The organism is Streptomyces sp. NPDC091682 (genome assembly GCF_044756625.1).
Lineage (GTDB): Bacteria > Actinomycetota > Actinomycetes > Streptomycetales > Streptomycetaceae > Streptomyces.
Window position 1 is genome coordinate 1 of the sequence record NZ_JBIVTH010000019.1, and the last position, 115,343, is coordinate 115,343.

Here is a 115,343-nt window from a genome sequence, read left to right on the forward strand (position 1 = left end):
CCCCAGCCCGATCCGGTCCACCAACCGAGCGCTCATCGGACACCACCCCCTGGTATCCGTTGAACCGCCAAATCACCCCAAAGTCAACGGCATTGTAGTTAAGGCTGAAGCTGCCACTGCTGATCCCAGCGGCTGTTGCAGTCCCACAGCGTGGCCGACGCGCCGTCATGGGTGGCCTCCTTGTAGATGCCGAGGCACTTGTTGGAACCGGCGAACCTGGCCGCCAGATTGCGAATCGTCCGGTACTCCGGCGAGTTCACGACGGGGTCGACGAACCACCTCTGGTCGTTGGCTCCGTTGCAGTCCCACGCAACGATGTCCGTGCCGTTGCTGGTGCCGCCCCCCATGGTGCCGAGGCACTGGCCGTCACCGTTCTTGATCTCGTAGAAAGTGCCCCAGACACTGTTGCCCTTGGCCTCCGTGGTCCACCTCTGGTCCGGGTTGCCGTTGCAGCCCCACTGGATACCGAGAACGTGGTACTCAGCCGCCCAGTCAACGGCGAGGCACTTGCCGCTGCCCCGGTTGACGACGTCGTACTCGGTTGAGGCGGCGGAAGCAGCGGATGCGGACGATACGGCCAGCCCGGCAGCGAGTACGGCCACCGTGGCGGCTGACAGAGCAGCCTTGAGAATCCTCACAAGTCCCCCAGAGCAAGTAGGTTCCGTCAACGCACGAGGTTCGCGCGACGCGTTGAGCAGGCGACCGAGGTCCACCGCCAGCGTCGAAGCCCGGGACGGGTACCGAACGAGCCGTCAGCCCGTTGGAATCGGTGCCATGCCGTGAGGTCCACAGGTTCCAGAGCTGGTCTGAGGTCGTAAGCCGAGAAAAGGATGCGCGGTGTCACCATGGTCAACGTGCACGTGCGGTCCCGTCCTTAATGATCACCCTACAGGGTGGTGTGCTTCCGGTAAGTCCCAGTTTCCATAGGCCAGGACAGGACGAGACGGCCATGCCTGCAAGACAGTTGCTTGCCGTTCGCCAACCCGCGGCAGACCGAGGACGGCGTCGCGGCGTGGGTGATGTCGCCGTAGTACGCGGCCGACGCCGCCACGGCCACGGCTTCCACGTACGCACATTCCGAACCTCGTGACCTGCGGAAACGCTGCTCGTTCCGACATGTGGCCCGATTGCTACCGGCTGGCCTCAAGGGGGTATGGTCCCCCCGGTCACGGACGGCACTCAGATCGTCTGTCCAACACAAGGGAACCGACATGACTGATCTGAACTCGCTACGGGCAAGCCTCGCGTCAGGCGAGCACCAGTTCGCCGCCACCCTGACCTTCATCACCGCGCATTACGAATACCAGCCGCAGGCGTTCCGCAACGGCGGACTGGAAAACGCCTCAGGTGAGAACGAGGGCTCCTGCAAAACGCTGGCACTGGCCCTGCTGGAAGGACTGAGCGACCAGGAAACGCTGCTGGCGTTCGGCGAGCACTACCGCAGCGTGCTGGCAACGCCGAACGACACTGATCACAGCAACATCCGCAACCTCATGGCCCATGGCCTGGCAGGGGTGCGCTTCGCCGGGCAACCGTTGACCCGCAAGAGCTGAACAACGACGGGCACCGACAGCGGAGCGGGTCCAGCGGTCCCGGCACCGTCTCATCGCCTTTCCGGCAGAAGGCGTCGAAGCCGTGCCCTCGGCGGAGTGGTGCTTGCCCGCCCCGTACGGCGGGCCGGCGCCGGCGCGGCTGACCGTCCGTACCGACGGGCCCGCCGAGGCATCCCAGACCACGGTCGCGTTCGCACCCTACGAGACGCCCACCAGGGGACCACCGTCTTCACCTCCGGACACACCACGACGTGGACCGCGGGCGCCCGAGGCGAGACGGTCGTCATTTCGGACGGGCCGGGCGGTGCCGGGTACGAGATCTGCGACAAGTGCGGCCGGGGCCGCCCGGCATGTCCGATCGGGCCCCGCGCGCGGCACACCCCCATCTGCCGAAGAACGCGCAGCCACGCGCCCGGAGAGCAGCTGTCATGCGACCCTGTGTGCGCAGCCGGTCGAAGCGCGTCTCCTCGGAGACGTCCTTCACGTTCTGGAGCCAGCCCGCCGTGAGGGAGACGCAGTGCGGGGTCCAGGGCAAGTTCGGCCGGCTCGCCGGATCCCGGGGCGACGACCACGTCCTTCAGCGCCTGGGCCTGAGCCCGGGTGTGACGGCCGGGCGAGTCCCCGGCCGAGGCCTGCACGATGGCCTCGCCAAGAGCTGCGCGGCTCACGCCCGCTGGGACTGAAGTGCCTCGACCCCGATGACCAGGTCCGGCATGATTCCGCACGCGGGACCGCCGTCGGCAGCCACGGCAGGAGGATCGACCGTGACCTATCGTCCGTTCAGCAAGTCCGGCGGAGCGAGCATGCACTAAAACGACGTGGGAGGCCCGGACATGAAACGATTCCGCATCCCACAGCACGGGACCTGAACCTTGGTGAGTGAAGAGGCGTACCGCCGAGAGCTGGAATATCTCAGTCAGTACGCACACGACGACTGGCTCGGTTTCTCGGTCGTCAGCGGAGCCGTGGGGAGCTTGCTCGGACGGGGCGCCACGTTCGAGGAACAGATGGGACTGCTCCTGCGGATCGTCGCCGATCTGTACGACGCCGGGGCGCGACCGGGAGACCTGACGGAGTCGGCACAGGACCCCTTCCTGCCATGGAATTCGGACGGGGCCGGGGCTCTGGCGCGAATCGCGGCGGAGGTCGACGCGCATTCCCGGTTGCCCGACTCCGGTGACATCTGCTGGTTCACCGCGCCGTGAGGTCTGTTCGTCACGGTGGTGACAGACGTTCCGCCGTTGGGCGAGCCGGCATCACGGAGCGAACTGATCACCAGTGGGTGAGATCCACCAGGTACCGGCAGTGCGGGTCGTCCGCGCCATCAGTTGTCCGCCACTCCTCGCCGAGCAATGAGGGAAGTGCGGCGAGGAGGGCGGTCAGTGCACCGCCCGGCTGGACATCGGCGGCGATCACGCCGGATGCCTCGTCGCTGTCCATGTAGAGGCGCAGAAGACCTCCTCCCCGGAACAGGAATCCGCGCAGCCTTGCTGAGGGCCGTTCCTCGGACGGACGGGCCAGACATCGCAGGAGGGTGGCAGCCCAGTCGTCCGTGGTGAAGGGCGCTTCCTTCACCTGGGCCGGGTCGACGAGGTAGAGGTCCATTCCCATGACGGACGTGACCCTGTCCGAGGGGTAGACGTGTGTTCCGGTGTGCACCGCACGGAGCAGGGCGACGACGTCGTGCGCGGTGCGCAATTCCTCACCGGAACCGAGGGGGATCTCGTACGCCGTCAGGCGGGCGGGATCGCATTCGCCCCGGTCGCCGAGGGCGACCCGAACGGCCGGGGCCCCGGACGGAGCGGGCAGGACTCCCCGTACGTGCTGGTCCTCCAGCAGAGGTGCGTAGACGTAGTCCAGCAGAAGGCCGGCCACTTCCACCTGAAGGTCTTCGATCTCGTGCTCGTCTTCGCTCACCGAATCACTCATTCACCCAGTTCGGGCACTTCGGCATACCGTTGCAGTACGCGGTGATCACACCGATCACGTTCCCGGGCCCCGCGTCGTACCTCTTGTCCACCGTCTTGCGCGCGTACCGCACCTTGACGATGAGCTTCACGCGTCCGTGCGCCCGGTTGGAGGCCCACCCCCAGTACTGGATGTTGGCACCGTCCAACCTGTCGACGTTGCCTTGGAGCGGGATGTTGACCAGCGCGCACCTTCTGATGTTGTGTGCACCGGTGAAGTGGTTCCAACCCAGTTCGCCGTTGCCGACGCGCGTGGGGATCTTCCGGCCGTCCGGATCGGTCGCATTGCACTTGATGGTCTTCTCCCAGTAAGGGCCCGCGTGGGCGGGCGTGGCGAAGCCCGCGAGGAGTAACGTCGCTACGGCGATGGGTGTCATGAGTGTCGCGATGTTCCTCATGCCGTGACCGTTGCACGTGCCGAAAAGGCCGGTAAGTTACTTACGCGGTTTTCACTCCATTCGGCTATTCGTCATACGGCCCCTCCTGTCGGCGTGATCGGCCAGCCAGTCGCGGACCGTACGGGACCGGTGCGCCGAGCCGCGTCAGCTGCCTCTCCCTTGAGGAGACCTTGCGCTCGGCTCGCTCCTTGCCCGACGGTGAACCCGTCACCGATCGGACCGGCTATAGGCACGGCAGACGGCCCTCGCCCGCGAGGTGTATCTCAAGCCCTACGTGCCCCCTGGTACGGGCGCTTCGGGCATACCTTTCGGCGGACGGTGAGGTGTCACGGGGCTCGCCGTGCCACCCCACCGTTCTGGCGTTCCGCCGAGTGGAGCCGTGGTTGTCGCACGCGGGGAGCACTGGCTGCGGTAGGCCGATGGTGCAGAGGCCGCCAGTGGCCTGCCGTTTCTCGGGATCTGGCCCCCGCCATGCGGTGCCTGCAGCACAATCGGTTGTGTGACTCTCAGAGGAAGAGCCGGTCCGACACTGTACGGCGCTCCGGCCGGGGCGATATGACCCCACGGATCTTCATCAGCCACGGGGCGGGCAAGGACGCGTGTGTGCGGGCCGTACTGGACAACATCGTGCCGCGCCTGGTCGCGAGCGGCTACGAGGTATTCGTGGACGCGGAGAAGCTGCGGGCAGGCGACGAATGGCACGATGTGCTGTACCGCGAGATGTACCAGTGCGATGCGGCGATCGTTCTGCTCGGACCGGAAACCGTGGCAGCTCCCCGGTGGGTGAGGCGCGAGGCCGAGGTCTTGGTCGGCCGCTTCAAGGTCGGCGGACTCGCCGCCGTCCTCCCGGGGCTGGTCGGTGACGTGACCACGGCCGAGGCCCGCAGGCAGGGTTTCGACGCCTTGTTGTCGCTCCAGGCCGCCAAACAACCTCCCTGGGGCGACACGCTGTCCTCGCAGGCGAGTGCTCTCGACGTTGCCGATCGCATCATGGCGGAATTCTCGCCCCTGGGCTCGAGGGCGGGGGATCAGGGCGCTCGCGACTGGGCCAGACGTGTTGCCCGATATCTGGAGTCCGCCCGGCGCCGCAGCCCTGACAGCCTGGTCGACGCCGCCCGTCGACTGGGTCTCTGCGAGGACGAGTTGGTGCATGTCAAAGCCCGGATCGGCGCCGAACTCTACCTTTCGCATCGCATGTTGAGCGGCGGTGTCTCCGAAAAGCTCCCGTCAGCGGTGGAATGGCTGAAGCCCGCGCTCGGGGCGGACCAGCTGCGGCAGCTGTCCGCGGAGGTCATGCCGAGCTGGGTCGACCAGGAAGCCGCCCGATGCTTCCTGCCCGACGGGGCAGCCACCAAGTCGGCGGATTCCGGCGCATGCTCCCCTGTGCTCGTGTTCAACGCCTTCCAGGAGTGGACCGCAGAACAGTACGTCCGTCGTGCCCTGTCCAATGCCCCCGACACGTACAGCCTCGGAGCGTTGGAACGCGGCTTGCCCGAGGACGACTCCTCGTCGGCGGAGGAGCTCGAGGCCTCCTGCCGAGCCGCGCTGCGCCAGATCTTCCGCGTCCCGCCACGGATGCCGCTAGACTCCCGGACCGTCCGGCCGAATGACGGGACGCTCAACTATCTGGTGCTGAGTGCTGCCGACCACACCCCCAACGACGTATCCGTGGTGGCCGCCTCTCTTCGACGAGACTTCCCCTGGCTCGTGGTGGTCGTGCTGACTGGTGGCATCGAACCCGGGTCCGGAGACGGGTGCGACGGTTTGAGCGGGCTGGATGGACTCTCGGACACGGTCGTCGTCGTTCCACCGATCACCATGGAGGCCGAGACGGCCGCCTACCGGCTCATGAAGCGTCTGGACGCGGTCGTCCAGGGTTCCGGCATCCTCTCGTCGTCCGAGGTGATTTGATGTTCCCGCAGGCAGCCGATTCCACCGACATGCCGGACCGCCGTGACGGGCTGATCTACGTCATGCCTTCCGACCTTTCGCTGGCGGTCAAGGTGGCACTGGCGACCGGCCGCCCGCTGCTACTGCGGGGCGAGCCGGGTTCGGGCAAGTCTTCCCTCGCACCGTGGGTCGCCAGGGAGCGCGGCTGGCGCTACTACGAGCACGTGGTGACCTCCCAGACCCGGGCGCGAGACCTGCTGTGGACCTTTGATGCCGTGCGACGACTTGCGGACGCCCAGGCAGACCGTCGTCCCGGGCGCGGTCGGGCACCCCAGCACAGCGAAGACATGTACGTCCAGCCGGGACCGTTGTGGTGGGCGTTTGCTCCCCGGTCGGCCGCGCGGTTCGTCAGCCGGTCCGATCGGTCCCGCACCGGCCCGGGCCACCCTCGGCCGGGGGGACCTCGCCGGACGCTCGGGGCCGACGAAGGACGTTCCCCGGATCATGCCGTCGTATTGATCGACGAGATCGACAAGGCCGACCCCGATGTGCCGAACGGTCTTCTCGTACCCCTGGCCTCGAACGGGTTCGTGGTCGCCGAGACGGGGACCGAGGTGTGGGTGGAACCCGCCCGAGAATCTTCCGACGCGCCGTTCTCCCGGCACCTGATCGTCATCACCACCAACGAGGAGAGGGAGCTGCCCCAGGCGTTCCTCCGCCGTTGCGTCATCGCCCGGCTGCAGCCCCCGGAGGACGTAGAGGAGCTGGTCCGGATCGCCCACCGGCATCTGACGGCCCGGCTGCCGGAGGTGACCGCGGCCGATCTGGCGCTCGCCGCAGCCCTGGCCGAGGAACTGCAGGAGGTACGACAGGCGGCCTCGCGGGATGGAGTGCGACGCCCCAGTACGGCGGAATACCTGGATGCCCTTTGGGCCTGCCAGTCCCTGGGCATCACGGTGGGCGACGAGCGGTGGCAAGCCCTGCGGGGTCTCACCCTGGTCAAACCGCAGCAGCTGAAGGAGTGACCCCGCGTGAGTGACGGCGGAGCAGCCGGAACACGGGTGCCAGTCGCGGGCGCGCACTCCGAGATCTGGGTCGGCGACCTGGCCCGCGCGCTGGCGGGGTTCGGCGTGGATCCGGGCGACCGCGAACGCGTGCCGCGCATCGCCGCTTTGCTCGGGCTACGGGGCCTGGCATCGGAGCCGAAGCCAGCACAGCAGCAACACGAGGCACCCACACCGGACTCGACGGGGGACCGGGGTGCCATGCCAGGGCCCCCTCCACAGCCGGCCTGGCAGCTGGCAGCCGGTCCAGCCCCGCACGCCCGGGCGGACCTCGCGGCCCTGCCGGCCGCCGACCAACCCGTACACCTGACCATGCTCACTCCGCTGAGCGAGGCCGCTGGCAGCTCGCCCGCGTGGAGGTTTCCGGCGCTCGCGGAACGGGTCGAGGGTCCGGCGGAAGCCGAGCTGCCGCACCACCCGTTGCTGCCCCCCAACTCCGAGACGGCCACCTTGCAGACCGTGCTGTCGCGGACCGTGCCCGAGGGGGCGGTCGATACCCACCGGCTGCTTGAAGAGATCGCCACCGGCCGCCCGCTGGAGGAACTTCCCCGACTGCCCGTGCGGACCCTGCGCTTCGGGACCCAGGTGCTGGTCGATCTCGGCCCCGGCATGGAGCTCTTTGCACGCGATCAGGCGGAATTGGTCAACCGCATCACGGCGATCGTCGGGAGGCATGCCACCGACGTCCTCTACTTCGCCGAGTCACCACTTCACCACGCCGGCTCGGGGGCCGGCTGGACTTGGCGGCCGTACCGGCCGCCGGCCGCCGGTACCCGGGTCCTGGTTCTGAGTAGCTTCGGCTGTCACCTGCCCGGGACCGAGCCCCCGCCCACGCTGTGGCAGGAGTGGCAGGATCTCACCGCCCTCCTGCGGCGCAGCGGTTGCCTCCCTGCGGCGTTGGTTCCATTGCCTCCGGATCGCTTACCGGGTCGGCTCGCCTCGCTCATGCCTGTTCTGAGCTGGGACCGTTCCACCACCACCGTGCAGGCAGAATCGAGGGTGTCATGACGGCGGGCAGCCCTCGACTGCCGGGCCTGCCCGCCCGCGCACCGGAGCCGGAGGACCTCCCGCCGCAGGCCCTGAGGCTGGCCGTGGCGCTGAGCACCGCGGTCCGGATCGAACCGGAACTCCTGCGCATCGTCCGGGTACGGACGGAGCCGACACTGGACGTGGCCTCGGAATCCGACGTCTGGTACGGGCCGTGGTCGGTTCGCAACAGCGGCGCTTACATGGCGCTGCTGCCCACCCTGCTGACACCGCTCCGCGAACGGCTCAGCGCGAAGCTGTCCCGGGGCGGGCCGGAGGATCCACTGCGACAGATCGGCGATCTGGTCGCGGCGGTGCATCGGGGCCTATCCCCCGTTCTGGCCCTCGAGGAGCGCGTCACCTGGGCAGCCGTGCTCGCCGATGCCGGGCTCGGGGACCTCGTCGGACACACCGTGGACGAACTGATGGAACCCGTCCTGCGCGCCGCGATGGAGAATCCGGCCCGACACGAGGGACTGCGCCGCTGGTTCACGGGGGCGGGGCGGCGGCTGCCCGAACGGGTGCGGAGCAGCCACAACACCACCCGACTGGCCCGGATCCTCGACGTCGGCGCTGGCCCGGGTACGGGCAGGGGTGCGGGGAGCCGCGCCATGGCGCCGCCGGACCGCGGCCGATCGCCTGAGGCCGAGACGTTCGTACTGGCGGTCCGCCACGATGGCAGCCACATCACGGTGGGGGATGCCGCCTGGCCCGCCACCGCCATCAAGGTGCCCGACGGCCCCACCCTGGTGCTCGACGTGTCGGAGAACCCCATCTGGTGGGAGGGAGCAGCACGGATCACGCTGCGCCGGGGAGCGACGGTATCGGTGTCGGTCCGGAAGGTGCCCGTATTTCTGCGCACCGAGGCGGGCGTCGTCTACTCACTCGGCGCGCCACACGATTCCGCTGGGTGGGAGTACGGGCTTCCGGAGGCCTATGCCGCGGCGGGCCGCCTGACCCGGGCGCGGGTGTCTCAGCTGACCGACTTCCGCGCCATCCAGTACGGCGTGCGGCCGTTGCCGGCCGCCGCCACCCCGGCAGAGCACGGCACCCGCAGTTTGTCCGCGCTTCCGCCGTACCTTTCCCGGCGGGCGGATGAGGAACTGGCCACGGCCATGACCACGGCCCTCTCGCGGGAAGGCGACCGATTCGTCCTGCTCACCGGCGCGCCCGTGAGCGGTCGCACCCGCACTCTGTGGGAAGGGATGACCGACAGGCTGTTCGCGCGATGGGTGCTCTGCCCGCCCCGGGGAATCTCGGCGGGGGACCTCGCGGCCATGCTGCGTGAGGACCCGCTGGCCTCGCCCGCCGTCCTGTGGTTGGACGACCTCGACACTCGGCTGGCGGGGGAGTCCGGCGACGAGCTGGCCCGGTCCCTCACCGAGCTCCTCGGGGACCCGGCCACGGGGGACGTGCTGCTGCTGGCTACTGCCGGGACGGACCCCGTCGGCCTGGGCCACCAGGCCCGGAGCCTGCTCGCCCGTGCGATCACCGTACGATTGCCGGCCGTGTTCACCGAAGGTGAGCTGAACACCCTGGCAGAGCGGTTGCCACCGACCGATCCGCGGATCTCCGAGGCCCTGCGGCGTCACCGGCACGGCCGGATCGCCCAGTACCTCGCGGGTTTGGACCGCTCGTCGGCCGAACGGCGGGAGCCGCTCTGGCTGACCGCACGCAAGCGTGGCCCGCTCGCCGCCCCGCTGCCGAGCCCCGGCCTGTTCACCGGGCGGAACGCCGAGACCGAAGCGCTGCTGACCGCCCTCGCCCCGGCCGTCAGCCGGCGGCAGGCGCCCGTGGTCGCGGTGACGGGTCTGCCTGGTGTGGGCAAGACGGCACTAGCCCTGAGGGTGGCGCACCATGCCAGGGATAGCGGGCTCTATCCGGGCGGAGTCGTCTTCGCCAGCCTGAACGGGAACACCGCCGGACAGGACCTGTACTCCCCGGAGCGGGTGATGAACCTGCTGCTGCGCACCCTCGGTGCCCCACCGGCGGAGATCCCGGTCGAGGCCGCGGGACAGGCCGAGCTGTACCGGGTGCTTCTGGCCGACCTGGCCGACGCCGGCCTGCCCATCCTCATCGTGCTGGACGACGCGACTTCGTGGAGCCAGGTCCAGCCGCTGCTTCCCGGCGTGCCGGGTGTCGGAGTCCTCGTCACCACGCGTTCACGCAGCGCCGCGGGTACGGCGGAGCTCTTCGATCTGGTGCTGCCCGCTCCGGAGGCGGCCGTGGCCATGCTGGACGCGGCGCTGCAGCAGAGCGGACCGGACCACCGGGTACGGGACCAACCCGCCGAGGCGCTTCGGCTTGCCGAGCTCTGTGGTTTCCTCCCGCTCGCGCTGACCCTGTTGGCCGCCCGGCTGGCCGGGCATCCCGCTGTCGGGCTCACCGAGGTGGCGGTGGAACTGGCAGATTCCCGGGACCGGCTCAGGAGCCTCGAAGTCCACGACGGTGGTGACCGGTCGGTACGCGCCGCACTGGAGCTGTCCTACCTGCGTCTTGCGGCGCCCGAGGCGCGGGCGCTCCAGTACCTGGCGATCGCCCCGGGATCCGACGTCGCCACACCGTCGGCGGCCCGCCTGCTCGACGTTCCTTCGGGCGAGGCCCGGCGGTTGCTGGCGGCGCTGGCCGACGCCCACTTGCTGGAGTATGCGGCAGGGGAACGCTGGCGCATGCACGACCTGATCAGGCTGTATGCCAGAGAGCGCGCCGCCGAAGGGATGCCGATGGAGCAGGCCGCCGCGACCTCTCGGCTCACTGCCTCCTACCTCTCACGCACGCGGGCCGCGCAGGCCGCGCTACGCAAGGGAAACCGGCGCTTCCCGGACCGGGAGAGCGCCGTGCAATGGCTGGCGGAGGAGCGCCTCAACCTGCTGGCGGTGATCGACAGCGGCTCGGTGGACACCGCCGTCGACCTGGCCCTCGCACTGGTCGATTTCCTCACCGAGGAAAGGTTCTTCGGGGATCTGCTCCGTATCAACGACCGGGTGTTCGAGGCCGCCGAAGCGCGGTCCGACGAGGCCCTGCTGGCGACGGCACTTACCAACCAGGGGGCGGCGCTTACCCATCTGAGACGGTTCGACGAAGCCGTCGCGTGCTTCGAACGGGCTCATGACGTCTACCGCGAACTGGGAGATGCACCGGCGGACGCCCTTGCGCTCAACAACCTTGGAGCTGCCCTCCTGGAGGCCGGCCGGACCGAGGAAGCGACCGCCGTGCTGGCGTCGGCCGTCGAGCGCTACACCGTTTTGGGGTACGACCCGGAGCGCGCGGAGGTTCTCGACAACCTCGGTACGGCGCTGCTGCGGGCCGGACGGGCCACCGAGGCCCTCGACTCCTTCGAGCAGGCGCTCGGCCTGATGCCGTTGGCGGACCGGCCCCGGGAGGCGGCCCGACAGCTCGCCAACCTTGCCGGTGCACTGCGGTCCGTCGGCCGGCCGGCCGATGCCATTGCGGTGCTGGAGCGTGCCGTGGACCTTTACGCACAGGCCGGAGCACGCCACGGCCAGGCCCAGGTGCGCAACAACCTCGGCAACGTGCTGCGGCAGGTGCACCGCACAGTGGAGGCAGTCGAGTGTCTGACCGAAGCCGTCACGCTCTTCGCCGAGCTGGGCGACCGGCACGGCGAGGCACAGGCGCTCAACAACCTGGGGGCGGCCTTCTTGGAGGCCGACCACGTGCCGGACGCCGTTGACGCCCTGCTCCTGGCCAGCCGCATCCACGCAGAACTCGGGGACCGGCGCAGTGAGGCGCAGGCACTGAACAACCTCGGCCTCGCGCTCTTCGAGGCGGGCCGGTTCGAGGAGGCCCTGGACCATCTGCTGCGGTCTCGGCGCATCTACCGAGAGCTGGGCGATCGTTCCAGTGAGGCGCAGGCGCTCAACAATGCGGGCAACGCGCTGCGCCGGCTCGGGCGTCATGCCGAGGCCGTTGATCGGTTGTCGGAGGCGATCGCCCTGTCCCGGGAGGCGGACGACACCGCCGGCCTGCTGCGAACTCGAGACAACCTGGGACTGGCGCAATGGGAGGGCGGACAGCCGGGACTCGCCGCGGCGACCTTCCGGGCGAACCTCGTGGAGTACGCTGCGGTCGGTGACCGGCGGGGCCAGGCACAGGGGTTCAACAACCTGGGCAGCGCGCTCGTGGAGGAGCGGGAATACGAGGGTGCCGTGGCGGCGCTGAGGACCGCAGCCGAACTGCTGCAGGAGCTCGGCGACCGCGGGGCCTGGGCACACACGGTCGGCAATCTGGGCCTCGCGCTGGAGTTCGTGGGCAGCGTCGAGGAGGCGCTGCGTCAGCTGCGCGCGAGCGCGGAGGCCTTCGCCGAGCTGGGCGACATCAGCGGTCGATGCCAGGCCCTCTACAACCTTGGCAGCGCGCTGCGTCGTGCGGGTCGCCGCTCGGAGTCGGAGCAGATCCTCCGTGAGGCGGCCCGGTTGGCCCGGCTTGCCCGGCAGCCCGGACCGCCTTTGCCGACCTACTGATCCCCGTTGCTCGGGCCCGCCGCAGGTGAGGCATTGAAGATGTTCACCCCGTGGAAGTCCCGGCCCTGGATCACCGATCCCTGGAACGTCCCGCCCGAGATCGTGTTGGTCACGCTGCCGACCCGGCCGCCCTCGTCCTCTGCCACCTCGCCCCACCTCTCCAGGTCGGCGCCGAACTCGGGTTCCTGGGCGGCCCGTCGGACCAGTGCCCCGATCAGCTCCCGCGCCAGTCGTGGATCGGCCGGTGACTCCTCGAAGGCGGCCAGTTCAGGCTCTGCGGATTCACCGGTGGTCGGACGTCGGACAAGCCGCTGCAACCATCGCCAGAGTGAGTTCCGCGACGTGTCGGCGGCAATGCGGATCAGCAGGGCCGGCTGGATGAGGATCGGCTCCATCTCCCTACGACCTCCCTCCTGCCTCGACTCCGTCGTGGCCTCTGCGGTACACCGTACCGGGCGGCAAGCCACCCCTAGGGCGTGCCCGGAGGTGAGTGGGGAGGTGTGCCCGGAGCGGTCGGCGGACCGGCGGCGCCCGGCGCCGTGAGCTCCGGCATTTGCGGCGGTGTCGCAATCGCCCCCGCACGCAGCCGCTCGTACACGAGATCGAAGGTGAAGCCCGCGCTGAATCCCAGCGGGATCGCGAAGAAGAGCAGCCTGCGTACGTCCAGCTGGTCGAAGAGGGCCGGTACCGCCAGGAGTTGAGAGGCGAAGTAAAGCAGGACGGTCACCAGGCCCGCCCCCAAGCCCCTGATCCCCGCCCGTACCCAGCCGGTCTCCGTCTCGAAGGAGTTGCGGATTATCGCCCCGGCCACCGATGCGAGCAGCGGAGCCGCGGTCAGGGCCGCCAAAGCGCGTGCATCGGCACGGCCCGGTCCGTCGGCGAGGACGAGGGCCGCGAGGGCTGTGACTGCACACAGGACGGCGACCGTCAGCCCGCCGCCGGTCCGACGTGCCGACGACCGGTCAGCGCGCTCCTGGATTCGAGCCGCCTCCGCGCGTCGGGTTCGCTGCCGCATCAGACTGGCAGTCAGCCGCGCCGCACTGTCCGTGGACCAGTCCTGACCGAGCAGAGCGATGTCCTCGTCGTCCGCATGATTGCGCACCTTGTCGAGGTTGACCCACACCTGTCCGGCGCCGCCTCCGAAGGCGGCAACCGGCAGGACCGGAATGCCTTGCGCCATCGCGACGATGCCGGCCACCCGGGTGGCCTGCCCGCCGCCCACCAGAAGAACCCCGTCGCAGTTCAACAGCGTCCGGTAGTAGGAGACTTCCCACTCGCCACTCGTGTCCCGGTAGGTGTCCAAGGCGACCGAACTGCCCTCGGGCAGGGCGAAGGCGATCTCTCGGTGGCGCGGTGGATACGCCGCCACCCTGCCGGGGTTCTGAGTGTCGGTCCCTTCGGCGTAGCCGTGCACCACATCATGTTCGATGTAGGTGGGTTTACTGGAGAAGACTGCGATGTCACATCCCGCCCGAGCCAGTTCGCGCCCAAGCTCTCTGCAGGCAGCACGAGCCTGGCCGACCGCGCGCAGCGGAGGATTGAAGGCGCGTGTTCCGTCCACGCTGCCGACGACTGCTATCAGTGGACGTTCGCGCTGCGCCAAGACCATGCGTGATTTTATCCCGACGATCAAGATCATCTCTGGTCAATCCCGGGTTTGACCGGCGGTCACGGCGCCCCGTGAGTTGAACTGCGCCTCCGGCGCACGTCATCTCGGAGGGGCCGGGCGGTGCCGGGTGCGGGATCTGCGACTGGTGCGGCCGGGGCCGTCCGCACGTCCGATCGAGATCCCGGCGCGCGGGACACCCTCATCTACTGAAGGACGCGCAGTGCACCGGTCGGCTGCGGCTGGTGTCCCTCGCCCACCGGTACCAGGCGGACTTCCTCCAGATTCACGGTCAGCATGAGTCCTGAAAGGTTTGGGGAGTTGAGACGGAAGACGTGATCGGTGCCGACGAAGTCACGCCGTGGAGATGTACGTATGCGTCCTGGACGCTGTCGGTGGCGGCGTGGATCAGGCTGGTGAAGTGGCGTTGTCCCTGCCTCTTGGTCAGCTACTGCGCGGTGGCTGTGCCATCTCCGGCGAAGGCCGTCAGGCCGGCCGGCCGCGGTTCGGGCGAGGACCCGCCGAAACCACGGAAAGTGCTCGGGCTGGAGGTGGAACCCCGGCTCGGGCGCTGGCGGGTCGTCGCCCTCATGAGGCCGCTGGATTCCCGGGTAGATGTTCTGGTCGTCGACGGGTTGATCAAGGTGGTTGTCGGGGGTGTCCAGCGCGCCGTTCAGCCAGCCGCCGGTTCCCCGTGCTTGCAAGGCATGCACCGTGACGATCTGCCGCAGATCCCGCATCAGCCCCAACCGCACGTCATCACCAAAGCCGCCCTCACCCTGGCCGAGTTTTGCGCGATGCGCCAGGCGCGGTGACCCGCAGGCTCCACGGCCCCCTCTTACGTTCGCTCGACTCCGAACGCGCGTTCGCCAAGGCCTTGACCGACGAGGAGTAACCCTCGTTTCCAGCCCGTGGTGGGGGTGAAAGGGTGTTGACCCGGAGGCGGTCCGCGCAGCCCCGCACAGGCCACATCTTCTCACCTCGGCCTGTTCGAATCCCGGCGCTGTACGTGCCGCTTGAGCATGGTCATCGCGGTACGCGGGATGGAATCGTCCCAGGCCATGGCACGAGCGACCATGCTTTTGTCGACGCGTTCGGAATCAGCCATCGGAGGTATCAAGGGGACCAGGAAATCTTCCTGGTCCAAGTAGACTTTTCTGACAGCGCGATACAGTACGAGCTCTGCTTCGTAAGCCCTCTGCCACATTCGGCCTTCAGTCACGTTGTATTGCAGAGCCGAAACGGGATAGCCTGAAGTCCCCTCCGGCTGCTTCCCGAAATCACCCATGAAGACGCTAAAGTTGAGTTGGTGGATTGCAGAGCTGCATTGATTCCAGCCCTCCAACTCTACCTCGTGCCATCCTGGAAAATTCTCAGGATTTGTCTGCGCCCAGTCATGGCTAGCCATGCTGAACATCTGACGCCTGATAACGGGGTGGCAGTATGCGCCATTGGAGTAGGCTTTGATCTCCTTACGGTGCGCGTCGTGCAAGGCGTAAAGCATGGTGACCGCATACGACATCCGCAAGTATCCCAACTGTGGCACAACCTGCTCGGATGCGCCTTGGAAGCCGAGCCACTGGAAATCCAACGCCCAGAGAGTGCCTATCAGATCGGCATCGGTTTCGGCGAAGCGGCGATAAGTCCGCTCTTCAACCTCGCCGCGAACCTCTCCTCGGGACCTCAAGAATTCTAGTGCCTTCGCGTGGCGACGGTAGACATGTGCCGATTCATGGCCAACGAGGAAAGTGAGTGCAAGCATGGCCAAGCACTCCGCGTCGTACTCGAAATCCGGTGATCGGACCTGCGCGTACAGGCCCTCCAAATCCGTCCACCACGATACCTGGCCGTCCATCCGAACCCTACCGAAGAGAGGCTCCAGAGCTGGAGGAAGCCGCCAGTCACCGTTCGCCCACACTGGCATGTACACGTGAGAGCGTCCCCAATATCGGAGCAATAGGTGAGCCAGCACGTAAAGACGGCACACCACTCCGACGGGGATCACCAGTACGTACTCACGCTCGCGTAACTCCTTGGCGCGACAAGTGAAGAACGGAGAATTCACGATCTCCACTCGTGTGCGAAGTCCCACCCTATGGTCGAGGAAGGCCAGGTATGCGCGATGCTTGTTGAGCACACATTCACATAGCTCGGCCATTCTTTCTCTTAGTGAAGGAGGAAAGTCATCGCGCGTGACGGCCCCCCCGTATAATTCGATGAAATCATCTGCCAGCACGCGGTAGTCCGTCTCTTAGCTGTCGGCGCTGCAGATTTTACGGATGCCCATATGGGCAATTTTCACGGAAAGGACAGTTACCGGAATATCAATCTTGAAGCTCGCGGCTAGCAATGCATCCACGATCGCTGCGACCAGAAACTGGTCGTTCTCCCCCGGGTTTTCAGCGGCTCGTTGGATCTCCTCATGTCCGCAGATAACGCTGCGCAGCCTCCCGCGTATTGACGCGAACCACCTGCGTGCGATGAAGACCCGCTCCTCGTCGTCATCATCTCGGCTTCCCAGGTCATGTTCCAAGAGATGTTCAGCGATCAGCAGATCAAGATCGCGCTCCGACAAGCCTAGCAAGTGATCAAAAACTTCCCGCAAGCTGCCCTCCACCGTGGTCGCACCTGGCCCGTGACCGCCCTTCCCGGCGCTTGTCGACGAACCAGCCGTCGAAAGGAAAAGCTTAGTCGGAGCCAATAAAAGTGGTCTACCCCACTCCGCAGGACTGCCAAACAAGCAAAATGCGGCAGTGAGCGTTTTCAGCGTGGCCACTGATGGGTGACGGCGGTAAGATCGAGGTGAGGGCCGCAACGCACGAGGCCCCCGTGCCGTTGAGGGAGGTTTTCGAAGTCTCAACCCACCGGCACAGGAGCCCTGTTGGTTCCCTATCCTGCCGCACTCGACCTCCCACACGGGCTGGTCGAGTGGGTCACGATGCTCATCGTCACCCGCGAGGGTGGCCGACGGTGCAAACTCCGGCCCCACCAGCGGGCGCTCGTCCCTCTGGTGTACCTACGCCGCCACGACACCCTCCCCCGGATCGCGGCCGGCTTCGGGATATCCGTCGGCACCGCCCACGCCTACGTCACCGCAGTGACCAGTCTGCTTGCCGACCGCGCGCCGGGCCTGTTCAAGACGCTGCGCGAGCACGACCCGGAGTTCGTCCTGCCGGACGGGACCCTCGCCGAGTGCGACCGCGTCGGCGACAGTCGGGCCGGCTACTCGGCCAAGCACCGCGGGCACGGCGTGAACGTCCAGGTCGTCACCGATCCCGCCGGCGAGGTGCTATGGATTTCGCCCGCGCTGCCGAGCCGCACCACGACCTGACCGCGGCCCGCACCCACAAGATTATCCGGATCTGCGAACGCCTCGGAGGTCCGATCCTCGCCGACCGCGCCTACCAGGGCGCCAGCCCCTGGGCCACCACCGGCCTCAAACGCCCACCCGGCGGTGAACTCGCCCTCACCCAACGCACCGTTAACCGGGCCCTGGCCGCGGCACGGGCACCGGATGAACGCGGCAAAGCACGGCTGAAGTCATGCTCGCTGCTGGCGGCTCGCCGCAGCCGGATGGGCGGACGAGCCGGGCAAGGCCCCGGAGCGTGGACGGCAGCTGCGGCGTGCACACCCCTATCGCGTGAACGGAGGATAGAGGTGTTGCTGCCTCCCAGGGGGCACATTGACCGACGTGAGGTGCACACTGCCGGCAGCTCGCAGTGCAAAATGTCACCGCATGAGCCGGTGCCGTGTGGTGACGTCGTTCCTTCAGATCGTGATCCAGGCATGTCCAGGAGGAGGGTGCCTCATGCGGCCACCCTCGCGGAACGGGAGGGTGAGCGGCCGCTGTTGAACGCCGTGGATCAAGAACCCGGAATGTCGAACAAGGGTGGCTGTGAGGCCGGTGGGACGTATGAGTTCACCTTCGGTCTCTTCTTCGTGCTGCGGCTGCGGGCCCGTGTCGCCCGTGCGCGGGGCGTCTCCTCGCTCGTTTCGAACCCCAACACGACGCTGTACCCCTCACGGGCACGCTGCAGCCCGAAGTCCCGCAACTGCTCGACGCTGGTTTGCACAGTTCAGACCAAGCCGAGCTTCACCAAATCCGCGAACTCTGAGCCGACGAGGTAGCGGCCCACCCTTTCGTAGCTGAAGATGCGCCCACCCTGACTTCCGAGCGTGCAGTCGTCTTTGAGGAGAATGCGGGCGTACGAGACGGGAATGTACATGCCGTGGGCCAGCTCGGAGGTAGGGGCTGCCGAGTCCCGCCAGTGTGCGAACTTCAGGAAGCATGAGTCCTGGGAGGGGCGCCACTCGTGGGAGCGTGCAGGCTTGGAGCTGATCTTTGCAACACGGTCCAAGCGGTCCATCTGGTCCAGGAGTTGCTTGTTCACCCGGTATTCCTTGGTCCGGGGACTTAGTCGTTTGTACTGGACGAGGACGAAGCTGTGGCTGGGGTGGTGGTAGTAGATCATGTCCGTGCCTAGTCGGCTCTCGACCGGAGTGGCATTGACGTTGACGCCCTCGAGGCGGCGTCCGGTGGAGTCTTCCAGGACGTGAATGTCACATCGCACGTCACTGAGGCGTCGCCAGTCGTCGAAAAGCAGAGCCTCGCTGCCCAGCCCGGCGCGTACGTCGTGGTCGATGAGGCTGTTCTCCACAGGGTCTGGGATGAGGCCCGCGAGGTACGGCGCGTCCCGTGAGGCGGGGCGTCCCCAGGCCGACAGTGCGGAGTGAGGGAAATCGGTTACCCGCGTGAGGGACTGAGCCGCGTCTCTCTGTTCCTGCCACGCACGGTCCGCCGCGTCTTCGACGTCGAAGCGGATCGGGTTGAGATTGGCGAGAAGCCACTCGATGTACTGGGCCAACTCGGGATGTTTCCTTAGGAGCGCTTCCTGGAGAGCCTGCCAGGTTGTCATGCCGCAGTGTCCCGCGCTTCCGGAGAGGGCCTGCTCCACATGGGATCGATGCGTCGAGGAAAAGGAGGCCAAGATCCCGTCGGGACCGTCCAGAGGCACCGGCCGCGGACATCTGCGCATGGGCTCGATGGTGATGCTGCTGTCGACAGGCCCCACGGTGTTGAAGCGCTGAACCGATCCGACCCAGGTGATGAAGCGGCCGTGTTCGGAGAGCTCCCTGCGACTGTTGCCCGTGGGATAAGTGCGGTTGTCGCACACCAGAAACGCTAACCGGGTGCCGTTGTCTGATGTGTCGAGCCCTGGGAAGCCCTTTCGTAAAGCGTTCCGTGACGAGCCAGTCGGATTCGTTCTCGGCCATCTAGGCCGAGGTGAGGGTCACTATGTACGTCATGATCGGACTCTATCGACGGCGCCATGGCAGCAAGCGCCGGTCCGGCCCGGCAGGCGCTGCGCGGGCTCGCGGGGCTGAGCCGGGTCCAGTTCGAGGCCGGGACGACTGAGTCAGTATCGTCTGCGACGAGCGAAGGGCTGGTGGAGCTGCGTCATGGCAGTAGGGCAACTGGCCCGGATGCAGAGGGGCGACCTGCCTTGCGATGACCAGTCGCTTGATCACGGTGGACAAGTCTGAGGCGCCCTCGGGGAAGCGAGTCGGCCTGAACCCTCCCAATCTGCGTGACGTGCCGTCAAGAAAGTCAGCATTTAGTCAGCATCGGCCCCCACATTCCGAAGTGGCTGTCTGATACGACGCCTGGTCGGCAGCGTCACGTCAGCCCGGTGCCCACGGAAGTGCAGGTCAGGAGCCTTCTCGCCAGAGGCAATCGATTTTCCTTAGGATCTCCGATCGGACGCCTCCCGGTGTAGAGTGCAGAACGCCCTTGACCTGCATAAAGCTGGCAGGGAGCCGTCCTCTAGGAGCTCACATTGCTTCGTACCATGTTCAAGTCCAACACCTGACATCTGGGCGTTTCCGCAGGTCATCGGCGTGACGGTGGGGATTTGGTCAGCAATCAGTCAGCATCAGCCCCTTGGGCTGCTCACGGAGGCACAGCAGCTGGCGGTCGCGCATTGTTGCTGGCGCAGGGGCTTGCCGGTGCGTCGTGACGGCCTCTGCCACGTGTAGCCCGACCTCCTTGAGGCCGCCGCCCGGCCCTATTCCGCCAGGGACACGGGTGCAGTCATCCATCGGGTGGCGAGGGCGTGGAGCAAGGCGGTGGCAACCTCCTCTCCTTCGTTGAGGGGGAAAGAGCGCTATTCCGGCAGCAGTAGGACGGGACTGGCTGACGCCATCGACCGACTCCACGACGCAGGAGCGGTCCGGAGCTACTTGGCAGCGATGGGGACCTGTTTCCCGGGGTCGATGGGCCCGGACGGCCGATGTGTACCCGTGACGCTTCCGGGCGGGCGGTTCCCTATGTCTGATGACGAGCATCGTTCAAGGAAGGCGGGGAACGAGCTCCAGCCAGGCTCGCGTCTCCTGGAAGGCAGGGTCGTCACCTTCCAGGAGTGCGCGGAGAGGAAGCAGCGGAGTCAGCATGTTCTTGATCCGGCGTAGTTGCAGCATCTGATCCCGCGGTGCTGATTTCCACCCTTTGGCGAGCCGCGCGCCTGCCTCCAGTGAAACTCCCACGTTCCGCATGATCTCTGAGCAGAGAGCGGGAAGGTCCCGAGCCGCATCCGCGTTACTGACCCCGAACTCCCTGATCATGTAGGCACGCACGTAGGCAGAATCAGCGATCGCCTGTTGTGGCGTATGGCTCCGCTCCTTTCTTGAGATTGCGGAGAGAGCGAGACGACCCCAGCGGAGCCTTGTTTCGTCTGAGAGACCAGGGGACTGCATGCCGCCGACGGCGAAGTCACGCAACTGTTCCCAGTGCTCCAGCGAACAGGCCCTCGCTTCGGGTGTCAGCAGGTGCCGTTCCAGGTCCTCCAGCGAAGAACCGAGGAACCGGCGCCCGCTCTCGTGGCAGCCCTGCGTATCAGGGGAACGGTCAGAGGACGGGGATTCCGCCTCGCCCGCCGCACGCACAGGCGCCCCGTTCGTCAGCACGGGGTGCTTCAGCTCGGTGCCTTGAACGTGCTTCGGGATGAACACCAGCTCTCCCTCCTCAGTCACCGCCCACTTCACCGTCCCCGAGTTGATCATGTCATCGAAGCCTTCATCGCCAGCACGTATGGGCTCTACTCCGAGACGTTCGGCGTCTGCCAGCTCGTCTGCCAGTTGGTCCTCCATCCGATTGTGGAAGAGGCACGGTGAAAGTCCTCTTGGGTCGCTCCACGTCTGCGGGTTGTTGACGTACGTCGCCGGGTTCGGTGCAGGAACGAGCCCCGTCACCGCGGTGAGACGGTCCTCCGCGTCCCGCTGGTAGCGCCAGGTGTCGGGCTTCCGAGAGAGCCGGGTCTTCTGGCGTAGGACGATCCGGCCCTGGCCGTCGTGTTCGTAGCGGACGGCACCCGCGCTGGTGATCCGAGTGCCCTGGACCGTGCACCGGTAGAGACCTGGCCACGAAGCGCCGCGCGAAGCGCGAGTTCGGCCTGTGCAGGGGGCTTCCCGGTCTGTCGAGAGCGGACGCCGACCGTCCGGGTGAGCGCGTGGAACGGAGACACGCGCACTACGGCGTGCGTCGGCGCCTGCCTGTCACCTGGTGCTCACCGCACCTGTGGCACCAGCCCGTGAAGGCACGGCGGTCAACGGTGGTGTGCCGGGCGAGCCCGCGGGCGGGAGCGGGCAGGCCGCGCCTTCCGGCAGCTGCACTTACCCGGCCGATGCCGGACGCGTCGCCCGGCTGCCCGCCCCAGCGCCGGTGCCGGTCACGGTGCCGGTGATGCCCGTGCCGTCGTCGGCGGCGGAGTAGCCCTTGTGGTTGTTGCCGGCGCGGCCAGCGCCACCGAACCGCCGGTGACGGGGCATGCCATGCCGGGGCTGAAGGCCGGTTGTGTGGTGCTGGGCGAAGCGTCACGCCGGTTCCGGGGTGAAGGGACACAACGCGTCGGCCCCGGCCCGTACGACGCCGTAGCTGCTCTCGGGTACCTCGTGCCAGGCGCCCGGCAGATCGCCGAGGGGTTCCGACACCACCAGGCGGGTCTCGTCGGACACTTCCTGAAGGAACGCCATGTCGGGGTGCAGTTTGCGCAGTGCGTCCACGCGGGTGCTGTAGAAGAGCGACCGTGAGGAGCCCTGGCTGGAGTAGCGGAAGGCCCACACAGCGTTCCCGTCACTGACGGCGACCGTCATCTGTACCGGGTACTCCACGCCGTGCTCGCGGCCGACGCGTTCCACCAGCCCCACCATCCTGGCGACGGCGCCCGGCGGGTGCTCCTCCAGGCCGAAGGTGAGCGCCAGGTAGAACATCGTCTCCGAGTCCGTCGTCCCCTCGATCTCGGAGTACAGCGCGGGGTCCACGAGCAGGGTGAGGTCCCGCCGCATCGCGTGAAAGCCTGCGACGGACCCGTTGTGCATCCACATCCAACGGCCGTGCCGGAAGGGGTGACAGTTCGTCTGCTGCACCGCCGTCCCCGTCGACGCCCGGATATGGGCGAAGAACAACGGGGAGGTGACGTGGTCCGCGAGCTCCCGCAGGTTGCGGTTGTTCCAGGCGGGGCCGACATCCCGCATGAGCGCCGGGGTGCCGTCGCTGCCCTCCGGGTACCACCCGACGCCGAAACCATCGCCATTCGTCGTCTCGACACCCAGTTTGGAGTGCAGGCTCTGGTCGATCAGCGAGTGGGCCGGTTTGTAAAGGATGGTGTCGAGCAGCAAGGGTGTTCCCGAGTAGGCGAGCCATCGACACATGAGCGATCACCTGTGTTCCTACCTGCACCTGCGGGAACATCGCGGTGTCCCGCTTGCCCCCGGCTTCCCGAGTCTCCGATGAGTTCGCCGGTCTCCGCGCTGCCGCGCTCCGCTGCCTTGCCGGCCCTGCCTCGAGCCCGCTGAGGATGGAGCGCCGCCTACCGGTCTGCCGGCGCCACCTTGTCCGCTGATCGGGTGACTCTCATCCGGTCAATCTCATTTTCGCCTCCCCTGCCATGCATCGCCATGTGGGTGCGGATCGGACGGCCTGCTCCGAGCTCGGGGCGAGGGAACCAGCCGAGCTGTTCCGCTCCGCCACGGTCGTGTGACATCGGCACCGCAGCCGGGCCACCGCATGTCAGCGTCAGCGGGCGGTGTATGCCCGTCGGCCCGGCGCCGACAACGGCGCAACGGTCAAGCTGTGGGGAGTTCCTGCGCAGGGAGCCGGCCTGCGCGTATTGCGTCGACCAGGGCTTGATGGTCACGTTCGTTCTGGTCGGCGTAGGCTTCGGCGAAGGCGGCGAGCGCCCGGTCGAAGGCTTCGCCGCTGCCCAGGTACGCGGCGATCGCAACCCGGTCGCCCGACCGGGCGTGCGCACGGGCCAGCGTGATGCCGCACATCTCGCCGAACGTCTCCAACTGTGCGGGCGGCATCGTCTCCGGCAGGGCGATGCCCTTCCAGTCGCGCAGCTGGCGGATGTAGAAGTCGCGCCGCTTGCCGTCGATCCCGTCCACCCGTTCCCAGCCGAGGAAGATGTCGCTCGCCGCCTGCATCAACCGCTGCCCCGAGACCACGCGTTCGCCCTGGTTGCGGAACCGGCTCGCGCCGACGTGCTCGGCGAGTACGGAGGTGTCTGCTTCTTTGGCCTGGAGGAAGAGGGGGTCCTGGCCGTCGCGGCCGAGGAGCAGGAAGATCCAGCAGCGGGTGCCGACGCTGCCGACGCCGACCACTTTGCGGGCCACATCCGCCAGCTGGTAGTCCTCCAGGAGTGCCCGTCGGTCGGTTGCCATCGTGAGGCCGTAGCGCTGGATCAGCCGACGGAACTGATGTTCCAGCTCGCTGCGTTCGACGTCCGGCATCAGGTCGGCGAGCGGTACCAGCAACGGGGGGTCCGCCGCGATCCTGGGCCGGCCGTCGACCAGCTCCGTGAGTTTGTCGAAGACCTGCAGGGTGTCGTGTGTGCGGGCCTTCGCCATGGCATTGGCCAGCTTCTTCCGTCCGCGCTTGCCGAGCTGACCCGCGGTGAGATCTTCCAGGCGGTCCGCGTCGATCTTCGAGTACCAGACGTCGAGGTTGCCCATGCCGGCGAAGTTGCGCATCGCCCCGCGGTACGAACGCACGGTGGAGCTCACGATGCGTGCGCGCTCCCCGTCGTCGAAGCCGTTCGCCCGGCCGGCGATGACGAGACTCGTGGACAGTCGTTTGACGTCCCATTCCCAGGGGCCGGGCAGCGTTTCGTCGAAGTCGTTGATGTCAAACATCAATTGCCGCTCAGGAGAGGCCAGCAGCCGGAAGTTCAGCAGGTGCGCGTCCCCGCACAGCTGGGCCGTGATCCCCGAGTCCGGGCTGCCGGCCAGGTCGGACGCCATGATCGCGGCGGCTCCCCGGTAGAACCGGAACGGGGACTCCGACATCCTGCTGTAGCGGATCGGGACCAGTTCGGGCACCCGGGCCGCGGACTGTGCCTCAAGGATCGCCAATGGGTCCGGTCGGTCCGGAGACGGCCGGTAGCCGGCGTGCGACGATCGCGGCGAGCGGCTCCGGGCCTCCTTGCCCTGGGCCGCGCGTTCCTGGGGCGTGCTGTGGGGCACCGCGCGCATCGCGGTGGCTGCGCTTTCGGACATCAATGCACTCCTGCCTGACCCTGCGGTCCTCAAGACGGGAACGGCGCCCTGCACTACGCGCAGTGTCCAGTGGCGCCGTGGGCCGTCTGCGTCAGCCTCGGGCGTCGATCTCGGCCTCTGCCAGAACCGGGGTTTCGTACGCAGTGGACATGGCGCATGTCCTCCGGGGTATCTGGGGTGTTGTCGCGCCCGCCCCGAGCGCGCGGGAGTGACGTGAAGGAGCGGAGGCCCGCAGACCATCGGTCTCCCCCTCCTCCAACCCTAGGACCCCTCCCGATCCTGCGCGCGGGGTAGCCGGGTCAGCATCTGAGACCGGTGCGGCCGTTCCGACAGAATCGACCGAGGTGTGCCACGGAGGCGGCGCGCAGCCCGGTGCCGGCCGGCGGGAGCGCGACTGGCAGCATCCGCAGGACGGTCGGGGTGAGCAGCGCGTGGGGCCGGTCGGGGCTGCTCCATCCCGGGGGCAGCTTTACTGGCAGGCCGGCTCTCCGAACGCTACCCGACCCTCGAAGTGCGCTGTTGCGAGGCCAGCCGCCACTGGAGGACGACGACGACCCGTCCTCCGCACTGCTCCTTGCCGGCGGTTCCGGCACGGCACTCGCCCTGGCGGTTGCAAGGTTGCTCGGCGACGTCGAGGCGATCGCCCTGCTGCAGGAGTTCGCCGCCAGGGGCACGCGTATGGTCCGGATGGTGCACGACCGCTCCCCCTCATGAAGGCATCAACAACGTGGTTGCGGACGATGTCCGTCGAGTCCACGAGCGCCGCAGCCCGGCCTTTTCCGGTGTCCCTCGAAAGAGCCTCACCACTGGGCTGGAGGGGCGGACGGGTGAAAGGCCGCGTGGCGTCGCCGCTCTCCTGGGTTTCAGCGGGGATGGTTGTGCCCTCGGCGAGGATCGTGACGACCACAGGAGGCAGTGGTGAGCCTGCCACCGGACGAGCGCGCGGTGCCATCCCTTGTGCCGGGAAGGCAGGAGGTACCGGTGAGCGCGACCTCAGAGGCGGGAAGGGCTGCCCCCTGGGAGGACAGGCCGGAGACCGGGGCGTCGCGCCGGAGCGGGACGGGCGACACCCTCGCCCGGCGGATCCGGGAGAACGGCAGCGCCGGGGGACCGGGTGCGGCGCCGGCGTTCCGGAGTGGTCGCCGACATGGCTCTTGACCTTCTCCTGATCGGCCTGGGCATCGCCCTGGATCCGATCCCCGTGACCGCGTTCATCCTCCTGCTGTCCGCCGACCGCGGCGTACGCAAGGGGTTGGTCTTCATCCTTGCCTGGCTCGCCTGCCTGGTCGTCGTCCTGGCCCTGGTGGTGTTCGCGACGGGCGGCACCCCTCCTCCGCCCAAGAGCGCCCCGTCGACGGCTGCCCTCGCGGGCAAACTCGCCATCGGCGTCGGACTGGTCGTCTACGGGGAGCACAAGCGCCGCTCGCTCCGGCGCCCCCGCACCCGGACCCGCAAGCCCCCGGCGTGGGCCGCCCGTCTGAACGAGGTCTCGTACTGGACCGCCGCCGGGCTGGCTGTCCTCCTCCAGCCGTGGGGCCTGGTCGCGGCGGGCTGCGCCACCGTCGTCGACGCCGACATGTCCGAGGCCACCACGGTCCTCACCCTGTTCGGGTTCTGCCTGCTGGCCACCGCCAGCCTGCTCTCGATGGAGCTCTACGCGACGTTCGCCCCGCAGGCGGCACAGGACAGGCTCGGCCGGCTGCGGGCCTGGATGGAGGACCATCAGGATCAGGCGATCGTCGCGATCTCGCTGCTCATCGGCCTTTGGCTGGTGGGCAACAGCATCTATCAGCTCACCAGTTGACATGGAGTCGGGCGCGGCCCGCACACCAGGAGCCGGTGACGCGTTCTCCCCATCAGCGGCGCCGACTCGGCCGTCAGTCGTAGTGCCGCCCTTCTCCGGCTGATGCGGAGCCATCGGTCACGCGGCATGCCCCTGGTTCACTGCCGGGCCATGTGCATGCGCATCTCGCTGTCCGCATCGGTGATGAGTTCGCCCGACAGGTCGATGGTCACGGTGTGGAGTTCGCCGGTGAACCGGAAGGGTGACGGGTAGTCGGAGGTCACCGGCTGGCCGGGGTTGGCACCGCAGGTCATCCCGCCCGGGTTGAACATGACGGGCGTGGTCACCGGGAACTCGGCCACCGCGACCAGGCGACGGTCGATGTAGAGCTCGGCCCGCCCCGGTGCGCCCTTGCCGGAGGCGAGGTCGGGCTTGCCCGTCGGTTCGAACTCGAAGCGCAGTTCATGCCGGCCCGCGGGTACCTGGTCCGTCGAGGACACCGTGTAAAGGGCCCGCGAGACGTAGTTGTGAACGTACGTCAGCTTGCCGTCCTTGATGTAGAAGCTCCAGCCGCCGGCCATCGACCCCTGGCTCATCAGTACGCCTTCGGCGCCGTCGGCGGGGATCTCCACATCGGCGGTGATGCTGTGCGGACGGTTGAGGACCCTGGGAGCGACGGAGGGCGGCAGCGACTGGGTGCCGGGCCGGAACGTGTAGCTGGTCCGCTCCTTGCCGATCTGCGGACGTTCCGTTGCCATTCGTGTCAGTACGCTCCCGTCGATCGGCAGCACTTTGTACTTTCCGGCCTCCACGTACCACAGGGAGATCAGCTCGATGGTCTTGGCGTGGTGGTCCGAGGAGATGTCACGGGTCTCCGCGAAGTCCTCGTCGATGTGGTAGAGCTCCCAGGCTGTGGCGTCCAGTTCGGACAGCTTCTCCGAGCTGATGGGCGTCCCGAACGGCTGCTTCGCCTCGGTGAACGACGGGCCCGGCCAGGGACATACGGCGCGCCAGCCGTCGTGGTCGATGGCACGGTGCCCGAGCATCTCGAAGTACTGCGTACGGTGGAGGCTCGGTGCGGCAGGGTTGTCGAAGGTGTGGGCGAAGCTGACACCGTGCAGGGGGGACTGGGTGACGCCCTTGATGGTGTCCGGCGGTTCGATGCCGAGGACGTCGAGCACGGTGGGCACCATGTCCACGAGGTGTGCGTACTGGGTGCGCACCTCCCCTCGTGCCTTGATGCCGGCAGGCCAGTGAACGAGGAACGGGTCGCTGGCGCCGCCGCGGTAGGTCTCCCGCTTCCAGCGTCGGAACGGCGTGTTGCCCGCCCAGGTCCAGCCCCAGGGGTAGTGGTTGAACGTGGTCGGACCGCCGAGGTCGTCGATCGCCTTCAGGCTCTCCTCCAGCGGTTCGGGAGCGTTGTTGAAGAACTGCGCTTCGTTGGCCGTCCCGGTGACGCCGCCCTCGGCGCTCGCCCCGTTGTCGGAGACGACCATGATCAGCGTGTTGTCCAGTTCGCCGATCTCCTGGAGGAAGTCCAGCAGCCGACCGATCTCGTGGTCGGTGTGGGACAGGAAGCCGGCGAAGACCTCCATCATGCGCGCGGCGAGACGGCGGGCGTCGGGGGACAGGGACTCCCATTCGGGGACGTCCGGGTCGTGGCGCGAGAGAACGGCGTCGCCGGGTACGACACCGAGCCGCTTCTGGTTGGCGAAGGTCACCTCACGGTAGGCGTCCCAGCCGTCGTCGAACTGCCCCCGGTAGCGATCGGCCCATTCCCGCGGCACGTGGTGCGGCGCGTGGGTGGCGCCGGGGCAGAAGTGGAGGAAGAACGGCTTGTCGGGAGCGACCTGCTTGGCGTCGGAGATGAAGAGCTTCGCCTTGTCCGTCAGGTCCGGGGTGAAGTGGTAGCCCTGTTCCGGCGAGGCGGGGGGCTCGACCTGGTGGTTGTCGTACACGAGTTCCGGATACCACTGGTTGGTGTCGCCGCCGAGGAATCCGTAGAACCGCTCGAAGCCGCGGCCCAGCGGCCAGCGGTTGTAGGGTCCTGCGGGTGACTCCTGGGCCGAGGGCATGAGGTGCCACTTGCCGAGCATGTACGTGTTGTATCCGTGCTCCAGCAGCATTTCGGACAGGAACCCGTTCTCGAACGGGATGTTGCCGTTGTAACCGGGGTAGCCGGTGGCCAGCTCCGTGATCGCCGCCATCGCGTTGGAATGGTGATTGCGACCGGTGATGATGCACGAACGCGACGGCGAGCACAGTGCCGTGGTGTGCATGTTGTTGTACAGCAGTCCGCCCGCGGCCAGACCGTCGAGGCGAGGCGTCTGCATCGGACTTCCGTAGCAGCCCAGCTGTCCGTAGCCCGTGTCGTCGAGCACGATCGTCAGCACGTTGGGGGATCCCGGCACCGCCCCCGGCGGCTCGGGCCATGCCGGGCTGGAGACGTCCGTGGTCCGCCCGATCACTCCGGAGAAGGCGCTCCCCGGCTTGTACTCGTTCACTGGCATCGTGCCTGTCCTTCCTTCCTGCCGACCCGTGCGGACGGTTCGGCAGCTGGGCCGATGTGCACGGAGCGGCGGGCGGGCGCAGTCACGCCGGCCGCTTCCGGCTCCGGCGGTGTCCACCACAGTTCGGCTGCCACAGCAGGGGTTCTACACGGGCTGTCGGATACCCCTTGAGCCGTTTCGGGACCGCGCCACCGGCGACTCGTCGCACCCCGAAGAACCGTTTGCGGGGCTCAGAAGTCAGAATTTCAGTGACGCGAACCCGCGTGAGGATGTGCTTATGCGGCCCTGTGGTCGACGTGGAGGTCCAGTTGCTGGCCTGCCGCGCGTGGAGCACCATAATTATGGTAGGTGCATCAGAAGATGGCCGCCACTGGACCTTCCGAATGCTCGTCAATGGCTGCCCAGGTGCGAAATTCCGGTGCCTGATCAAACGGCCGATCGAGGCGATTACAGGCACGGCATTCAGGGATTCGCCAAATCCCGCCTTCCGTGCAGCGTCGCAATCCAAGGGAAGAGAAAATGACTACGCCTGCTATCGAGCCTGGCCTGAAGGGTACTCTGCCACCGGAGGAGTACACGACGAAAACGATGCCTCACTGGGGTCAGACCTACGACGCGGCAATGGCCGGCTACAAGGCCATGGACTACGTGTCGGTAGCCTTTGCGACCGACGCTGAAAAGGCGGCCGCACTGATCCCACAAGAACTGGAACTCATTGCAATTCCAGCCTTGCCCGGCATGGCGTCGGCGAACCTCGTGTTCGCCAAATATCGTGAATGTGACCTCGGTCCCTACATGGAGGTGATCATCTCGATCTCGGTCCTCCATCAAGGCCGCCCCTACGGGTACGTCCCAGCTATCTACGTGGACAACGACGCGGCCTTGCTGGCCGGGCGCGAACTGGGCGGCTACCCCAAGAAGATGGCCCGGATCACGATGCGCAACTACGGAAATCTCTTCCTGAGCCAAATGTCTCGCGGCTCGATCCAGACGAAGACCGTGGATCCCAACTTCAATGATCTGGCCTCCTCCAGCGTCACCAAGGGCACCAAGCTGTTCTCGGTACCGTTGCCGGCCGACAGAACGGACGAACTACCCTATCCCTACAATCTGTTGCTGCCGCTGCCCCCTTCGACGGGAGAACCTCAGGACTACGTTCTGCCGACAGTGGCGTTGAAGCGCTTCCCGGGCGTCGGGCCGGGACCGAACGGCCACGCCGGAGCCGAGGTGCTCCAGCTCGTAGGCACCCCGTGGCACATCACGCAGGCGGACGTCTACGCCGGCGACGCCGCCAGCATGGAGATCTACCCGTCCGAAGAGGATCCGATCGGCCGACTCCTGCCGTGCAATGCCGTACTGGGCGCCTTCGTCCTGCAAGGCTCCATGTACACGAAATCCGATGAATGGGTGGTCCTTGAAGACCTGAAGCAAAATAATGCGGCATAACCCGCGCCCTCCCAATGCCGCCAGGAACACGCGTTGATGCAGTCGCATTCTCGCGCAGCGGCATGACTGCCCGCTACGCGCCTGCCTCGATCCGAACTGCCGGGGGAAGGATGCGCCTGATGGCTCGCCACTGGCATCCGCTCGCCGAAATCGGAGACAGCTTCCTCATCTCGGCGCCCTTTCGCTACGAATCCTCGGTAGAAACCACAGCATCGGCCGAGCGGATATGGGAAATTCTGACCGGCGAACAGCTGGTCGACTGGGTGTGGGCATTCACCGGCCTGAACTGGAACTCGTCACGCCCATTCGGTGTCGGCGCGGTACGTGATGTCACCTTGCTGAAGTTCTTCACCGCAAGAGAACGCTTCTTCCGCTGGGACGAAGGGCGCCGTTACAGCTTCAGCGTCTACGAGGCGTCTCGTCCCGGCTTGCGCCACGCGGCGGAGGACTGGACCGTCGAGCCCACGCCCTCCGGCTCACGCCTCACCTGGGCGATGGCGATCCAGCCGACCCCCCTGGTCACCCCGTTGCTCTGGGTCAGCAGCCCGGTCATCAGACTGGTCCAACGCCACGCCCTGCGCGCGGTCCGCACGCACGTCCGCGGCTGACTTCCGGGCTCCAGCCCCAGGGACGCTCCGCCCGCGCGACTGCGTGCCCCCTCTGTGAGCGGCGACACAGCGAGAAGCCAGACCACGAGCGTACCCTCTGCGTAATTCACCCCCCTTTGATGCAATGCAAGGGGCGGGAGAGCCCCGTGTCGACGAAGAGGCCGTCTGCGGGAATCGCCCACACCGCGGAGGGCTCGAATGCTGCGCCTGGCATACCTGACAGATATCCGTGTGTGCGCGGTGGCCAACGTCCTCAGCCCGTACGAATGGCGAAGGCTCACCCCCGAAATGGTCAGCCGCCGCGCGCTCGCCGCGATCGACGACCCCGAAACGACGGACCCGGTACCGGTGCCCCGCCATGACGAGCGGATCGATCTGCTGGTCGATTCTCTTGTGCGCTGCCGGTGGCGCTCCCTCACGGCCGAGGCCGTGAGCCGCCGGATGGTGACGGTTCTGGACGCCTGCCATGACGAAAGCCAATGGCTCGAGATCGAACTGCGCTGGCTGTCGGAGCGGGACCGCTGATACACGGCGAGGCCGGCTTTTCGATGTCGATACGTATGGGCTCGCCCGGGCGAGCCCATACGTATGGGCGGACGGGCTCGCCGCCGGCCCGGTCCAGGGCCAGGAGGGCGGAGTCCGTGCCGGGCCAAGGTCCGGTGCGGCAGTAGAACTCCTCCCGGCGCAGGTCGCGGCCGGCGAGTGCGGCTGTCCCGGGTCAGCGGCCCCAATTCGAGAAATTCCGGGATTTGTATCGTTCCACTGCTTTGCTTCCGGTGCATCCGGGCGGCGTGTTTCCCGAAACGCCCGCACCTCGAACTGCCGGCCGATGGTACTCATGGCAGGCTGGAAGTGCGTGTCCCGTCAACTGAGCCATTTCGGGGGACCTGAAGCCCAGGAGGATTCTCAATGGCCTCGCATAGTGCAGGAACTCAGCGCACCGCCGCAGGTGGTGAAATCGCCGTATCCGGTTGGGTAGCATTCGCCGCGATCATGATGATCTTCGGCGGTATAATGGCGATATTCGAAGGAATAGCCGCCATCGCTCAGGATGATGTTTTCGCTTCCACTCGGAATTTCACCTTCCAGTGGAACCTCGCGGGCTGGGGCTGGCTGCACCTCATCCTCGGAATCGTCATGACGCTGGCGGGCGTCGCCCTGTTCAAAGGGGCTACGTGGGCCCGGGTCGTCGGCGTCGTCGTGGTGGGTCTGTCGATGCTCGCCAACTTCGCGTGGTTGCCCTGGTATCTGTTCTGGGCCATCACGCTGATCGTAGTGGACGCCGTCGTCATCGCGGCCCTGTGTGCTGCCCCGCGCAGGGATGCCTCGGCCTGAACCGGCCCCCAGCGGTCTGGCCCAACGAGCATGGCGTTTGGTGTCGGGGCCGCCTTCTCGCCGTCGAGGGGACGGCATCTGTCACCACCTCCGGACAGGGACTTCGGCCAGGATGCGGGCCGTCAGCCACCGTGCGAGGCTGCCCTTCGGGGCCGCCGTCCCCTTCGCCGTCGTCATTTTCATCATCTGGGCGCTCTGCGCCCGGCCGGTGAAGCGGCGGGGTCGTCCGAACGTGAGGTCTCGGAATCGTTCGGCCGCCGAAGAAGGCGCTCCACCTCGAACGGCGATTCATCGAGTGAACGGAAGGGCAGACATGGCATCACCTGACACCGACGAACTGGGGCCGGTCGACTACCTGGTCGTCGAGTTCCCGCCCGCCACCTCGAACTTCACCGGCGAGATGGCCAAAGAGCTCGACAAGCTGGTCACCTCGGGGATCATCCGGGTCCTGGACCTGGTCATCCTGACGAAGGGGGCAGACGGCGAGCTCGACGTACTGGAGGTCGACGACCTCGAAGACGCCGGTGAATTGCGCGCCGCGGAGGCGAAGCTGGCCGGCCTGCTCGCGGAAGAGGACGTCGTCAATCTGGCCGCGGCCATGGAGCCTGGTACCACAGCCGGGGTACTGGTCTGGGAGAACGTGTGGGCGGGGCCCTTCGCCGCCGCCGCACGCCGCTCGGGAGGCCAGCTCATCGCCAACGGACGTATTCCGATCCAGGCCATTCTGGCCTCGATCGAGGCCGACGAAGAAGGAGAATGAGATGCCCCTCGGACCGATGCGCAGAGGGCGGCGTGGGGTCATCGGCGCCCCCGTCGCTCGCACGGCGGCCGTCGTCGGCACGGCAGCGGTCGTCGCCCACGGGGTCGGTCGCCGCAGTGACCGCCGGGAGGACCGCCGGGACGACCGTCAAGACCGCCGGGAGGACCGCCGAGACCGGCGCTGATCCGAGCCTCACTGCCGGTCCGGGACGGCACACGCTCCCTTCGGCCGCCCGGATGCCGAGGTCGGCCAACGACCGCTATGGGTCCGGGAGCCGGTCCTGAGGGCGCGGTCGCGCAGGGTACGGTCCGTGCCGGTCATCCACCGGCCGGGCCGGTGCAGCGCAAGCCGATGTTGCCGGTGGAGGAGTTAGGCGTGTCGGACATCCGGGCGGGACCTCGCGGGGGCCGGTGGCGCGCCCGACGGTGTGGAACCGGTCGGCCGTCCACTCCCATCTCAGAGGCCGCCGGTCAGCAGTTGGTCGGTATGAGTCCCGAAACACCTGGGGACAGCTGACCGAAGTTGCGAACGGTTGTAGGCTGCCGGGACCGCCCTTGACCTGCGGGAAGCAGGCAGGGAGCAGACATTTTGCGAGCTTCTTCATGTTTCGCACCATGTTCAAGTCCCACATCTGGCATCCGGACGTTTCCGCAGGTCACGGCGGTACCGGTGGGCCTCCGGTCAGCAAACGCTCAGCATCGGACCAGACCGTGTCCCGGCGATGCCGAAGCGGGGCGTGACTACGGGGCTGGTCCGATGGCCGCCTGGTCCGCACTGCAAGGCCCCGCACGGCAAGCCGGCTCGCCCGTGGAACAGGCCCGTTCATCAAGGCCCCGTGACTGGTCCAGGCCCATGCGCTGCCCGCGCGTACAGGTGCCGGCTCCGGGATGCTCTGGGGGGCACAGGGCTGAGAGGAGGGCCGCGTCACGCAGGGTCATGCGGTGCAGGGACGCGGGCTTCTCATGCGGAGAGCATCACACCTCTATTCCTGCGGTCAGCCTACGACAAGGAGCCATACCCGGCGGCCAGTCGAGGGTGGGGACCCGGAGCGCACCCCGGAATCCGTCGTCATCCAATATCGGAGGCGGCGAGATTTCCGCCATGGACAGCCGCAAGGTTGGTTGCCGGTCTCGTGCTGCAACGAGGTCGCAGCCGCCATGATCGGTGTGGTCGCGCACGGAGCGTACCGAGTGCGTGAACAAGCTCCACTCGAACGAGCACAAGCCAGCGAGACTGAGACCAGAATGCGGGGAAGACCAGGGGAGCTGCCGTGGATGCAGCGATGGAGCTGTTCAAAGACCTTGCTCCGGCTTAAGCGCCCGGGGATGTACAGCTGCTTCTCCCCTTGGAAGGGGCTGGGCGCCGAGGTTTCCGTAGCGATGTGGCTGCGTGCGTTGGCCGCAAGTCCATCAAGGAGGTCCGTCGCGCATGTGCAGGCATCCCATGCCCGGAAGTATCAGAAAGACCGCCCGCATCTTTGAGCCCGAGCGATAGAAGCCACTCTGAGCGGACAGGTGCTCCTCTCCTTGTCGCAGCAGGTTCTTCGTCTGCTGTGGTACCGGGGCTGTACCCATTCTGACCAGCGAGAACGCAAGCGGTTGCCCGCACTCGGCGGTGTGTTGGTCCGGTGCTGGTCCGGATCTTGGTCTGACGTGATGTTGCACGGGCTCCCCCTGTGGCTTGGTCGGTGGTGCACCGGGCCGGGTCGCAAGCTTCCGCAGCTCTGAGCGCCCTTTCCGGCCGAACGGGGACCGACCGGCAGCGGCCCCGGGCGGTGTGGGCATGTTCGCGTTTGGGGAAGGCAGGTCCTCACACCCATCGAGTTCGCACTTCAGCTGTTCGTCGGCCCCATCTGTTGATGCGGCGCCCAGGTCTACGAACCGGATCACCAGGCGGTTCGAGGAACATGCATGGCGGTCGTGATGAGCCCGTACCGGACCATCCATCGGCCGCGGAAGCAGTCCGTGGGCAGGTTGCCGACGACGGGTGCCGGTACCAGCGGCCGGGCCTGGCATGTGCCGGCCGTGAGATCGAGTGCCACTTCTGCCTCCCGGAACTCCAGTTCGCGGCCGGTCAGCGGGTACCACGTCTTGAAGGTGCTTTCCTTGATGCTGAACAGGAGCCGGTCCCAGCGCACTTCGGGGCGCTGGACGGTCAGTGAGCGTACCCAGAGGCGTTCTGCCGGTGTGGCGATCGAAGCGAGGAGGCCCTCGGGAAGAGGCACGTTCGGCTCCGCGTCGATACCGAGCGCGCCGACGTCCTGCGTACGGGCCACGGCGGCCGCACGGTATCCGGCGCAGTGGGTGAGGCTGCCGACCAGACCCGGCGGCCATCCCGGTGCTCCTCGGCGGCTGCGCGTCAGCGGAGCCGGCCCATGTCCCAGGCGGGCCATGGCCCGCCGCGCGCACAGGCGTGTGGTGGCGAACTCACGCTGACGTCCAGGAGTCGCCTCGGCGACGGCCTCCGCCTCCTCGGGGAGGAGTGCGGTCTCCGGCACCCAGACCTGGTCACCGTAGACGGCCTCGACGACGACCCCGGCCGGCACGATCCGCTCGATCACGTGACTGCCTCTCTCGACGGACTGCGGCTGACCGCCCACGCTACGGGCGGTGAGGCGGCGCGCGTGGGTCCGGCCCCGGCTCTGGGGTGCGTGCTGGGGGTTCTACCGGGGTCTGCGCACTCGGTGTCGGCCAGGCTCGTGACCGACACGCGCCCGCGCCCGAGACCGCCGCTGCCGCGGCGCTGTGACCGGACGCGCGCCGATCCGAAGGGAGTAGCAAAGTCTCATGCCCCGGCCCCGCCTCACCTGGTCCAGCTTCCGCACCCACATGATGTCGTCGCGCACCCGCTACCTGGTCTATTCGGGTGGCTGCCTGATCTTCTCCGCGGGTGCGGCCTGTTTCATCCGATCGGACCTCGGAACCGATCCACTGGACGTGTTCGCCCTGGGTCTCCTGGGGCACCTGCGCCTCACCATCGGGATCGCCCAGGCACTCGTCGCCGCAGTCTGCATCGCCGTCTGGGCCGTATGGAACCGGCGGCCCCCGGTCCTCTCCCCGTTCATCACCTTCTTCCTCTGCGGCAGTGTGATCGACGTGCTGCGCGCCGTGGACGCGGCCGGGTATCTGCCCGTGCCCCGCACGGTCCTCATGCTGACGGGTGCGCTGCTGTGTACGTACGGCTCGGCCCTGATCATCATGAGCGGTGTGGGTATCCGCGCCATGGACCTGGTCGCCATCACCATGACCCACCGGTGGCGCTGGCCGTTCTGGGTTGCCAAGGGGAGCCTGGAGCTGGTGCTGCTCGGTGCCGGGTACCTCCTCGGGGGACCGGTGGGCGTGGGCACCGTGTGCTTCCTGGTGTGCGTCGACACACTGATCCAGCCGTGCATGCGGCTCAACGCACGATTGTTCTCGCTGGCCAACCACGGCCTCGAGAAGCCCGTGGGTCCGCGTCCGGCCTTCCGTCCGACCCTGATCCGATAGGCGCTGTCATGGATCTCGTGACCGAGAACGCCGAGAAGTGGGTGCTGCGGCCGGTCCGCCGACGGGCCGGCCGCATCCGGCTGCTGTGCCTGCCGTACGCCGGGGGGAGCGCCGCGGTCTTCCACGGCTGGGGCGACCTGCTGCCCGAGGCGGTCGAGCCGTGGGCGGTCAGGCTTCCGGGCCGGGACGCGCGCATGGGCGAGCCGCCCGCGACCGACCTGCGAACGGTGGCCGCCGAAGCCGCCGAGGCCGTGGCGGGCCTGCTCGGGGACGAGCCGTTTGCGCTGTTCGGGCACAGCCTGGGTGCCTACTTGGCCTACGAGATGGCCCGCGCCCTTCGCGACAAGTGGGATCTGCACCCTTCGCTGCTCGCCGTCTCTGCCTCCCACACCCCACAGGCGCGGGTCCGCGCCGGTGCGCCGTTGCACCGGCTGCCGGACGAAGAGTTCCTGGAGGCCCTCGACACACGGTACGGGGCGATCCCGCCGGTGATCCGTGAGGACCGGCAGCTCCGAGCGGTCTACCTGCCGATCCTGCGGGCGGACGTGACGATGCTGGAGACGTACGAGTACCTGCCGGGCAGGCCGCTCGCCTGTCCGGTGCTCGCCTTCGGCGGCTCGGAGGACCGGGAGACCAGCCGCGCGGGCCTGGCGGCCTGGGGGGAGCTGACCGGCGCCGGGTCCTCGGTCGCCCTGCTGCCCGGCGGGCATTTCTTCCTCCAGCCGGAGCGGGAACGCCTGCTCTCCCTGCTGGCCCCGGAACTGCTGCGGACCTTGGTTCCCTGAGCTCGGACAGAACGAGGCCCCGTCAGCCGCCGCTGACGGGGCCTCACCGCTTGATCAGCGGCGTTCCGCGGTGATGAGCACGTAGCCGAGGCCGGGCGTGTAGAAGGTGTTGACCTCGGGGTCGAGCATGGCCTTGACCACGTTTTCACCGGCGATCCGCACCCACTCGTCGCGGTGCTCCAGCATCTGGGCGCGCAGGCTGACGCGTACCGTCTCGGGCACGAGGATGTGCGAGGTCACGTCCTCGATGTCGACGACCGTGAAGCCGGCCTCTTCGAGCAGCGGTCCGTACTCGTCGAGCCGGATGGCCGTGACGAGGGGGTGGATTTCCGACCAGTCCTTCTCCGGCTCGCGGAACATGTCGGCGATGGCGAGGCGGGAGCCGGGACGCAGCACCCGGGCGGCCTCCCGGAGCGCCTGCGCCTTGTCGGGCATGTGGATCAGCGACTCGAAGAGCCACGCGGCGTCGTACGAGCCGTCGGCGTACGGGAGCTTCATCGCGTCGGCGCGCTCGAACCGGACCCGCCCGGCGACTCCGAGTTCCTCGGCGCGGGCGGTGGCCCGCTCGATCTGGCGCTTGCTGACGGTGATGCCGACGACATCGGCGGCGGCCGCCTGGGCGAGACGGAAGGCGGGCTGGCCGATTCCGCAGCCGATGTCGAGTATGCGCTGGCCGGTTTTGGGAGCGAGCCGGCGCACCATGAGGTCCGTCAGGTGCGCGGTCGCCTCCTGGAAGGAGGATTTCTCGTCTCCTTCCGGCCAGTATCCGACGTGCAGGTTGCTGTCGCAGATCCGGGCGTGGAACTCGCTGAACTCGTCGTAGAGCTCGGCGACTTCCTCGGTGTTGGACTGCGGTGTCGAGTTCATGTGCGGTGTTCTCCCTACTGCCCGAATGGGCTGGTGGATGGTGGTCTGGTTCTGCGGATCGGCCGGTTCAGTGCTCAGCGCCGGTCGTAGTACCAGGTCATGGGGCCTGCGGAGGCGGGCTCGGCCTCCGGCGGGGCGAAGCGGTGGCGCAGTGCGTCCAGGGCGGGCAGCGCCGCCAGGACGGTCTCGAACGGCAGACCGAAGTCGACGAGGCAGGCGATCTCGTCGACGCCGGTGGAGCGCAGCCGCTCCACGGTGGCCGCGCACTTGTCGGGCGTCCCGAGCAGGGAGCGCCTCCGGTAGTAGTCCTCGGCCATCAGCTCGGCGAGCCCGTCCTGTTCGGCCGGGTCGGTGCCGCGGGAGGAGCCGCTCACCTGGTCATCGGCCCGCTGCTGGGTCATGAAGGACGCGAGGTAGTTCTTCACCGGGCCGCGTACGGTGTCCCAGACGCGGTCCTCGTCCTCGCCCACATACGTGTGCATGCCGATGGTCACGATGCCGGTCCGCGGGTCGTGGCCGGCCTCCTCGCGGGCCGCCCGGTAGCGGGCGATGTCCTCTCCGAGCTTCTCCCAGCTCGTCAGCAGCGACAGCACGTTGAGGCCCAGCCGGCCCGCGTCGTCCCAGGTCTGCGGGTTCGAGGTGTGCACCAGCCACAGGGGGAGTTCCGCCTGGGCGGGCCGCGGGTAGGTGCGGACCTCCAGCTCCCGCCCGCCGGGGCCGGCGAAGGGGACTGTTTCCCCTCGCCACAATGCGCGGAGGGTGGAGATGTGCCGGAGGGTGTGCTCCCGGCGGGTCTCGTAGTGCTCGGGGTAGAAGACGAAGTCGCCCTGGTGCCAGCCGGTGGCCACGCAGACCCCTGCCCGGCCCCCGGAGAGCTGGTCGACGAGCGACCACTCCTCGGCCACCCGGACCGGGTGGTGGTGCGGGAGCACCACGCTGCCCGCTCGGATTCTCAGATTCCGGGTCGTGACCGCCAGGGCGGCGGACAGGACGGCCGGGTTGGGGAAGCTCCCCCCGAACTCCTGGAAGTGCCTCTCGGGGGTCCAGATGGCGGTGAACCCCCGCTCGTCCATGAACCGGGCGACGTCGAGGACGAACCGGTAGCGCTCGCCGAAGTCGTACCGGTCGTTGGCGGAGAAGAAGTAGACGCTGAAATCCATGGCTTCCTTACCTGCCCTGCTGCCTGGTGCCGCCCAGGCTCGACGGGTAGAGCGACGCGGGGAAGAGGCTGGCGGGGAACCCGCCCCCTTCCAGCAGCGGCGACAGCATCCCCGCGATCCGCGCGAGGTTTTCGTTGTGGGCGATCGTGTGGTGGTCCGCCCGCATTTCGTGGATGACGATCCGGTCCCCGACGAAGCCGGCGAACCCGTTCGACTTGTCCTTGCTCGTACGGGGCACGGCGGGCAGGTCGTTGTCGTTGCCTTCGGCCAGGAAGCCCTGGGTGGCGTGGAAGAGGGTGGTGGGCACGGGGGTGAACAGAGGCTTGGGCCGGTACTCCTGAAGCAGGTCGCCGTTGCGGAGCATCAGCTCGTGACGGACCAGGATCTGCCCTTTGATCGTCTCCTCGTCGGGCCGGGCCGGAGCGAGGTCGTGGATGTGCCGGGCGACGAGCCGCAGCTGCTCGTCGAGGCCGAGGCCGGTGAGGGCCGAGAGGCGGATCTGCTCGGTCACACCCCAGCGCTGGCACATCGCGTTGCCGAGCATGACCAGGGAGAAGGCCTCGGCCTCGACCGCGGTGACCGTGCCCCAGTCGACGCCGTCCCACGCATCGGTGCCCGGCATGATCGGGTCGATGGCGATCAGGTGCGCGACCTCCTCGCCCGCGTCCTGCAGTTGGCGGGCCATTTCGTACGCGAGGACGCCGCCGAAGGAGCAGCCGCCCAGCAGGTACGGCTCGCCGGGGAAGCGACTGCGGAGCTCCGCGACGTAGTGCGAGGCCATGTCCTCGACCGAGGTGTAGGCCCGGGGTTCGGTCTCGCAGGAGGCCGCGCCGAGCTGCTCCAGACCGATGACGGGCTTGCCCATGCCGAGATGCCGGGACAGGTAGATGGCGTAGCTGACCTCGCCGTAGAGGTTGTGTGCCCAGACGGATCGCCGGCCGTTTCCGTGCCGGTTGATGAACACCATCGGGGAGGAGGGCTGGGCCGTCTCGTCAGCGTCCCGGCCGGTGTTCCGTGCGTCGGCGATCAGCTGCACCGTGTCCGCCGAGGTCAGCAGCCACTCCTCGCTGTCGAGTTCGTGGATGACCGGCGGCGGCGCGATCCACCGGCCGAAGTCCGCCAGTGGGGCGTCGGCTCCGCGCACCGCCCGGATCACGAGGGTTTCCCCCGCACCGGTGACCGGCCGCGGCCGGTACTCGGCCACGGCCCGTGCCAGGGCCGTCCGCCACCGCGCCGCCGTCAGCAACCAGCGCTGCAAGACGGGGGCGGGCATGGGCGCATGCGCCTGGAGCAGCCGGGCGGCGGCCGCGACCCGGGCATCGGTGTCCTGTTCCGCGCGAGCGGGGACGGGCCGGTCGGCTCCCCAGGCCGCGGCGAACTGCGCGGCGACCGCGTCCACACCGGCGGCGGGCGTCTCGGCGGGGTGGTCGCTGCCCGGTTCGGGCGTGCCGAGCAGTAGCAGTTCGGCCACTTCCACGCCGCGCTCCGCGAGGGTGCGTACGGTCTCCGCCGCGACCAGGCCGGCCAGGCCGTGGCCGACGACGCGGCACGGTCCGGCCTCGTGCCGCTCCGCGATGACGGAGGCGCACGCCTGCGCGAGCTCCGTGATCCCGGCGCTCGTCGGTTCGATGCCGTCGGCGAACCCGGGGGCCTCCAGGCCGAGGACGGGGCCGCCCTCGGCGAGGTGGTCGCGCAGGTGGGTGAGCCAGGTCAGCTCGCCGGTGTCGCCGAAGAGGCAGTAGGCGGGCGCGCCGGTGGTCTGGTCCTCCGGGGTGAACGGCAGCAGCCGCGGGGTCGGGGTGAATGCCGGGCGCGGTGGGACCGGCGGGGTGGTGCTGTCCGGTGCGCCGTCCGGGACGGTGTCCGGCAGCACGTAGTTCTCGTCGAGGTGCGCGGTGAGGCGGTTGACGCTCGGGTGCTCCAGGATCGCGGCCATCGGGATGTGGTCCCCGTAACGGGCTTGGATCCGCTGCATGATCCGCATCGCGCCGATCGAGTCGACTCCGTAGGCGGCGAACTCCCTTGTGGGGTCCACCTGTTCCGTGCGGATGCCGATGCCGTCGGCGACGGCCTCGCAGACGTGGTGGCGGAGCTCGCCCGCGGAGCCGCCGGACTGCGTCGGCGCCGTGACGGACGAGGCCGTGGAAACCGACGGCGCGGGTCGGGCGGGCTCGGGGGCGCGGGGCGCGACGGCTGCCGCCGCAGAAGCCCAGGACGGAACCTGCACCACTTCGGCGAGGAGTCCCGGGACGGGGGCTGCGGCAGAGGGCCGCGGCCGGGGGAGTACGGGGGTGGCGGCCGTCACCGGAGAGGCCTGGGCCGGGGCCTTGACCGTCGGTGTCGCGGCGGCGGGACGCGCCGGCCCGGGAAGCCAGTGGCTCTCGGGCGCGAACGGGTAGCCGGGCAGCGAGGTGCGGTGCCTGCGGTTGCCTTCGTGCAGGGCGGCCCAGTCGACGGATGCGCCGTCGGCCCACAGGGCGGCGAGCCGTACCGGGTCGCCGCCGCGGGCGCGGTCCATGGCGTGGGCGAGTTCCTCGTCTCCGTGAGCGACTGCCTCCGGGGCCCCGCCGGTGCGGGCGGTCCGCACGCGCGGGTCACCGTCACCGTTCAGATACGCCGCCAATGCCTGGGAGAGTTCCCCGAGGCTCTCCGCGACCACGGCCACCCGGGCGGGCAGGGCGCGGCGGCCGGCCTGGAGGGTGTACGCGGTGTCCGCCGGGGAAGTCGTGGGCAGACCGCCCTCCCGTTCCAGGCACCGCAGGTGGTCCAGCAGCCGCTGGACCGACGCGCGCAGCCGGTCCTGATCGCGGGCGCTGAGGACGAAAAGCTGCGGTCCCTCCGCCATCCGCGCCGGGGGCGTGGTCACGGGAGGCTCCTCGACGATCACGTGCGCGTTCATCCCGCCGAACCCGAACGAACTGACGCCGGCCCGGCGCGGCTGCGGCTCCCCGGTGGCCCCGCCGGCCGCAGGCCGGTCCCACGGCCGAGCTTGCCCGACCAGGTAGAACGGCGAACCCGACGGCTCGATCAGCGGGTTCACGCGCTCCACATGGAGGGTGGGCGGGAGCATCCGGTGGCGCAGTCCGAGGATCACCTTGATGACGCCGGCGATGCCCGCCGCCGTCTCCAGGTGCCCGATGTTGGTCTTGACCGCGCCCAGCCCGCAGTACTGGACAGGACCGGATTCCGGTGAACCGAAGGCGGTGCACAGGCCCGTGAACTCGATGGGGTCGCCCAGCGCGGTGCCGGTGCCGTGCGCTTCGACGTAGGAGATGTCCTGTGGGCGCACTCCGGCCCGTTCCTGAGCTTTGGCGATCACCGCGGCCTGGGCGGCCGGGTTGGGCGCGGTGAGCGATGCGGAGCGGCCTCCGTGGTTCGTGGCCGTGCCGGTGATCAGGGCGTGGATGTGGTCCCCGTCGGCCTGGGCCCGGCCGAGCGGCTTGAGCAGCACCGCGCCCACGCCCTCGCCCCGGACGTAGCCGTCGGCGCGGTGGTCGAAGGACTTGCAGCGGCCGTCGGCCGCGAGCATGCCGGAGCGGGTGAAGGCCTCGAAGCCGGTCGCGCCGAGGATGACGTTGACGCCGCCGGCGATGGCGAGATCGCACTCGCCGGTCTGGATGGCCCGCACGGCCCGGTGGATCGCCACCAGCGAGCTGGAGCAGGCGGTGTCCACCGGTTCGCTGGGGCCGTGGAGGTCGAGCAGGAACGAGACCCGGTTGGCGAGGACGCTGTGGTCGTTGCCGGTCATCAGCTGGCCGTCGATGTCGGCGCCGCGCTCGCGGGCGAGTTCGCCGTACTCCGACGAGGCCACGCCCACGTAGAGGCCGCAGGAGCTGCCCGCCAGGTCGGCCGGGTCGTAACCCGCCTCCTCGACCGCGGACCACACGGTCTGCAGGAAGAGCCGGTGCTGCGGGTCCATCACACGCGCCTCGCGCGGGGTGATCTGGAAGAAGCCGGCGTCGAACAGGTCCACTCCGTCGAGGAAGCCTCCCCAGTACGGCGCCGTGCCGTCGCTGCCGGGGAATCGCTCGGACGGGGCCCGGGTGATGAGGTCGTGGCCCTGCGCGAGATGGCTCCAGAAGGAGTCCAGGTCGGGGGAGCCGGGGAACATGCCGGCCATGCCCACGACGGCGATCGGCTCGGCCTGGTCCGTGAACGCGGCCGGCCGACCGGGTGCGGCTGACCGCATGGCGGCCGGGACCGGGAGCGGAGGCGAGGCAGGGGCCGGCTCTGTTGAGGGCTCCGGTGAGGTGGGCTCGCCGGAGACCGACGGTGCGGTCTCGGAACGTGCCGTCGTCGCCCGTGCCTCCTCACGGTCCAGTTCTGCGATCAGGGCGGCCACGTCGGCGCACCCGTAGAGGGCGGTGGGACTGACGGGTGTGGCGAGATCCGCCGACAACCGGTCGGCGAGCTGCACCATCGTGACCGAGTCGAATCCGAAGTCGCTGAGATGGTCGCCGAGGTCGATGTCGGCGGGCGCGAGGTGCAGCAGTTCGCAGATCGCCGCGGTCACCACGCTCTCGGTCCGTGCCTGCCGCTCCGGCGCCGGCCGGACCGGGCGGCTGCTGGTGCGCCCGGCTGCGGTGGCCTGGGCGGCCGGGTCCGGCTGGGTCACAGAGGTCTCCTCCTGGTGGTCCGGCGACGCCCCGGACGGGGCGTCGGGTGTGTCGGCCGGCGGCGCGACCGGGAGCCAGTACCGGTCGCGGGCGAAGGGATAGTGGGGCAGCGCGACGATGCGCCGGGCGCCGTCGGCGCGCAGGGTCGCCCAGTCGACGGGCTCCCCCTCGGCCCAGGCCCGGCCCAGGGCGGCCAGCTCCGCTCGGCTGCCGGGTCCCTGGGGAGCCGATCGGGCGGGCAGGTCCGTACGCGGCGTGCCGGCTGCGGTGCCGGTCGCCAACCGGGCGTCGGGGCGGCCGTGGGCGTAGGCGTCGAGCACGTCCGCGGCCTCGGCGAGGCTGTCCACGACGGCCGCCAGCCGGGTGGCGAGCGGTTCGCGGCCGGTCCGGAGGGTGTGGGCGACATCGGCGAGGGCGAGCTCGGCCTCGCGGGTCCGCAGGAAGGCCGCCGTGCGGCGGGCGTGCTCACGAAGCCGGTCGGGTCGCCGCGCGGACAGGACGAGCAGCTGGGGGCCGGTGCCGGCTTCCGTCGACCGGGTGGCCGCAGGTGCTTCCTCCAGGACGACGTGGGCGTTGGCCCCGCCCGCGCCGAACGAGCTGACGGCCGCCCTGCGGCGGGCATTCGCGGGACCGCTCCGCCACGCCGCCGGTTCCCGGACGATCCGGAATCCGTCGGCGGTGGCCGGGCCGTCCTCGCCGATGGTGGGGGCCAGCGTCCCGTGCCGCATCTGTAGCAGCACCTTGGTCAGCTGGGCCACGCCCGAGGCCGCCTCCAGGTGGCCGGTGCCGGGCTTGAGGGAACCGATCACCAGCTCGCGCCGGGTACCGCCCAGATCGTAGGCCCGGCGCAGCGCGGCCAGTTCGACGGTGTCACCGACGGGGGACCCCGTCGCCTGGGCCTCCACGTACTGGATCGAGTCCGCGTCCGCCCCGGCGGACCGGAGGGCTTCCTGAACGAGTGCGACCTGGGCATCGACGCTGGGTACGGCGAGCCCTTCGGTCGGACCGTCCGCGTTGACCGCGGATCCCAGGACACAGGCGTGGATGCGGTCGCCGTCGCGCAGGGCGTCGGAGAGCCGCTTGAGCAGGACGGCACCGACCCCTTCGCCGGTGACCATGCCGTCGGCCGCGGTGTCGAAGGCACGGGCGCGGCCGTCGCGCGACAGCATCTTCGCCGTGGACAGGTCGAGGTGGTGACTCGGGTGCAGGATGACGTTCACCCCGCCGGCGAGCGCCGCCGAGCATTCGCCCCCGCGCAGGCTCTGAACGGCCAGGTGCAGTGCGGTGAGTGCGGACGAGCACGCGGTGTCGACGGCCATGCTCGGCCCGGTGAGGCCGAAGCAGTGCGAGACGCGATTGGCGATCGACCAGGCGGACGAGTTGGCCTGGACGCGGTGTCCGCGTCCCCACTGTTCGGCGGCGAGCAGCTGGTACTGGCTATGCATCACACCGACGAACACGCCGACGCGGGGCCCGTGGCCGCCGTGCGCGGCACGCAGCCGGGACGGCGGCCAGCCGGCGTCCTCCAGAGTCTCCCAGGCGGTTTCCAGGAAGAGGCGCTGCGCGGGATCCATCCGTTCCGCCTCCCGGGGGGAGATCCGGAACAGCAGGGGATCGAACCGGTCCACGCCGTCCAGGAAGGCCCCCCACCGGTGGTAGCTGCGGCCGGGGGCGCTGCCTGACGGATCGTGGTGGTCGGCCAGCGGCCAGCGGTCCGCGGGGACCTCCGTCACGGCACTGGCGCCGGCGAGCAGGTGTGCCCAGAAGGCCTCCAGATCCTCGGCCGCCGGGTACCGGCCGGCCATGCCGACGATCGCGATGGGCTCCACCTCCGGGACCGCCTGGGGCCGGGTGACCGGGTCTTGCGGCCGGGCCGCCTGCTCGCGGCCGGGCAGCAGGAGATCAGCCAGTGCGGGGCCGCTGCGGTCGATGAGCTGCCGGGCCATGCCTTCCACGGAGTCCCCCGTGAAGAGTGCCTCCTGGGGGACGGGGCCGAGATCGCGTTCCAGGCGCTCGGCCGCCTCCATGGTGGTGAGCGAGTCGGTGCCGTACGCGGAGAGCGGCGTCGCCGGATCCAGTTCCGCCGCGGGCAGCCGCAGGAGGTCGGCGTAGAGGGCGGTGAGGTGCTCCACCGTTCGCGTGAACAGCGGCTGGTCACCCGTGGCGCTCTCGCGTACGGCGGTCCGGGCGCCGGTCTTCCCCGGAGTGTCGCCCGGGGTGGCGGCTGCCAGGTCGGCGGGGACGGCGGGGGCCGAGGCGGCGGGGACGGTCGGAGCGGCCTGCACGGTCGTGCGCCAGGTGCCGCGCTCGGCCAGGAACACGTGCTGGCCGGCCTGTTCGTCGGTCCAGCCCGGAACCCCGTGCCTTGTCACCGCGGACATCCCCGCCTCGACCAGCAGGGCCTGCCAGCCGCCCGGGCCGATCAGCGGCGCGTGCGGCAGCCGCAGCTGCGGGTCCTCGGCGAGCCACCAGCCGTCCGTGAGCCCGAAGACCGGGGTGATGCTGTCGAGTACCCGGGTGGCCTCGTTGAGGACCAGGAGTGCTCCGGGATTCATCAGCTCGGCCACGTTGGCCAGGGTCCGGCGGATGTCCGGGGTCGCGTGCAGCACGTTCGTCGCCAGGACGAGGTCGTAGCGCTCGGCCGTACCGAAGCCCTGCGATTCCAGGTCCCCGGCGATGTCCAGGACCCGGCAGTCCACATAGGGGCGGCCCGCGGCGAATCCGTCCCCGGCGGCGCCCACCAGCGTGGGCGAGAGGTCGGTGCAGTGGTATCGGACGGCGTTGCCGAACCCGTCGAGCGCGTCGAGGACTGGCCGGGTCGTGCCTCCCGTGCCGGCGCCGATCTCCAGAATGCTCAGTGGTCGCTGCGCATCCGTGCCACGGGTGTCGAGGAGCGCTGTCACGGCCGTCCGGACGGCCGTGACACACAGGGCGTTGAAGTGACGGGTGCGTGGATCGTCGTGGTAGAGGGCGGCGACACGATGGTCCGATCCGCCGGGGAAGAGGACCTCCAGCCCGCGCCGGGTGCCGCTGAGCACGGCGGGCAGCGCGGCCGCGCAGTCGTCCAGCAGTTCCAGCACGGGGGCCGAGTGCGGGAACCGGCGGGCCAGTTCGGCGCGCAGCCGCGGCAACTCGTTTACCTCGTCGTCGTGCTGCGGGATCTCGTCGTCCACGGCAGCGAGCAGGGCCTCGTACAGCCGCTGCCGGGAGCCCGTCGCGGTGGAGGCCGGAAGCCCCGCCCCGGTCAGCAGCCCGGCCGAGGACAGCACACTACGGACGAGGCGGCGCCCGTAGGCGTCCACGGAGTCCAGGTAGTCCGAGGCGTACGGTTCGGCGCGCTCCGCCTGTTCGGCGCGGACCGCGGCGCGGACCGGATCGAGGACCGACAGCCGGGTCGCCGGTTCGGCCCGGTGGACGATGCCGGTGGCGACCGGGGTGACCTCGGCCAGCGAGCCGTCGGCCTTCAGCGGCGCGATCTGCAGTGCCCGGCCGGCCAGAGATGCGCGGAAAGCCCGGACTCCCTCGGTCGCGGACAGCGGAGCGATGCCCCAGTCCGCCAGGCGCCTGCGGTGTTCCTCGGTCGCGACGACACCCTGCTCTCCCCAGAAGCCCCAGTCGAAGACGGTGACCGGCCAGTGCAGGCGGCCGGCCATGCCCCGTCCGTAGGCGGCGAGGAAAGTCGAACCCGCGGCGTAGTTGGCCTGGCCCGGGTTGCCGGTGTGGGCGATGGCGGAGGAGAACAGTGCGAGGAAGTCGAGGTGTTCGGTGCCGAGCGCCTCGCACAGGGCCACCGTGCCCCGCACCTTGGGGTCGAGGGCCGCCCGGAAGGTGTCCTCGTCCATGCGGGCGAGGGTCCGGTCGGCCAGCCGGAACGCCGTGTGGATCACACCGTCCACCCCGCCGAACCGCTCCCGCATCCGGGCCACGGCGGCCCCGATCTCCCCGGGCTCGGTGATGTCCGCGCGCTGGTACTCCACTTCGGCCCCGGCGCGGCGCAGCCCGTCGAGCAGGTCGTAGGGGAGCTGGTCGGCCGCTCGTCGCCCGACCAGCATGAGCCGGGCCCCGTACGTGCGGGCCAGGTGCTCGCCGATGACCTGTCCGAGTCCGCCGGCCCCGCCGACCAGCAGGTAGCGTCCACCGGCACGCAGCGGCAGGCGGTCGGCGGCCGGCTCGCCGAGCTCGGCCGGTTCCAGCCGCTTGACCAGCCGGACGCCGTCACGCAGGGCGGTCTCGGACATCGGGGTGCCGGCGGGCTCCGCGTCGATCCGGTCCAGGAGCGCGTCCCAGCGGCCGAGTTGGGCGCACCGCGCCAGGTCGTCCCCGGCCAGGTCGATGCAGGTGGTCCGGAGGAAGGAGAGCTCACGGGCGAGCGTGCGGGTCAGGCCGTGGAGGGAGGCGGCGAAGGGATTGGCCACCGGCATGCCCTCGTCGACCTGCTGGGCGTCGCTGGTCAGTACGGTCAGCTGGGTGCCGCGCGGGCGGCGTGCGGCCAGCGCCTGGGCGAGGTGGAAGAGTGCGAGGGCGCCTTGGCGCTGAGAGGCCTCCAGATGGTCGAGATCCGTCGGGGTGTACCTGCGCTGTTCCACCCCGCCGAGGAAGTAGATCCGGCCCGGTGCCGGCTCTGTGGAGAGCAGGTCGCCGAAGGCCGAGGCGGCGTCGACGGCGGTGAGGTCGACGCGGTGCGCACGCTGCGCGTGGCGTGCGGCCAGGGCGTCGCCGAGGCCGTGGTCGTGGCCGGTGGTGAGGATCAGCACCCGGCCGGCGGCGTCGGTGCACTCCTGTTCTGCGGCGAGCGGGCTCAGTCGCCAGACGGGCCGGAAGTAGGGCACCTGCGACGCGCGGCCGGGACGGACGGCGGTGAAGCCGGTGAACTCCGCCAGCGGCCTGCCCTCCACGTCACAGAGGGTCACATCGCACCGGACGGTGCCGCGTTCGGCGTCGGCGGAGGTCAGACGTGCGTGGGCCCAGCGTGCCCGGCCGGTGGGGGCGAGCAGCCGTACGGCGTCCACGCCGGCGGGCAGCGTCGCCGGGCTCTCCCACGCGGGAGCGGCGCCGTGCAGGACGTGCAGGGCGGCATCGGTCACACCGGGCTCCAGCCACCAGCCGGTCCCGGCGCCCTCGGGCTGCTCCGCCAGTTCGGCCAAGGCTTCGCCCTCTCCTCGCCACAGCCGCCGGACCAGCCGGTAGGACGGTCCGTAGGAGAGGCCGCGCTCCGAGGCGTTCGCGTAGAAGGCCTCGCCGGACTCCTCCCGGGCACACCGGCCGACGACGGCCGACAGGTCCGTGGGCGCCGACGCGGCAGGCTGGTCGTCGAGGTGGGCGGTGAGGGTCGCGCGTATGGTCCGGCCGGCGGGCCCGTCGGTGACGAGCCGCGCCGTCACGGTGTCACCGGCCCCGGCGAGCAGCACGGTCGCCTCCGCGTCGGCCATGTCCAACGGGGAGCGCCACCGTACGTCGGTGAGCCGGGTGACGTGCCGGCCCGTCAGAGTGTGGGCCGCGGCCCGTACCAGTTCCAGCTGAGCGACTCCCGCGAGGACCAGGCGCCCATCGACGAGGTGGTCGGCCACCACGGCGTGCGCGGGGCTCAGCCGTACCGGGAAGGCCGTACCGTCGGAGGTTTCGGTACGCGGCCCCAGGGCGGCCTGCGGCCACTCGCCGCCGTCCGGAAGGGGGGCGGGCGCGGCCGTGGTGGCGGGCCAGTGGGAGGGTCCCGCGAAGGGGTAGCCGGGCAGGGACACGATGAAGGGGCGGCGGTCCGCGGGGTGGGCGGCGTCCCAGTCGATCTCCGCGCCCGTCACCCACCGTGCGGCCTGCTCGCTGAGGCTGCCCGCGCCCGTCGGCGCAGCCGGTGCGGCGGGGTGCTCCGGGCGCGGGGTTCCGGGTTCGGAGCGGCCGGTGAGCACGCCAGGGGCGTTCCCGTGTGCGGCGAAGCGCGTCAGCCGGTCCCTGAGGTCATCCAGGCTCCGGACGACCGTCGCGAGCCGGTGCTCCAGAGCGTCGCGCCCCACCCGAAGGGTGTACGCCATGTCTTCGAGTGCGGCGCCGCGGTGCGTGGAGAGGCGGCCGGCCATGGCGGCCAGCTGTTCCGGGGTGCGTGCGGACAGCAGGATCAGGTGGTCCCCTCCGGAATCCGTGCGCTGGGTCTGCGGCCGGGGGGTGAACTCCTCTACGACGGCGTGCGCGTTGGCGCCGCCCGCCCCGAAGGAGCTGAGCGCCGCCCGGAGGGGCAGCCCCTGCCGCGCCGGGTGCCAGGGCTCGGCGGTCCGCTGCAGCCGGAAGGGGGACCCTGCGAAGTCGATCCTGGGGTTGGCGGGTTCGCTGTGCAGGGTGGGGGCGAGCGTGCGGTGCCGCAGCTGGAGTACGACCTTGGTCAGGCCCGCGATCCCGGCGGCCGCCTCCGCGTGGCCGATGTTGGTCTTCACCGAGCCCAGCGCGCAGAACTGGCGGTCCGTGGTCCGCTCGCCGAACGCGCGGGAGAGCCCTTCGATCTCGATGGGGTCGCCGAGTTCGGTACCGGTGCCGTGCGCCTCGACGTAGCCGATGGTGCGCGGGTCGACGCCGGCGCGCCGCAGGGCGGTCCGGATGACGGCGGCGTGCCCCTTCGGGGAGGGCACGGTGTAACCATTGGTCTTGCCGCCGTGGCTGATCGCGGTGGACCGGAGGACGGCGTGCACCTGGTCGCCGTCGGCGAGTGCGGCGGAGAGCGGTTTGAGGACGACCGCGCCGACGCCTTCACCCGGTACGAAGCCGTTGCTCCCCTCGCCGAAGGCCCGGCAGACGCCGTCCGGGGAGATCATCCGCTGCTCGGAGAGCATGGCGTACTTCATCGGGTGCAGGTTGAGGTATGCGCCGCCGGCCACCGCCATGCGGCACTCGCCGTGCCGCAGGCTCTCGCAGGCCAGGTGGAGAGCGGTCAGTGAGGCGGAGCAGGCGGTGTCGACGACGAGGCTGGGCCCGTGGACGTCGAGGACGTACGACAGCCGGTTCGCCAGGGAGAATCCCATCGAGTAGGCGGACACCGGATTGCCCTTGCCCCACTCCTCGGCGGCGACGAGCTCGTACGCCAAGCCGGTCGTCCCGACGAAGACGCCGACGGAGTGCCGGCCGTCTTCGGTGCGGGTGAGCCGGTGCAGCCGGGAACGCGAGTACCCGGCGTCCTCGACGGCCGACCAGGCCACCTCCAGGAACAGTCGCTCGGCCGGGTCCATCCGCTCCGCCTCGCGGGGCGCGATGCCGAAGTGCAGCGAATCGAAGCGGCTGACACCGGAGAGGAAGCCTCCCCAGCGGCCGTAGCTGGAGCCGGGGCGGCGGTCCCCCGCGTCGAACCAGCGGTCCTTGTCCCAGCGGTCGGCGGGGATCTCACCGGTGCAGTCGCGGCCCTCGGAGAGGGCCCGCCACAGCTCGTCGAGGTCGGCGGCCCCCGGGTAGCGGCCCGCGATCCCGACGATCGCGATGGGATCGTCCGCCGGGACTGACGGCGTCGCATCGGAGCTCGGCGGCGCCTGAGGTGCAGGTGACCGCAGACCGAGTGGCTGCGCCGCCTTCCGCTCCGGCGTCGGGGCGGCGAGGTCCCGCAGCGCTTCAGGGTGGTGGTCAGCGAGGTGGCGGGCGAGATCCGCAACCGTCCGGTGCTCGAAGAACAGGGTCACCGGCATGGGCCCGAACCGGTCCTCCAGGGCGACCGAGAGCCTCTTGACCATGACCGAGTCGATGCCGAGGGTGGAGAACTCCTGGTCCGCCCGGAGCACTCCGGCCGGTATCCGGGTCAGTTTCCCGACCAGGTCGATCAGGAAGGCCTGGGCCGCCTCGGTGATCGCCGGTGCTGTCGTGGTTGCGGCCGGATCCTGGGTGGCGTCCGGGCCGTGGGGGACCGGGTCGCCCGGGGCACCGGGGCGCCGTGCCGCGTCCTGGCCGATGCGCTGCGCGGCGAAGGAGCGGATGGCGGCCGGCCGGCCGTGTACGACGAGGAGCTCGGGCAGGCCGGAGCGCAGCGCGGCCACCAGGGCGGCGAGGCCGGTTCCGGCCGGCATCGCCGTCATGCCCTGCAACTTCTCCGCGGCCAGGCGGTCGTTCTCGCTGAGTGTCATGCCTCCGCCCGCCCAGAGCGGCCAGCCGACCGAGACCGTGGCGCCGGACCGCTCGCCGGACCGCACCCGGGCGGCCCGGTGTGCGGCGAAGCCGCCGAGGGCACGGCCGGCCGCGGCGTAGTCGCCCTGTCCGGGGTGGCCCAGATGGGCGGACATGGAGGAGAACAGCGCGAACAGCCGGAGCGGCTCGTTCCGGGTCGCCTCGTCCAGATTGCGGGCACCCACGAGCTTCGGGTCGAGCACCCTGCGGTGGGCCCGGGCCGGCTTGTTGACGATGTACGCGTCCTCGTTGACCCCCGCCAGGTGCAGCGCCCCGGTGACCGGTCCGTACTCGGCGCGGGCCAGTGCCACCGCCGAGGTCACGTCCTCGGCGCGCGTCACATCACCGCGAACGTACTGGACCCGGCCACCCAGGTTCTCGATACGGGCGAAGGCGGCCCGGCGGGCGGCATCCGGCTCGGAGCGTCCCATCAGGACAAGGCGCGCCCCGGTCCGCTCGGCGAGCAGCTCGCCGATCCGCAGGCCGATGCCGCCGGCTCCGCCGGTCAGCACGTACACGCCCTGGTGGGGCAGTCCCTCGGTTCCGGTGGCGAGCGGAAGACCGACCTCCGCGAGGGTGCGAGTCCAGCGGCTCGCACCGTCGTAGCGCACCTGGGCCGAGGCCGGTGGCGTCTGCGCGAGTTCTGTGAGCGTGAGGCCCACCGGATCGGCCTCCGCGGCTCCCACGGTCAGACCGACCAGGTGCAGTCTGCGGTCCTCGCGGGCGGCGACGGCGCAGAACCCGCCGAGGGCGTCCGCGGACTGCCCCCGGTGGGGTCCGACGGCCAGGCAGGCCACCGCGGGCCGGTTGTCCTGACGCCTGAGGATCAGTGTGCGGACCAGCGGGTAGACGGCGTCCAGGCAGCGTTCTGGGGCCGCGGCCGTGACGACCACGATGCGCTGCGGCATCAGGTCCCGTGCCGCCAGTTCCTCCCACAGCCGCGCCCATCCGGCGTCCTCGTCGACGCCGATGCGGTACTGCCGCTCGCTGTCCTGCGTCCATGCGCTGCCGGGGACGGCACGTACGGTGATCGCGTCGATCGGCAGGGGGACGGAGAGGGCCGCGTCCGCCGTGGTGTCGAGAACGACCAGGGCCGGCAGCGCTGCTCCGGTCGTGCGGGGGATCGGGCCGCCGGTCCGCTCCCAGACCGGTTGGAACCACACCGTCTCCCCGCTTTCGGGCACGGGCCCCGGGGAGGCCCCGCCGAGCCGGGCGGTCGCATCGGCGACCGAGAGCTCACCGCGCCGCACCTGCTCCAGGATCTGCCGCCTGGACACGTTCGGGTTCACAACGCACCTTCCATCAACTGTTCGACCTGATCGACTGTCATGCGGCCTTCGGTGAGCGCCCGCAGGAGCTCCGGCAAGACCTCGGTTCCGGATGTGGTCCCGGACGCGGGCTGGGACACGGTGTCCGCCCAGTACCGCTGCGGGGTGAAGGGGTAGCCCGGTAGCGGTACCCGGCGGGGCTGCCGGCCCTCCCGCCGCGGACGCCAGTGCGGTCCGCCGACGACCCACTCCCGGGCGGCGGCGTACGGATCGGCGGCCGGTTCGGCGGTCCGCCGGGCCTGGCCCGGCCCGGCCGTGCCGAAGACGATCCGGGGATCCGCCACCCCGTTCAGGTAGCGGTGCAGCAGCCCCGGCAGTTCGCCGGCGCCGGTGACCACCACGGCCAGGCGGTGGTCCATCTCGTCCCGCCCGACGCGCAGGGTGTGGGCCAGATCCGCCAGCGGGATCTCCGGGGCGCCCTCCGCCTCCCGCGTGCCGAGGAAAGCATGGAGTCGCTCGGCCTGCGCCCGCAGGCCCTCCGGTGCCCGGGCCGACAGGACGACCACGTCGGGCCCGCCGGGGGCGGCGGCGCCGACGGGATCCTGCGGGTAATCCTCCAGCAGCACATGGGCGTTGGTGCCTCCCAGGCCGAAGGCGCTCACGCCGGCTCGGCGCGGGGAACCCGAGGCGGGCCACGGGGTGAGCCGGTCCACGACGCGGAACGGACTGTCCTCGATCTCCAGCAAGGGGTTGGGCTCGCTGAAGTGGAGCGTCGGCGGGAGCATTTCGTGGCGCAGCGCCAGAACGGTCTTCACCACGCCGGTCAGTCCGGCGGCGGCTTCGGTGTGGCCCACATTGGATTTGACGGTGCCGATGGCGCACCAGGGGGTGGTGGGCTCGTTCTCGGGCCGCCCGGTCAGAGCCGCGAAGGCCTTGCGCAGGCCCCGCAGTTCGATCGGGTCGCCGACCTCGGTGCCCGTGCCGTGCGCCTCGACGTAGCCGACGGTACGCGGATCCACCCCGGCCTCCCGGTGGACGGAGGCGATCAGCTCGGCCTGCGCGCCGGGGTTGGGCATCATCAGCGAGTCCATGTGCCCGCCGCCACCGTGCGAGACACCGCTGCCGCGGACCAGCGCGTACACCGTGTCCCCGTCGGCCAGCGCCCGCGACAGGGGCTTGAGGAGCACGGCGACGGCCCCCTCGCCGCGAACCATGCCGTTGGCCCGCCGGTCGAAGGCCGCGCAGCGGCCGTCCGGCGACATGATGCCGAGCTGGCCGAGCGCCACGAACAGGTCCGGAGTCAGGAAGAGGTGCACTCCGCCGACCAGGGCCGACTCGCACTCGCCGGACCGGACGGCCCGGACCGCGCGGTGCAGTGCGGTCAGCGAGCTCGAACAGGCGGTGTCGACTGCTTCGCTCGGGCCGCGCAGGTCGAGCTGGTACGAGATCCGGTTGGCGATCAGGCAGTGGCCGTTGCCGCTGACGACGTGACCCTCGCGGTGGCGTCCGGCGCGCAGCAACTGCCAGTCGTAGTCGTGCGAGGTCGCACCGATGAACACCCCGGTGCGGCTGCCGCGCAGTTCGGAGGGCCGGTGGCCGGAGTCCTCGACCGCCTTCCACGCCGTCTCCAGCATGATCCGCTGCTGCGGATCCATCAGTTCGGCTTCCAGCGGTGTCATGCCGAAGAAGCCGGCGTCGAACCGGTCCACCCCGTCGATGAAGGAGCCCCAGCGGCTGTTGACCTTCCCGAGGGTGCGGTGCGGGTCTCCGAAGACCTTGCGCCAGTCGAACCGGTCCTGGGGGATCTCCGTGACGAGGTGGACACCGTCGCGCAGGTTCCGCCACCAGGCGTCCAGGTCGGGGGACTTGGCGAAGCGGCCCGCCATGCCGACGATGGCGACCGGGTCGTCCACAGGCGCGGTGGGTGAGGCTGAGGCCGGTGCGTTGCCGTGCTCGGGCTCCGGTTCGGGAGCCGCTGCCGGCGTCGCCGGCGGCGTCGGCGTCGGTTCCTGGGCGGGCACAGGGGCGTTCGCGGCCAGGTAGTCGGCCAGCGAGGCGATCGTCGGGTGCTCGTAGAGCAGCACCTTGGGGAGCTTGCCGAATACCGGCTCGAGACTGCGGACGAGCTGGATGGCGCTGAGCGAGTCCATGCCGAACCGGTCGAAGGGCGCCTCCGCGTCCACGCCCTCCGTGTCGATGCCGAAGAACCGGGCGAAGAGCGGGCGCAGCCGCTCCCGGATTTCCGCGGCGGCGTCAGCCATGGCCGTCGTCTTGCCCGGAGCCGTCGGGACGGGCCCGGCGGCCGGCCCGGTCGGCATGAGCCGGGGCACGGGCGTTGTCACGTCCGGTACCTGGTCAGCGCGACCAGCCTCTGGCGCCGCGTTCTCCGGCGTCTGGCTGAGCAGCACGGCATTGTCGAACTCGTGCTCCTGAAGGTCCGGTGAGCCGAACGCCCACGTCCGCGCGAAGCCTTGTGAGTCGAGGGCCTTGCGCCACCCGGCCACGTCCAGGAACGGCGAGTGCGGCAGGCGTGCCTCGGGGTCGGTGGCGGCCCAGTAGCCCGGCAGCGGTCCGATCATCGCGGTCATGCAGTCGTGGTTGCGGACCAGCTCCTCCAGGACCAGCACACCACCGGGAGCGAGCAGGCGCCGGATGCGGGCCAGGCTGTCGGCCATGGTGCGGGTCGCGTGCACCGAGTTGGCGGCGACGACGATGTCCGCGCTCGCCGCGGCGAAGCCCTGCGCCTCAGGATCGGTGTCCAGGTCCAGTACCTTGCACACGAAGCGCACGGGAGTGGCCGAGAAGCGCTCGCGGGCGGCCGGAAGGAAGGCCGGGGAGACGTCGGTGAAGGTGTAGGTCACCGCCTCGCCCTGGTCGGCCAGTGCGTCGAGCAGCCGGCGCGTGGTGCCGCCGGTGCCGCCGCCGATCTCCAGCAGTCGGACCGGTCGGCCGGGCTCGCGTTCGCGGAGCGCGCGGACCTGGCCGGCCACGAGGCGGGCCACGATCTCGTTGTGGTGGTCGGCCACCACGTTGCCGTCGTAGATCCGCAGCAGCAGGTCGGGGTGCTCGCCGGAGAAGAACACCTCCAGCGGGTCCACCTCGCCGGCGAGGACTTCCGGGAGCCTCGGCACGCACACGTTCACCAGGTCGAGCCAGGGCCCCAGCTCCGGGTGGTCGGCGGCCAGTGCCGCCACCTCCCGGGAGAGCCATTCCTGTTCCGCCGCGGCGGAAGCGGCGGGCCGGCCGCCGGCCCTGGCCGTCATCGGGGCGAGGGCGTCGGCGAGGCGGCCGTAGCGCGGCTCGTCCGCGAGCCGGGCCCGCAGCCGCTCGGCGGTGGGGAGCACGGCATCCGGCCCCGCCGCGAGCAGGTGGCGACACCAGCGGCGCAGCAGCTCGTCGAGGCGGTCCATGCCCTGCCCGGCGCGGCGCCCGGCAAATCCGCTGCCGGCCACGAACAGGCGTACCTCCTCGGCGACCCGCTCCGTTCCGGTACGGGTCGGCGGCGCCTCGACCGGTGCCGAGGCCGGGGCAGCCGCAGGGTCGGCGGCGGCCCGGTCTTCGAACCAGTACCGCTCGCCACCGAACGGGTAGACCGGCAGCGGCAGCCTGGGCAGCCGCTCGTCCGCCACGGGCAGCGGCACCTGCTCGCCGGCCACCCAGCGGCGGGCGGTCTCGGCCGATAGGCGTCCCTCCGCTCCGAGGAGCGTCCCGGAGAGCGGGCCGCCCGCCCGGACGCCGTCGAGGCGGTCGAGGAGCTCGGGCAGCGATTCCGCGAACACGGCCAGGCGACTGGGCATGGCCTCGCGTCCGAGGCACAGCGTCGCCGACACCTGGTCGAGCCGGATCTCGGGACGCTCCGCCAGGAAGTCCCGGTGGAGGTCGACCAGTTCGCGCAGCCGGTCCTCGTTCCTGGCGGAGAAGGGGAACAGCAGTGGACCGCCCACCGGCGGTCCGGGCTCGGTCGGCGTGGGAGCCTCCTCCAGGACGGCGTGCGCGTACGCCCCGCCGAACCCGAAGGAGCTGACCCCCGCCCGGCGGGGTGCACCGGGAGAGGCCGGCCACGGGACGGAACGCTCGTTGACGTACAGGGGGCCGCCGTCGAACGCGCAGTGGGGGTTGGGGGTGGCGTGGTCCGGCATGGCGGGGATGACGCCGTTGCGCATCGACAGCACGGTCTTGATCACGCCGACCAGCCCGGCCGCGCCCTCCGTGTGCCCCAGATGGGCCTTGGCCGAGCCGACGGCGCAGAAGCCGGTCCGGTCCGTGTGCTCCCGGAAGGCCGCGACTGCGGACTCCACCTCGATGGGGTCGCCGAGTGGCGTGCCGGTTCCGTGAGCCTCCAGATAGCCGATGCTCTCCGGGTCGATGTCCGCCTGCGCCCAGGCCCGCAGCAGCAGTTCGGTCTGCCGGGCCGGATGGGGGGCGGTGAGCGATCCCGCCCGGCCGCCGTGGCCGACGGCGACCGACCTGATCACCGCCTGCACCGGATCGCCGTCGGCGAGCGCCCGGGAGAGCGGCTTGAGCAGGACGGCGGCCACCGCCTCGCCCGGCACGTACCCGTCCGCCCGCGCGTCGAAGGTGTGGCAGCGGCCGGACGAGGAGAGCGCACCGAGCGCGGAACTGCGCAGGTAGTGCTGGGGGCTCAGGATCAGATTGGCGCCGGCGGCGAAGGCCATCGGGCAGTCACCGCGACGCAGCGCCTCCACGGCGAGGTGGAGGGCGTACAGAGAGGAGGAGCACGCCGTGTCGACGACCATGCTGGGCCCGGTCAGGTCGTAGACGTACGAGGGCCGGTTCGCCGCCATGGCCACCGAGGTGCCGGTCACGTCGTGCGCGCCCATCTCCCGGCGGCGGGCGGTCATCTCGTCCTCGTAGTCGCTGAAGCACTGGCCGATGAAGGTGCCGGTCGCCGAGCCGCGTAGCCGGCCCGCGATCCCGGCGTCCTCCGCGGCCTCGTAGAGGACTTCCAGCAGCAGCCGTGCCTGGGGGTCCATGCCTTCGGCCTCCGCGCGCGGCAGCCCGAAGAAGGGGGCGTCGAAGCGGGCCACGTCGTCGAGGAAGCCTCCGTGGCCGCAGTCGGTGCCGCCGGGCCGTACCCCGGCCGGGTCGTGGTGCTCCGCGTGGTCCCAGCGGTCGGTGGGGACGGCGGACACCAGGTCGCGGCCGGCGGCGAGGTCGGCCCAGAGACCGGCGGGGCCGCGCGAGCCGGCGGAGCCGGGGAAGCGTCCCGCCATGCCGATGATCGCGATCGGCTCGTCGGCCTCGCGGCGGCGGACCGCGGGGGCGGCCGGAGCCGTGGGACGGGTGGAAACTGCCGTGGTGGCCCCGCCCTCGGCGGCGAACGCCGCGGTCACGGCCTCCCGGTGCTCACCCGCGAGGTACGCGGCCAGGCTCCCGATGTCGGAGTGCCGGAAGACGAGGGTGGCCGGAAAATCGACCGTGAACCGGTCGGTCAGCCGTCGCACCAGCTCCACCATCTGTACGGAGGTCAGGCCGAGCTCCATGAACCCGGCGCCGTCCACCACGTGGTCCACATCGAGCAGTTCACGGACCTGCCCGGCCAGCCAGATACTGGTGCGCTCCAGCAGACCCACCCGGTCGGCGCCCGAACGGTCACCGCCGGCCGGGCCAGGCCCGGGAGCAAGGTCCAGGCGGCTCTCCAGCCGGTTGCGGTCGCCCCGGAGGACGACGACCTGGTGCTCGCCGGAACCCAGTGCGGTCTCCAGCGCGGCCAGGGCATCCGCTGTCTCCAGCGGCACGGCTCCGAGCCGGCCGAGCACCAGGTCCTCGGCGGCGGGGTCGATCCGCATCCCTCCGTCGCGCCAGAGCGGCCAGTTGACCGACAGGGTGCGCCCGTGCCGTTCACCGGCCCGCCGCTTCTCCTCCCGCCATGCGGCGAAGGAGTCGAGGTGGCGGTTGGCGGCGGAGTAGTCGGTGGCGCCGGGGTTTCCCAGTACCGACGCGACGGACGAGTACAGCAGCAGGTAGTCGAGCTCTTGCGAGCGCGTCGCCAGGTCGAGGCTGACCGCTCCGCGGATCTTGGGCGCGAGGACGCGCTCGGCCGCCTCGCGTCCCTTGTCCACCAGCAGGGCGTCGTCGACCACCCCCGCGCAGTGGACCACCGCGGTGAGCGGGCCGAATCGGGCGGTCGCCTCGGCCACCGCTCGCGCGGTGGCGTCCCGGTCGGTGACGTCGGCGCGGAGGTAGAGCGCCCGGCTGCCGAGCTCCTCCAGTACGGCCACGGCCGCGTCGGTCTCGGGGCCCGGCGCCGAACGGCCGAGCAGTACGACGGCCCCGGCGCCCCGGGAGGCGAACAGCCGCGCCGTGTGCAGGCCGAGACCGCCCGCTCCGCCGCTGATCAAGTACGTACCACCGGGCCGGACGAGCGGCACGGCGTCCTCCGCGGCGGCGGTGCGGAGCGGCTGGAAGGCGAGCACGGACCGGACCTCGCCCGCGTATCGGACCTCCGGGGCCAGGCGGTCGCCGGCGGAGCCCGCCGCCGCTGCCTCGGCCAGGAGCGCCGTCACAGGGGGCCGGGCCACGGCGAACCGCACGGCTGACAGGGCCAGTTTGGGCTGTTCCTGCCGGACACTGCGGGCGAGCCCGCCGACGGCGGCGTGCTGCGGCCGTTCGGCCCGGCCCGTGTAGGCGTACACGATCGGCAGCGTCGCGCGGCGGCCCACGGCCCAGGCCCGGCAGAGCAGGAAGGCGGAGAGCAGGCCGCCGGTGTCGGCCGGATCGGTCTCCTCGGCCGTGTGGAGGCCCCACAGGTGCAGGACGGCGTCGGGTTCCGCGCCGTCCTCGCGCAGGGCGGCAGCCAGCGTGGCGTAGTGCCCGCCCTCGCTCGGGGAGACCTCGTACAGGTCGGGCGTTACGCGGGCGCAGGAGACCCCGGGGCGCACCTGGATCACCCGTCGGCAGTGGGACCGCAGTTCGGCGATCCGCCGGTCGTCGGTGTCGAAGGCGACCACGACGCCCGTGCCGAAGGGCGAGCCGCCCGTGTCCGCCGCCGGGCGGGCCTCCCACCGGGGCGTGTAGAGGAGTGTCTCGGCGCTGCCAGGGGCCGAAGGGTGCTGTGTCGCGACCGCTGTGGGCCCCGGCCCGCCGAGCCAGTACCGCTCGCGCGCGAACGGGTAGGTGGGCAGGGCCACTCGGCGTCCCGTAGCGGTGTCCGGCCAGAGCGGCAGCGCGCCCGTGACCCATCGCTCGGCCAGGGCCTCCTCCGACAGTGCGGGCGTCTCGCCCGCGGCCTGGCCGGAGGCAGCGCCGGGACGTACTCGCCCCTGGTGCCACGCTGTCCGGGGCTTTCCCTTCGCCGTGAACTCGGCCAGGGCATCGGCGAGTCCGGCCGTGTCGGAGACCACCAGGGCAAGGCGGTGCTCCATGGCCCGCCGCCCGGTCCGCAGGGTGTGCGCAACATCGGCGAGGCCGATCTCAGGATGTGTCCGCAGATGGCGGGAGAGCCGCCCGGCCTGTGCCCGCAGTTGTTCTTCCGTGAGGGCCGAGAGCGGCACGGCGTACGGACGCCCGGTCGGCGCGGCGTCGACGTCCGGCTGGCGGTACTCCTCGACGATCAGGTGGACGTTGGCGCCCCCGGCTCCGAACGCGCTGAGCGCGGCCCGGCGTGGTACGGCCTCGCCGGTGACGGGGTCGACCGCCCCCTCCCAGCGCTCGGTGGCCTCGGGCAGCCGGAAGGGGGTGTTCTCCCAACGGATGTCGGGGTTAGCGGCGCCCGTGTCGCGGGCCGCCGGAACGGTGCGGTGGCGCAGGCACAGCAGGAGCTTGGTCAGCCCGGCGACGCCCGCGGCGGCCTCCAGGTGCCCGATACTGCGCTTGACCGACCCGATGGTGCAGAACCCGCGCTCGGCGGTGTCCCGCCCGTAGACCGCGGCCAGGGCCTCGATCTCGATCTGGTCGCCGAGCGTGGTGCCACTGGCGTGCGCCTCGATGTGGGTGATCGTCCGGGCCGGCACGCCGGCGTCGGCGAGGGCCGCGGTGACCACGCGCATCTGGGCCTCGGGGCTGGGCACCGAGAAGCCGCCGGTGCGTCCGCTGTGCCGTAGCGCGGACCCGCGGATCAGGCCGTACACGTGGTCGCCGGAGGCGAGGGCGTCCGCGAGCGGGCGGATCACGACCGCGCCCACGCCTTCGCCGGGCACGTACCCGTCGGCGTCCTCGCCGAACGGCCGGCACCGGCCGTCGGAGGAGAGCAGTCCGAGCTCCGCCAGCCGCAGGTACTTGTACGGGTGGAGCGAGAGGTTCACACCCCCGACGACCGCCGCCCGGCATTCACCGCGACGGATGCTCTCCGCAGCCAGGTGCAGCGCGGTGAGCGCGGCCGAGCAGGCCGTGTCCACGGTCAGGCTGGGGCCCTGGAAGTCGAAGGCGTACGACACGCGGTTGGCCAGCGCGGAGGACCAGGAGCCGGCGATCTCTGGGGTCCCTTCCCGCAGTCGGTCGAGTCCATTGAGCTGGTAGTCGTTCCACATCACGCCGGCGAACACGCCGACGGCGCCGGCGGTCTGGCCCGTCAGGCCTTCCGGCGAGTGGCCCGCGTCCTCCAGCGCCTCCCACGCCGTCTGCAGGAAGAGCCGCTCGTGCGGGTCCATCAGCTCCGCCTGGCGGGCGGACAGGTGGAAGAACGGGGCGTCGAACTCCGCAACGCCTTCGCAGAAGGCCCCCCACTTGCCGTAGCTGCGGCCCGGTGTGCCCTTGCGGGAGTCCCAGTACGCGCGGTGGTCCCAGCGGTCGGCGGGTATCTCGGTGACGCAGTCACGCTCCTGTACCAGTACGTCCCACAGCTCGTCCGGGGTCCGTGCCCCCGGGTAGCGGCCCGCGAGGCCCACGATGGCGAGCGGGTCGGCCGTGTCGGAGGATGCCGGAGAGGGCGCGGCGGGATACGGCTGCGGCTCCTCGCGCGGCTCGGAGGTGTCGTCGCATACGGGCCCGTGGCCCTCGGCTCCCAGATGGTCGGCGAGCTTCCGTACGGTGGGGTACTCGAACATCAGCGTCGGGTAGAGCTCGGTGCCGAGCCGCTCCTCCAGGGACCGGGCGATACCCAGCAGGTCCACCGAGGCCAGGCCCAGATCGTAGAAGCCGCGGTCGGGGTCGACGTCATTCGGGGCACAGCCCAGCCGCTCCGCCACCAGCGCGGTCACAGCCGAGTGGAGGCCGGTACCGGACCGGGCGCCGGGCCTCGACGGGACCGGTTCCGGCGCAACGGGGGCGGCGGGTCCCGTAGTGGTCGGCGCGAGCAGACCGGTGATCAGGTCTGCCGACCGGATCCGCTTCGCGCGGAAGCCGGTGAGGCGCGCGGTGACCGTGCCGTCCGGCGAGCAGATCTCCAGGTCCGCGTCGAACAGGTCGGCGTCCAGCCGCCCGCCGACCGGTCCGGGCACATGAACGAGGTTGTCCGCGCCGACCGGGCCGGGTGCGTGGAAGGAGTCGATGGAGATCGGGATGAAGGCGTGGTCGGCGGCGCTGCGCTGGCCGGTGTCGAAGAGCACCATCGGCACCAGCGTGGCGAAGTCCAGTACGGCGGGGTGCGCGTGGAAGTGGTCGACGTACGGCTCGGCTTCCGGTGCCAGCCGCATCCGGGCGAGTGCGTGGTCCTCCCCGACCGTCACGCTGCCCGACGCCTTCATGAAGCCGCGGTGGTGGATGTCCAGCTGCCGGACGAAGCCGTACAGCTCCTCCACAGCGACCGTGCGGTCCTGGGGCCGGCCGGCCAGTCGCTCGGTGGGGACGCTCCGGACCACGGGGTCGGTCACGGTGTGGAGGTACGCGCGGCAGTTGGTCTGCCACTCGCTCTCCGGAGCGTCGGCGGGACGGCTGCGCACGGTGACGGGCAGTCCGGTTCCCCCGATCCCCCCGGTCTCCTCACCGATCACCACTTCCACGCGCCGTCCGGCCTCGGTTCCGGTGATGGGAGCGAGGAAGACGATCCGGCGCAGCTCCACGTCTGCCGGGTCGATTCCGGCGCGCCGGACCAGCCGGAGGACGAGATCGAGCAGGAAGACTCCGGGCAGTACGGGCACGGAGTGCACGAGGTGGTCCCGCACGGCCTCGTCCCGGGCCGTGACGGTGGTCGCGGCCCGGCGGCCGGCGAGCAGCCCCAGAGCAGCATCGGAACGCTGCGAACGTCGGTTCTCCGCCATGGCTAGCTCAGGTCCTCCAGCTCGAACAACGGACGGGGTTGTGGGGCCGGGTGACCCGGCCGGGGACGCTCCACCCAGTGGCGCGTGCGGTGGAAGACCGGTGGCGGCAGCGGGACGCGCATCGCCTCATGGGTCTCGCGCTCGGCGGCGGTCAGCTCCCGGACGAGCACATGGCAGTTGGTGCCGCCGAACCCGAAGGCGCTGATGCCCGCACGGCGTACCCCTTGCCGGGCCGGCCAGTCCCGCAGCTCGGTGTTGGGCCGGAAGGGAGAGGACTCGAAGACGAAGCGGGGATTGGGGTGTTCGCAGTGCAGCGTCGGCGGCAGGGCCCGGTGCACCAGGGAGAGCACCACCTTCTGGAGGCTCGCCATCCCCGCGGCCATCAGCAGGTGGCCGACATTGGACTTGACGCTGCCGACGGCGCAGAAGCCGCGTTCGGCGGTGGACTCGCGGAAGACTTCGGTGAGCGCCTTCAGTTCGATCGGGTCACCGATCATGGTGCCGGTGCCGTGCGCCTCGATGTACGAGACGCTGCCCGCGTCCGCCGCGGCCTGGGCGAGGGCCTCGCGGACCACGTCCCGCTGGGCCTCGGGGTTCGGCGTGGTGAGGCCCATGGTGCGGCCGTCGTTGTTCACCGCCGTGGACTCGATGACCGCGAGCACGCGGTCGCCGTCGGCGAGCGCCGCCGGCAGCGGCTTCAGCAGGACGGCGCCGACTCCCTCACCAGGGACGAAGCCGTTGGCAGCCGCGTCGAACACGTGGCACGCGCCGTCCGGCGACAGGGCACCGGAGGCGCTCAGCGACAGGTAGGGGGTCTCGTCCAGGATCAGGTCCGCGCCGCCGACCAGCGCCATCTCGCAGTCGCCGAGGCGCAGGGCCTGGCAGGCCAGGTGAAGGCTCGTCAGTGACGAGGAGCAGGCGGTGTCCACGACCAGGTTCGGTCCGCGCAGGTCCCGGACGTGTGCCAGGTGGGCGGCGATGAAGTTCTGGTTGAGGCCGGTGGCGGTCGCCCGCCCGGGCCGGGTGATCCGTGAGGCGTAGCTGCTCGTGCCCGATCCCACGTAGACGCCGATCCGGCGTCCGGCGAGCTCGGCCGCGGTGTATCCGGCGTCGGCGAAGGTCTGCTCGGCGCACTCCAGGAAGAGCCGCGTGAGCGGGTCCATGTGGGCGGCGTCGGTCTCCGGGATGCCGAAGTACCCCGGGTCGAACTCCTCGACGCCGTCCAGGAATCCGCCCCACTTGCTGATGCTGCGGCCCTCCCGGGGTTCCGGCGAGTACAGGCTCGCCACGTCCCAGCGAGAGCGCGGGACCTCCCGCACCCCGGAGCGGCCGTTGCGCAGCAGCTCCCAGAACTCGCCCGTGGTGGCCGCACCGGGGAACCTTCCGGCCATGCCGACGACGGCCATGGGAACCACCGGGGGCGCGGCATCGGAGGGGCTGGAGCGGACGGGCCGGCCGGCGGCCGGGCGGGGGTCGGCGGTGGCCTGGGCGGGCAGGGTGCCTGCCCAGCGGGCGAGGGCGTCGTGGTGTCGCTCCGCCAGGTGGGCCGCCAGCCGGGCGACGGTCGGGTGTTCGAGGATGACCGACGGGTCCACCGGGGCCCCGGTGACCGCCTCCAGCCGGGGGACGAGACCGGCGATGAGCACCGAGTCGACGCCCAGGTCGGCGAAGGGAATCTCCGGGCGGATCGCGGCGCGGTCCAGCAGGGTCGCTTCCGCCAGTACCTCGGTGAGGTACTCGGCACAGCGCTCGGCCAGGCCGGCGCTCGGTACGGGGGTCGGTGCGGCGTCCGCGGCATCGGCGCCGATGCCCGCGCCGGGGGCGGTCCCGACGGCGGCGTTGGCTCCGCCCAGGAGCTGTTCAGCGGCTCCGGGCAGGGCCGCCACGGCGACCAGGCTGGTGTGCCCGGTGGCGGCCAGGGCCTGGTCCAGGAGGGTGAGCCCCTGTTCGCGGGTAAGCGCTCCGAGACCGGCCTGCCGGTAGCGGGGACTGGTGACCTCGCCCATGCCGAGACCCGCCCAGCTTCCCCAGCCGATCGCCAGGTACCGGGTGCGCGAGCCGCGTGACCAGGCCAACCCGGCCCGCTCCTCGGCGAAGGCGTCGAGCAGGGCGTTGGCGGCGGCATAGTCGCTGAGACCGCCCGCCAGCGCGGGCACGGTGGCGGAGAGCGAGGAGTACAGCACGACGAAGTCGGGTTCGTCCTGGGCCAGCGCCCGGTCGAGCGCCAGCAGTCCGGCGCCCTTGGGCTCCCAGCAGTCGGCGATCTCGGCGAAGCCCTTGTGGACGAAGGCGGGCGTGGGCGACACGGAGCCCGCGCAGTGCAGGACTCCGGCGATACCACCGAACCGGCTACGGACCTGCTCCAGGAAGCCTGCCAGCGCGGCTTCATCGGTCAGGCTGCCGGTGTGCAGGAGGACCTCCGCCCCGGCCTCCTCCAGTCGGCGGACGGCAGCGGTCCGTTCCCGCCCCCAGCCGCCTTCGCCGGAGCCGTCCAGCGGCAGCGGACGCCGGCCCGCGAGGGCGAGACGACGGGCACCACGCCGCACGAGGAGTTCGGCCGCGGCCAGGCCGAGTCCACCGGTGCCCCCGGTGATCAGGTAGGCCCGGCCGGGGTCGACCGGCATGCCGCCGAGACCTCCGGGCGCGGTGGTCCGCCCGTTGCCCGTGGTCCGCATACGCCGTACGTGCCGTACGCCGCCGATGTAGCGCACCTCGGACTCCTCGCCCGCCGTGCCCAGTTCACGGACGGCCGCGCCCAGGACCTCCTGCGCCTCCTCGACTTCGAGGCCGACCGCCCGTACGGCACCGCACTCCGAGCCGACGGCCCGTACCAGACCCGCCATCCGGGCGCCGCCGAGCCGGGCCGTACGCCGCACGTGCGCCACGGCCAGTTCCTCCGTCCGGCCGTTCCCGGCGAGGGCCTGGAGCAGCCCGACCCGTGCGGCCTCACGACCGAGGGCCGGCCCGCCGAAGGCGTCGACCAGGTCGACGACAGCCGCAGGGTGTCCATGGCGGGCGGTGATCTCCCGAGCGGCACGCACCCCGGCCCCGTGGTCGTCGAGGTCCAGTTCGTACTCGTGGGCGCCGAGGGAGGGAAGCGTGGAGGACTCGCGCAGCACGATCCAGTCCACGGTGTCCAGCCCCGCGAGCTCTTCGAGCAGGCCGACACCGGTGTCCCGGCCGAGGAGGAGCACGCACGGTCCGTGCGGTGCGCGCACCGGATTTGCCGAGGGTGCGGGCACCCAGCTGCGGGTCAGCAGTTGCGGCAGGTGTGCCGCTTCCGGCTGCGTCGCCGTCATGTCGTCGCCTCCGAGCGAGGGTCCGTGCGGGGTCGAGTGGTCGAAGGGATAGACGGGGAAGGGCACGCGGCGGCGGCCCGGCGCGGTGGGCCAGATGACCTCCTCGCCTGCCGCCCAGCGGCGCGCGAGCGCGTGCGGGCCGGAAGCGTCGGCACCTGACGCAGGGGACGGTTCGCCGTGGACCGTGTACAGGCCGGGCGTGTCCAGCCCGGCGAGGAAGGCGTCGAGTTGGCTGACGAGTTCCCCGCGGTTCGAGGCGACCGCGGCCAGCCGTACCGGCAACAGGGTGCGGGCCACGCGCGAGGTGTGGGCGAGGTCGGCCAGCCGGTACTCCGAGCCGGACAGGGAGTCGCGCAGTCCGCGCGCGTACTCCCTCAGCCGCTCCGGGGTGGCGGTGGAGAGCACCACCACCTCGGGGTTTCCCGGGTGGTCGGCCGGATCGCGGTCGGGGGCCGCTTCCGCCGGGGGCTCTCCGACGATGACGTGGGCGTTGGCCCCGCCGAAGCCGAAAGCGCTGACACCGGCCAGCAGGGGCAGGGGCGCGCCCGTCTCGTCCGTCGGCTCCCACGCCTCGGACGCCAGTGGCAGGCGGAAGGGGCCCCGGTCCAGCTCCAGGTGCGGGTTCGGCCGGTCGCCCGCCGCGTTCGGCGGCAGCGTCCGGTGCCCGATGGCGAGCAGCACCTTGATCAGACCCGCCATGCCCGCGGCCGACTCCAGGTGTCCGATGCCGGCCTTCACCGCGCCCAGGGCGCACCAGGGCGGGCCTCCGGGGGCACCGAGGCGGCTGAAGGCCGTGCGGAGACCGGCCACTTCGATGGGGTCGCCGAGCCGGGTTCCGGTGCCGTGCGTCTCGATCAGCGACACCGCGCGGGGGTGCGCGCCCGCCCGGCGCAGCGCTGCGGAGACGGCTTCGGCCTGGGCCTCGGGGTTCGGGGCGGTCAATGAGTGGGCCCGTCCGCCGTGGTTGACCGCGCTGCCGCGGATCACCGCACGGACCGGGTCGCGGTCGCGAAGGGCCCGGTCCAGCCGCTTGAGGATGACCACTCCGGCGCCTTCACCGCGGATGAACCCGTCGGCGCGCTCGTCGAAGGTCCAGCAGCGGCCCGTCGCCGAGAGCATCCCGGCTTTGCCGAGGGACTCGAACCAGGAGGGGGAGAAGAGGGCGTTGACGCCGCCCACCACGGCGAGATCGCATTCGCCCGTCTCCAGAGCGCTCAGCGCCCGGTGTAGAGCGGTGAGCGAGCTGGAACAGGCGGTGTCGAGCACCTCGCTCGGCCCGCGCAGGTCGAGCAGGTACGAGAGCCGGTTGGCGATGATGCTCTGGACATGGCCGGTGACCGAGTGGCCGGCCGTCTCCTCGCCGCTGCGGGCCAGTAGTTCGGAGTAGTCGGACAAGGTCGCCCCGACGAACACCCCGGTGCGGCTGCCGCCGAGCCGGCGCGGGTCGTGGCCCGAGTCCTCCAGCGCGTGCCAGGCCGCTTCGAGGAACAGCCGCTGCTGCGGATCCATCAGCCGGGCCTCGCGGGGTGAGATCCCGAAGAAGGCGGCGTCGAAGGCCAGGACGTCCTCCAGGAAGCCGCCGCGCGGACGGGTGCCGGTCCAGCGGCCCTCCGGCGCCTCGGTGACGAGGTCGCGGCCGGCCATCAGGTGGCCCCAGTACGCGTCGAGGCCGGCCGAACCGGGGAAGCGCCCGGCCATGCCGGTCACAGCGACCGGGATCGCGCGTTCCGGACCGGAAACCGGGGCTCCGGCGGCAACCGGAGCCGCCGCCTTCGCGCTCTCGGGCCCGGTGTCCGCTCCGGAGCCGGCAGGCTCGGTGCGGGCCACGGCGGCGCCCCGACGTCCCAGCTCCTCGGCGAGGGCCGTCAAATTCGGGAACTCGAAGAAGATCACGGGGGTCAACGTCAGCGCGAAGAGCTGGTTCAGCCGGTTGGCGAAGTCGGTGAACAGCAGCGAATTGAAACCGAAGTCTCCGAACTCGGCGGTGACGTCGATCTGTCTCACGGGCAGCTTGACGAGCCTGGCGGCCTCGTCACGGAGCCGCTCCAGTAGGACGGCCGGGCGATCGTCCGCCGGTCCCGGCCCGTGATCGGCGTGCAGGTGCGGTGCGGCTGGGGCCGTGGCCGGCGTGAGCGCGGTCAGCGCGCCGGCGATCCGCTCCTGGTCGCCACAGCCGATCAGTACGGTCGTACTGTCCAGGCCGAGTACGTCCTCGAAGGCGCGCAGGGCGGCATCGCGGCCGATGGCCGTCAGGCCGAGCGTCGTCGCGGTCAGCTGTCGTGCGGCGGCGGGCATGCGCATGCCTCCGTCCTCCCAGAGGGGCCACACCGCCGAGACGGAACGCCCGGAACGCAGACCCCGGGCGGTGCGCGCGGAACGCTGTTCGGCGAACGCGTCGAGGAAGCGGTTGGCGGCGCAGTACTCCGCCTGCCCGGCGTTGCCGAAGGTGCCGACGAACGAGGACATGAGCAGGAAGAAGTCCAGGTCGTCGTCGGAGGTCGCCTCGTCCAGCACCTCGCAGCCGGTCACCTTGGGTGCGAGGACCTCCCGGATCCGCTCCCCGGACTTGTCCCGGAAGGATCCGTCGCGCAGGACCCCGGCGGCGTGCACGACGCCGCGCAGCGGGCCGTGCTGCTGCCGGGCCCTGGCCAGGGCCTCCGCGGTCTGCCGGGCATCCGTGACATCGGCCTGGATGTACAGGACTTCACCGCCGTGCGCCCGTACGTCCGTACGGAGCCGGTCGATCGCGGCGGGAGCGGGTGAGCGGCCCAGCAGCGTGACGGAGGCCCGGCAGCGCTCGGCGAGCCGGGCGGCCAGCAGCCGTCCGACACCGCCCGCACCTCCGGTGATCAGGTAGTGGCCGCCGTCCCGCAGGACACGGTCGCCGTGACCGGCGGCCAGGGGCAGCCAGCGCCGTACCAGGCGCACTCCACCGTCCTTGCGTACCTCGGCCGGGCCGCTCCGTGCTTCGGCGAGGGTCTCCGCGAGGGTGGGCTCGGCACTGTCCCGCGCGACCTCGATCCGTACGGTCCGGAACAGCGGGGACTCCTGGGCGAGGGCCCGTCCGAACCCCGTGACCGCGGCGCTGCCGGGGTCCTCCTCCGTGGGGCGGCACAGGCAGACATAGGTGACGTGGCGCCCCCGGACCGCCAGCCGGGCCGCGGCGAGGGCGGCGTCCAGCGAGGTCGTCCCGGTGCCGCCGTCGGTGTCGAGACAGCGCCGGTCGACGACGATCAGGTGCTGTTCGCCGGCGGCCGGTTCGGGTATCCCGTCGGGGCCGGCCAGCAGCAGGTCGGCGCCGACCGCCCACTGCGGGGTCGCGCCGATGGCCACGACGGTGGCACCGGCCGGGAGACCGTCCGTGAGGGCGGGCTCGGGGAGCCAGTGCGGTGCGTAGTACGCGGTTTCGCCAGGGGATCCGAGCCCGGCGGGCATGGCGGGCATGGAGGACACGGTGGACGCTTCGGACACGGCGGAGGGCGGCTCCTCCAGCCAGTGCCGGGCGCGCCGGAACGGGTACCCCGGGAGAGGGACCCTGCGCTGCCCGGTCCCCGGCAGGACGCTCGGCCAGTCGACGCGTACGCCCTGGCACCACAGCCGGCCGAGCGCCGCAGGGCCGCTGCGCCGCGCGAGATCCTCCAGCAGGCGTACCGATTCCGTGCCGCCGTCGAAGACCTCGGCAAGTGCCGGGGCCGCGGCCACGCGCCCGAAGGAGACGGCCTCGACGGCCGCCGCCGCGGCCTCGATCCCGCCCGGATCCGAGTGGAGGCGGTCCAGGGTCTCCGCCAGATCGCCGGGGCCGGCGGCCAGGAAGGCGATGCGGCAGCCGAAGTGCTCGCGTCCGGCGCGCAGGGTGTGGGCGATGTCGCCGAGCGGGTTCCGCCCCTCCTCCGCCCGCACCCAGCCGGCCAGGCGGGTGCATACCTCGCGCAGTTGCTCCTCGTCATGGGCGGACAGCAGGATCAGTTCCGGGCCTGCGGGGGCCGGCCGCTGCTGAGCCGGGTCGGGGGCCTCCTCCAGCACGGCGTGGACGTTGACGCCCCCGGCGCCGAAGGAGCTCAGCGCGGCGCGCCGCCGCACGCCCTGGTGGTCGTGCCGCCACTCGGCGGTCTCCCGCTGTACCCGGAACGGGGTGCGCTCGAAGTCGATGTGCGGGTTGGTCTCCTCGGCGTGCAGGGAGGGAACCAGTGTGCCGTGGCGCAGCTGGAGCAGGACTTTGGTCAGCCCGGCGACGGCCGCTGCCGCCTCGGTGTGCCCGATGTTGCCCTTGAGGCTGCCGACCGGGACGCTGCCGGGCCGTACCGTGTCCCCGAAGGCCTGGGTCAGGCCTCGGATCTCGATGGGGTCGCCGAGCGGGGTGCCCGTGCCGTGTGCTTCGACGTAACCGATCGTGGCCGGGTCGACGGCGGCGCGGCGCAGGGTGGCGGAGATCAGGGTGGCCTGGGCTTCCGGGCTGGGCACGGTGAATCCGTTGGTGCGGCCGCCGCTGTTCGCGCCGATCGCCTTGATCACTCCGTAGACGTGGTCGCCGTCGGCGAGCGCGTCGCGCAGCGGACGCAGCAGGACCGCGCCCACGCCTTCGCTCGGGATCATTCCGTCGGCGCCCGCACCGAACGGCCGGCAGCGACCGGTACGGGAGACCATGCCGAGCTGCGCGTACTGGATCCGCCGTGCGGGATGAAGGATGAGGTTGACACCGCCGGCCAGGGCGGCCGTGACGGTGCCGCTGCGGATGGCGTCGCAGGCGAGCTGCAGGGCGACGCCCGAGCCGGAGCAAGCCGTGTCGACGGCGAGGCTGGGTCCGGTGAAGTCGAAGAAGTGCGACACCCGGTTGGCGATCTGGTAGAGGTCGCTGTTGGGGTAGCGGCTACGGCCGTCCAGTGCTGCGTTCGCGCTGAGCACGGCGTAGTCGGGGCCCATCGACGCGACGTACACGCCGACGTCGCGGCCGAGGTCCGCGGCCGTGTGCCCGGCGTCCTCCAGCGCGTGGTAGGCGGCCTGGAGAAAGAGGCGCTGCTGGGGGTCCATGGTCTCCGCCTCGCTGGGGGCGAGGCCGAAGAACGGCGCGTCGAACTCGTCGACGCCCTCGATCAGCCCGGCGGCGGAGGTGTAGGTCTTGGCGGGCCCGCCGGCCGGGTCCACGACGGACGGGCCGCCCCAGCGTTCCGCCGCGTCCGATATCGACTCGGTGCCCGCGAGGAGGTTCCGCCACAGCTGCGCGATGTCGGATGCGCCCGGATAGCGCCCGGCGATCCCGACGACGGCGATGTCCCCGGGCGCGGTACCGGCCGCCTCGATCTCCTCAGGTTCGATGACTTCCGGTTCGGTGTCCGCGCCCGCAGTGGCGAGCGCCGGCGCTGTCGCGGTGTCCGGTTGCAGCGCCTCGGCCAGCCGGCCCAGCGTCCGGTGTTCGAAGAAGAGCGTGGCCGGCAGCCTTCCGTACCGCTTTTCCAGGGCCACGGTGGCGTCGACGATCTCCAGGGATTCCAGCCGCAGCGATGCGAGCGTCGTGTCCGCGCTCATGCTGTCCGCCGGGATGCCGCGCAGCCGGGCCAGAACCTCGCACAAGGCCTCCAGAGCAGTGCCGGCCGTGCGGCCCGGCTCGTGGCGCCCGACGCTGCCGGGCGCACCGCCGATCCACCGGTGGAGTTCCTCGGCCCCCGTGAGATCGGCGGCCAGGCTGGTGAGCGCCGCCTGGCGAACCGGATCGGCAGACCGGGCGGAGGGCTTCGCCGGCGCGGTGGCGTGCCGGCCCGGATCCGTGCTCGCCGTGTGGTCCTCGGGCCGGAAGACGGCCTGGGCGGCCGCGTCGCGCGGGACCCGCCAGACGGTCGTGTCCTCGGCCGCCGGTGTGCCAGTGCCGAGAACGGTCTCGAAGAACGTTCGCACCGGGGTGTTCCGGGCCGTCGGCCGGTACACGGCCTCCAGCATCGCGGCGTCCCCCACAGAGGCCGCAGCAACGGCGGAGAGGAAGGCGTGCTCGACCCCACGGCCCAGCACCCGGCAGCTCAGCAGGAAGGTCTCCAGTACGACGGCGTCCTCGCCGGCCCGGGTGACGGCCGCTCCGACCAGCCCGTACTCCCCGAAACGGTCGCCGACTTCGGCCACCCAGCACCGCGCGCCGTCGGCGAGCAACGCCTTCAGCTCCTGCTCGGTCCTGCGGATCCCGGACAGGTTGAACTGGTTGGTGCGCTGGGTGAGCTGGGCGACCCGGGCGAGCTGTTCCGGCCGGGCCTCGCGCACGTCGATCCGCAGCCGCAGCCCGGCGATGAACTCCCCGAGCGTGGCGGCGGATCCGCGCAGCTGCGCGCGCTCGCGGCCGGCGCGGTACATCGAGGTACGCCGACGGTCCTCGTCGGTGACCGCAGGCCGGTCGAAGGTCCACAGCCGGTCGAGGAATCCGGAAACCTCCGCCTCGTCCGAGGGCAGTGTCAGGGCCAGTACGTCCGGGCAGGAGGCCCGGACGGCGGCGGTCTCCACCGGGTTGTCGTCGAGGAAAACGACGCTGTCGAGCCCCAGTCCGAGCTCGGCCGCGAGGGCGGCGATGTTCCCCGGCTTGGGGTTCCAGTCGATGCGGCGGGCCGCGATGTGCTCGGGGCGCAGCGGCATCTCCGGGTGGTGGCGGAACACCTCATCAACGTCGTGCTCGGAGTTCTTGCTGCTCAGGCAGATCAGCACACCCTGGTCGTGCCGCTCGACGGCCCACCGTTGGAGTGCCAGGTGCGCGTCGCCCAGCCGGATGCCGTCAGGGCCGTCCTCACCGCAGACACCGCCCCACAGGGTGTTGTCGCAGTCCAGGACGAGCACCTTGTACGGAGGCGCCAGGAGGGAGTGGACCGTCCGGGCGACGGTGGTGGCCAGAGCCGTCAGGGCGAGCGGGGTGTACGGGAGGTGGGCGTGTTCCTCCCGTGCCGCGTCGTGGTGTCCGTCCACCCGGAAGCCGCTGCTCCAACGGTCGCTTCCGGTGACATGGATGCCGTCGACGGGGCCGAGGGCACCGCGCAGCCGCTCCTCAAGGTGTGCCAGTTCCCCGGCCCTGGCAGCCACGGCCGGCGGCGAGGCCGGGCACACGACGACGGCCAGCGGCACCGCGATACGCCGCGCGCATGCGGTGGCCGCCGCGGTGAACTCGTCGACGGTACGGGTGCCTTCGGCGCCCTGCGGCCAGTCCTCCAGCCGGATCAGCACGGCATTGCAGCCGTGCGGGTTGGCGGAGAACGTGCTCCGCGGGTCGAGGAGTTCCTGGAACACCTGGCCGTAAGGGGTGAGGTACACCTCCAGGCCGAGCCCGAGCCGCTCGCTCCAGCGGGTGAGGAGCTCGCGCAGCGGGTCGGTGGTGAAGGTGGCGGCCACGGCGAGCAGGCCGCGGCCGGTGGAGTCCGTCACGGGCGCAGCGGTGGCGGGCACGAGGCGGACGGCGGTGTCCTGCTCCGGCGCGGCGTGCGTGCGGCCCGTGAACTCGTCGAATTCGTGCAGCAGTTCCACCACCGTGTCCGAGGGGCCGGCTGCCAGCCGGCCGACGATCGCGGCGGCCACGGGCTCGACGGGCAGTGCCTCGTCCGCCGCCGCCACGCTGTCGGCGAAGGAGGTGGCGAGCCGAGGCGGCCGGGCGATCAGCACGCGGACGCCGGAGTACTCGGCGGCGGCTGCCCGCACCAGGCCCTCGACGGCGCTCTTCCCGGCGGCGTAGTGGGCGAGGCCGCGCCTGGGCTCGCCCGCGTAGGCGGAGGAGATGGCCACGATCCGGCCGGCGGCAGCCGCGAGGTCCTCGGCGAAGGAGGAGAGCGGGGCCTGCGCCAGTTCCAGGGCACGCCGGACGTGTTCGCCGGCCCGCGCGACGGTCGCCGTGTGCAGGTCCATCCCCTGTGCGGCGGGGCCGGCGTTGAGCAGGAGCAGATCGATCGACCCGTCCTGTGCGTGGATCCGGTCCCGTACCTGCTCACACCACGAGGGATCGCCCACGTCGCCCTGGTGCAGCCGGATCCGCCCGGCGTCGGGGCCCAGCGAATCCGCCAGAGCCTCCGCTTCGGCCCGGCCGTGCCGGAAGGCGACGTGGACGGTGCAGCCGGCCACGGCCAGGGCCTGGACCAGCGCGGCGCCGAGGCCGCGGCTGCCTCCGGCGACGAAGGCCACGCGCCCGTCGAGGGACCCGGGGGTCACGCGTGCGCGGATCTGCGCGGGTGAGGGGGCCGGGACTTCTCGCCGGGCGAAGGCGCATATCTCGACACGGGCGCGCAGCCGTCCGGCCGCCACCTCACCGGTCAGGCGCACGCTGCGGAAACGGATATCGACGTCGGCGATCTCGCCCTTTGCCGCGAAGCCACGGGATGCAGTGGTCTCTTCGCAGGTCAGCTCGATACTGCTGATGAGTGCCGACCGGCCCGGCGCCTCCATGCCGGCAAGCTGGCTGGCCCAGGCCAGCGCCGCCGCGTGCTCGACGTCGATGCCGTGGTCGTTCAGACCGACTTCGGCGAGCAGTTCCTTGAGCCGTGCCCGGTCGGGACGGTAGGCCGAACCGATCGCGGTGCCCACGACCAGCTGCTCCAGGGGGGTCTGCGCGGCGGTGTCGAAGGCCCGGGCGCGCGCCGCCCGAGACGGTGCGGACCGCAGGGCGCCCGGCACGTACGTGATCTCGGCGTCGAGCAGCACCCGGCGGCCGTCCAGGATGCGGTACCGGGCTGCGTCCGGGCCGGCGGCCACCACCTCGCATGCGTACCGCTGCCCCGGGATGACCGGGCCGGGAAAGCGGACCTTCAGGCCCGCGAGTCGCATGCCCGGCCTGGCCGGTCCTGCGGCCAGGGCCTTCAGCACGCACAGCACGCCGTGGGCGACGGGCTCCCCGAACGGGGTACGGCTCGCGTACGCCTCGTCCACGTGCAGCGGGTTCAGGTCGCCGCTGGCCCTGGCGAACGCGTCGGTCTCCACTCGGGTGACACTCAGGGGGCCGGTGACGGTCAGGGGCTCCATGGCCGCTGCTTCCTTTCCACGTCTTCTTGATGCGGACCTCCCCGGACTCAGGGAGAACTAGAGGCCGACCGGTTCGCGGCGAGCCGCCCGGATGCGCCGGGTCAGGCCCGTCAGGACGGTCCCGGGGCCGATCTCGTGCAGCTGAGGATCCGTCTGGTCCAGGCAGTGGACGACGGTGTCGGACCAGCGGACCGGCTCGGTGAGCTGGCGGACCAGGGTTCTCGCGATGTCCCCGTCGTAGGGCCGGCCAGTCGTGTTGGCGATGACGGGGATCTTCAGCCGGGCGAGGACGAAGCCGCGCAGGAAGCGTTCGAACTCCCTTGCGGCCGGGGCCATCCAGCGGGAGTGGAAGGCCCCGCTGACCGGCAGCGGTATCACCGCGTCGGCCTGCTCCGACAGCATCGGGGTGATCGCCCGGAGGGCCTCGGCGGGGCCGGAGAGGACGATTTGGTCGGGGGCGTTGAGGTTGGCGATGTCGAGCACCGCCCCCGACTCCTCCAGGATCCGGCGGACGCGGGCCTCGTCCAGGCCGACCACCGCGGCCATGGCTCCGGGGCCGGCCTCCGCCATCAGGACGGCCCGCCGGGCGACGATCTCCAGCCCGGTACGGAAGTCGTACGCACCGGCGGCGAACAGGGCCGCGTACTCGCCCAGGCTGTGTCCGGCCACGAGGTCGGGGATCACCCCGGTCGTGCGCACGGTGTCCACATAGGACAGTGCGTCGACGACGTACACGGCGCACTGGGTGAACCGGGTGTCACCGAGCCGTTCGGCGGGGCCTTCCAGGCACAGTTCGGCGACGGAGTAGCCGAGAACCGCGTCGGCCTGCCGCACCAGGTTGGGGTAGGCGGCCAGCAGGTCTCGGCCCATGCCGACGCGCTGGGAACCCTGCCCGGCGAAGAGATGGATCGTGGTCATGCCGGCCTCCGGTCGGTGTGGGTCAGGGGCATTGGGGCAGGGTCATGGCGCGGAGCCGATCGGACAGGAGCCGTGCGGCGCCGCCCATCAGCAGCTCGGCGAGCTCGTCCACGTGCCGCTCGCGCCAGCTCTCGCGGGGCGTGCCGCGCAGCAGGCCGTTGAGCGCCCCCATGGCCGGGCCGCAGTTGATCTGGTAGTCGACCTGGTGGTCCTGCGAACCGCTCATCGCCAGGCGGATGGACTGGACGAAGTAGGCCTTGAAAACCAGCAGCATCCGGTGCTTGGGGTCGTGTTCCGCGCGGGCGAGGGAGTCCGGGTCGACTCGCGCGTAGTGGGCGCGGGTCTCCTGCCACACTTCCTCGAAGCTGCGCCTGAAGTACCGCCGTTGCAACTGGTCCGCGGTGGCCGGGTCGAGGTCGTCCAGCGAGGAGTGCCGACGGTAGAGCTCGTAGAGCTTGTTCGCCCGCGCCGGATAGAACAGCCCCCGGCGCAGCACCTGGGCGCGGGCACCGGATTCCAGCATGTCGCCCGCCGGCACGATCGCCATGTCGTGGACCTCGGCCTCCTGGAGCATGTCCTTGACGCGTTCGCTGGTGCCGCATTCCACCGTGCACTGGTTGATGCTGCCGGTGAGGACGAAGTCGGCACCGAGCACGAAGGCCGCCGCCACCGCCTCCGGCGATCCGAGCCCCCCGGCCGCTCCGACCCGTACGCGCGCGGCGGCGGGGAACTCGCGGGCGGCCAGGTCCCGTTGGCGCACCGTGTCCGGGAGCAAGATGACGAGCGGTCGCTGGTCGGTGTGGCCGCCCGAGTCGGCTTCCGCCACCAAGTCGTCCGCCATGGGGACGCGGGCGGCCAGCGCTGCCTCCTCCGACGTGATGAGCCCCTGTGCCAGCAGTTCGCCGACCGTCTCCGGCGGGGCGGGGGCGAGGAAGGACCGGGCGACCTCCGGGCGGGAGACCTTGGCCATCACACGGTGGGGGACCACGACCGACCCGTCGGGCGCCAGGCGTAGACCGGACAGCCGGTAGCGGACGAGGGGCGGCGTGGGACGGACGAAGGACGCCGCCTCGACCCGCCTCACCCCATACCGGAGGAACAGCTCGACCTGCTCCTGCTCCTTGGCCGGATTGTCCCCGCCGGCCAGCAGGTTGAAGCCGTACGGGCCGTCGCCGAGCTCCCGCTCGAACCGCTCGATCGCGGCGATCACCCGGTCCGGCCGCAGACCTCCGGTGCCGAAGAAGGAGAGCAGGCCCGCCCGGCCCATCCTGAGGACCATGTCCTCGGAGGCGACGGCCTTGTACATGGATCCGGCGGCGTAGGCGTACCGCACGCCGTGGTCGGCCCGGAACTGTGCGCTGCCCAGGTTCTCCGGGGCGATCTGCGCCCCGGAGGCCGGGATGTGCTCGGCGTACGCGACCGCCACGGTTTCCTCTCCTTCTTCGGACGTCGCCCGGTGTGCGGGGGATCAGCTGCCGAGGCCGACCTGCCGGTTCTTCTCGTAGCGCTCGAGGATCGTGGGCATCTCGCCGCTGACGAACCCGAGGAAGCGCTCCATGTTGGCGAGCCGGACCAGACGCTCCTCGGAGGCGCCTTCGGCCCGGAGGCCCTCCAGACCTTCGCGGGCGACCCGGTGGAAGTCGGGGAACTCCGAGAAGATCCCTCTGACCTTGGGCGCCCAGCTGTTCTCGCGGAGCCGGATCGTGTAGTTCTCGCTCAGGGAGCCCGTGCGCTCGAAGACGCTCACCGGGTCGTTCTCGGGAGTGAGCTGGTCGACGATCCGGTCGATCGCGGCTCGCGGGACGTCGAGCGCCTCGGCGATCCGGTCGGCCGTCTGCGTGGAGGGGGAGCAGATCATCATCCAGCCGACGACCCGTCCGCGGTCGTGCGGCATCCCGTCGTTCTCGTAGTAGTACTGGGCGACCTTCTCGACGAAGGACTTCTCGCCCTCGTTCGGCTTCACGATGGTGGCGTCAGCGGCCATGGGGATTCCCTCTCTCTTCACGTTGCGCGGAGCCGGCTGGTCAGACGGAGGCGCTCTGGAGCTGCTCCCAGCGCTTCGACATCTCGGCGAGGTCGCCGACGATGTGTCCGAACAGCTCCTCGATCTCGGCGATCCGCCGTCGCCGGTCCGCGTCGGCGCCGGCCAGGACCTCAAGGCCGAACTGGAAGATGCGGTGGTACTCCGGCCAGCTGGCGAAGGTGTCCGACACGGCCTTGGGGTAGCCGTCGTCGACGAGCCGGTAGCTGGTCTCCCGGCCCGGCTCGTCGATCCGGACGTACAGGCCGGCGAGCGTCAGCTGTTCGATGAGCTGCTCGATGCTCTCCGGCGTGGTGTCCACAGCGGCGCAGATCTCGGACAGTGTCTGCTCGGCCGGGTCACTGATGATCATCCAGGCCATGGTCCGGCCCTTCTCCCATGTCACGCCGTGAGCTTCGTGGTAATGCCGGGCCACGTTGTCGACGAAGGAGCGTTCGGCTGCGGTCAGGGTGTCGTACCGCTTCTCACTGGGTGCGTTGCGCACGGTTCCCGCCTTTCGGGTGCGGCAGAGGCCGGTCCGCGGCAAGCGATGTGCGTCCCCCGCGGCTGACGACCGCCAGCCTCTCGAAGCGGGCTCGAGGGCGCCCCAGGAGAACCCCCAGCAGGACCCCCAGTCCGCCCGGCGCCCCTGGTGGCGGGGCCGGTCGGACCGGGGATCAGGCGCTGCGCCGCTCCGGTCCGGGGTCTCCGGGGACCAGGGAGAGGGCCCGGGTGAGCTCCGCGCGCTTGCGGATGCCGAGCTTGCTGTACGCCTGGCCGAGATGCCACTCGACGGTCTTGACGGTGATGAACAGCGCCTGAGCTATCTCTCGGTTGGTCAGACCCGCTGATGCCTGCTGCGCCACCCGGTGTTCTGCGGGAGTCAGCGAGACGGTCTCCCCTGCCGCCGGTGACAACCGGGCACCGGTGAGGCGGAGTTCGGCGCCTATCTCCTGCTCCAGTGCGGCAGCTCCGCAGTTCCGTGCCAGTTCCAGCGCCGTCGTCAGGCGGTGGCGGGCTTCCGAACGGTCACCGGTCCGGCGTATCGCGGCACCGAGGGCAAGCAGGGTGCGGGCGTGTTCCACTGGGGCCGTAAGGCCGGCCAGCAGCTGCTCGGCCTGCTCGATGTGCCGTATTCCCTCCTTTCCGCCGGCCATTTCCCCGTACGCGCAGAGTGCCGCGGCCAGGGGACGGGAGGCTCCGACGGAGCTCGCTCGGCGCACCTCGGCGAAGGCAAGTTCCCGGGCGGCGCGCTGCCCGCTGTTCATGGCCACGCCGTGCACGACGGTGGCGAGCCATCCCCCGGTCGCGGACGAGTTGTGCCAGCGGTGCTTGCGGGCGAGGGAGCGGCAGTCCAGCAGTTCCTGAACGCTCTTCTGCCGGCGGCCGAGCGCCGCGTGGAGCCTGCCTCGTGCCACGCGCAGCGGTAAGTGGACGGCGTTCCGAGGCAGTTCGCCGGCCATTCCATGACGTTCGAGCAGCTCGTCGGCCTCCTGCGGCCGGTCCTGCTCGATCAGACACTGTACGAGTACGGCCGCCGCGAGCGGGGCTTGAGTCAGGGCGAGGGATGCCCCGGTCCGTTGCCGCAGCACCTCCCGCGCCGCTGCCTCGGCGTCGGCGATCCGTCCGGTGTCGAAGACGATCGCGGCCCGAAGGCTCCGGGCGGTCGCCGCGGTCAGGACATGGCCGTCCCGGGTCGCCATGCCGACGACCTCGTTGAGGATGCCTTCGGATGCCAGCGGATCGTCGCACTGGGCAAGCACCCACGCGGCCAGGGACGCGGGGGGCAGCTCCACGTCGTGAGCGGGCAGTCGCACCCCGTCCGCAACGGCGGCGCGCGCCAAGCGCGCCGCACGCGGGGCGGGCCGACCGTCGGAGAGCGCAGCCGCGGCCGCGTGCGCCCGCAGGGTGAGGGGATCGAGACCGGGCCGACTCCGGGAACCGGCCCGGTCGCCCCGGTCTCCGGCGAGCCGCTGGATCGTCATGGCCGCTGCCCAGGCCTGGGCGCCCTCGGTACGGTCCGCCGCCCAGGATCCCGGGTCTATGGCGGCGAGGGCATCCTCCGGCCGGCCGACGGCGGCCAGGGCGTGGCCGAGGTCGAGCCGTATCGTGAGTTCCGCATGTGGCTGGGCCCCTTGGCGCAGTACCTTTTCCAAGTGCTCGAGTGCCGAAGCCTGCTGGGCGCGGAGCTCGGCCGCGCCCAGCTCCGCCAGCACGCCCAGGTCGACCCCTTGTGCGGGGGATTCGGCCATCGCGCGCCGCAGGTAGCGGGTGGCGGCCAGGGCATCGCCCCCACCGAGGACCTCGCGTGACGCGGAACGCAGGATCGACACGGCCCAGGGGTTCGCGTCGGGATCGGTCCGGCACAGGTGCTCGGCCGACCGGACCGCGGCGGTCCCCGCCGCACCGAGACACGCCGCGGCCGTCCGGTGCGCGGCGTTGCGCGCCTGCGCCGCCATGCCTTCGTACACGACCTGGTGGATCACGGGCCGGACGAAACGGTACGGGGCATCCGCTGTGAGCAGCCCCGCGTCCCTGAGCCGGCCCGCGGCCTCCGTGGCATCCGCCTCGTCGAGCCCGGCCACCCGGGCGCAGTGCCGGGGCTCGGCGTCCGAGGTCAGCACGGCCACCGCGCCGGCGAGGGCGACCGCGATGTCCGGCAGTCGGGTGAGTTGTCGACGGACGCCCCAGGCGGCGCGGGCCGGGGTCAGCTCGTAGACGCGAGGTGCTTCCGTCTCCACGGGGGCGATACCCTCTCGGGCCGCGTCCTCCAGCAGTTCGAGGAGGTGGAGCGGATTGCCCTCGCTCATGGTGAGGCAGGCATGCGTGAACGCCTCGTGCGGCGCGCGGCCGAGGATCTCGGACGCCAGTTGGTGAACGGCTTCGGCGCTGAGCGCGCCCAGTCTCGCCGGCTTCACCAGGGGCGCGGCGCAGGCCGTCATCAGCAGTTCGGGCGTGGCGGGTTCGTCGGTCGGCGTGCTGGCCAGCGCGACGAGGACCGCATGGTCTTCGATCCTGTTGACCAGATAGCTCACGAATCGCAGTGATTCGGCGTCCGCCCATTGCGCGTCGTCGATCATCAGGAGAAGCGGCCGGCGCTCGGAGAGATTGCGGCACAGCCAGTAGAGGCCGTGCAGAGCGCCGTACAAGTCCTCGTAGGGTCTGGACGCGGGGCAGTTCTGGAGCTGCCGGTAGTCGAACAGGGAACGGGCCATGGCCGCGGGGCCGGAGAGGATACCGGCGTCCTCTCCGGTGGAGTCCAGACCCGGACACAACTCGAAGAGCTGGCGCACGATCGTCCAGGCGAAGTCCTGCTCCAACGCGCAGCCGCGCGCGCTCAGGACGACGAATCCCTGCTGGGAGGCACTCTCGCGGGTCGTTCGCAGGAGGCTGGTCTTCCCGAGCCCGGTCGCCCCCTCCAGCACCACCATGCCGCCGCTGCCCTCACGTGCCTGGAGGAGGCCTTCCTCCAGGAGTTCTGATTCCCGGTCTCGTTCCAGGAGTCGCGCGTGCTCGCGCCGCATTCGACACACCCTCTCGAAGAGATAAGCCCGAACCTACGAACGAACCGACTCTGACCCGTGTTTCGGGTACGGGAGCGCACCGGACGAGACGGTACAGCCACCCGGCAGGTGTGGCCCGTTTGGACGCCATCAAGAAAGCGCAGGGGGATCTCCACGGGGGAGGTTGGCTTGAAAACACCGCTGCCGTCTGCCGGACCCGAAGGTCCGGCAGACGGCAGCGATACGTCGGTGCCTCAGGCCGCCCGGAGGGCGACGGGCAGCCGGTCGAAGCCGACCATCTGCGGGGGCAGGGCCCAGACGAGGTCGCCGTCGCGGTCGACCGCGATCTCCTTGAACCGGTCGAGCAGGACCTTCAGCACGAGCCGGGTCTCCAGGCGCCCCAGGGCGTTGCCGATGCAGTGGTGCGTGCCGAAGCCGAATCCGAAGTGGCGCCCCTCGCTGCGGCGGTGGATGTCGAACGACTCCGGGTCGGGGAACTGGCGCTCGTCGCGGTTGGCGGAGCAGAAGCTCGCGGCCACGTGCTGGTTGGCCGGAATCGTCACCCCGGCGACCTCGACCTCGCGGGTGGAGGCCCGCAGGCCCGTGGTGATCGGAGGCCGGTGGCGCAGCACCTCCTCGACCGTCTGTCCCAGCAGTTCCGGGTTGGCGCGCACCTCGGCCATCGCCCGCGGGTTCAGGTCGAGCAGGTCGACCGAGTTGGCGATCGTCATCGTCGTGCTGATGTGGCCGCCCGCGAACATGACGTTCGCGAAGTTCACCGTCTCGTCCTCGGTGAGCCGGTCGCCGTCGAGCTCGGCGTTGGCGAGCCGGGTGAGCATGTCGTCGCCCGGCTTGTTGCGGCGCTCGCGTACCTTCTCGCGCAGGTACGACACGGCCTCCTGCTGGAGCTCGCCCAGCGCCTCCGCGAAGCCCTCCTGGGCCATTTCCTCGGGGGTGACGTTCATGACCTTGCGGGCCCAGTGGTAGAAGAGGTGCCGGTCCTCGGCCGGCAGCCCCAGGATCTCCAGTATGACCGCGATCGGAACCGTGTACGCGAGCTCCGCCACCAGGTCGACGCCGTCCTTGCCGATGAACCCGTCGATGATCTCGTTCGTGGTGCGGATGATCTGCGGCTCGAAGCCGGATATCGAGTGCGGCGTAAAGGCCGTACTCAGGATCTGGCGCACACGCGTGTGCCGCGGCGGGTCCATCTGGGGGAGGCTCTCCAGCCCCGTCTCGGGGAAGCCCATCCGGTGCATCTCCGAGGAGAAGATCTCGGGGTGGGTGAGGACATGCCGGGCGTCCGCGTATCGGTAGACCACCCACCACCCCGTCACGGGGTCCTGATGGACCGGGTGTTCGTCCCGCATTGCGCGGTACCACTCGTAGACGGCCGGGTCGTTCACGTTCGGCTGCGGCGGAATCGCAGACACGTCGAGCTTGGACACCCCATCACCTTTCTCACCGGACAATCGGGCTGGTTCAGCCAGCCGCAGCGTGACGGTGAGTCCGGTGGGACCGCACCGGGGCACCCCCCAGCGCCGACCCCAGAACAGGCATGGAGCTATGGAGTCCGGGCCGCCTGCTCGCTCTGGAGTGCACGCCACCGCGCGAGTACGCCGGTCAGTTCGTTCATCAGGAACTCGAAGAACTCGCTGCTTTCCGCGAGCCGTTGGCCTGCCGGGGTGCCTCCGCCGATGGTGTCGACACCTTCGTTCAGAACGCGGATCCAGCGCAGCATGAGCTCGTCCCGCTGGGCCATCGATTCGAACCAGGCGTTGTTGCGTACCCGGTAGCGGTCCCGCCGCGAGCCGGGTTCGCGCTCCCTGCTCACCAGTCCGACGCGGGCGAGATAGCCGATGGCTCCGGAGACGGCCGCCGGGCTGACATGCAGCCGCTCGGAGAGTTCGGCCGAGGTGAGGACGCCGCTGTCCTCGGCCATGAGACACGAGAAGATCCGCGCCGGCATCATCTGCATGCCCGCCTCGGCGAGTTCGGAGGCGAACCGTTCAACGAACTCCGAGACAGCCTCCGCTTCCTGCGGGGTCTTTTCCACCGACACGCTGTGTCCTCCTCCGACTCGACGGGTCCCACGATTTTAACGGTTCCTTATCTTCACAATCTTGTGAATGTATCGTACCTTTTTAAGTATGACGAAGGCAATCATGCTGTCCGACCTGCGGAAGTCCTTCGGTCGGATCCACGCCCTCGACGGACTCGACCTCGGTGTCGAGACGGGCGAGGTTCACGGCTTCCTCGGGCCGAACGGCGCGGGGAAGTCCACCACCATCCGGGTCCTGCTCGGACTCCTGCGCGCCGACGCCGGCGCGGCGCAGCTGCTCGGCAAGGACCCCTGGAGCCACGCGGTCGAACTCCACCGGCGGCTCGCCTACGTACCGGGCGACGTGGAGCTCTGGCCGAACCTGACCGGCGGCGAGGCGATCGACCTGCTCTCCCGGCTGCGCGGAAAACTCGACAAGCAGCGCCGGAACGAGTTGATCGAACGCTTCGACCTCGACCCCACGAAGAAGGGACGCACCTACTCCAAGGGCAACCGGCAGAAGGTCGCCATCGTTGCCGCTCTCGCCTCCGACGCCGAACTCCTGCTCCTCGACGAGCCCACCGCCGGACTCGACCCCCTGATGGAAGTCGTGTTCCAGGACGTGATCCTCCAGGCCAAGGCCGCCGGCCGGACCATCCTGCTGTCCAGCCACATCTTGGCCCAGGTGGAGAGGCTCTGCGACCGGGTCAGCATCATCCGCCAGGGCCGGGTCGTCCAGTCCGGCACGCTGAGCGGGATGCGGCACCTGACACGTACGACGATCGAGGCCGAGACCTCGTTCCCCGCGACAGGTCTGGCGGGTCTGCCGGGCGTGCACGAGCTGCGCAGCGAGGGTGCCCGGGTGCGCTTCGCCGTGGACGGCGAGCACCTCGACCAGGCGATGCGCGCGCTCAGCCAGTCAGGACTCCGGAGCCTCGTCAGCCACCCGCCGACCCTGGAGGAGCTGATGCTGCGGCACTACGGCGACGAACTCGCCGCGAACGGGTACTCCGCCACTGCGGACGGTGCGGCCCGATGAGCACCGCAACGGCCTCCCGAGCCTCTGCTCCGGTTCGCGCCTCGGCAGGGGGCGGTACCCTCGCCGGCACCGCGACCCTCGTCCGGTTCAACCTGCGCCGGGACCGCATCCGCATCCCGGTATGGGTGTTCGCCCTGTTCATCGCGACCGCCGGCACCGCGAACAACGTCAAGACGCTCTACCCCACCGCGGCCGACCGCGCCGCGATCGCCCGGAGCTCGGACACCCCGGCCGCCATGGCCATGACGGGGCCTCAGCACTACCTGGACGACTACACCTTCGGTGCCATGCTCGGACACCGGATGCTCGGTTTCGCCGCCGTGCTGGTCGCGCTGATGAGCGTGCTCATCGTCACGCGGCACACCCGGACCGAGGAGGAGACCGGCCGCGCGGAACTCGTCCGCTCCACCGTCGTCGGCCGCCACGCGCATCTGGCAGCGGCGCTCGCCGTGGCCGCCATCGCCAACCTCGGCCTGGCCCTGCTCCTCACCATCGGCCTGAGTCGGATGGGCATCGAGGGAATCGACACCGGTGGATCCCTGCTCTACGGCCTCGCGCATGCCGGCGTCGGCATCGTCTTCGCCTGCGTGGCGGCGATCACCGTGCAGATCACCGCGCATTCCCGGGCGGCCTCCGGGATGGCGCTCGCCGTCATCGGAGCCGCCTACGCCCTCCGTGCCTCGGGCGACGTGGGCAACGACACGCTGTCCTGGCTCTCCCCGATCGGCTGGGCTCAGCGCACCTATGTCTTCGTCGACAACCGCTGGTGGCCGCTGCTTCTGTCCCTCGCGCTGGCGGCGGCCTGCGCCGCCACCGGATTCGCTCTCAGTACCCGCCGGGACGTGGGCGCGGGCCTGCGCGCCGCCAGGCTCGGCCGTCCCACGGCCTCCGAGGCGCTGGTCCGCCCGTTCGGGTTCGCTGTGCGCCTGCACCGCGGCCTGCTCATCGGTTTCGGCGCCGGCCTTTTCCTCCTCGGATCGATGTACGGCTCGATCCTGGGGGACGCCGAGGACATGCTCAAGGACATCGACCAGATTCAGGAGGCACTGAAACGGCTCGGTGGGGCCACCGTCGCCGAGTCGTTCGCCGCGATGGTCATGTCGATCGTGGCCGTGGTCGCCTCCGTGTACGTCGTCATCGCGGCGCTGCGCCCACGAGCGGAGGAGAGCGCGGGGCGCGCCGAACCCGTACTGTCCACCGGGCTTTCCCGCGCCGGCTGGCTCGGGAGCCATCTGGCCGTCGCGCTGATCGGTGGCACCGTGCTGCTCTTCGTGGCCGGACTCGGGCTCGGCATTTCCGGTGCCGCCTCCACCGGTGACGGCGATCTGTTCCTCAAGCTCGTGGGCGCGGCCCTGGCCTACGCACCGGCGCTCTGGGTCACCGTGGGCATCACCGCGGCCCTCTACGGCTGGTTCCCGCGGGCTGCCACGGCGGCCTGGTTCGTCCCGGTCAGCGCTTTCGCCATCGGCTACCTGGGACAGCTTCTGCAGTTCCCCGGCTGGCTGAACGACCTCTCCCCGTTCGGCCACGTCCCCCGGCTGCCCGCCGCGGACATGCGTTGGACTCCCCTGGTGATCCTCACACTGATCGCCGCCGCCCTCGTGTGGGCAGCCCTCCGGGGCCTGGCCCGCCGCGACCTCGAAACCAAGTAGCGCGGCAGGGCGGTATCCGGGCCCTGGTACCGCCCCTCCGCCCGCCCGGCGGACGGTGTCAGGGCCCCGGATGATCACCTGATCAGGGTGGTGGCTGCTGAACTCCATGAGCGGGTGCGCCCGATGCCAGCGGTCAGGACTTGTCGAACGACGGCGGATTCCACCACGGGTGCTCCGGCGGCGGCTTGAAAGGACCGGTCCGATTGGCCATGAGGATCAACATGCTCGCGGTCCGGCCGGAACGAACCTCTCAGGCGTTCTGGGTCGGCATCAGCCGACGTCAGGGCAGGCAGAAGCATCTGCGGCGGGTGTCACGGCATGCACCACGACCCCGGCGTGCGTTTCGCGAGGTGAGCCATCGAACGGGACGGATCATGGAGACAGCTCAGAGGCAGGAGCAGGCGGCACCGGGCGTCTTCACCGCCTTCGCCCGCTTCGTGCTCTGCGGCGGCGGGGTGGGGGCCGCCTCCAGCTTCGCCGTGGTGGCGCTCGCCTCCTGGATTCCCTGGTTCCTGGCCAACGCCCTGATCGCCGTGGGCTCCACGCTCCTCGCCACCGAGCTGCACGCCCGCTTCACCTTCGGCTCGGGCGCGTGCGCGACCTGGCACCAGCACGCACAGTCGGCCGGGTCTGCGGCGGCCACGTACGCCGTGACCTGCGCGGCGATGGTCGTCCTGCAGCGACTGGTGGCCGCGCCCGGTGCGGTGCTCGAACAGATCGTCTACCTGTCCGCCTCCGCACTCGCCGGTGTTGCACGGTTCGCGGTGCTGCACCTCGTCGTCTTCACGCGGAACCGTTCGCAGGCCACGGCCGCCGTCCGCACCGCCCGGCCCGCGCACGCGACGGTGGCCCGCACCGCGGCCCCGACAGACCCCGCGGAACTCTGCCGCGCAGCCCGACGATTCCGCCGGGAGGCGTGCCGCTCGGGCCGGTCGGCGGGAGCCCGGAGGTGGCCGGCCGCCGAGGGCGGGCAGCCGATGGAGTTCAACAGCGCCTCCGCCGCCGGACCGACCCTCGACCCTCGACATCAGGCCGACGGCAACCACTTGGGGCAGGGTCAAGCCGACAGCCGCTGCGATCTCCAGGGCACGCGGTGCGCCCGGTGCTCGACCACAAGCACTTCGTCCGCGACCTCCTGCTCAGAACTTCTCCGGGTAGAGGAACGCCAGGACGAGATATCCGACCAGGCTCACCGCGATGACACCGCCTACGGCAGTCTCCGTGCTCACCCGTACTCGACCCGACCCCTCGCCAGGATTTCCACCTCACCAGCGAACGGGAGCGAGGTCGTGGGCGATAGGGGTCCTGACGGACTTCTGACGCTTCTTGGGCGCGACGCCGACGATGAATTGACGGCCAGGCGGTGTGCCGGCGCAAGCCCGATGTCCGGGTAGCCCCAGGGCGGCTCTCACAGGTCGGAGAGCCGTGCTTCCTCGAGGTCGAGCGTGCGCTGGAGCTGTCGGCGGGTGGTGTCGCTGATGCGGTGGTCGTCGTAGAGGCGCCGGAGTTCGGCTGCCTCGACGTTGATCAGGTCGCGTCGCAGGTGGCGGTAGACCTGGTCGGCGGACTCGTACGGTCCCTCGTCGTCGCCGAGCCGGTCGCGGGCGTGGTCGCGGCGGGCCTGCAACGCACGGCGGAGGCGGTCGAGCACTGCCTGGGGTGCGGCGTCGAGACCGGAGAGCTCGTCCAGCCGGCGCAGTCCCGCTTCGGCCAGGCTCAGTCGAGCGCCGGTCTCCTCGCGTTCGGTGTGATCCGGTTCGAGGCCGATCCCCGAGCGGCGGACGACCGCCGTGAGGGTGAAGCCCTGGACGACGAGGGTGACGATCACGACGGACGAGGTCAGGACCAGTACCAAAGGGCGCTGAGCCAGTGCGGATCCGTCCGCGGCGGCGACGGGGATGGACAGGGCTGCGGCGAGAGGCATGACACCGCGGGTTCCCGCCCACGACAGGACGGCGGGGATCCGCCAGTTGGTTCTGGCCTTCCCGTTCTTCCACTGGAGGAGGGCGGAGAGCGGGAAGATCCACAGGATCCGTACCGTGATGAGGGTGCCTGCCAGAGCCAGTGCGTAGAGCGGCCAGAGCCGGTTCTCGTCGCCCAGCTCGCGGATCAGGCCCGGTAGGGAGAGCCCGATCAGGCTGAACACGACGCTTTCGAGCAGGAAGATCACCGTGCCGTAGACGGCGTGCAGTTGGAGGCGGATGCGTGCGCTGGTCAGGCGATCGCCGCTGCCGCCCACGAGGACGCCGGCCACGACCACGGAGGTGACGCCGGAGGTGTGGGCGGACTCGGCCAGGACGTAGGCGGCGTACGGGGTGACGAGCGCGACCACCGTTTCCAGGACCGGGTCCTCGATGCGGCGCCGGATCAGCATCACGATGCCGGCGATCGCGGCCCCGATCAGGGTGCCGCCTCCGGCGAGCAGGGCGAACTCACTGCCCGCGCTGCCCCAGGAGACTGCCGAGGAAGCGATCGCGATGCTGACCGCAACCCGGAAGAGGACGAGGGAGGTGGCGTCGTTGAACAGGCTCTCGGCCTGGACCATGACCTGGACCCTGGGCGGCAGCGCGAGGCGCCGACCGAGTGCGGTGACCGCCACGGGGTCGGTGCTCGCGAGAACTGCCCCGAGGACCAGCGCCATCTGCCACGACAGGGGAGTCAGCGCGGAGGCCACGAACCCCACCACCGCGGCCGAGGCCAGTATGAGACCCACGGCGAGCACGGACACCGGCTTCCACACCGCACGCAGCTCGCGCCACGACAGCTCCTCGGCACTGGCGTACAGCAGGGGCGGCAGGACGACGAGGCCGATGATCTCGGGGGTGATGTGTATCTCGGGGGCGCCGGGCAGCAGGGCGACGAAGAGCCCCGCGACGACGAGCAAGGAGGGCGCCGGTATGCGCCAGCGGCGGGCACCGGTCGCTACGAGGGTGGCGAGGACGACGAGAAACAAGACAGTGCCGACGATGCGCATTCCGCCCCTTGGACCCCTGGAATCGAGATCGGGGTCACATGACCCGTCACGCCGACCAGGCTTCCCGGCACACCACCTTCACCTTATCCGCATGGACTGTGTCAGGACAGCGTAAATGTCTCCGTGCTCAACCACGGTCCGGCCGAATTCCGCCCGATGATGGGCGTGAGCAGGACTTGTGCGCCTCTGCCACCCGGGGGAGCCCCTTCGTGGACCGGGGCGTTCTTCGGCGTGAGGAGGCACGTGACGTGGCGGAGGCGGTTGTCCGGCCCGGAAGACTGAAGGTCTTTCTCGGGGCGGCCCCCGGCGTGGGCAAGACGTACCGGATGCTGGATGAGGGGCGCCGGCGGGCGGACCGGGGCACGGACGTGGTCGTGGCCTTCGTCGAATGTCACGGACGCCGCCTGACCGAGGAGAGGCTGGCCGGCCTGGAGGTCCTGCCACGCGTGGTACGTACGTACCGGGGAGGCTCGTACACCGAGATGGACCTGGCGGCCGTTCTGGAACGGCGGCCCGAGGTGGCGCTCGTCGACGAACTGGCCCACTCCGTCGTTCCCGGCGGAAGCCACGCCAAGCGCTGGCAGGAGGTGGAGGCGCTCCTCGCGGCGGGGATCGACGTGGTGACGGCCGTCAACATCCAGCATCTGGAGTCCCTGGGCGACGTCGTCGAGAAGATCACCCGGGTCCCGCAGCACGAGACCGTTCCGGACGCAGTGGTGCGCAGGGCCGCCGAGATAGAGCTGGTGGACCTGCCACCCGAGGCGCTGCGACGGCGCATGGCGCACGGGAACATCTATGCCCCGGAGAAGGTCGACGCGGCGCTGTCCCACTACTTCCGGGTCGGAAACCTCACCGCGCTGCGGGAACTGGCGCTGCTGTGGGTGGCCGGGCGCGTGGACGAGGCACTGCAGAAGTACCGCGTCGAGCACGGCATAGGCGGAGTGTGGGAGACCCGGGAACGGGTGGTGGTCGCGATCACGGGTGGGCCCGAGGGAGAAACGATCATCCGGCGGGCGGCCAGGATCGCTGCCCGCTCGGCGGGCGGCGACCTCCTCGCCGTGCACATAGCGCGCAGCGACGGCCTGGCCGCGGGAGCGTCGGCTTCGGCGCTGGTCCGCCAGCGCGCGGTGGTCGAAAGCCTCGGCGGCAGCTACCACTCCCTGGTCGGCGACGATGTGCCCACGGCGCTCACCGAGTTCGCCCGCGCGGAGAACGCCACCCAGCTGGTGATCGGTACGAGCCGTCGAGGGCGCGTCGAGCGCTTCCTCACCGGGCGGGGTACGGGTGAGACGATCGTCGCGCTCTCCGAGGACATCGACGTCCACATGGTCACGCACGAACGGGCCGGGCACGGAAGACTGCTGCCCTCGCGACGGCGGACGTTGCCCAACCCGCGCCTGATCGCAGGCCCGGTACTGGGTCTCGTGCTCCCGGTCGCACTCACCTTTCTGCTCGATCAGACCCGGGGCAGCCTCAACCTCACCAGTGAGGCGCTGCTGTTCCTGGTGACGGTGGTCGGGGTGGCCTGTGTGGGCGGAGTGGTGTCGGCCCTCGTCGCGTCCGTGACGGCCTCGCTCCTGCTGAACTACTGGTTCATCCCGCCAGTCGGCCGGTTCACGATCGCCGAGCCCAACAACATCCTCGCGCTGGTGGTGTTCGCGGTGGTGGCGGGGACCGTCGCCGCGACGATCGACCGGTCGCTGCGGTTGTCGCGCAGAGCCGCGAGGGCCACGGCCGAGGCGGAGACGCTGTCCTCGCTCGCCGGCTCCATCGTGCGGGGGGACCAGGCCGTTCCCGCGCTCCTCGAACGGACCAGGGAGACCTTCGGGATGGACGCCGTCGAGCTCACCGCCGAACCGGCCGCGGAGAACACCCCGTCCGCGGAGGTCCCGGTGGGCCAGGGCGGGTACCTCGTACTGCGGGGGCGTCCGCTGTCCGCCTCCGACCGGCGTGTCCTGGCAGCCTTCGCCGCGCACGTCACGGTCGCGGTCGAACGGGCCCGCCTGGCCGAGGCGGCCGCCGAAGTCGAACCCGTCAAGGCGGCCGACCGGATGCGTACCGCTCTCCTCGCGGCGGTCAGCCACGATCTAAGGACCCCCCTCGCGGCCGGCTGGGCCGCCATCGCGTCCCTGCGCGCCCGTGACGTGGAGTGGAGCGAGGAGGACCGGGCCGAACTCCTGGCCACCGCCGACGAGTCGATGGCCCGGCTCAACCGCCTCGTCGAGAACCTCCTGGACATGAGCCGTCTGCAGGCCGGGGCCTTGAAGCTGGACCTACGAGCCACGGACCTGATGGACGTGCTGCCCGCCGCACTGGACGGAATGCCCGCAGATGCGCCGGTCGTCGACATCCGGAGCGTGGAAGAGGCACCGGCCGTGCTGGCCGACCCACCCCTGCTCGAGCGCGTGGTCGCCAACCTGCTCAGCAACGCCGCCCGGCACACCCCGCCCGGACAGCGCGTTCTACTGACGGCCAGCGCGCTCGACGACCGGGTGGAGTTCAGGGTCGTCGACCGTGGGCCCGGCATCCCCGAGGCGGACCGCGAGAACGCGTTCGTGCCGTTCCAGCGCCTCGGCGACACCGACAACACCACGGGCGTCGGGCTCGGGCTCGCACTCTCCCGGGGACTCACCGAGGCGATGGGCGGCACGCTGACACCCGAGGACACCCCCGGAGGCGGCCTGACCATGACCCTGTCGCTGCCTGGCGTTCCCGCGCCCCTCGCAGCACGGCGTGCCGTGGGGCCTGACTGACGGGCGACCTGCAGCCGTAATGTGTCGGCCCTCGCGGCGCCCTCGGTCGGGGCGGCGATGATGGGCCGCCACGTCCTCGGAGTGATGCAGACCGGGCGCGAGGTGCTGCTGTTCACCGTGGTGGACGTGGGTGGGCACCCCGAGCTGGAGGCTTTCTCGATCCACGAGGCCTTAAAGCAGAACCAATGGCGCGTGCCGGCGGCGGGGTCGTCGGATGGCTCGGCGGCGTACCGTCCCGCTTCGGACACGCTGGGCGGTCTGTACGTGCCGCCGAGCGACCGGCTTCGACTGGCGCCCGCCGCACGGCCGCGTCCTGCGGGCCGGCGACCGGGTCGTGCTCGCGACGACCCGGCGGGGCCTCGACGTCCTGATGACAGGCGTCCAGCTCCACCCGGGGCGTCAGGCCGACCCGGCCACTCCCGACCCCAGACTCTGAATCCGTTCCCGAAGGCACGGGCCGGGCGGATCAGGTCGTCGCGTCGGCCGGGAGATGGGGGAGTCCTGGCTGCGCCCCGCCCTTGACGGGCAGGGTGATGACCATCGTCAGGCCTCCGCCGGGGGTGTCTTCGGCGGTCAGGGTGCCGTCCATGGCTTCCAGGAAGCCCCGGGCGACCGCGAGGCCGAGGCCCACGCCGACACCCGCGGGGGCGTCTCCGTAGCGCTGGAAGGGCTCGAATATGCGGTTCTTGGCCTCGTCGGGGACGCCTGGGCCGCGGTCGACGACGCGGAGTTCGAGGCGGTCGGCGAGGGCGCTCGCGGATACGAGGACGGCTTGGCCGTCGGGGCTGTACTTGACGGCGTTCTCGACGATGTTGGCGACGGCCCGTTCCAGCAGGCCGCGGTCGACGGCGACCATCGGGAGCGTCTCGGGAATGTCGAGGTCGACGCTGTCATCGGGTACGCCGGCCAGGGCCATCGGGACGACCTCGTCGAGGTCGGTCTCCCGGATGATCGGGGTGACGGTGCCGGTCTGGAGGCGGGACATGTCGAGGAGGTTGCCGACCAGGTGGTCGAGGCGGTCGGCGCCGTCCTCGATGCCCTTCAGGAGCTCGGCCCGGTCCTCCTCGGACCAGTCCACGTCGGTGGAGCGCAACGAGGTGACGGAGACCTTGATCCCGGCCAGCGGGGTACGCAGGTCATGGCTGACGGCGGCCAGGAGCGCGGTGCGGATCTGGTTGCCCTCGATGAGACGACGGGCCTCCTCGGCCTCGCCGACCAGGCGCTGTCGGTCGAGTACGACGGCTGCCTGGGCGGCGAAGGCGCCGAGCACGCGTCGGTCCTCGGCGGGCAGGACCCGGCCGGTCAGGGCCAGCGCCATGTTTTCGCCGATCGGCATGTCGACGTCGGCGTCCTCGGGGCGGCTGACCGGACTGGTGCCCGTGCTGCCCGCGCAGGTCCACGGGTCGACTTCGCTGCCACGCTCCAGCAGTGCCACGGAATCCATGGCGAACGTTTCGCGCACCCGCTCCAGCAGGGCGTCGAGGGCGGTCTCTCCGCGCAGGATGCTGCCGGCCAGGAAGGAGAGGATCTCAGATTCGGCGCGCAGCCGGGCTGCCTGGTGGGTGCGGCGGGCAGCGAGGTCGACCACGGAGGCCACGGAGACGGCGACGCCGACGAAGATCGCGATGGCGACGATGTTCTTGGGGTCGGCGATGGTGAGTTTGTGGACCGGCGGCGTGAAAAAGTAGTTCAGGAGCAGCGACCCGAAGGCCGCCGAAGCCAGGGCGGGGAGCAGGCCGCCCAGGAGTGCTGCCGCCACGGTGAAGGTGAGGAAGAGCAGCATGTCGTTGGCGAGGCCGAGGTCGGGGACGACCTGGCTCAGGAGGAGCGCGAGGAGCGCGGGACCGGCGATGCCGACGATCCAGCCCCAGATGAGGCGGGAGCGGCCGAGCCGTCCGCTGCGGGCGACGGGCAGGCTGCGGCGGCCCTTGGCGGCCTCGTCGTGGGTGACGATGTGGACGTCGAGGTCGGGTCCGGATTCGCGGGCGACGGTGGCGCTGACGCCGGGGCTGAAGGCGTACTGCCAGGAGCGGCGGCGGCTGACGCCGAGCACGATCTGGGTGGCGTTGACCCCGCGTGCGAACTCGAGCAGCGCGTCGGGGATGCTGTCGCCTATGACGTGGTGGAAGGTGCCGCCGAGGTCCTCGACCAGGGTGCGCTGGACGGCGAGTTCCTTGGGCGAGGCGGATGTCAGCCCGTCGCTGGCGGCGATGTAGACGGCGAGAACCTCCCCGCCGGCGCCCTTCTCGGCGAGGCGGGCCGCGCGGCGGATGAGCGTACGACCCTCGGGGCCGCCGGTGAGGCCGACGACGATGCGTTCGCGGGCCTGCCAGGTGGAGCGGATGTTGTGCTCGCCGCGGTATTCCTGGAGGTACTCGTCCACGCGGTCGGCGACCCACAGCAGGGCGAGTTCGCGCAGGGCGGTCAGGTTGCCCGGGCGGAAGTAGTTGGACAGGGCGGCGTCGACCTTGTCGGGCTTGTAGATGTTGCCGTGAGCCATGCGGCGGCGCAGGGCCTGCGGGGACATGTCGACGAGCTCGATCTGGTCGGCGCGTCGTACGACCTCGTCGGGGACCGTCTCGCGCTGGCGCACACCCGTGATGGTCTCGACGACGTCGCCGAGGGACTCCAGGTGCTGGATGTTGACGGTGGAGACGACGTCGATGCCGGCCTGGAGGAGTTCCTCGACGTCCTGCCAGCGTTTGGTGTTGCGCGAGCCGGGGACGTTGGTGTGGGCGAGCTCGTCCACCAGCGCGACGGCGGGGCGACGCGCGAGGATCGCATCGACGTCCATCTCGGTGAACGTGGATTCCCGGTACTCCAGTTCGCGCCGTGCGATCTGCTCCAGGCCGTGCAGCATCACCTCGGTGCGCGGACGGTGGTGATGCTCGACGAAGGCGACGACGACATCGGTGCCGCGCTCCACCCGTCGGTGGCCCTCCGAGAGCATCGCGTACGTCTTGCCGACGCCGGGGGCCGAGCCCAGGTAGATCCGAAACTTGCCGCGTCCCATTTTTGCGTCATCCCTCGAAGCGGTAGCCCATGCCGGGCTCGGTGATCAGGTACCTCGGGTGCGAGGGGTCCGCTTCCAGTTTGCGGCGCAGCTGGGCCATGTAGACCCGCAGGTAGTTGGTGTGCTCGGAGTACGTGGGCCCCCACACGTCGAGCAGCAGCTGTCGCTGGCTGATCAGCCGGCCGGGGTTGCTGATGAGGATTTCCAGGAGGTGCCACTCGGTGGGGGTGAGTCGCACGCTGCGATCGCCCCGCTTGACCTTCTTCGCGATCAGGTCGACGGTGAAGTCGTCGGTGGTGACCACGGAGACCTCGTCGGCGGGTGCCGGGATCTCCCGGCGGCGGACAGCGGCCCGCAGCCGGGCGAGGAGTTCGTCCATGCTGAACGGCTTGGTGACGTAGTCGTCGGCGCCCGCGTCGAGGGCGAGGATCTTCTCCTCGGAGGTGTGGCGGGCGGAGAGGACGAGGATCGGTACGCTGCTGGACTCCCTGACACGCTTGATCACATCGATGCCGTCCATGTCCGGCAGGCCGAGATCCAGGAGGATGACGTCCGGCTTGCGGGAAGCGGCAAGTCTGAGGGCATTCCCTCCGTCGGAAGCCGTCTCCACCTCGAACTTCCGCGCCTGTAGGTTGATCTTGAGTGCGCGGACGAGCTGGGTGTCGTCTTCCACCACCAGCACCTTGATCATCGGTGTGGGGCCTTCCTCTTTCAATGGATACGGGTCGGAGCCGGCGGGACGCGAACGAGCCACGTCCCGCCGACTCCGGACCCCTGCTACGGCATACATCAGCTCTTGGTCAGTGCCTTGAGGGCGGTGTTGAGTTCAAGGACGTTGACGCGGGGCTCGCCCATGAAGCCGAGGGTCCGGCCGGTGGTGTGGTCGGCGACGAGCTTCTCGACCTGCTTGACGTCGAGCTTGTTCTGCTCGGCGACGCGGTGGACCTGGAGCTCGGCGTACTCGGGGGAGATGTGCGGGTCGAGGCCCGAGCCGGAGGAGGTGACGGCGTCGGCCGGCACGTCCTCGGGGTTGACCTTATGGTCCGCGGTGGAGTTGTCGGCGACGACGGCCTCCTTGGCGGCGACGACCTGGGCGCAGAGGGTGCCCTCTTCCGCGTCCTTGGTGCACCGGCCGCCCACGGCTCCGTTGTCGGCGGAGCGGTTGGTGGCGCCGGACAGGATCAGCGAGTACTGCATGTTGACGCTGTTGCTGCCCAGGCCGTTGGAGGGGCGGGGCTGGAACCACTTCAGGTCCGGCCTGGCCGCTTCTTCGGCGTCGTCGGGGTTCTGCTTGGGCAGGTTGTAGGTCTGGCCGATGAGGGAGGAGCCGACGACCTGCCCGCTCTGGTCCTTGATCTCCGAGCCGTTGGCCTTGTCGTTGAAGAGGGCCTGGGCGATCCCGGTGACGGCGAGCGGGTAGATGACCCCGCAGATGACCGTGAGCACGAGCAGGGCTCGCAGGCCGGCGCCGATCAACCGTGCGGTGTTGCCTACAGAGTTGTTCATAGCCTTAGCCGATTCCGGGGATGAGGGAGATGAGCAGGTCGATGAGTTTGATGCCGATGAACGGGGCGACTAGGCCGCCGAGTCCGTAGATCCCGATGTTGCGGCGCAGCATCTTGTCGGCGCTGGTCGGCTTGTACTGGACGCCCTTCAGGGCGAGCGGCACGAGCGCGATGATGATCAGTGCGTTGAAGATGACCGCGGAGAGGATCGCCGACTCGGGGGAGGTCAGGCCCATGATGTTGAGCTTGTCGAGGCCCGGGTAGACCACGGCGAACATGGCCGGGATGATCGCGAAGTACTTCGCCACGTCGTTGGCGATCGAGAACGTGGTCAGCGCCCCGCGGGTGATGAGGAGCTGCTTGCCGATCTCGACGATCTCGATGAGCTTGGTGGGGTTGGAGTCCAGGTCCACCATGTTCCCGGCCTCCTTGGCGGCCGAGGTACCGGTGTTCATCGCCACGCCGACGTCTGCCTGGGCGAGGGCGGGGGCGTCGTTGGTGCCGTCGCCGGTCATGGCGACGAGCTTGCCGCCGGCCTGCTCCCGCTTGATGAGGGCCATCTTGTCCTCGGGGGTGGCCTCGGCGAGGAAGTCGTCCACGCCCGCCTCCTCCGCGATCGCCTTGGCGGTCAGCGGGTTGTCACCGGTGATCATGACGGTCTTGATGCCCATGCGGCGCAGCTCGTCGAACCGCTCCCGCATGCCTTCCTTGACGACGTCCTTGAGGTGGATGACACCCAGGACACGGGCCCCCTTGTCGTCCTTGACCGCCACCAGCAGCGGGGTTCCGCCGGCTTGGGAAATCCGGTCGGTGAGCGCTTGCGCGTCCTCGGAGACCTTGCCGCCCTGCTCCTTGACCCAGGTGATGACGGATCCGGTCGCGCCCTTGCGGGTCTGCTTGCCGTCGACGTCCACGCCCGACATGCGGGTCTGTGCGGTGAAGGCGATCCACTCGGCGTGTGCGAGCTCGCCCTGGTGGCGTTCGCGCAGTCCGTACTTCTCCTTGGCGAGGACCACGATGGATCGGCCCTCGGGAGTCTCGTCCGCGAGGGAGGAGAGCTGGGCGGCGTCCGCCAGCTCCGCCGCCGTGGTGCCCTTGACGGGTACGAACTCCGAGGCCTGGCGGTTGCCGAGGGTGATGGTGCCCGTCTTGTCGAGCAGCAGCGTGGAGACGTCGCCGGCCGCTTCCACCGCACGACCGCTCATCGCGAGGACGTTGCGCTGGACCAGGCGGTCCATGCCTGCGATACCGATGGCGGACAGCAGGGCGCCGATGGTGGTGGGAATGAGACAGACCAGCAGGGCGGTGAGCACGATCATGGACTGCTCGGCGCCCGCGTAGATCGCGAAGGGCTGGAGGGTGACGACCGCGAGCAGGAAGACGATGGTCAGCGAGGCGAGCAGGATGTTCAGCGCGATCTCGTTGGGCGTCTTCTGCCGGGCGGCGCCCTCGACGAGGGCGATCATGCGGTCGATGAAGGTCTCGCCGGGCTTCGTCGTGATCTTGATGACGATGCGGTCGGAGAGGACCTTGGTGCCGCCGGTGACCGCGGATCGGTCGCCGCCGGACTCGCGGATGACGGGCGCGGACTCGCCGGTGATGGCGGACTCGTCGACGGAGGCCACCCCTTCGACGACGTCGCCGTCGCCGGGGATGATGTCGCCGGCCTCGCAGACCACCAGGTCACCGATACGGAGCTCCGCGCCGGGTACCTGTTCCTCGCCCTTGCCGTCCTTGGTCAGGCGGCGGGCGACGGAGTCGGTCTTGGCCTTGCGCAGGGTGTCGGCCTGGGCCTTGCCGCGGCCTTCGGCGACGGCCTCGGCGAGGTTGGCGAAGATCGTGGTGAGCCACAGCCAGGCGGTGATGGCCCAGCCGAACCATTCCGTCGGGTCCAGACACGCGAGGACGGTGGTGACGACCGAGCCGATCAGGACGACGAACATGACCGGGGACTTGATCATGATCCGGGGGTCGAGCTTGCGGATCGCGTCGGGGAAGGACTTCAGCAGCTGCTTGGGGTCGAAGAGGCCGCCGCCCACGCGTCCGCCGCCCGGCTTGTGGCCGGTGGGCACGTCCTGGTGCGGAGCCCTGGTGGGTGTGGCGGTGCTCATGATGCGAGCCCTTCGGCGAGCGGTCCCAGCGCGAGGGCGGGGAAGTAGGTCAGACCGGTGACGATGAGGATGGTGCCGACGAGCAGTCCGGTGTAGAGGGGCTTGTCGGTGCGCAGGGTGCCCGCGGTCTCGGGGACGGGCTTCTGCTCGGCGAGCGAGCCGGCCAGGGCGAGGACGAACACCATGGGCAGGAAACGGCCCAGCAGCATGGCGATGCCGATGGTGCTGTTGAACCACTGCGTGTCGGCGTTCAGGCCCGCGAAGGCGGAGCCGTTGTTGTTGGCGCCGGAGGTGTAGGCGTAGAGGATCTCGGAGAAGCCGTGCGCGCCGGAGTTGGTCATCGAGTTGGCCGGGGTGTCCAGCGCCATCGCGGCGGCGGTGAAGCCGAGTACGAGGGCGGGGGTGATGAGGATGTAGCAGGCCGCGAACTTGATCTCGCGGGTGCCGATCTTCTTGCCCAGGTACTCGGGGGTGCGGCCGACCATCAGGCCGGCGATGAACACCGCGATGATCGCCATGATCAGCATGCCGTAGAGGCCGGATCCGACACCGCCGGGCGCGATCTCGCCGAGCTGCATGCCCAGCAGCTGGATCCCGCCGCCCAGGCCCGTGTAGGAGGAGTGGAAGGAGTTGACCGCACCGGTCGAGGTCAGCGTGGTGGCGACCGAGAAGATCGCGGAGGCGCCGATCCCGAAGCGGGTCTCCTTGCCCTCCATCGCCCCGCCCGCGACGTCGAAGGCCGGGCCGTGGTGGGCGAACTCGGTCCACATCATCAGCGCGGTGAAACCGAGCCAGATGGTGGCCATGGTCGCGAGGATCGCGTAGCCCTGGCGCAGGTTGCCGACCATCCGGCCGAAGGTGCGGGTCAGCGCGAACGGGATGACCAGGATCAGGAAGACCTCGAAGAGGTTCGAGAACGGGTTGGGGTTCTCGAAGGGGTGGGCCGAGTTGGCGTTGAAGTAACCGCCGCCGTTCGTGCCCAGCTCCTTGATGACCTCCTGCGAGGCGACCGCGCCGCCGTTCCACTGCTGCGAGCCGCCCATGAACTGGCCGACCTCGTGGATCCCGGAGAAGTTCTGGATCGCGCCGCAGGCGACCAGGACGATCGCGCCGATCACCGAGATCGGCAGCAGGATACGGACAACTCCGCGGACCATGTCGGCCCAGAAGTTGCCCAGCTCCCCGGTGCGCGAGCGCGCGAAGCCCCGTACCAGGGCCACCGCGACGGCCATGCCGACCGCGGCGGAGACGAAGTTCTGCACCGCCAGGCCGCCGGTCTGTACGACGTGGCCCATGGCCTGCTCGCCGTAGTACGACTGCCAGTTCGTGTTCGCCACGAACGAGGCGGCGGTGTTGAAGGCCTGGTCGGGATCGATCGCGGAGAAGCCGAGCGAGCCGGGCAGGATTCCCTGGGCCCGCTGGAGGCCGTAGAGGAACAGGACCGAGACCGCGGAGAAGGCGAGGACGGCGCGGAGGTAGGCGGGCCAGCGCATCTCGGCCGACGGGTTGGCGCCGATGGCCTTGTAGATCCACTTCTCCGGCTTGTAGTGCTTCTCGGAGGAGTAGACGCGGGCCATGTAATCGCCCAGGGGGCGGTAGGCCAGCGCGAGCGCGGCGATCAGTGCGAGGAGCTGGAGCACACCAGCGAGAACGGGACTCATCGGTGGCTAGAACCTCTCCGGGTACACAAGGGCGAGGACGAGGTATCCGAGCAGGGAGACGGCCACCACGAGGCCGATGATGTTTTCGGCGTTCACAGCTTGGTCACCCCCCGGGCGATGAGAGCCACCAGCGCGAACACCGCGACCGTGGTGACGACGAAGGCCAGATCGGCCACCGTGAGCTCCTGGATGAAGAGGGAAGGAAACGAATCGGCCAGATGGCCGATGACGAGATAACCGTGTCTTCAGCCCGGCGTTAAGACACCTTGACGGGGTCCATACGGGCGCACGAGAACCCTTAACGCCACGCTTACGGGCATGGGCCCTTCGGACCCGGTCAGCCCTGGTGGGACAGGCCGGCCGTGTCCAGGGCGCTGCCGGCCTGGGCGGCCAGCGCGACGGCCACCAGACGGGCTTCCTCGGGCGGCAGAGGGCTGCCAGGGTGCGGGTCGAGGAGGAAGCGGCCGTAGTAGTGCCCGCCTCCGACGACCCGCAGCTCGGTTTTCCCGTCCGGCCAGTCGGCGTACTCCGTGATCCGGCCCGGGCGGCGCAGCCACAGGCCGCCGCCGTGCTCCAGGCGCGGCAGGTGCCCCATCAGGGTCCCGTACTCGAAGCGGCAGCCGCGTAGCCCCAGCAGGCCGACGAGCTCGCGGCGCACGTGCTCGACCACCGCCTCAGGCGAGCCGCCGTCCTCGACCAGGCGGGCGGTTCCCAGGAGGCTGGACAGGTGCGCGGCGTCGGTCACCACGACCGCCTGGAGGCGGCGTGCGCGCACGGCCAGCTGCGAGACGATCAAGCCGACGACGAGCAGGAGGACAGCTGTCTGGATCTCGTCACCGTCGGCGATGGCGAATTGCTGGTAGGGCCTGGTCAGGAAGAAGTCGAACCAGGCGGCCGCCGAGAGCGCGGCGAGTGCTCCCGCTGCGCGGCTCCCCATGGCGGCGACCGCGACCACCGCGACGACCAGGATCAGGGCCTCGTTCGTCGCCGAAAGGCCCGTCCGGAACGGCACGAGGGAGAGCGCCACCAAGAAGGGGGCCAGGAGGGCAGCGACCAGCGCGACGCGGTCGCGGAGCCGGAACCAGTACCCGGACACGTGACACCTCCCGTTCGGACAAGCCGATCGTGATACAGAGCGCCGATCAGAACTTCTCGGGCCTGATGAGAGCGACCACGAGATAGCCGAGCAGCGCAAGGGCGATGAGCAGGCCGACCACGTTCTCCGCGTCCATCAGCAACTTCTCCCCTTCGTGCCGGTCAGGCGTGTTCCGCCCAGATCAAGCATGCATCTCCGCGGAGCCGGGGCAACGGGAGGCAGTCCCTCTTGACGGACTCCCTACGCCGCACGCGCCCATGCGTATGCAACACGTGAAGAGTGCGCGGGCGGGCGTATGAAATGCGCCAAGCGTGCTGGCGGCCGACACCTGCGGCTCCGACGCTGTGCTGACTTTGTTCATTCGGAGGATCGGCAAGAAATGGCCATGCACGCAGGAGAACCGACCACGGTCACCCAGGGGTCGGCCCAGGAGGAGCCCCCTGATACCGGCGGAACCGGGGCCGGGGACCGGCACCGGCACCGGCTGACCACCCTCCAGGGCCTCGCCGCCTCGCCGCCTTGTCGCTCGACGCGATGGCGTCGGTGGCGTACGGGCCCGAGGCGGTCGTCCTGGTCCTGGCCGCGGCCGGTGCCTACGGCATGGGCTTCACGCTCCCCGTCACTCTGGCCATCGCCGCCTTGCTCGCGGTACTGGTGGCCTCGTACCGGCAGGTGATCGCCGCGTTCCCGGACGGGGGAGGCTCGTACGCGGTCGCCAAGCGGCATCTGGGCCGGCGCACCAGCCTGGTCGCGCGGCCGCCTCGCTCATTCTCGACTACGTGCTGAACGTCGCGGTGTCGGTCACCGCCGGCGTGGCCGCCCTGACCTCGGCGTTCCCGGGGCTGCACGGGGAGCGGGTCTGGATATGCCTCGCCGTGCTGGTCCTGGTCACCGCCGTGAACCTGCGCGGGGTCGTGGACTCCGCCAAGGCCTTCCTCCTACCGACCGCGCTCTTCGTCGGGTCGATCCTGGCGATGATCACGGTCGGTCTCTTCCGCGACGGCCCGGTCAGCACCGCGTCCGCGGCCGGACACGCATCCGCGCTCGGCGAGGGCGCCACCAGCGTCGGCGCGCTGCTGCTCTTGAAGGCCTTTGCCGCGGGCTGCTCGGCCCTGACGGGTGTCGAGGCCGTCGCCAACGCGATGCCGTCCTTCCGTGCGCCGGCTGCCCGCCGGGCCCAGCGCACCGAGGTGGCTCTCGGCGCCCTGCTCGGCGTCATGCTGATCGGGCTTTCGGTGCTGATCGGCCGCTTCCACCTCCCAGCCCGTCGAAGGCGTCACCGTCCTGGCCCAGCTGGCGGACGCGTCGTTCGGGCACAACGCAGCCTTCTACGTGGTCCAGTTCGCCACCATGGTGCTGCTGGCGCTCGCCGCGAACACCTCGTTCGGCGGGCTCCCGGTGCTGATGAGCCTGCTGGCCCGCGACAACTGCCTGCCGCACGTCTTCGCCCTCAAGGCCGACCGCCGAGCACACCGGCACGGGGTGGTCTGGCTGGCACTCGTCTCGGCCGTCCTGCTCGTCCTCTCCGGCGGCGACACCAACACCCTCGTCCCGCTCTTCGCCGTCGGCGTCTTCGCAGGGTTCACTATCTGCCAGGTCGGCATGGTCCGGCACTGGTCCGGCGAACGTCGACCTGGTGGTGTCCACCGTCCCCGGCATCGGCTGAAGTCCGTCAAGGGGTCGTCAGAGGGCCATCAGGGCTCTTGAGCCCACAGCAGCACACCAGTTGGATGGATGGCGTGAACATCGGTCACCCCTACGACGACCGGCCACCGTCATGGCGGACCCGTACAGGGAAGTGATCGCTGCGTACCGCCGGCCGTGCTGACGCCCGTACGCGATACCCATTCACCTTCACCGTACGGCCGCTTCCCGCAACGGGCGGTCGCCGTGCCCTTCCCCAGGAACCACTCATGTCTTCCTTCCTGTCCGGCCGTACCGTCCTGGTCACCGGGGCCACCTCCGGCATCGGCTACGAGACCGCCCGTCGGCTCGCCGAGTGCGGTGCGACGGTCCTGCTCCACGGCCGTACCCCTGCGGAGGCCCGGGCAGCCGTGGACCGCCTCATCGCCACCGCCGACGTCGACGCGGAAATGCTGCGCCCGTGCGCGGCGGACTTCGCGCACCTCGACGAGGTGGAGCGGCTCGCGAACCGGATCACCGCCGGGTACCCGCACCTCGACGTCCTGGTCAACAACGCCGCCGTCGCGGCGCCGGAGCGCCACACGGTCACCCCGGACGGCAACGAGCTCTCCTTCCAGGTCAACTTCCTCGCCCACTACCTGCTGACGAACCTGCTGGAGCCGGTCCTGACCACCGACCCGGGCGGCCGCGTCGTCAACGTCTCCTCCTCGATGCACCGCACCGGTTCCATCATGTGGAACGACCCCAACCGAACCCGCCGTTACTCCCGCCTCGCCGCGTACGCGCAGTCGCAGCTCGCACTCACGGTCTTCGCCGCCGACCCGCGGGTGACCGCCGTCTCCGTGAACCCGGGCGTGTGTGAGACGGCCCTGATGCCGCTGTACGGACACGAGGGCGCGACGCCGTCCGAGGGGGCCGCCCACGTCGCGCGGCTGTGCGACCCGGCCGTCGAGATCGTCAACGGGGCCTACTACGACCGGAGCGAGCGGATGGAGCCCGCCTCGGGCGCGACCGAGGAGCGCACGGTCAAGCGGCTGAACAAGCTCGCCGACGTGCTCGTCGGGCACTCTGCCTGAGGGCGCAAGCCCGACGCGCGACAAAGCCAACCACGGCCGCAAGGCCGACCAGCGTCGCCTTCCCGCTCGCGCTGGTTCCCCCGCGGGGGCGGCCCACCGTCCCGGGCCGCCCCCGTACCTTTTCCCTTCCCCCTAGGCGGCACCCGTCGTGATCCAGCTCCTTCCCACCCGTCTCCCTGCCCTCGCCCGCTGGTTCCCCGGCGGGGCCCCGGGCGTCGCGGCCCTCCCCGAGCACGTCCTCGCCACTGGAGCCGGCCACTGGTGGGCGGACCGCGCCGTGGACCCGCGGGTCATGGCGGTCTCCAGCGGGGATCACGTCCTGCTGCGAGGAGAGCCAGGCGTGCTGTCCCCCGAGGCCCTCGCTCCCTTCGCCGGCAGTTACATCGAGGCCCCGGCCCGCTTCCTGCCCGTCCTCGGGGGCGCGTTCGCACGCGTCGATCCGTGGGAGCGCATGGTCTACGTCCACCAGGCGCCCGCCCTGCCCGCCCGCCCGGCACCCGGGATCACGGTGCGCCGGCTGACCCCGCAGGACGCGCCGGCCATCGTCGCCCTCGGCTCCGAGGCGGCCTGGATCCACAAGACTTGGGGCGGCCCGGAGCAGCTCGCCGCCTCGGGCCTCGGCTGGGGAGCCTTCCACCGGGGCCGCGCCCTGTCGGTGGCCTGCACCTACTTCCTCGGCAGCGGGTATGAGGACGTTGCCGCCCTCGCGGACCCCGGCCACCGTCGGCAACACCTCGCGCTGGCCTGCGTCACCGCCCTGTGCCAGGACATCGCAGCCCGCGGCCGTACGCCGAGCTGGACCTGCTCCCGCGACAACCGACCGAGCCGCCTCCTGGCCTGGTCGGCCGGCTTCCGCCTCACCCGCGAATACGTCCACTACGCGACCGGCCCCGCTCGCCGTTTGACCCTCGCCAGGGGAGAGGCCGCGTGACCTCGCACGGGAACCCCTGGGGTCTGTCCGGTTAGGGGGAGGGAGCTGTGGCTTTGGTGCGCCCGGGCACGGTCACTTCGGCGGGGGATGCGCGAGGCATTCACCGCGGGGTCTCGGAATTCCGGGTGGGCTCTCCGCGGCGGACGGAGCCCGGGGCGCGGGCCGCGGGGTGGTCGGCGTACGAAGAGGAGGTCAGCTGCTACGGGCCGCTGGTGCCATGACGCCCGGGGCGAAGAGAAGCCGGCTCTTCAGCAGGTCGGCTTGTGGATCGTGGAGACGAGCACGATCGCGAAGACCTGCGGCGGTGGTGCCGGCTCTCTTCGTAGATCGGTGACCGTCAGCTCGGTCGCCGTACGGTCGTAGTGGCGCCGGATAACACGCATCGTCACCCACAGCACGAGCGCGGTGAGTACGGCGAGCCAGGCGCCCTCCGTGAACTTGGTGGCCAGCACGAACACCAGGACCAGGCCGGTCACGCAGGCGCCAAGCCCGTTGACGGACCGGGTGATGTGATGGCGGCGGCGCACCGCCGGGTCGGTCTCGGTGCGCGACTCGCGGTTCCAGTGCCGGACCATGCCGAGCCGGGACAGCGTGAAGGAGGTGAACACTCGAGGGTGAGCAGTACGGACTGCGGCAGCGCCGGGGTGACGGTGTAGCTGATGCCGAACGAGTCGGCTTCCGGAGGGAGTCCCCGAACGGCGAGCTCGTGCCACCCGTCGAGGACGGCGATGGCGGGCAGGCCGACGTGGCCGGGGTTCCGGCTCATACGAGGGCCGCCAGACGGTCGGGGTGTTCCTCGACGACGAGGTGGCCGGCGTCGGGGATGACGTGCAGGCCGGTGCCGAGCGTTGCGCGGACGACGGGGGCGAGTCGTCGCGGTGGCAGGAACGTGTCGTGCGCGCCGGTGGCGACCAGTCGGGGAATCGCTCGCGAGGGCAGGTCGGCCGTTCCGGGGGCTCCGCTGGAGCGGGAGTGACGCGCGACCAGCGTCATCCACTCCACCAGTTCCGTGCGCGGCTGGTGGCCGGGCGCGAGCATGGCCCGCAGGAGCCGGGTGCTGTGGGCCGGTGTCGGCCGCATGAACCAGGCGGCTGAGGCGGCCAGCAGGCCGGGGGCCAGACGCAGCCGGCCCAGTCCCCCAGGGGAGACGAGGACGAGCCGGTCGATGCGCGGTGACGGGCTGGAGAGTGCGATGGCGGCGCCGAAGGAATGGCCGATCACCACCGCCGGCCCCGCCACGGCCGTCTCGAGTACCTCGCTCAGCCAGGTGCCGTACGAGGAGAGACCGACGCCGGGTACCGTGCGCTTCTCGGAGCTGAGGCCGGGCTGCCCGGGGACGTCCGCCATGACGAGCCGGTGTCCGGCCGCGGTCAGAGCCGTGGCGAGGGGAAGGGACGCGGCGGCGTTGAAGTTCGTCCCGGGTACGAAGACGACCGTGGTCGGGCCGGAGCCGGCGGTCACCAGGTGGGTCAGCACTCCGTTGGCGGTCACCTGAGACCGCTCGTGCGGCACCGGCCATGCGTCGAGCCGGTCGGTGCACCAGCGGCGGATGTGCTCCCGTCCCGCCGCACTGCGGTAGATGGAGTCCATCGGGCGAGTATCGCTCCTCATCCTGCTGCCACTCTTCCGGTGGCGGCAGGAGCACCGACCGCGTAGTGGCCGTACTCGCGTTCGGCGCGGAAGCCTGCACCGGAGGCGAGCAGGCGACCGGCCCGGTTGCCCGCGGAGCAGGTCCAGCTGGGGGTGCGGCGGCGGGTGGCTATGTCCGAGCACAGGGCGTCGACACACGCGAGCGCCAGGTGCTGGAGGCGGGGGTCGGGCACGGAGACGCAGGCGATGTCCTCATAGGCGGTGCCGAGGAAGTACGTGCAGGCCACGGCCACGATGCGGCCGTTACGGAACGCGGCCCAGGCGTAACCGGAACGGGCGAGCGCGTCGGGGCCGCCCCAGGTGCGGTGGATCCGGTGCATCGCGGGCGGCAGGGTGCTGAGCGCCCGGGCGTCCTGGGCGGTCAGCCGTCGTAGGGTGATCCCCCTCGGACGCGGTGCGGCAGGTGCCGTGGTGCGCTTGACGTACACCGTGCGCTGCCAGGGCACGGCGCGGTCGAACGCGGACCCGATCAGCGGCCGGAAGCGGCCAGGTGCCTCGATGTACCGGTGGGCGAAGTGCGCCAGGTCCTGGGGTGTCAGCGCTTGCGGGTCCCCGAGCAGCAGTACGTGGTCCCCGCATTCGGCGGCGATGACGCGTGGCTGGATGACGCGATCCACCCACCAGCGGCCGGCATCGGTGGTCAGTACGTGCTCGGTCAGGGCGCCCGAGCCCGGTGCGCCGACGGGGAACCGGCGGACGAGGCCCGGAAGTCGGTGGGAGGGCAGATTGATCACGGTGCTTCCTTGCGGGGGCATGAAGGTGGGGCGGCCCTGGCGGAGGGCCGCCCCACGGGGTGGGCTGGTGACTAGCAGGAGGGCTTGCTGCCGTGGTTGGAGCCCTTCTTGCGGCGGGCCCTCTTCTTGCGTGCGCGCTTCGACATGTATTTGGATCCCTTCAGGCGGTGTGGCCGACGAGGAGGTCGGCGAGCTTGTTGAGGCGCTTGACGGTGCGGTCGTCGGTGGCGGCCGCGGCCGGCGTGACGTGCTCGGAGCGGTCGTAGTAGGCGCCGTTGACGATCTCGGTGGCCGGGTCGCAGAGCCGTACGACGTGCCGCGCCCCCTCGGAGGCAGGCGCGCCTTCGTTCCCGTACAGCGGGAGGAGCCCGGTGTCGCAGATGCCCGGGTTGACGGAGACCGCGGTGACGCGCGGGTCCGCGGCGAAGACGGTCAGTGCCAGCTGGGACTGGGCGTATGCGGCGAGGCGGGAGTAGCGGCGCAAACGCTGGGGGTCGTTCCACATGATCGTGGCAGTGCGGTGGAGCGAGGAGGAGACGTTGACGACCCGGCCACCCGGGTCGGAGGTCAGCGCCGGCTCCAGCAGGTTCGTCAGCAGGTAGTGGGAGAGGAAGTTGACCTGGAAGGCGATCTCGTTGCCGTCGGCCGTGACGGTGTGGCGCTCAGGCGCGGCGATGGCGGCGTTGTTGACGAGTACGTCGAGGCGCGGGTGCTCGCGTACGACCGAGTAGGCAAGGCTCTCGACCTCGTCGAGGTGGGCGAAGTCGGCGGCGACCGGCCGCAGGGAGGAGCCGTTGATGCCGGCGGTGGCGATCAGACGGTCGGCGGCGGCCTGCGCCTCATCGGGGGTGCGGCCGTGCAGGAGGACGGTGGCGCCGCGTTCGGCGAGCCGGCGGGCGGTCTCGTAGCCGATGCCGGAGGTGGCGCCGGTGACGAGGACGGTACGTCCGGACAGGGATGAAGGCATGTCGATTCCTGGAAACGGGCATGGCTGACCTGCCTGTCGCCTCGGCAGGACGCGGGGGCACGGGTTCAGCTCATGCGGTGAAGGAGGGGATGCGTACGGTGCCCCGAACAACGCCCTTCAGGCGGGTGGTGGCAGGTACGCGAACGACGCGCGGCCGATGTCAGACGGCCGGACGGGCAGCGGGCGCTGCCGGCGGCACCTGATTCGGTGGCCGGTCGTCATAGCGCGGACCGCTGTTCATGAACCCATCCCAGCGCATCCGACCTGCGGAGACAAGCTTCCGAACGCGCCCTTGACGCCGCCTTGGCGCGATTCATCAGAGGAGCGTCAAGATCGATCGCTGCGCGGAAGGAAGGCGTCAAGGAGTGCTGCCAGGGCTGTGCCGAAGGGAGAGACTGATGCGGCGACGGACCGGGATGACGGTCCGTGGCGCGCGGCTGGAGGCGTGTGACCTGAACTCCGCCGATGGACGCAAGGTCCGGGCCGTGGGGGGCCGGGCCGACGCACCGCGTGCCGCTCACCCGTCGCACAACACATGAGCCGTCCGGCTCCCGGGGTGGGGATTCCGGGGCCGGCGGCTCACGTGGTCTGCCTGATCGTTAAGGACTTGTCCGGCCGATCACGGGGCCCGCGGTGAAGCCCGTGGACGCGAGGTGTGCCAAGTGTCATGATCACGCTCGCGTGCGGCGCGGGTCCGCCGCGAAGGAGAGAGAACTTGAAGCTGTACCTCGCCGCACCTCTCGTTCTCATCGCTTTGCTCATCGCCGCATCCGGGATGGCGGCGCTCACCCGTGGCTGGGTGCTCCCCATGAACCGGCGCCACGTCCGCAGCCCCCGCCTTTACGGCCTGGGCCAGCTGGTGGCGGCCCTCGCGCTGTGCTGGCAGGTGGTGTTCGGGCTGGTGATCAGCGACGCGGGCACCCGACACCGGGGCACCCTGACCGGCGGCGCGTTTCTCGTCGCCGGCCTCGTCGTGATGCTGGTGGGCCAGCTTGCGGGAGGTGGCCGGGCGGGCAGTGGCACACCTTGAGGAAGTCGCTGACAGGCGGATCGCCGAGGCGCGGCACCGGGCGACCAGGCGCTGCAGCTCCAATCCCCAAGACTTGTCCGGGCGGTCATGCCCGGAGGCGGATGACGAGGGACAAGGCGGTTGTGGTGATGGCGTGCCGGATGCCCCAGCGCCGCAGGTACTCGCGACAGGGGCGTTGCTATAGATAATCCCCACGGCCATGCTGACAGCTTCCTACGTGGCCTGGCCGACCCACCTGCACCGGGCGGGCGACGAGCTCTGCCATGAGGTTTCGTCCTGGTGTTGCGGCGGTTCGACCCTCGTACGCCGATGACATGAGGCGGCGGCTCGCCGGCTTCTGCAACCCGTGCAGGCAGCCTGCCTGCCCGCCCCCATGTCTATCGCCGTGCATGCCGCGCAGAATGTGTCTCTTCGGCGCCATCGATCTTCGTGTAGGCAGCGAGTCACGATGAGCCGCAGAGGCCCTCGCGAGGGGCCGATGACCTCGACGGTCACCGGCGCTGCAGGCTGGGTATGTGTGCAGTTGCCATGTCTATGATCACGAGAGACCGATGGGGGAGGGACCAGCATGGGGGATTTCGCATGGATCGATGACGTGGCCCGTTACTCCTACCACGGCGTGGGCGCACCCCTGACCCTCATCCCCGGGATCGGCGACACCGCTCAGCGCATGGTGGACGCGACCACCTACGAATGGTCGAAGGACGTCAAGGCGGAGGCGGACCAGGTGGCAAACGTCGGCGTGGCCAAGGAGATGGGCGCCAAATCGCAGGGCTCTCACGACCTGATCAACCAATGGGCCAACGGCCGCGGAAGGGACCCCATGACGGACAGCGTCGTCAACCACCTCCGTGACCAGTCGGACCTCCACTACAGCGCCTCCCGCAACCAAGCCCTCGCCGACCTGCACAGGGGACTGTCCTGATGAAGAAGTTCATCGCGGCCGCCGCGGCCGTCGCCGTCCTGGCAGGAGGCGGCATCGTGTACGCGACGGGAGCGTTCGACACCTGGCGGGACGGCCGGGCACTGGCCGACGCCTGCGGTGAGATGGTGGACGCGTCCCAGATGGAACGAATTCTGGGCGCCGACCGGGTAAGCGGCAGAAGCATGGGCAGCCTCGGCTGCCGCGCTTTTGATCCCGGTGGCAAGGCATCGTTGACGGTGACGGTGGAACGCGGCTCCAACCCCGACTCCGTCGTGCTGCACGCCCAGCAGATCCTCGCCAGGGACCAGCAGTCGCTCCTCGTGCCGGTCGGGGGCGGCTGGCCCGCCATGGTGTCGATCGGCGGCGGCGCGGAATCGTACGCTACGGCCCTGCTGCCCTGTGGCAAAGAGACGTCCGAGGACGATCTCGTCCTCGGCATGACCGCAGTGCGATCCGGGAGCGGCGGGGGAGTTCAGGAGCGACGCGAGGCTCTGGCTGCGTTGGTGACCCGTGCACTTGAGCGGGCCGCCGCGGCAGAGGGCTGTGAGTCGGCGGACAGGGACAAGCCTCACATACGTACTGGAGCGTTCGCGGATCTGCAGAAGTCCGGCGAAGCGACCGGCACCTGCCGGGAAACGGGTCTGCCGAGCTATGAAACGGAGGCGGACGGCACCGCTCCCATCGAGCAGTGCGTCCTCGCCGGTGATGGCGGGGAGCGCACCTTGCGTCTCGCCGCCTATTACGGACCGTACCCCACCGCCCCGCGCCGCGACCCGCTCCGAGGCCCGTACGACTACGTCGGCCCCTCGGGCACCACCGAGTCCAGGTCCTGGACGACGGCCAGCTGCGCTGCGGGACAGGCGCTGTACACGATGGAGGTACTCGACCCGCGCACCCCCGCCTCCGATCAGGTACGTCAGGCCTTCCGCGCATTCGCCGCGGAGTCGGCCAAGCGACACGGGTGCGTCGCCCCCCTCGGGATCGACCAGCCATGAGCCGTGCCGTGCCGGTGAAGGGACCGCCGCCGGAGTACGCCTGGGACTGCCGGGCGCCGTAGCGGCATCGTTCGTCCACGGGCGGGAGACGTCCCCGCCCTGCAACGGTCTGGCCTAGGACGCGCAAGTCCAGACGTCGGTGGGAGCGGCACAGGCCGGTGTCCTCTCCGGCGGCGGCCGCGCGCACTTCAAGACGGCCGCGCAGGTCGCGGTCGTCGGCGAGCTGTTCCCGTACCAGGGTGAGCAGTTCCTCGCGAGTGCGGGACTCCAGCCAGGTGTCCAGCAGTCGGGTGCGCGAGGCGGCGGCCGACCGCTGCCGCGGCACGGATTCGGCCTGCTACGGTCAGGCCCACCGCCACGCAGTGCTTGCAGAAGTGGCCCTCCCGTCCGTACGGGCAGTCGCACCAGCCGGTGAGCCCACCGTCCTAGCGCTCGGCCAGCTCGACCTCGTAGGCATCGGTGCCGTCCACGGTCGCGGTGATCGCTTCGTCCCAGATCTCCAGTCGGGACACCGCAGGCAGGTAGCCGGCCCCCCGCTCGAAGGAGCGCGCCCCCGCCAGCCGGCGCAGGTCCTTCTCGGCGAAACCCAGAGCATGTGTCACGCCGTTCATCCAACCGGATGGGCACGCCTGTCCGCTGGGCTCTGAGGATGACGCCGACCCAGGCAAAGCGCGGCCGGATGTGGTGCCGTCGGCCAGGGCAGCCTCACTGCCAAGTGGACAGTGGCTGCCTGCTTGGGTTTGGATGCCGGTTGTGGTGCGACGGTCGTCTGAACGCTCGTTGGTTCGGTCGTGGGGAAGGGCCTGTTTGAACCAGCGGAAGGTGTGCTCGATGTCGAAGCGCCGCAGGTGGGCCTGCCACAGACGGTCGGTGTTCGCTTTGGTGGCGTCGGTGCCCGACCACCACAGCCAGACCGGCTTCAAAGTGGTTCCGCTGGGCAGGCGATGTCCAGGCGGATCACCGGTCCCTCGACGATCGGGAGGGTGCCGTCGGCCGCGGCCCAGGAAGAGCGGTTCGTGAGTTTGGGGTGGAGCCGCTCCCACGAGCGTGCTCGGGCGGTGCCGTGGAGGCGGATGTCGGTGACGGTTTCGGTGTCCGGGGTGCACTAGCTGTCGGGTTGCCCGAACACGAACTCGCCGCCGTGCCGGGGCGGACGGCCCATGGTGTGAGGCCCCCGCTGGGGTGCGGGCCGGCGCAGGACCCGGTCCGATCGCATCCGGGCCAGGACCTGGACCGGAAGGTCCCGAAGGAGGTGGGCCAGGCGTGAAGCGTCGTATCCGGAGTCCGCGATGACAAGGTTTCCGGGTCGTCTCCGGGTGCCGGACGCAGCGCGTCCAGCGGGGCGGTTCCGGAGAGCCGGAGGGCGCGGGGGAGGGAGCCTCTGCACCGTGCTGACGGTACGTCGGAAAGTCAGCCGTCGGTCAGCATGCGTCCCGGACGGTCATGCGCTTGCCGACCTCAGACCCGACAGCGCCTTTCCGGAGGTGACCTGCTCGACGGCGCTGCCGGAGACCTCTCCCCCCAATGCCGGCCGCCACTGGCAGGTCCTGCGCGAGGGCGGCGTACTGCACGCCCGCCGCGAAGGCCGGATGATCCCCAGCTCGAACTCGAGTTCCTGCACCCGCGCCCGCAGCTGCCGGTTCTCCTCCTCCGTCGCGGTGGCCTCCACCACCCCGGGCCGCGCCGCCTGCTCGGCGTCGCGCACCCAGGTCCGCAGCGTTGGGAAATCACGCTACGCAGGACGGGCGGGCCGGTTCAGCACGGGCGTGTCCCTGGCGGCCGGAGGTCATGGGCGCCGCGACAGCGCGAGGACGGCGAGGGCTATGGCGGTGCCTTCGCGGCCGAGGCGTTGCGCGTAGCGCCGCAGCATCGCATTCTCCCGGGCGAGCGGTGACATGGGCAGACCCGACGCGCGCCGGTCCAGCTGCCGGCCACGGGCCCGCCGCGCTCGCAGGAGCACCAGAGCGATGAGCTGTTCGTCGAGCCGGTCGAGCTCGTCCGGCTCGTACGGCCCGCCCACTTCGTACGGCTCGACGAGGTCGGCGAGTCGCTCGGGCGCGGAGCCGTTCTCCACGGTTTCGGACATGCCGCCGATCCTGCCCTCCCGCCGCTGCGTAAACCCCTAGTCCATGACTAGGGGTTTTCCTGGCGAGGCCGATCGGAGACTTGCCGCTGGTCTGCAGGTATGCGCGCGTCGCCGCGCCCGATCCCCTGCTGTCCGCCGGTCTTCCAGATGGGTTGAGTTGATATGGGCAACGAGCAGAAACTCCGGGACTACCTCAAGCGGGCCAGCGCAGACCTGCAGCGCTCGCGGCAGCGGGTGAACGAGCTGGAGGCGGCCGCCACCGAGCCGATCGCCATCGTCGGCATGAGCTGCCGCTACCCCGGTGGGGTCGCTTCCCCCGAAGACCTGTGGGCCATGCTCGTGGAGGAACGGGACGGCATCACCGGCCTGCCCGCCGACCGCGGCTGGGAACTCGACCCCACGGACGGGCCAATCGACATCCGCGGCGGATTCCTCCAGGGTGCCGCCGACTTCGATCCCGCCTTCTTCGGCATCTCGCCCCGCGAGGCCCTGTCCATGGACCCGCAGCAGCGGGTGCTGTTGGAGGCGTCCTGGGAGGCCTTCGAGCGGGCCGGCATCGACCCGCTCGCACTGCGCTCCACCCGCACGGGCATGTTCGTCGGCGCGATGCCGCAGGAGTACCGCACCGGACCCGACGACGACGTGCAGGGCTTCGTCCTGACCGGCAACGCGACCAGCATCATCTCCGGCCGCCTGGCCTACGTCCTCGGCACGGTCGGCCCCGCGGTGACCGTGGACACCGCCTGCTCCTCCTCGCTCGTCGCCCTGCACCTGGCCGCCCAGTCCCTGCGCTCCGGGGAATCCGAACTCGCGCTCGCCGCGGGCGTCACCGTCATGTCCAGCCCCACCACCTTCGTGGAGTTCGCCCGGCAGGGCGGGCTTGCCGCGGACGGCCTCTGCCGCTCCTTCGCCGACTCCGCGAACGGCACCGGCTGGGCCGAGGGCGTCGGCGTGCTCGTCCTGGAGCGGCTCGCGGACGCCCGCCGCAACGGCCACCGCGTGCTGGCCGTCGTACGCGGCACCGCCGTCAACCAGGACGGCGCGAGCAACGGCCTGACGGCTCCCAACGGGCCCTCCCAGCAGCGTGTCATCGAGCAGGCGCTGCGGGGCGCCCGGCTCTCCCCCGACCAGGTGGACGTGGTCGAGGCCCACGGTACGGGCACCACCCTCGGCGACCCGGTCGAGGCGCAGGCGCTGCTCGCCACGTACGGCCGAGGCCGTCCCGAGGACCGGCCGCTGCTGCTCGGCTCCGTGAAGTCCAACATCAGCCACACCCAGGCCGCCGCCGGTGTGGCCGGCGTCATCAAGAC

At 70.5% G+C, this 115,343-nt stretch carries 67 protein-coding genes and 5 pseudogenes (1 of these 72 running past the window's edge); 29 read left to right on the forward strand and 43 right to left on the reverse strand.

Translation table 11 applies throughout. The features are described 5' to 3' along the window. Positions 1-98: 98 nt before the first annotated feature. Positions 99-638 carry an RICIN domain-containing protein gene (locus ACIQK6_RS33390; protein WP_402696356.1) on the reverse strand — a complete coding sequence of 180 codons (540 nt, stop codon included), beginning with the start codon at positions 636-638 and terminating at the stop codon, positions 99-101. A 573-nt stretch (positions 639-1,211) separates the two neighbouring features. On the opposite strand from ACIQK6_RS33390, the gene ACIQK6_RS33395 reads away from it, so the two are divergent. From ACIQK6_RS33395 to ACIQK6_RS33405, 3 genes are all read left to right on the forward strand, one after another. Further along, positions 1,212-1,553, forward strand: a complete 342-nt coding sequence (locus tag ACIQK6_RS33395) for a HopJ type III effector protein (protein ID WP_329097019.1) — start codon at positions 1,212-1,214, stop codon at positions 1,551-1,553. A gap of 503 nt (positions 1,554-2,056) precedes the next feature. Further along, positions 2,057-2,236: a hypothetical protein gene (locus ACIQK6_RS33400; protein WP_329097017.1), complete on the forward strand. Its 180-nt coding sequence runs from the start codon at positions 2,057-2,059 to the stop codon at positions 2,234-2,236. 192 nt (positions 2,237-2,428) lie between these two features. Continuing rightward, positions 2,429-2,758, forward strand: coding sequence for a hypothetical protein (locus ACIQK6_RS33405; RefSeq protein ID WP_402696357.1), 330 nt, complete (start codon positions 2,429-2,431; stop codon positions 2,756-2,758). Positions 2,759-2,825: 67 nt separating this feature from the next. On the opposite strand, the gene ACIQK6_RS33410 is transcribed toward ACIQK6_RS33405, so the two are convergent. Both ACIQK6_RS33410 and ACIQK6_RS33415 read right to left on the reverse strand, forming a co-directional pair. Further along, positions 2,826-3,470 (reverse strand): hypothetical protein, encoded by a 645-nt coding sequence (locus ACIQK6_RS33410; protein ID WP_402696358.1) that lies wholly within the window; start codon positions 3,468-3,470, stop codon positions 2,826-2,828. Between the two features lie 4 nt (positions 3,471-3,474). Further along, positions 3,475-3,918, reverse strand: a complete 444-nt coding sequence (locus ACIQK6_RS33415; RefSeq protein ID WP_329097011.1) for a hypothetical protein — start codon at positions 3,916-3,918, stop codon at positions 3,475-3,477. A 555-nt stretch (positions 3,919-4,473) separates the two neighbouring features. Between ACIQK6_RS33415 and ACIQK6_RS33420 the strand changes: the two genes are divergently transcribed. Genes ACIQK6_RS33420 through ACIQK6_RS33435 form a run of 4 tightly spaced genes read left to right on the forward strand, consistent with a single transcriptional unit; the run spans position 4,474 to position 12,379 of the window. After that, a complete protein-coding gene (locus ACIQK6_RS33420) occupies positions 4,474-5,829 on the forward strand; it encodes a toll/interleukin-1 receptor domain-containing protein (RefSeq protein WP_402696359.1) in 1,356 nt (451 codons plus the stop codon). Then, a complete protein-coding gene (locus ACIQK6_RS33425) occupies positions 5,829-6,833 on the forward strand; it encodes a MoxR family ATPase (RefSeq protein WP_329097007.1) in 1,005 nt (334 codons plus the stop codon). The genes ACIQK6_RS33420 and ACIQK6_RS33425 overlap by 1 nt, the downstream gene beginning before the upstream one ends. A 6-nt stretch (positions 6,834-6,839) precedes the next feature. After that, positions 6,840-7,880, forward strand: coding sequence for a hypothetical protein (locus tag ACIQK6_RS33430; RefSeq protein ID WP_329097005.1), 1,041 nt, complete (start codon positions 6,840-6,842; stop codon positions 7,878-7,880). Next, positions 7,877-12,379 (forward strand): tetratricopeptide repeat protein, encoded by a 4,503-nt coding sequence (locus ACIQK6_RS33435; RefSeq protein WP_329097003.1) that lies wholly within the window; start codon positions 7,877-7,879, stop codon positions 12,377-12,379. Before ACIQK6_RS33430 ends, ACIQK6_RS33435 begins: the two co-directional genes overlap by 4 nt. Here ACIQK6_RS33435 and ACIQK6_RS33440 read toward each other — a convergent pair. Next, on the reverse strand, positions 12,373-12,774 hold the full coding sequence (locus ACIQK6_RS33440) for a hypothetical protein (protein ID WP_329097000.1): 402 nt from the start codon (positions 12,772-12,774) through the stop codon (positions 12,373-12,375). The genes ACIQK6_RS33435 and ACIQK6_RS33440 overlap by 7 nt on opposite strands. A gap of 74 nt (positions 12,775-12,848) precedes the next feature. Continuing rightward, positions 12,849-14,018, reverse strand: coding sequence for a hypothetical protein (locus ACIQK6_RS33445; protein WP_329096999.1), 1,170 nt, complete (start codon positions 14,016-14,018; stop codon positions 12,849-12,851). A 302-nt stretch (positions 14,019-14,320) separates the two neighbouring features. On the opposite strand from ACIQK6_RS33445, the gene ACIQK6_RS33450 reads away from it, so the two are divergent. Further along, complete coding sequence (locus tag ACIQK6_RS33450) at positions 14,321-14,800, forward strand: hypothetical protein (protein WP_329096998.1); 480 nt, start codon at positions 14,321-14,323, stop codon at positions 14,798-14,800. A gap of 161 nt (positions 14,801-14,961) precedes the next feature. Here ACIQK6_RS33450 and ACIQK6_RS33455 read toward each other — a convergent pair whose 3' ends face one another. Beyond that, positions 14,962-15,840, reverse strand: a complete 879-nt coding sequence (locus tag ACIQK6_RS33455; RefSeq protein ID WP_402696361.1) for a hypothetical protein — start codon at positions 15,838-15,840, stop codon at positions 14,962-14,964. Positions 15,841-16,236: 396 nt separating this feature from the next. After that, on the reverse strand, positions 16,237-16,602 hold the full coding sequence (locus ACIQK6_RS33460) for a hypothetical protein (protein ID WP_329096994.1): 366 nt from the start codon (positions 16,600-16,602) through the stop codon (positions 16,237-16,239). 264 nt (positions 16,603-16,866) lie between these two features. Between ACIQK6_RS33460 and ACIQK6_RS33465 the strand changes: the two are divergent. Beyond that, positions 16,867-17,561, forward strand: a pseudogene (locus ACIQK6_RS33465) (transposase family protein); the annotation flags it as partial. A 500-nt stretch (positions 17,562-18,061) separates the two neighbouring features. Here the strand turns inward: ACIQK6_RS33465 and ACIQK6_RS33470 are convergent. The 4 genes from ACIQK6_RS33470 to ACIQK6_RS33485 all read right to left on the reverse strand — a co-directional run bounded on the left by ACIQK6_RS33470 (position 18,062) and on the right by ACIQK6_RS33485 (position 24,536). Beyond that, positions 18,062-19,159: a hypothetical protein gene (locus ACIQK6_RS33470; RefSeq protein WP_329096992.1), complete on the reverse strand. Its 1,098-nt coding sequence runs from the start codon at positions 19,157-19,159 to the stop codon at positions 18,062-18,064. A gap of 1,174 nt (positions 19,160-20,333) precedes the next feature. Beyond that, on the reverse strand, positions 20,334-21,131 hold the full coding sequence (locus ACIQK6_RS33475) for a hypothetical protein (protein ID WP_402696363.1): 798 nt from the start codon (positions 21,129-21,131) through the stop codon (positions 20,334-20,336). 723 nt (positions 21,132-21,854) lie between these two features. Further along, positions 21,855-22,691, reverse strand: a complete 837-nt coding sequence (locus ACIQK6_RS33480; RefSeq protein ID WP_402696364.1) for a class II glutamine amidotransferase — start codon at positions 22,689-22,691, stop codon at positions 21,855-21,857. A gap of 414 nt (positions 22,692-23,105) precedes the next feature. Then, complete coding sequence (locus ACIQK6_RS33485; protein WP_402696366.1) at positions 23,106-24,536, reverse strand: DUF2252 domain-containing protein; 1,431 nt, start codon at positions 24,534-24,536, stop codon at positions 23,106-23,108. A 519-nt stretch (positions 24,537-25,055) separates the two neighbouring features. On the opposite strand from ACIQK6_RS33485, the gene ACIQK6_RS33490 reads away from it, so the two are divergent. Both ACIQK6_RS33490 and ACIQK6_RS33495 read left to right on the forward strand, forming a co-directional pair. Beyond that, positions 25,056-25,250, forward strand: coding sequence for a hypothetical protein (locus tag ACIQK6_RS33490; RefSeq protein WP_402696367.1), 195 nt, complete (start codon positions 25,056-25,058; stop codon positions 25,248-25,250). Positions 25,251-25,683: 433 nt separating this feature from the next. After that, positions 25,684-26,340, forward strand: a complete 657-nt coding sequence (locus tag ACIQK6_RS33495; RefSeq protein WP_402696368.1) for a GAP family protein — start codon at positions 25,684-25,686, stop codon at positions 26,338-26,340. 137 nt (positions 26,341-26,477) lie between these two features. Here ACIQK6_RS33495 and ACIQK6_RS33500 read toward each other — a convergent pair whose 3' ends face one another. After that, positions 26,478-28,829 (reverse strand): arylsulfatase, encoded by a 2,352-nt coding sequence (locus ACIQK6_RS33500; RefSeq protein WP_402696370.1) that lies wholly within the window; start codon positions 28,827-28,829, stop codon positions 26,478-26,480. A gap of 621 nt (positions 28,830-29,450) precedes the next feature. Between ACIQK6_RS33500 and ACIQK6_RS33505 the strand changes: the two genes are divergently transcribed. The 5 genes from ACIQK6_RS33505 to ACIQK6_RS33525 all read left to right on the forward strand — a co-directional run bounded on the left by ACIQK6_RS33505 (position 29,451) and on the right by ACIQK6_RS33525 (position 32,978). Continuing rightward, positions 29,451-30,275, forward strand: a complete 825-nt coding sequence (locus ACIQK6_RS33505) for an acetoacetate decarboxylase family protein (RefSeq protein ID WP_402696371.1) — start codon at positions 29,451-29,453, stop codon at positions 30,273-30,275. 119 nt (positions 30,276-30,394) lie between these two features. Beyond that, a complete protein-coding gene (locus ACIQK6_RS33510; RefSeq protein ID WP_402696373.1) occupies positions 30,395-30,883 on the forward strand; it encodes an SRPBCC family protein in 489 nt (162 codons plus the stop codon). A 198-nt stretch (positions 30,884-31,081) separates the two neighbouring features. Next, positions 31,082-31,408 (forward strand): hypothetical protein, encoded by a 327-nt coding sequence (locus ACIQK6_RS33515; protein WP_402696374.1) that lies wholly within the window; start codon positions 31,082-31,084, stop codon positions 31,406-31,408. Positions 31,409-31,792: 384 nt separating this feature from the next. Beyond that, positions 31,793-32,218 carry a hypothetical protein gene (locus tag ACIQK6_RS33520; RefSeq protein WP_402696375.1) on the forward strand — a complete coding sequence of 142 codons (426 nt, stop codon included), beginning with the start codon at positions 31,793-31,795 and terminating at the stop codon, positions 32,216-32,218. Between the two features lie 313 nt (positions 32,219-32,531). Further along, positions 32,532-32,978 (forward strand): DUF6325 family protein, encoded by a 447-nt coding sequence (locus ACIQK6_RS33525; protein WP_402508632.1) that lies wholly within the window; start codon positions 32,532-32,534, stop codon positions 32,976-32,978. 1,885 nt (positions 32,979-34,863) lie between these two features. Here ACIQK6_RS33525 and ACIQK6_RS33530 read toward each other — a convergent pair. Continuing rightward, positions 34,864-35,538, reverse strand: coding sequence for a 4'-phosphopantetheinyl transferase (locus ACIQK6_RS33530; protein ID WP_402696376.1), 675 nt, complete (start codon positions 35,536-35,538; stop codon positions 34,864-34,866). Positions 35,539-35,764: 226 nt separating this feature from the next. Here ACIQK6_RS33530 and ACIQK6_RS33535 point away from each other — a divergent pair, with 226 nt between their 5' ends. After that, positions 35,765-36,463, forward strand: a complete 699-nt coding sequence (locus tag ACIQK6_RS33535) for a YitT family protein (RefSeq protein WP_402696377.1) — start codon at positions 35,765-35,767, stop codon at positions 36,461-36,463. 8 nt (positions 36,464-36,471) lie between these two features. Beyond that, on the forward strand, positions 36,472-37,248 hold the full coding sequence (locus ACIQK6_RS33540; RefSeq protein ID WP_402696378.1) for a thioesterase II family protein: 777 nt from the start codon (positions 36,472-36,474) through the stop codon (positions 37,246-37,248). Between the two features lie 54 nt (positions 37,249-37,302). On the opposite strand, the gene ACIQK6_RS33545 is transcribed toward ACIQK6_RS33540, so the two are convergent. From ACIQK6_RS33545 to ACIQK6_RS33600, 12 genes are all read right to left on the reverse strand, one after another. After that, positions 37,303-38,115: an SAM-dependent methyltransferase gene (locus ACIQK6_RS33545; RefSeq protein WP_402696379.1), complete on the reverse strand. Its 813-nt coding sequence runs from the start codon at positions 38,113-38,115 to the stop codon at positions 37,303-37,305. A gap of 74 nt (positions 38,116-38,189) precedes the next feature. Then, complete coding sequence (locus ACIQK6_RS33550) at positions 38,190-39,275, reverse strand: MupA/Atu3671 family FMN-dependent luciferase-like monooxygenase (RefSeq protein WP_402696380.1); 1,086 nt, start codon at positions 39,273-39,275, stop codon at positions 38,190-38,192. 7 nt (positions 39,276-39,282) lie between these two features. Next, a complete protein-coding gene (locus ACIQK6_RS33555) occupies positions 39,283-53,307 on the reverse strand; it encodes an SDR family NAD(P)-dependent oxidoreductase (RefSeq protein WP_402696382.1) in 14,025 nt (4,674 codons plus the stop codon). Further along, on the reverse strand, positions 53,304-63,443 hold the full coding sequence (locus tag ACIQK6_RS33560; RefSeq protein ID WP_402696383.1) for an SDR family NAD(P)-dependent oxidoreductase: 10,140 nt from the start codon (positions 63,441-63,443) through the stop codon (positions 53,304-53,306). The genes ACIQK6_RS33555 and ACIQK6_RS33560 overlap by 4 nt, the downstream gene beginning before the upstream one ends. A 2-nt stretch (positions 63,444-63,445) precedes the next feature. Beyond that, positions 63,446-75,709 carry an SDR family NAD(P)-dependent oxidoreductase gene (locus tag ACIQK6_RS33565; protein ID WP_402696384.1) on the reverse strand — a complete coding sequence of 4,088 codons (12,264 nt, stop codon included), beginning with the start codon at positions 75,707-75,709 and terminating at the stop codon, positions 63,446-63,448. A gap of 57 nt (positions 75,710-75,766) precedes the next feature. Continuing rightward, positions 75,767-76,627, reverse strand: coding sequence for an ACP S-malonyltransferase (gene fabD, locus ACIQK6_RS33570; RefSeq protein WP_402696385.1), 861 nt, complete (start codon positions 76,625-76,627; stop codon positions 75,767-75,769). Between the two features lie 22 nt (positions 76,628-76,649). Then, entirely contained in the window at positions 76,650-78,053 is a 1,404-nt protein-coding gene (locus ACIQK6_RS33575; RefSeq protein ID WP_402696386.1) for a PfaD family polyunsaturated fatty acid/polyketide biosynthesis protein, read from the reverse strand. 42 nt (positions 78,054-78,095) lie between these two features. Then, the gene (locus ACIQK6_RS33580; protein WP_329096970.1) at positions 78,096-78,611 is read right to left on the reverse strand and encodes a hypothetical protein; all 516 of its coding nucleotides are present in this window, start codon (positions 78,609-78,611) and stop codon (positions 78,096-78,098) included. Positions 78,612-78,651: 40 nt separating this feature from the next. Next, on the reverse strand, positions 78,652-79,152 hold the full coding sequence (locus ACIQK6_RS33585) for a hypothetical protein (RefSeq protein WP_402696388.1): 501 nt from the start codon (positions 79,150-79,152) through the stop codon (positions 78,652-78,654). A gap of 172 nt (positions 79,153-79,324) precedes the next feature. Further along, positions 79,325-82,171: an ATP-binding protein gene (locus ACIQK6_RS33590; RefSeq protein ID WP_402696390.1), complete on the reverse strand. Its 2,847-nt coding sequence runs from the start codon at positions 82,169-82,171 to the stop codon at positions 79,325-79,327. A 233-nt stretch (positions 82,172-82,404) separates the two neighbouring features. Next, a complete protein-coding gene (locus tag ACIQK6_RS33595) occupies positions 82,405-83,598 on the reverse strand; it encodes a cytochrome P450 (RefSeq protein WP_402696392.1) in 1,194 nt (397 codons plus the stop codon). Between the two features lie 116 nt (positions 83,599-83,714). Further along, positions 83,715-84,212: a GbsR/MarR family transcriptional regulator gene (locus ACIQK6_RS33600; protein WP_402696394.1), complete on the reverse strand. Its 498-nt coding sequence runs from the start codon at positions 84,210-84,212 to the stop codon at positions 83,715-83,717. 88 nt (positions 84,213-84,300) lie between these two features. Here ACIQK6_RS33600 and ACIQK6_RS33605 point away from each other — a divergent pair, with 88 nt between their 5' ends. From ACIQK6_RS33605 to ACIQK6_RS33615, 3 genes and pseudogenes are all read left to right on the forward strand, one after another. Beyond that, the gene (locus ACIQK6_RS33605; RefSeq protein WP_402696396.1) at positions 84,301-85,230 is read left to right on the forward strand and encodes an ATP-binding cassette domain-containing protein; all 930 of its coding nucleotides are present in this window, start codon (positions 84,301-84,303) and stop codon (positions 85,228-85,230) included. Then, the gene (locus ACIQK6_RS33610; RefSeq protein WP_402696397.1) at positions 85,227-86,882 is read left to right on the forward strand and encodes an ABC transporter permease; all 1,656 of its coding nucleotides are present in this window, start codon (positions 85,227-85,229) and stop codon (positions 86,880-86,882) included. Before ACIQK6_RS33605 ends, ACIQK6_RS33610 begins: the two co-directional genes overlap by 4 nt. A 374-nt stretch (positions 86,883-87,256) precedes the next feature. After that, positions 87,257-87,778 (forward strand): annotated as a pseudogene (locus tag ACIQK6_RS33615) (hypothetical protein); the annotation flags it as partial. A 243-nt stretch (positions 87,779-88,021) separates the two neighbouring features. Here the strand turns inward: ACIQK6_RS33615 and kdpF (ACIQK6_RS33620) are convergent. Both kdpF (ACIQK6_RS33620) and ACIQK6_RS33625 read right to left on the reverse strand, forming a co-directional pair. Then, on the reverse strand, positions 88,022-88,111 hold the full coding sequence (gene kdpF / locus ACIQK6_RS33620; RefSeq protein ID WP_402696431.1) for a K(+)-transporting ATPase subunit F: 90 nt from the start codon (positions 88,109-88,111) through the stop codon (positions 88,022-88,024). Positions 88,112-88,290: 179 nt separating this feature from the next. Then, positions 88,291-89,856: a Na+/H+ antiporter gene (locus ACIQK6_RS33625; RefSeq protein WP_402696398.1), complete on the reverse strand. Its 1,566-nt coding sequence runs from the start codon at positions 89,854-89,856 to the stop codon at positions 88,291-88,293. A gap of 248 nt (positions 89,857-90,104) precedes the next feature. Here ACIQK6_RS33625 and ACIQK6_RS33630 point away from each other — a divergent pair, with 248 nt between their 5' ends. Then, the gene (locus ACIQK6_RS33630; protein ID WP_402696399.1) at positions 90,105-92,609 is read left to right on the forward strand and encodes an ATP-binding protein; all 2,505 of its coding nucleotides are present in this window, start codon (positions 90,105-90,107) and stop codon (positions 92,607-92,609) included. A 466-nt stretch (positions 92,610-93,075) separates the two neighbouring features. On the opposite strand, the gene ACIQK6_RS33635 is transcribed toward ACIQK6_RS33630, so the two are convergent. The 8 genes from ACIQK6_RS33635 to kdpF (ACIQK6_RS33670) form a co-directional block, all read right to left on the reverse strand. After that, positions 93,076-95,622, reverse strand: coding sequence for an ATP-binding protein (locus ACIQK6_RS33635; protein ID WP_402696400.1), 2,547 nt, complete (start codon positions 95,620-95,622; stop codon positions 93,076-93,078). A gap of 7 nt (positions 95,623-95,629) precedes the next feature. After that, positions 95,630-96,313, reverse strand: a complete 684-nt coding sequence (locus ACIQK6_RS33640) for a response regulator (RefSeq protein ID WP_402696402.1) — start codon at positions 96,311-96,313, stop codon at positions 95,630-95,632. Between the two features lie 98 nt (positions 96,314-96,411). Continuing rightward, positions 96,412-97,128, reverse strand: a complete 717-nt coding sequence (locus ACIQK6_RS33645) for a potassium-transporting ATPase subunit C (RefSeq protein WP_402696403.1) — start codon at positions 97,126-97,128, stop codon at positions 96,412-96,414. A gap of 4 nt (positions 97,129-97,132) precedes the next feature. Further along, a complete protein-coding gene (gene kdpB, locus ACIQK6_RS33650; protein ID WP_402696404.1) occupies positions 97,133-99,238 on the reverse strand; it encodes a potassium-transporting ATPase subunit KdpB in 2,106 nt (701 codons plus the stop codon). Then, positions 99,235-100,899, reverse strand: a complete 1,665-nt coding sequence (kdpA, locus tag ACIQK6_RS33655; RefSeq protein WP_402696406.1) for a potassium-transporting ATPase subunit KdpA — start codon at positions 100,897-100,899, stop codon at positions 99,235-99,237. Before kdpA ends, kdpB begins: the two co-directional genes overlap by 4 nt. A gap of 6 nt (positions 100,900-100,905) precedes the next feature. Then, on the reverse strand, positions 100,906-100,995 hold the full coding sequence (gene kdpF / locus ACIQK6_RS33660) for a K(+)-transporting ATPase subunit F (RefSeq protein WP_033223114.1): 90 nt from the start codon (positions 100,993-100,995) through the stop codon (positions 100,906-100,908). A gap of 241 nt (positions 100,996-101,236) precedes the next feature. Further along, positions 101,237-101,995, reverse strand: a complete 759-nt coding sequence (locus ACIQK6_RS33665) for a DUF4118 domain-containing protein (protein ID WP_402696408.1) — start codon at positions 101,993-101,995, stop codon at positions 101,237-101,239. Positions 101,996-102,041: 46 nt separating this feature from the next. Continuing rightward, complete coding sequence (gene kdpF, locus ACIQK6_RS33670) at positions 102,042-102,131, reverse strand: K(+)-transporting ATPase subunit F (protein WP_189734015.1); 90 nt, start codon at positions 102,129-102,131, stop codon at positions 102,042-102,044. 243 nt (positions 102,132-102,374) lie between these two features. Between kdpF (ACIQK6_RS33670) and ACIQK6_RS33675 the strand changes: the two are divergent. From ACIQK6_RS33675 to ACIQK6_RS33685, 3 genes and pseudogenes are all read left to right on the forward strand, one after another. Next, positions 102,375-103,633: pseudogene (locus ACIQK6_RS33675) on the forward strand (APC family permease); the annotation flags it as partial. Between the two features lie 275 nt (positions 103,634-103,908). Next, the gene (locus ACIQK6_RS33680) at positions 103,909-104,715 is read left to right on the forward strand and encodes an SDR family NAD(P)-dependent oxidoreductase (RefSeq protein ID WP_402696410.1); all 807 of its coding nucleotides are present in this window, start codon (positions 103,909-103,911) and stop codon (positions 104,713-104,715) included. Between the two features lie 148 nt (positions 104,716-104,863). Then, entirely contained in the window at positions 104,864-105,646 is a 783-nt protein-coding gene (locus ACIQK6_RS33685; protein ID WP_402696412.1) for a GNAT family N-acetyltransferase, read from the forward strand. A gap of 100 nt (positions 105,647-105,746) precedes the next feature. Here the strand turns inward: ACIQK6_RS33685 and ACIQK6_RS33690 are convergent. The 4 genes and pseudogenes from ACIQK6_RS33690 to ACIQK6_RS33705 all read right to left on the reverse strand — a co-directional run. Next, a pseudogene (locus tag ACIQK6_RS33690) lies at positions 105,747-106,254 on the reverse strand (hypothetical protein); the annotation flags it as partial. Between the two features lie 154 nt (positions 106,255-106,408). Beyond that, a complete protein-coding gene (locus tag ACIQK6_RS33695; protein ID WP_402696414.1) occupies positions 106,409-107,236 on the reverse strand; it encodes an alpha/beta fold hydrolase in 828 nt (275 codons plus the stop codon). Positions 107,237-107,253: 17 nt separating this feature from the next. Beyond that, positions 107,254-108,030, reverse strand: coding sequence for a GNAT family N-acetyltransferase (locus ACIQK6_RS33700; RefSeq protein WP_402696415.1), 777 nt, complete (start codon positions 108,028-108,030; stop codon positions 107,254-107,256). A gap of 160 nt (positions 108,031-108,190) precedes the next feature. Next, positions 108,191-108,997 (reverse strand): SDR family NAD(P)-dependent oxidoreductase, encoded by an 807-nt coding sequence (locus ACIQK6_RS33705; protein ID WP_402696417.1) that lies wholly within the window; start codon positions 108,995-108,997, stop codon positions 108,191-108,193. A gap of 715 nt (positions 108,998-109,712) precedes the next feature. Here ACIQK6_RS33705 and ACIQK6_RS33710 point away from each other — a divergent pair. The 3 genes from ACIQK6_RS33710 (at position 109,713) to ACIQK6_RS33720 (ending at position 111,947) form a co-directional block, all read left to right on the forward strand. After that, complete coding sequence (locus tag ACIQK6_RS33710) at positions 109,713-110,027, forward strand: hypothetical protein (protein WP_402696419.1); 315 nt, start codon at positions 109,713-109,715, stop codon at positions 110,025-110,027. A gap of 568 nt (positions 110,028-110,595) precedes the next feature. Beyond that, entirely contained in the window at positions 110,596-110,952 is a 357-nt protein-coding gene (locus ACIQK6_RS33715; protein ID WP_402696421.1) for a hypothetical protein, read from the forward strand. Then, on the forward strand, positions 110,952-111,947 hold the full coding sequence (locus ACIQK6_RS33720) for a hypothetical protein (RefSeq protein ID WP_402696423.1): 996 nt from the start codon (positions 110,952-110,954) through the stop codon (positions 111,945-111,947). The genes ACIQK6_RS33715 and ACIQK6_RS33720 overlap by 1 nt, the downstream gene beginning before the upstream one ends. Before the next feature lie 425 nt (positions 111,948-112,372). Here ACIQK6_RS33720 and ACIQK6_RS33725 read toward each other — a convergent pair whose 3' ends face one another. The 4 genes and pseudogenes from ACIQK6_RS33725 to ACIQK6_RS33740 form a co-directional block, all read right to left on the reverse strand. Beyond that, on the reverse strand, positions 112,373-112,549 hold the full coding sequence (locus tag ACIQK6_RS33725) for a hypothetical protein (protein ID WP_402696435.1): 177 nt from the start codon (positions 112,547-112,549) through the stop codon (positions 112,373-112,375). A 165-nt stretch (positions 112,550-112,714) separates the two neighbouring features. Beyond that, positions 112,715-113,306: pseudogene (locus ACIQK6_RS33730) on the reverse strand (transposase); the annotation flags it as partial. Positions 113,307-113,388: 82 nt separating this feature from the next. After that, positions 113,389-113,652: a hypothetical protein gene (locus ACIQK6_RS33735; RefSeq protein ID WP_402696425.1), complete on the reverse strand. Its 264-nt coding sequence runs from the start codon at positions 113,650-113,652 to the stop codon at positions 113,389-113,391. Positions 113,653-113,733: 81 nt separating this feature from the next. Then, on the reverse strand, positions 113,734-114,033 hold the full coding sequence (locus ACIQK6_RS33740; protein ID WP_402696427.1) for a hypothetical protein: 300 nt from the start codon (positions 114,031-114,033) through the stop codon (positions 113,734-113,736). 162 nt (positions 114,034-114,195) lie between these two features. Between ACIQK6_RS33740 and ACIQK6_RS33745 the strand changes: the two genes are divergently transcribed. After that, positions 114,196-115,343 carry the beginning of a type I polyketide synthase gene (locus ACIQK6_RS33745; RefSeq protein WP_402696429.1) on the forward strand. 27,442 nt of this gene lie beyond the right edge of the window, so 1,148 of the gene's 28,590 nt are visible here — the first part of the coding sequence; its start codon is at positions 114,196-114,198; its stop codon lies off the right edge, out of view.

What these genes read in the sequence shown, in the direction of transcription:
- ACIQK6_RS33680 (WP_402696410.1), top strand. Translation starts at nt 103,909, where the DNA reads ATGTCTTCCTTCCTGTCCGGCCGTACCGTCCTGGTCACCGGGGCCACC.
- ACIQK6_RS33495 (WP_402696368.1), top strand. Translation starts at nt 25,684, where the DNA reads ATGGCTCTTGACCTTCTCCTGATCGGCCTGGGCATCGCCCTGGATCCG.
- ACIQK6_RS33395 (WP_329097019.1), top strand. Translation starts at nt 1,212, where the DNA reads ATGACTGATCTGAACTCGCTACGGGCAAGCCTCGCGTCAGGCGAGCAC.
- ACIQK6_RS33420 (WP_402696359.1), top strand. Translation starts at nt 4,474, where the DNA reads ATGACCCCACGGATCTTCATCAGCCACGGGGCGGGCAAGGACGCGTGT.
- ACIQK6_RS33610 (WP_402696397.1), top strand. Translation starts at nt 85,227, where the DNA reads ATGAGCACCGCAACGGCCTCCCGAGCCTCTGCTCCGGTTCGCGCCTCG.
- ACIQK6_RS33635 (WP_402696400.1), bottom strand. Translation starts at nt 95,622, where the DNA reads ATGGGACGCGGCAAGTTTCGGATCTACCTGGGCTCGGCCCCCGGCGTC.
- ACIQK6_RS33515 (WP_402696374.1), top strand. Translation starts at nt 31,082, where the DNA reads ATGCTGCGCCTGGCATACCTGACAGATATCCGTGTGTGCGCGGTGGCC.
- ACIQK6_RS33475 (WP_402696363.1), bottom strand. Translation starts at nt 21,131, where the DNA reads ATGGAGGACCAACTGGCAGACGAGCTGGCAGACGCCGAACGTCTCGGA.
- ACIQK6_RS33485 (WP_402696366.1), bottom strand. Translation starts at nt 24,536, where the DNA reads ATGTCCGAAAGCGCAGCCACCGCGATGCGCGCGGTGCCCCACAGCACG.
- ACIQK6_RS33445 (WP_329096999.1), bottom strand. Translation starts at nt 14,018, where the DNA reads ATGATCTTGATCGTCGGGATAAAATCACGCATGGTCTTGGCGCAGCGC.
- ACIQK6_RS33740 (WP_402696427.1), bottom strand. Translation starts at nt 114,033, where the DNA reads ATGTCCGAAACCGTGGAGAACGGCTCCGCGCCCGAGCGACTCGCCGAC.
- ACIQK6_RS33525 (WP_402508632.1), top strand. Translation starts at nt 32,532, where the DNA reads ATGGCATCACCTGACACCGACGAACTGGGGCCGGTCGACTACCTGGTC.
- ACIQK6_RS33605 (WP_402696396.1), top strand. Translation starts at nt 84,301, where the DNA reads ATGACGAAGGCAATCATGCTGTCCGACCTGCGGAAGTCCTTCGGTCGG.
- ACIQK6_RS33695 (WP_402696414.1), bottom strand. Translation starts at nt 107,236, where the DNA reads ATGGACTCCATCTACCGCAGTGCGGCGGGACGGGAGCACATCCGCCGC.
- ACIQK6_RS33415 (WP_329097011.1), bottom strand. Translation starts at nt 3,918, where the DNA reads ATGAGGAACATCGCGACACTCATGACACCCATCGCCGTAGCGACGTTA.
- ACIQK6_RS33545 (WP_402696379.1), bottom strand. Translation starts at nt 38,115, where the DNA reads ATGAACTCGACACCGCAGTCCAACACCGAGGAAGTCGCCGAGCTCTAC.
- fabD (WP_402696385.1), bottom strand. Translation starts at nt 76,627, where the DNA reads ATGACCACGATCCATCTCTTCGCCGGGCAGGGTTCCCAGCGCGTCGGC.
- ACIQK6_RS33590 (WP_402696390.1), bottom strand. Translation starts at nt 82,171, where the DNA reads ATGCGGCGCGAGCACGCGCGACTCCTGGAACGAGACCGGGAATCAGAA.
- ACIQK6_RS33565 (WP_402696384.1), bottom strand. Translation starts at nt 75,709, where the DNA reads ATGGAGCCCCTGACCGTCACCGGCCCCCTGAGTGTCACCCGAGTGGAG.
- ACIQK6_RS33500 (WP_402696370.1), bottom strand. Translation starts at nt 28,829, where the DNA reads ATGCCAGTGAACGAGTACAAGCCGGGGAGCGCCTTCTCCGGAGTGATC.
- kdpB (WP_402696404.1), bottom strand. Translation starts at nt 99,238, where the DNA reads ATGAGCACCGCCACACCCACCAGGGCTCCGCACCAGGACGTGCCCACC.
- ACIQK6_RS33550 (WP_402696380.1), bottom strand. Translation starts at nt 39,275, where the DNA reads ATGGATTTCAGCGTCTACTTCTTCTCCGCCAACGACCGGTACGACTTC.
- ACIQK6_RS33535 (WP_402696377.1), top strand. Translation starts at nt 35,765, where the DNA reads ATGCCCCGGCCCCGCCTCACCTGGTCCAGCTTCCGCACCCACATGATG.
- ACIQK6_RS33455 (WP_402696361.1), bottom strand. Translation starts at nt 15,840, where the DNA reads ATGGACGGCCAGGTATCGTGGTGGACGGATTTGGAGGGCCTGTACGCG.
- ACIQK6_RS33480 (WP_402696364.1), bottom strand. Translation starts at nt 22,691, where the DNA reads ATGTGTCGATGGCTCGCCTACTCGGGAACACCCTTGCTGCTCGACACC.
- ACIQK6_RS33625 (WP_402696398.1), bottom strand. Translation starts at nt 89,856, where the DNA reads ATGCGCATCGTCGGCACTGTCTTGTTTCTCGTCGTCCTCGCCACCCTC.
- ACIQK6_RS33505 (WP_402696371.1), top strand. Translation starts at nt 29,451, where the DNA reads ATGGCCGGCTACAAGGCCATGGACTACGTGTCGGTAGCCTTTGCGACC.
- ACIQK6_RS33440 (WP_329097000.1), bottom strand. Translation starts at nt 12,774, where the DNA reads ATGGAGCCGATCCTCATCCAGCCGGCCCTGCTGATCCGCATTGCCGCC.
- ACIQK6_RS33720 (WP_402696423.1), top strand. Translation starts at nt 110,952, where the DNA reads ATGAAGAAGTTCATCGCGGCCGCCGCGGCCGTCGCCGTCCTGGCAGGA.
- kdpF (WP_189734015.1), bottom strand. Translation starts at nt 102,131, where the DNA reads ATGGACGCGGAGAACGTGGTCGGCCTGCTCATCGCCCTTGCGCTGCTC.
- ACIQK6_RS33540 (WP_402696378.1), top strand. Translation starts at nt 36,472, where the DNA reads ATGGATCTCGTGACCGAGAACGCCGAGAAGTGGGTGCTGCGGCCGGTC.
- ACIQK6_RS33520 (WP_402696375.1), top strand. Translation starts at nt 31,793, where the DNA reads ATGGCCTCGCATAGTGCAGGAACTCAGCGCACCGCCGCAGGTGGTGAA.
- ACIQK6_RS33425 (WP_329097007.1), top strand. Translation starts at nt 5,829, where the DNA reads ATGTTCCCGCAGGCAGCCGATTCCACCGACATGCCGGACCGCCGTGAC.
- kdpA (WP_402696406.1), bottom strand. Translation starts at nt 100,899, where the DNA reads ATGAGTCCCGTTCTCGCTGGTGTGCTCCAGCTCCTCGCACTGATCGCC.
- ACIQK6_RS33705 (WP_402696417.1), bottom strand. Translation starts at nt 108,997, where the DNA reads ATGCCTTCATCCCTGTCCGGACGTACCGTCCTCGTCACCGGCGCCACC.
- ACIQK6_RS33560 (WP_402696383.1), bottom strand. Translation starts at nt 63,443, where the DNA reads ATGGCGGAGAACCGACGTTCGCAGCGTTCCGATGCTGCTCTGGGGCTG.
- ACIQK6_RS33435 (WP_329097003.1), top strand. Translation starts at nt 7,877, where the DNA reads ATGACGGCGGGCAGCCCTCGACTGCCGGGCCTGCCCGCCCGCGCACCG.
- ACIQK6_RS33580 (WP_329096970.1), bottom strand. Translation starts at nt 78,611, where the DNA reads ATGGCCGCTGACGCCACCATCGTGAAGCCGAACGAGGGCGAGAAGTCC.
- ACIQK6_RS33510 (WP_402696373.1), top strand. Translation starts at nt 30,395, where the DNA reads ATGGCTCGCCACTGGCATCCGCTCGCCGAAATCGGAGACAGCTTCCTC.
- ACIQK6_RS33715 (WP_402696421.1), top strand. Translation starts at nt 110,596, where the DNA reads ATGGGGGATTTCGCATGGATCGATGACGTGGCCCGTTACTCCTACCAC.
- ACIQK6_RS33640 (WP_402696402.1), bottom strand. Translation starts at nt 96,313, where the DNA reads ATGATCAAGGTGCTGGTGGTGGAAGACGACACCCAGCTCGTCCGCGCA.
- ACIQK6_RS33645 (WP_402696403.1), bottom strand. Translation starts at nt 97,128, where the DNA reads ATGAACAACTCTGTAGGCAACACCGCACGGTTGATCGGCGCCGGCCTG.